Origin of the sequence: Vibrio sp. Y51_MX_L26 (assembly GCF_024181935.1) — a bacterium.
GTDB lineage: Bacteria > Pseudomonadota > Gammaproteobacteria > Enterobacterales > Vibrionaceae > Vibrio > Vibrio diabolicus.
In genome coordinates this window covers 1-115,343 of record NZ_JAMZAS010000010.1, presented here as the reverse complement: position 1 = coordinate 115,343, position 115,343 = coordinate 1, and the positions used below count along the sequence as shown (strand labels likewise).

Annotated in this window: 98 protein-coding genes and 2 pseudogenes (1 of these 100 running past the window's edge); 46 read left to right on the top strand and 54 right to left on the bottom strand. The window is 43.7% G+C overall.

Annotation, left to right across the window (positions count from 1 at the left end; all coding sequences use genetic code 11):
- Together NL645_RS18315 and NL645_RS18310 are read left to right on the top strand one after the other, a co-directional pair.
- Positions 1 to 1,322, top strand: the 3' portion of a protein-coding gene (locus NL645_RS18315) for an MATE family efflux transporter (RefSeq protein ID WP_253652175.1). The gene continues 49 nt to the left of window position 1, outside the view; 1,322 of the gene's 1,371 nt are visible here — the last part of the coding sequence; its start codon lies off the left edge, out of view; its stop codon occupies positions 1,320 to 1,322.
- A 133-nt stretch (positions 1,323 to 1,455) separates the two neighbouring features.
- A complete protein-coding gene (locus NL645_RS18310; RefSeq protein WP_237283901.1) occupies positions 1,456 to 2,454 on the top strand; it encodes a DUF3080 domain-containing protein in 999 nt (332 codons plus the stop codon).
- Positions 2,455 to 2,469: 15 nt separating this feature from the next.
- Here the strand turns inward: NL645_RS18310 and NL645_RS18305 are convergent, their stop codons facing one another.
- Positions 2,470 to 3,315 carry a DNA ligase gene (locus tag NL645_RS18305; RefSeq protein ID WP_104969470.1) on the bottom strand — a complete coding sequence of 282 codons (846 nt, stop codon included), beginning with the start codon at positions 3,313 to 3,315 and terminating at the stop codon, positions 2,470 to 2,472.
- A 423-nt stretch (positions 3,316 to 3,738) separates the two neighbouring features.
- Here NL645_RS18305 and NL645_RS18300 point away from each other — a divergent pair, with 423 nt between their 5' ends.
- The 16 genes from NL645_RS18300 to NL645_RS18225 all read left to right on the top strand — a co-directional run bounded on the left by NL645_RS18300 (position 3,739) and on the right by NL645_RS18225 (position 22,120).
- A complete protein-coding gene (locus tag NL645_RS18300; RefSeq protein WP_005394270.1) occupies positions 3,739 to 4,059 on the top strand; it encodes an STAS domain-containing protein in 321 nt (106 codons plus the stop codon).
- A gap of 26 nt (positions 4,060 to 4,085) precedes the next feature.
- Entirely contained in the window at positions 4,086 to 4,952 is an 867-nt protein-coding gene (locus NL645_RS18295; RefSeq protein WP_253652174.1) for an OmpA family protein, read from the top strand.
- Entirely contained in the window at positions 4,949 to 7,051 is a 2,103-nt protein-coding gene (locus tag NL645_RS18290; protein WP_253652173.1) for an SLBB domain-containing protein, read from the top strand. The genes NL645_RS18295 and NL645_RS18290 overlap by 4 nt, the downstream gene beginning before the upstream one ends.
- Entirely contained in the window at positions 7,051 to 7,737 is a 687-nt protein-coding gene (locus NL645_RS18285) for an AAA family ATPase (protein ID WP_053807396.1), read from the top strand. Before NL645_RS18290 ends, NL645_RS18285 begins: the two co-directional genes overlap by 1 nt.
- An 11-nt stretch (positions 7,738 to 7,748) precedes the next feature.
- On the top strand, positions 7,749 to 8,129 hold the full coding sequence (locus NL645_RS18280) for an Hpt domain-containing protein (RefSeq protein WP_253652172.1): 381 nt from the start codon (positions 7,749 to 7,751) through the stop codon (positions 8,127 to 8,129).
- A gap of 276 nt (positions 8,130 to 8,405) precedes the next feature.
- Positions 8,406 to 9,929, top strand: coding sequence for a sigma-54 dependent transcriptional regulator (locus NL645_RS18275; RefSeq protein WP_253652171.1), 1,524 nt, complete (start codon positions 8,406 to 8,408; stop codon positions 9,927 to 9,929).
- Positions 9,904 to 10,974 carry a glycosyltransferase family 4 protein gene (locus tag NL645_RS18270; RefSeq protein WP_253652170.1) on the top strand — a complete coding sequence of 357 codons (1,071 nt, stop codon included), beginning with the start codon at positions 9,904 to 9,906 and terminating at the stop codon, positions 10,972 to 10,974. Before NL645_RS18275 ends, NL645_RS18270 begins: the two co-directional genes overlap by 26 nt.
- Positions 10,975 to 11,129: 155 nt before the next feature.
- Positions 11,130 to 12,314, top strand: coding sequence for a glycosyltransferase (locus NL645_RS18265; RefSeq protein ID WP_046875248.1), 1,185 nt, complete (start codon positions 11,130 to 11,132; stop codon positions 12,312 to 12,314).
- Between the two features lie 11 nt (positions 12,315 to 12,325).
- Positions 12,326 to 13,498: a glycosyltransferase family 4 protein gene (locus NL645_RS18260; protein ID WP_253652169.1), complete on the top strand. Its 1,173-nt coding sequence runs from the start codon at positions 12,326 to 12,328 to the stop codon at positions 13,496 to 13,498.
- Positions 13,491 to 14,921, top strand: a complete 1,431-nt coding sequence (locus NL645_RS18255) for a lipopolysaccharide biosynthesis protein (RefSeq protein ID WP_048626366.1) — start codon at positions 13,491 to 13,493, stop codon at positions 14,919 to 14,921. Before NL645_RS18260 ends, NL645_RS18255 begins: the two co-directional genes overlap by 8 nt.
- A complete protein-coding gene (locus NL645_RS18250) occupies positions 14,918 to 16,282 on the top strand; it encodes an O-antigen ligase family protein (RefSeq protein ID WP_006742945.1) in 1,365 nt (454 codons plus the stop codon). The genes NL645_RS18255 and NL645_RS18250 overlap by 4 nt, the downstream gene beginning before the upstream one ends.
- A 115-nt stretch (positions 16,283 to 16,397) precedes the next feature.
- Positions 16,398 to 17,522: a glycosyltransferase gene (locus tag NL645_RS18245; protein WP_253652168.1), complete on the top strand. Its 1,125-nt coding sequence runs from the start codon at positions 16,398 to 16,400 to the stop codon at positions 17,520 to 17,522.
- On the top strand, positions 17,519 to 18,952 hold the full coding sequence (locus NL645_RS18240; RefSeq protein ID WP_253652167.1) for a chain-length determining protein: 1,434 nt from the start codon (positions 17,519 to 17,521) through the stop codon (positions 18,950 to 18,952). The genes NL645_RS18245 and NL645_RS18240 overlap by 4 nt, the downstream gene beginning before the upstream one ends.
- Before the next feature lie 220 nt (positions 18,953 to 19,172).
- Complete coding sequence (locus NL645_RS18235) at positions 19,173 to 20,291, top strand: glycosyltransferase (RefSeq protein WP_253652166.1); 1,119 nt, start codon at positions 19,173 to 19,175, stop codon at positions 20,289 to 20,291.
- On the top strand, positions 20,284 to 21,471 hold the full coding sequence (locus NL645_RS18230; RefSeq protein WP_006742949.1) for a glycosyltransferase family 2 protein: 1,188 nt from the start codon (positions 20,284 to 20,286) through the stop codon (positions 21,469 to 21,471). Before NL645_RS18235 ends, NL645_RS18230 begins: the two co-directional genes overlap by 8 nt.
- 10 nt (positions 21,472 to 21,481) lie before the next feature.
- Positions 21,482 to 22,120, top strand: a complete 639-nt coding sequence (locus NL645_RS18225; RefSeq protein ID WP_005394228.1) for a sugar transferase — start codon at positions 21,482 to 21,484, stop codon at positions 22,118 to 22,120.
- Between the two features lie 19 nt (positions 22,121 to 22,139).
- On the opposite strand, the gene NL645_RS18220 is transcribed toward NL645_RS18225, so the two are convergent.
- The 5 genes from NL645_RS18220 to hrpA all read right to left on the bottom strand — a co-directional run bounded on the left by NL645_RS18220 (position 22,140) and on the right by hrpA (position 29,967).
- The gene (locus NL645_RS18220; protein ID WP_253652165.1) at positions 22,140 to 22,529 is read right to left on the bottom strand and encodes an ATP-binding protein; all 390 of its coding nucleotides are present in this window, start codon (positions 22,527 to 22,529) and stop codon (positions 22,140 to 22,142) included.
- 121 nt (positions 22,530 to 22,650) lie between these two features.
- On the bottom strand, positions 22,651 to 24,231 hold the full coding sequence (locus tag NL645_RS18215; RefSeq protein WP_005394224.1) for a BCCT family transporter: 1,581 nt from the start codon (positions 24,229 to 24,231) through the stop codon (positions 22,651 to 22,653).
- Positions 24,232 to 24,603: 372 nt separating this feature from the next.
- Positions 24,604 to 25,119, bottom strand: a complete 516-nt coding sequence (locus tag NL645_RS18210) for a porin family protein (protein ID WP_253652164.1) — start codon at positions 25,117 to 25,119, stop codon at positions 24,604 to 24,606.
- 199 nt (positions 25,120 to 25,318) lie between these two features.
- The gene (locus NL645_RS18205) at positions 25,319 to 25,798 is read right to left on the bottom strand and encodes an outer membrane beta-barrel protein (RefSeq protein ID WP_005394221.1); all 480 of its coding nucleotides are present in this window, start codon (positions 25,796 to 25,798) and stop codon (positions 25,319 to 25,321) included.
- A 182-nt stretch (positions 25,799 to 25,980) separates the two neighbouring features.
- Positions 25,981 to 29,967, bottom strand: a complete 3,987-nt coding sequence (gene hrpA, locus NL645_RS18200; RefSeq protein WP_253652163.1) for an ATP-dependent RNA helicase HrpA — start codon at positions 29,965 to 29,967, stop codon at positions 25,981 to 25,983.
- Between the two features lie 185 nt (positions 29,968 to 30,152).
- Between hrpA and NL645_RS18195 the strand changes: the two genes are divergently transcribed.
- Complete coding sequence (locus NL645_RS18195) at positions 30,153 to 30,737, top strand: FMN-dependent NADH-azoreductase (protein ID WP_046875241.1); 585 nt, start codon at positions 30,153 to 30,155, stop codon at positions 30,735 to 30,737.
- A gap of 74 nt (positions 30,738 to 30,811) precedes the next feature.
- Here the strand turns inward: NL645_RS18195 and NL645_RS18190 are convergent, their stop codons facing one another.
- Together NL645_RS18190 and NL645_RS18185 are read right to left on the bottom strand one after the other, a co-directional pair.
- Positions 30,812 to 31,231, bottom strand: coding sequence for a hypothetical protein (locus NL645_RS18190; protein ID WP_225311865.1), 420 nt, complete (start codon positions 31,229 to 31,231; stop codon positions 30,812 to 30,814).
- A 62-nt stretch (positions 31,232 to 31,293) separates the two neighbouring features.
- On the bottom strand, positions 31,294 to 32,598 hold the full coding sequence (locus NL645_RS18185; RefSeq protein ID WP_253652162.1) for a MipA/OmpV family protein: 1,305 nt from the start codon (positions 32,596 to 32,598) through the stop codon (positions 31,294 to 31,296).
- Between the two features lie 237 nt (positions 32,599 to 32,835).
- Between NL645_RS18185 and NL645_RS18180 the strand changes: the two genes are divergently transcribed.
- The 3 genes from NL645_RS18180 to NL645_RS18170 all read left to right on the top strand — a co-directional run bounded on the left by NL645_RS18180 (position 32,836) and on the right by NL645_RS18170 (position 35,766).
- Positions 32,836 to 33,186 (top strand): hypothetical protein, encoded by a 351-nt coding sequence (locus NL645_RS18180; protein WP_253652161.1) that lies wholly within the window; start codon positions 32,836 to 32,838, stop codon positions 33,184 to 33,186.
- A gap of 9 nt (positions 33,187 to 33,195) precedes the next feature.
- Positions 33,196 to 35,136 carry an alkaline phosphatase D family protein gene (locus tag NL645_RS18175; RefSeq protein WP_253652160.1) on the top strand — a complete coding sequence of 647 codons (1,941 nt, stop codon included), beginning with the start codon at positions 33,196 to 33,198 and terminating at the stop codon, positions 35,134 to 35,136.
- 189 nt (positions 35,137 to 35,325) lie between these two features.
- The gene (locus tag NL645_RS18170; protein ID WP_253652159.1) at positions 35,326 to 35,766 is read left to right on the top strand and encodes a TerB family tellurite resistance protein; all 441 of its coding nucleotides are present in this window, start codon (positions 35,326 to 35,328) and stop codon (positions 35,764 to 35,766) included.
- Positions 35,767 to 36,016: 250 nt separating this feature from the next.
- Here the strand turns inward: NL645_RS18170 and NL645_RS18165 are convergent, their stop codons facing one another.
- Together NL645_RS18165 and NL645_RS18160 are read right to left on the bottom strand one after the other, a co-directional pair.
- Positions 36,017 to 36,547 (bottom strand): 3'-5' exonuclease, encoded by a 531-nt coding sequence (locus NL645_RS18165; protein ID WP_005394213.1) that lies wholly within the window; start codon positions 36,545 to 36,547, stop codon positions 36,017 to 36,019.
- 83 nt (positions 36,548 to 36,630) lie between these two features.
- A complete protein-coding gene (locus tag NL645_RS18160; RefSeq protein ID WP_053807381.1) occupies positions 36,631 to 38,172 on the bottom strand; it encodes a sensor domain-containing diguanylate cyclase in 1,542 nt (513 codons plus the stop codon).
- Positions 38,173 to 38,461: 289 nt separating this feature from the next.
- Here NL645_RS18160 and NL645_RS18155 point away from each other — a divergent pair, with 289 nt between their 5' ends.
- From NL645_RS18155 to NL645_RS18145, 3 genes are all read left to right on the top strand, one after another.
- Positions 38,462 to 39,094, top strand: coding sequence for a DUF2760 domain-containing protein (locus NL645_RS18155; protein WP_006741562.1), 633 nt, complete (start codon positions 38,462 to 38,464; stop codon positions 39,092 to 39,094).
- Positions 39,094 to 41,049 (top strand): Hsp70 family protein, encoded by a 1,956-nt coding sequence (locus NL645_RS18150; RefSeq protein WP_225461651.1) that lies wholly within the window; start codon positions 39,094 to 39,096, stop codon positions 41,047 to 41,049. The genes NL645_RS18155 and NL645_RS18150 overlap by 1 nt, the downstream gene beginning before the upstream one ends.
- Before the next feature lie 61 nt (positions 41,050 to 41,110).
- Entirely contained in the window at positions 41,111 to 43,921 is a 2,811-nt protein-coding gene (locus NL645_RS18145) for an Hsp70 family protein (RefSeq protein WP_253652158.1), read from the top strand.
- 98 nt (positions 43,922 to 44,019) lie between these two features.
- On the opposite strand, the gene NL645_RS18140 is transcribed toward NL645_RS18145, so the two are convergent.
- Complete coding sequence (locus NL645_RS18140; protein ID WP_005394200.1) at positions 44,020 to 44,214, bottom strand: hypothetical protein; 195 nt, start codon at positions 44,212 to 44,214, stop codon at positions 44,020 to 44,022.
- Positions 44,215 to 44,300: 86 nt separating this feature from the next.
- Between NL645_RS18140 and NL645_RS18135 the strand changes: the two genes are divergently transcribed.
- The 6 genes from NL645_RS18135 (at position 44,301) to NL645_RS18110 (ending at position 52,204) form a co-directional block, all read left to right on the top strand.
- Positions 44,301 to 44,987, top strand: coding sequence for a DNA-3-methyladenine glycosylase I (locus NL645_RS18135; protein ID WP_253652157.1), 687 nt, complete (start codon positions 44,301 to 44,303; stop codon positions 44,985 to 44,987).
- 574 nt (positions 44,988 to 45,561) lie between these two features.
- Positions 45,562 to 46,905 carry a sodium/glutamate symporter gene (locus tag NL645_RS18130; RefSeq protein ID WP_047008748.1) on the top strand — a complete coding sequence of 448 codons (1,344 nt, stop codon included), beginning with the start codon at positions 45,562 to 45,564 and terminating at the stop codon, positions 46,903 to 46,905.
- Positions 46,906 to 47,119: 214 nt separating this feature from the next.
- A complete protein-coding gene (locus NL645_RS18125; RefSeq protein WP_182036571.1) occupies positions 47,120 to 47,611 on the top strand; it encodes a type II secretion system protein in 492 nt (163 codons plus the stop codon).
- A 273-nt stretch (positions 47,612 to 47,884) separates the two neighbouring features.
- Positions 47,885 to 49,624 carry an ABC transporter transmembrane domain-containing protein gene (locus tag NL645_RS18120; RefSeq protein WP_253652156.1) on the top strand — a complete coding sequence of 580 codons (1,740 nt, stop codon included), beginning with the start codon at positions 47,885 to 47,887 and terminating at the stop codon, positions 49,622 to 49,624.
- A gap of 3 nt (positions 49,625 to 49,627) precedes the next feature.
- Entirely contained in the window at positions 49,628 to 51,403 is a 1,776-nt protein-coding gene (locus NL645_RS18115) for an ABC transporter transmembrane domain-containing protein (RefSeq protein ID WP_253652155.1), read from the top strand.
- 252 nt (positions 51,404 to 51,655) lie between these two features.
- Positions 51,656 to 52,204, top strand: coding sequence for a hypothetical protein (locus NL645_RS18110; RefSeq protein WP_012841863.1), 549 nt, complete (start codon positions 51,656 to 51,658; stop codon positions 52,202 to 52,204).
- 41 nt (positions 52,205 to 52,245) lie between these two features.
- Here the strand turns inward: NL645_RS18110 and NL645_RS18105 are convergent, their stop codons facing one another.
- The 8 genes from NL645_RS18105 to NL645_RS18070 form a co-directional block, all read right to left on the bottom strand.
- Complete coding sequence (locus NL645_RS18105; RefSeq protein WP_253652154.1) at positions 52,246 to 54,468, bottom strand: TonB-dependent siderophore receptor; 2,223 nt, start codon at positions 54,466 to 54,468, stop codon at positions 52,246 to 52,248.
- A gap of 209 nt (positions 54,469 to 54,677) precedes the next feature.
- Positions 54,678 to 56,654 (bottom strand): Fe(3+)-hydroxamate ABC transporter permease FhuB, encoded by a 1,977-nt coding sequence (fhuB, locus tag NL645_RS18100; protein WP_253652153.1) that lies wholly within the window; start codon positions 56,652 to 56,654, stop codon positions 54,678 to 54,680.
- Positions 56,651 to 57,535 carry an ABC transporter substrate-binding protein gene (locus tag NL645_RS18095; protein WP_104971657.1) on the bottom strand — a complete coding sequence of 295 codons (885 nt, stop codon included), beginning with the start codon at positions 57,533 to 57,535 and terminating at the stop codon, positions 56,651 to 56,653. The genes fhuB and NL645_RS18095 overlap by 4 nt, the downstream gene beginning before the upstream one ends.
- Positions 57,536 to 57,545: 10 nt before the next feature.
- Positions 57,546 to 58,310, bottom strand: a complete 765-nt coding sequence (locus NL645_RS18090) for an ABC transporter ATP-binding protein (RefSeq protein WP_005394180.1) — start codon at positions 58,308 to 58,310, stop codon at positions 57,546 to 57,548.
- Positions 58,311 to 58,634: 324 nt separating this feature from the next.
- Entirely contained in the window at positions 58,635 to 58,853 is a 219-nt protein-coding gene (locus tag NL645_RS18085; RefSeq protein ID WP_005377723.1) for a hypothetical protein, read from the bottom strand.
- 87 nt (positions 58,854 to 58,940) lie between these two features.
- On the bottom strand, positions 58,941 to 60,065 hold the full coding sequence (locus NL645_RS18080) for an HD-GYP domain-containing protein (protein WP_253652152.1): 1,125 nt from the start codon (positions 60,063 to 60,065) through the stop codon (positions 58,941 to 58,943).
- Between the two features lie 274 nt (positions 60,066 to 60,339).
- A complete protein-coding gene (locus tag NL645_RS18075; protein ID WP_150918642.1) occupies positions 60,340 to 61,545 on the bottom strand; it encodes an aromatic amino acid transport family protein in 1,206 nt (401 codons plus the stop codon).
- A 161-nt stretch (positions 61,546 to 61,706) separates the two neighbouring features.
- Positions 61,707 to 62,900, bottom strand: a complete 1,194-nt coding sequence (locus tag NL645_RS18070) for an iron-containing alcohol dehydrogenase (RefSeq protein ID WP_253652151.1) — start codon at positions 62,898 to 62,900, stop codon at positions 61,707 to 61,709.
- A 626-nt stretch (positions 62,901 to 63,526) separates the two neighbouring features.
- Between NL645_RS18070 and NL645_RS18065 the strand changes: the two genes are divergently transcribed.
- Complete coding sequence (locus tag NL645_RS18065; protein ID WP_253652150.1) at positions 63,527 to 64,792, top strand: HD domain-containing phosphohydrolase; 1,266 nt, start codon at positions 63,527 to 63,529, stop codon at positions 64,790 to 64,792.
- A 61-nt stretch (positions 64,793 to 64,853) separates the two neighbouring features.
- Here NL645_RS18065 and NL645_RS18060 read toward each other — a convergent pair whose 3' ends face one another.
- Entirely contained in the window at positions 64,854 to 65,456 is a 603-nt protein-coding gene (locus tag NL645_RS18060; RefSeq protein ID WP_253652149.1) for a 2OG-Fe(II) oxygenase, read from the bottom strand.
- Between the two features lie 160 nt (positions 65,457 to 65,616).
- On the bottom strand, positions 65,617 to 66,387 hold the full coding sequence (locus NL645_RS18055) for a TerC family protein (protein WP_226421644.1): 771 nt from the start codon (positions 66,385 to 66,387) through the stop codon (positions 65,617 to 65,619).
- Positions 66,388 to 66,802: 415 nt separating this feature from the next.
- On the opposite strand from NL645_RS18055, the gene NL645_RS18050 reads away from it, so the two are divergent.
- A complete protein-coding gene (locus NL645_RS18050; protein WP_253652148.1) occupies positions 66,803 to 67,741 on the top strand; it encodes a LysR family transcriptional regulator in 939 nt (312 codons plus the stop codon).
- Between the two features lie 24 nt (positions 67,742 to 67,765).
- Here NL645_RS18050 and NL645_RS18045 read toward each other — a convergent pair whose 3' ends face one another.
- The 4 genes from NL645_RS18045 to NL645_RS18030 all read right to left on the bottom strand — a co-directional run bounded on the left by NL645_RS18045 (position 67,766) and on the right by NL645_RS18030 (position 72,463).
- Complete coding sequence (locus NL645_RS18045; RefSeq protein ID WP_253652147.1) at positions 67,766 to 68,647, bottom strand: YjjW family glycine radical enzyme activase; 882 nt, start codon at positions 68,645 to 68,647, stop codon at positions 67,766 to 67,768.
- Between the two features lie 23 nt (positions 68,648 to 68,670).
- The gene (locus NL645_RS18040; RefSeq protein ID WP_253652146.1) at positions 68,671 to 70,215 is read right to left on the bottom strand and encodes a YjjI family glycine radical enzyme; all 1,545 of its coding nucleotides are present in this window, start codon (positions 70,213 to 70,215) and stop codon (positions 68,671 to 68,673) included.
- A 214-nt stretch (positions 70,216 to 70,429) separates the two neighbouring features.
- Positions 70,430 to 71,053 carry a LysE family translocator gene (locus tag NL645_RS18035; protein ID WP_253652145.1) on the bottom strand — a complete coding sequence of 208 codons (624 nt, stop codon included), beginning with the start codon at positions 71,051 to 71,053 and terminating at the stop codon, positions 70,430 to 70,432.
- Between the two features lie 192 nt (positions 71,054 to 71,245).
- The gene (locus NL645_RS18030) at positions 71,246 to 72,463 is read right to left on the bottom strand and encodes an HD-GYP domain-containing protein (protein WP_253652144.1); all 1,218 of its coding nucleotides are present in this window, start codon (positions 72,461 to 72,463) and stop codon (positions 71,246 to 71,248) included.
- Positions 72,464 to 72,949: 486 nt separating this feature from the next.
- Here NL645_RS18030 and NL645_RS18025 point away from each other — a divergent pair, with 486 nt between their 5' ends.
- Positions 72,950 to 74,653, top strand: coding sequence for a bifunctional diguanylate cyclase/phosphodiesterase (locus tag NL645_RS18025; RefSeq protein WP_104974149.1), 1,704 nt, complete (start codon positions 72,950 to 72,952; stop codon positions 74,651 to 74,653).
- 128 nt (positions 74,654 to 74,781) lie between these two features.
- Here NL645_RS18025 and NL645_RS18020 read toward each other — a convergent pair whose 3' ends face one another.
- The 5 genes from NL645_RS18020 to NL645_RS18000 form a co-directional block, all read right to left on the bottom strand.
- Positions 74,782 to 75,255, bottom strand: coding sequence for a response regulator (locus NL645_RS18020; RefSeq protein WP_047008729.1), 474 nt, complete (start codon positions 75,253 to 75,255; stop codon positions 74,782 to 74,784).
- Positions 75,242 to 76,579, bottom strand: coding sequence for a sensor histidine kinase (locus NL645_RS18015; protein ID WP_005394159.1), 1,338 nt, complete (start codon positions 76,577 to 76,579; stop codon positions 75,242 to 75,244). The genes NL645_RS18020 and NL645_RS18015 overlap by 14 nt, the downstream gene beginning before the upstream one ends.
- A 3-nt stretch (positions 76,580 to 76,582) precedes the next feature.
- The gene (locus NL645_RS18010) at positions 76,583 to 78,001 is read right to left on the bottom strand and encodes a DASS family sodium-coupled anion symporter (protein ID WP_253652143.1); all 1,419 of its coding nucleotides are present in this window, start codon (positions 77,999 to 78,001) and stop codon (positions 76,583 to 76,585) included.
- A 240-nt stretch (positions 78,002 to 78,241) separates the two neighbouring features.
- Positions 78,242 to 78,718, bottom strand: coding sequence for a GNAT family N-acetyltransferase (locus NL645_RS18005; protein WP_048626344.1), 477 nt, complete (start codon positions 78,716 to 78,718; stop codon positions 78,242 to 78,244).
- A 35-nt stretch (positions 78,719 to 78,753) separates the two neighbouring features.
- The gene (locus NL645_RS18000) at positions 78,754 to 79,116 is read right to left on the bottom strand and encodes a hypothetical protein (RefSeq protein WP_046875214.1); all 363 of its coding nucleotides are present in this window, start codon (positions 79,114 to 79,116) and stop codon (positions 78,754 to 78,756) included.
- A gap of 481 nt (positions 79,117 to 79,597) precedes the next feature.
- On the opposite strand from NL645_RS18000, the gene NL645_RS17995 reads away from it, so the two are divergent.
- On the top strand, positions 79,598 to 80,155 hold the full coding sequence (locus NL645_RS17995) for a DUF3750 domain-containing protein (protein WP_253652142.1): 558 nt from the start codon (positions 79,598 to 79,600) through the stop codon (positions 80,153 to 80,155).
- 51 nt (positions 80,156 to 80,206) lie between these two features.
- Here the strand turns inward: NL645_RS17995 and NL645_RS17990 are convergent, their stop codons facing one another.
- From NL645_RS17990 to NL645_RS17960, 7 genes are all read right to left on the bottom strand, one after another.
- On the bottom strand, positions 80,207 to 81,784 hold the full coding sequence (locus NL645_RS17990; protein WP_047008725.1) for a sensor domain-containing diguanylate cyclase: 1,578 nt from the start codon (positions 81,782 to 81,784) through the stop codon (positions 80,207 to 80,209).
- 189 nt (positions 81,785 to 81,973) lie between these two features.
- Positions 81,974 to 82,450 carry a heme-degrading domain-containing protein gene (locus NL645_RS17985; RefSeq protein WP_005393342.1) on the bottom strand — a complete coding sequence of 159 codons (477 nt, stop codon included), beginning with the start codon at positions 82,448 to 82,450 and terminating at the stop codon, positions 81,974 to 81,976.
- Complete coding sequence (locus tag NL645_RS17980) at positions 82,447 to 83,487, bottom strand: oxidoreductase (protein WP_253652141.1); 1,041 nt, start codon at positions 83,485 to 83,487, stop codon at positions 82,447 to 82,449. The genes NL645_RS17985 and NL645_RS17980 overlap by 4 nt, the downstream gene beginning before the upstream one ends.
- Before the next feature lie 11 nt (positions 83,488 to 83,498).
- Positions 83,499 to 84,272 (bottom strand): DeoR/GlpR family DNA-binding transcription regulator, encoded by a 774-nt coding sequence (locus tag NL645_RS17975; protein ID WP_176320473.1) that lies wholly within the window; start codon positions 84,270 to 84,272, stop codon positions 83,499 to 83,501.
- A gap of 188 nt (positions 84,273 to 84,460) precedes the next feature.
- On the bottom strand, positions 84,461 to 85,462 hold the full coding sequence (locus NL645_RS17970) for an HAD family phosphatase (protein WP_046875208.1): 1,002 nt from the start codon (positions 85,460 to 85,462) through the stop codon (positions 84,461 to 84,463).
- Between the two features lie 160 nt (positions 85,463 to 85,622).
- Positions 85,623 to 86,705: a hypothetical protein gene (locus tag NL645_RS17965; RefSeq protein ID WP_253652140.1), complete on the bottom strand. Its 1,083-nt coding sequence runs from the start codon at positions 86,703 to 86,705 to the stop codon at positions 85,623 to 85,625.
- 40 nt (positions 86,706 to 86,745) lie between these two features.
- Complete coding sequence (locus NL645_RS17960) at positions 86,746 to 88,068, bottom strand: anaerobic sulfatase maturase (protein WP_253652139.1); 1,323 nt, start codon at positions 88,066 to 88,068, stop codon at positions 86,746 to 86,748.
- Between the two features lie 177 nt (positions 88,069 to 88,245).
- Between NL645_RS17960 and NL645_RS17955 the strand changes: the two genes are divergently transcribed.
- Entirely contained in the window at positions 88,246 to 89,034 is a 789-nt protein-coding gene (locus NL645_RS17955) for an SUMF1/EgtB/PvdO family nonheme iron enzyme (RefSeq protein WP_182036553.1), read from the top strand.
- A 58-nt stretch (positions 89,035 to 89,092) separates the two neighbouring features.
- On the opposite strand, the gene NL645_RS17950 is transcribed toward NL645_RS17955, so the two are convergent.
- The gene (locus NL645_RS17950; protein ID WP_253652138.1) at positions 89,093 to 91,414 is read right to left on the bottom strand and encodes a multiheme c-type cytochrome; all 2,322 of its coding nucleotides are present in this window, start codon (positions 91,412 to 91,414) and stop codon (positions 89,093 to 89,095) included.
- A 393-nt stretch (positions 91,415 to 91,807) separates the two neighbouring features.
- Between NL645_RS17950 and NL645_RS17945 the strand changes: the two are divergent.
- From NL645_RS17945 to NL645_RS17935, 3 genes and pseudogenes are all read left to right on the top strand, one after another.
- A pseudogene (locus NL645_RS17945) lies at positions 91,808 to 93,374 on the top strand (arylsulfatase).
- A 367-nt stretch (positions 93,375 to 93,741) separates the two neighbouring features.
- Positions 93,742 to 94,806, top strand: coding sequence for an HlyD family secretion protein (locus tag NL645_RS17940; protein WP_046875202.1), 1,065 nt, complete (start codon positions 93,742 to 93,744; stop codon positions 94,804 to 94,806).
- Entirely contained in the window at positions 94,796 to 95,788 is a 993-nt protein-coding gene (locus NL645_RS17935) for a DUF2955 domain-containing protein (RefSeq protein ID WP_065646397.1), read from the top strand. The genes NL645_RS17940 and NL645_RS17935 overlap by 11 nt, the downstream gene beginning before the upstream one ends.
- Before the next feature lie 218 nt (positions 95,789 to 96,006).
- On the opposite strand, the gene NL645_RS17930 is transcribed toward NL645_RS17935, so the two are convergent.
- Entirely contained in the window at positions 96,007 to 96,924 is a 918-nt protein-coding gene (locus NL645_RS17930; RefSeq protein ID WP_085344865.1) for a LysR family transcriptional regulator, read from the bottom strand.
- Between the two features lie 302 nt (positions 96,925 to 97,226).
- On the opposite strand from NL645_RS17930, the gene NL645_RS17925 reads away from it, so the two are divergent.
- The 3 genes from NL645_RS17925 to NL645_RS17915 are packed head-to-tail and all read left to right on the top strand — an operon-like array spanning position 97,227 to position 99,683.
- Positions 97,227 to 97,439, top strand: coding sequence for a DUF1656 domain-containing protein (locus NL645_RS17925; RefSeq protein ID WP_012841753.1), 213 nt, complete (start codon positions 97,227 to 97,229; stop codon positions 97,437 to 97,439).
- 10 nt (positions 97,440 to 97,449) lie between these two features.
- On the top strand, positions 97,450 to 98,313 hold the full coding sequence (locus NL645_RS17920; protein WP_031780619.1) for an HlyD family secretion protein: 864 nt from the start codon (positions 97,450 to 97,452) through the stop codon (positions 98,311 to 98,313).
- Positions 98,314 to 98,327: 14 nt separating this feature from the next.
- Positions 98,328 to 99,683 carry an FUSC family protein gene (locus NL645_RS17915; protein WP_085344867.1) on the top strand — a complete coding sequence of 452 codons (1,356 nt, stop codon included), beginning with the start codon at positions 98,328 to 98,330 and terminating at the stop codon, positions 99,681 to 99,683.
- Positions 99,684 to 99,730: 47 nt separating this feature from the next.
- On the opposite strand, the gene NL645_RS17910 is transcribed toward NL645_RS17915, so the two are convergent.
- The 3 genes from NL645_RS17910 to NL645_RS17900 all read right to left on the bottom strand — a co-directional run bounded on the left by NL645_RS17910 (position 99,731) and on the right by NL645_RS17900 (position 101,501).
- The gene (locus tag NL645_RS17910) at positions 99,731 to 100,072 is read right to left on the bottom strand and encodes a hypothetical protein (protein WP_074191397.1); all 342 of its coding nucleotides are present in this window, start codon (positions 100,070 to 100,072) and stop codon (positions 99,731 to 99,733) included.
- 142 nt (positions 100,073 to 100,214) lie between these two features.
- Positions 100,215 to 100,841, bottom strand: a complete 627-nt coding sequence (locus NL645_RS17905; protein ID WP_253652137.1) for a LysE family translocator — start codon at positions 100,839 to 100,841, stop codon at positions 100,215 to 100,217.
- Positions 100,842 to 101,147: 306 nt separating this feature from the next.
- Positions 101,148 to 101,501 carry a DUF1428 domain-containing protein gene (locus NL645_RS17900; protein ID WP_012841750.1) on the bottom strand — a complete coding sequence of 118 codons (354 nt, stop codon included), beginning with the start codon at positions 101,499 to 101,501 and terminating at the stop codon, positions 101,148 to 101,150.
- A gap of 342 nt (positions 101,502 to 101,843) precedes the next feature.
- Between NL645_RS17900 and NL645_RS17895 the strand changes: the two genes are divergently transcribed.
- Positions 101,844 to 102,994, top strand: a protein-coding gene (locus tag NL645_RS17895; protein ID WP_118789488.1) for an IS3 family transposase whose coding sequence is annotated in 2 segments (ribosomal slippage) — positions 101,844 to 102,081 and positions 102,081 to 102,994 — 1,152 coding nt in all. Because the reading frame shifts where the segments join, the coding sequence is not laid out codon by codon here.
- 67 nt (positions 102,995 to 103,061) lie between these two features.
- Here the strand turns inward: NL645_RS17895 and NL645_RS17890 are convergent.
- The 6 genes from NL645_RS17890 to NL645_RS17860 all read right to left on the bottom strand — a co-directional run bounded on the left by NL645_RS17890 (position 103,062) and on the right by NL645_RS17860 (position 107,208).
- Positions 103,062 to 103,343 carry a hypothetical protein gene (locus tag NL645_RS17890; RefSeq protein ID WP_253652136.1) on the bottom strand — a complete coding sequence of 94 codons (282 nt, stop codon included), beginning with the start codon at positions 103,341 to 103,343 and terminating at the stop codon, positions 103,062 to 103,064.
- A 261-nt stretch (positions 103,344 to 103,604) separates the two neighbouring features.
- Positions 103,605 to 103,925, bottom strand: a complete 321-nt coding sequence (locus NL645_RS17885; RefSeq protein WP_253652135.1) for a DUF5675 family protein — start codon at positions 103,923 to 103,925, stop codon at positions 103,605 to 103,607.
- A 1,327-nt stretch (positions 103,926 to 105,252) separates the two neighbouring features.
- Positions 105,253 to 105,618, bottom strand: a complete 366-nt coding sequence (locus NL645_RS17880) for a T6SS amidase immunity protein Tai4 family protein (protein ID WP_046875310.1) — start codon at positions 105,616 to 105,618, stop codon at positions 105,253 to 105,255.
- Entirely contained in the window at positions 105,600 to 106,079 is a 480-nt protein-coding gene (locus NL645_RS17875; protein ID WP_253652134.1) for a type VI secretion system amidase effector protein Tae4, read from the bottom strand. The genes NL645_RS17880 and NL645_RS17875 overlap by 19 nt, the downstream gene beginning before the upstream one ends.
- A gap of 267 nt (positions 106,080 to 106,346) precedes the next feature.
- Positions 106,347 to 106,652 (bottom strand): hypothetical protein, encoded by a 306-nt coding sequence (locus tag NL645_RS17865; protein WP_021707519.1) that lies wholly within the window; start codon positions 106,650 to 106,652, stop codon positions 106,347 to 106,349.
- A 157-nt stretch (positions 106,653 to 106,809) separates the two neighbouring features.
- Positions 106,810 to 107,208: a lysozyme inhibitor LprI family protein gene (locus NL645_RS17860; RefSeq protein ID WP_005483218.1), complete on the bottom strand. Its 399-nt coding sequence runs from the start codon at positions 107,206 to 107,208 to the stop codon at positions 106,810 to 106,812.
- A gap of 1,313 nt (positions 107,209 to 108,521) precedes the next feature.
- Here NL645_RS17860 and NL645_RS17845 point away from each other — a divergent pair.
- The 3 genes and pseudogenes from NL645_RS17845 to NL645_RS17835 all read left to right on the top strand — a co-directional run.
- A pseudogene (locus NL645_RS17845) lies at positions 108,522 to 108,789 on the top strand (PAAR domain-containing protein); the annotation flags it as partial.
- A 60-nt stretch (positions 108,790 to 108,849) separates the two neighbouring features.
- Positions 108,850 to 109,677 (top strand): hypothetical protein, encoded by an 828-nt coding sequence (locus tag NL645_RS17840; protein WP_253652133.1) that lies wholly within the window; start codon positions 108,850 to 108,852, stop codon positions 109,675 to 109,677.
- Positions 109,664 to 110,173, top strand: a complete 510-nt coding sequence (locus tag NL645_RS17835; protein WP_253652132.1) for a hypothetical protein — start codon at positions 109,664 to 109,666, stop codon at positions 110,171 to 110,173. Before NL645_RS17840 ends, NL645_RS17835 begins: the two co-directional genes overlap by 14 nt.
- 261 nt (positions 110,174 to 110,434) lie before the next feature.
- Here NL645_RS17835 and NL645_RS17825 read toward each other — a convergent pair whose 3' ends face one another.
- The 6 genes from NL645_RS17825 to NL645_RS17780 form a co-directional block, all read right to left on the bottom strand.
- Complete coding sequence (locus NL645_RS17825) at positions 110,435 to 110,791, bottom strand: hypothetical protein (RefSeq protein ID WP_046875192.1); 357 nt, start codon at positions 110,789 to 110,791, stop codon at positions 110,435 to 110,437.
- A complete protein-coding gene (locus NL645_RS17820; protein ID WP_046875191.1) occupies positions 110,781 to 110,966 on the bottom strand; it encodes a hypothetical protein in 186 nt (61 codons plus the stop codon). The genes NL645_RS17825 and NL645_RS17820 overlap by 11 nt, the downstream gene beginning before the upstream one ends.
- 134 nt (positions 110,967 to 111,100) lie before the next feature.
- The gene (locus NL645_RS17810; protein ID WP_046875190.1) at positions 111,101 to 111,415 is read right to left on the bottom strand and encodes a hypothetical protein; all 315 of its coding nucleotides are present in this window, start codon (positions 111,413 to 111,415) and stop codon (positions 111,101 to 111,103) included.
- Positions 111,416 to 112,577: 1,162 nt separating this feature from the next.
- Positions 112,578 to 113,009: an NUDIX domain-containing protein gene (locus NL645_RS17795; protein ID WP_046875189.1), complete on the bottom strand. Its 432-nt coding sequence runs from the start codon at positions 113,007 to 113,009 to the stop codon at positions 112,578 to 112,580.
- Between the two features lie 135 nt (positions 113,010 to 113,144).
- Positions 113,145 to 113,570, bottom strand: coding sequence for a hypothetical protein (locus tag NL645_RS17785; protein ID WP_046875188.1), 426 nt, complete (start codon positions 113,568 to 113,570; stop codon positions 113,145 to 113,147).
- Between the two features lie 156 nt (positions 113,571 to 113,726).
- On the bottom strand, positions 113,727 to 114,248 hold the full coding sequence (locus NL645_RS17780) for a GNAT family N-acetyltransferase (protein WP_253652131.1): 522 nt from the start codon (positions 114,246 to 114,248) through the stop codon (positions 113,727 to 113,729).
- Between the last annotated feature and the right edge of the window lie 1,095 nt (positions 114,249 to 115,343).

The window sequence follows — 115,343 nt, the reverse complement described above, 5'->3', positions numbered from 1 at the left end:
CGGTATTGATCGCATCTGTTGCTCAAACTGGTATGGGGTTTGTTGATACCGTTATGGCCGGAGGCGTTAGTGCCACCGACATGGCTGCGGTTTCTGTCGCTTCAAGTATTTGGCTTCCATCCATTTTATTTGGTGTGGGTTTGTTAATGGCGTTAGTCCCTGTTGTCGCACAGTTAAATGGCTCTGGTCGTCGAGTAAGAATCCCGTTTGAAATTCAACAAGGCGTCGTTTTGGCATTGTTGATCAGTGTGCCGATTATTGCAGTGCTGCTTCAAACCCAATTTATTCTCGGATTTATGGATGTTGAAACGTTGATGGCAGAAAAAACAGTGGGATACATTCATGCTGTTATCTTAGCAGTGCCTGCTTTCTTGCTTTTTCAAACGCTTAGAAGCTTTACGGATGGTATGTCATTGACGAAACCAGCAATGGTCATTGGCTTTATCGGTTTACTGCTCAACATTCCACTAAACTGGATTTTCGTGTATGGCAAGTTTGGCGCACCTGAATTAGGCGGTGTTGGCTGTGGTGTTGCAACCACGATTGTTTACTGGGTTATGTTTGCCCTACTATTGCTTTATGTAATGACATCAGATCGACTTAAAAGCATCAACTTATTTGGTGAATGGCATCGACCACAATGGAAAGCGCAAGTTCGTCTGTTCAGGCTCGGCTTTCCTGTTGCAGCAGCGCTGTTTTTTGAAGTAACACTATTTGCTGTCGTTGCACTATTGGTCTCACCACTAGGACCAATCATCGTTGCGGCGCACCAGGTTGCGATTAACTTCTCGTCGCTAGTATTTATGCTTCCAATGAGTATCGGTGCGGCAGTAAGTATTCGTGTTGGACACCGACTTGGCGAAGAAAACGTTGATGGCGCTCGCGTTGCTTCACGAGTGGGCATAATGGTTGGTCTAGGTTTATCTGTTCTTACAGCGATATTAACCGTATTATCTCGTGAATGGATTGCCGAACTTTACACTAGCAACCCAGAGGTCATCACTCTAGCGATGCAACTGCTCGTATTTGCTGCTGTTTATCAATGTACGGACGCAGTTCAGGTAATCGCGGCAGGTGCACTGCGTGGCTATAAAGATATGCGAGCCATCTTCAACCGTACTTTTATCGCCTACTGGATTCTTGGTTTACCAATGGGTTACGTCCTTGGCCGCACAGACTGGATCGTCGAGCCAATGGGTGCGCAAGGTTTCTGGCTAGGCTTTATCATCGGCCTTTCTTCTGCCGCACTTATGTTAGGGGTAAGAATGCGCTGGATGCACCGCCAAGAACCAGAGGTGCAATTGAACTTTTCAGTTCAGTGATAATAAGAAAAAGCCAGCACACGCTGGCTTTTTTGATCGAATAATAACGCTGTTGAGTATACTTATAACAAGCTTGTGAGCCAGTTCAGCCTGCTCTTTTGGTGACGAATACGAAGTTATAAAAAGGATATTTGTGCGGTCTATTTTATTGTTTTTAGTCTTGTTTCTTAACGGTTGCGATAACTGGTTCAACCCAGAAAGAGCAATGTTTGACAAGTATCACCAACGTGTCGCCAATGTGTTGGACGCTCCTACTCTTCCAATCGAATCGCAACCTACGGTGACCATACCTGCAAAACGCGACTTATTCGAGCCACTTCCCAGGCTATCGATTGGTTTACTAGAAAGCTACCAATTACGCCAGTGTGGATTATTCAATCTACTTGCCGAGAAAAACTCGCAACTTGGTAAGGTGCAGGATGCATTTCATGATTTTGATTACCAAACTTCACTGTTACGAGTCATGAATCGATGTCTATCCGAATTTCAGCTCAGCGATGAAGAACGTACCACATTAACAGAGCTTTATTCGACTAAGTGGCAACATTTAGGTACTCATCTTGACAACTTGCTACTCGCGAGTGATGCAATGCAAAAGCAGCTAACGGCGTCGGATTGGCTATCTCAAGAAACGACGAATGATATTGCACGTCTTAACGACGTCTATCGCCTTTTCAGTGAAATGTACGGCTTGCCTCATCGCGCCATTTCACGTCTGCCCGATATTGAGATTGTGCAGTATCAAGAAGAGCTAGAGAAATCTCGTTTAATCGGACGGCTTTACTATTCGATGATAAACGCTTCTCACTGGCTAAAAGCTACGACTCAGTTACTTGAACAACATCAGAATAATGTATTGTGCGGGCCAAACCGAGACACCACCCAGTTCCGCTACCTAAGAAATGTCTTCCAATCTATTTACGTTGAAGAAGTGCAACCTTACTTAGCCTATTTAGACAGTACCTATCAGCAACTTCATGATGGCGCCACCTTGATAGAAAAGCGTATGCAACTTCATGGTCATCAATATGGGATAAAAGAAGCACACAAAACCTTTAGACAAGAAACCCTAAACCACGTTCAGTTTTGGCAGGGTCTCTTCAAGCGGTGCGGCGTAACCGTTGGCAACTAGTAAGTGCAGAGCGTTCTATTCCTTCAGCCTCTCACGCAAGAATCGGGCAAAACGTGGCTTACCGTTATGAGTAAAACCATTGTACCTGAACGTGATGGTTGAACCTATTTTCGGAGGCTGACGACGCACTTCATCGGTAAACCCACTACCAATGTAAAACTCTGTACCATCTGGTAAGCGAACTAACATCGCCCCCATCATACCCAATAAACGCCCCGTGCCTGGCTTATAGCCCACGACTAGCGCTTCATCATCCGCGTATCGTTTCAGTTTAAGTAAATCACTACCACGTCCAGCTTGATAACGGCTTGATACCTTACGTAGCATCACCCCTTCACCATCGGATATTGAAATCTTATCCAATTGCGCAAACAGGTGAGCTTCATTTTGGATCGCTCGGTGTTCGACATATTTGATATGAGGTTGGTCTACTTCGAGCACTAAGTCTTTGATGTTGTAATAACGCTTCCGGTAATCACCAGCAGAATACGGCATATCAAAGATCATAAAATCAATGTTTCGCCAAGCTGACTCCACAGGCGTTTTATCCAAAACCGTTTGTTGTACGAGATGAAAATTGCCTCGTCCCGCCCATAGCTCACCATCTAACGGATAGTCAGGTAGTGAATCTATAAACCAATCTGGAGCGTAGATTCGGTTACCATTTCTCGTCACGAGATGTTGTCCTGTCCAATAGGCGCGAATGCCGTCGAGTTTTTCGCTATACCAGTATTCAGATACATCGATACCATCTTGATAGCTTTGCGCAAGAGAAACTGGAGGCGTGAGAGAAGTATCAGCTTGAAGCTGTGAAGACGCTGTCATAACAGCCAGCGCGATTAATGTCATTTTTAATGGCATAAGAAGACCTTGTACAAAAAAGCGCCTTTATTGAACCGTAACTCCTCTCGATGACCTATTTGTTACTAGTCATTCTTCGACTCAGAACAATCAACTTAAGTAATGATTTGCAAGGATAATCATAAACTTTAGACAGATTTTGCATTTAATATTTACACATTGTTCACAATAAGATGGGTGAATCTCAAATCAAGTCACAATCTAATCTCGGTGAGACTCTTGCTTTAGCGCTCGATATTAATTCGACATCTCTCCTGAACAAGCCGTTTGTCTATGCGTTTTTGATTCTCAAATTGAGAACCTATTCCTTCTCAATTTGAATGACACCACCAAAAAATCATAACCATCTGATTTTATACGCATTTAAATCTGGCACGTTACCTGCTCTATATCCAAGTAGAGAAAACAAACGGAGATAGAGTCATGGAATTACGCAAACTAGAAATTAATCAAGACAAATTAGCCATTGAGTTTTTTGGTGACTTAGACGCAAGTGGCTGTCGACAAGCACAACATCACATTGATGAAGTAATTCACGACAATCATCACAAAGAAGTCGAAATTAACCTACAGCACGTCCAATTTCTTGATTCTTCAGGGATTGGTGCCATTGTTTACTTATATAAGCGTCTAGTTGAACGTGAAAGAAGCATGAGTATTGAAAACGTATCAGGCCAACCTTTAGAAATCATGAGCTTGCTTCGTATTAACCATGCTATTCCCGTTAACTCAAAAGGACACTAAAAATACCGGTTTAAACGGAGGTTGGCATGGTAAATCTTATACGACGATATCTAGTAAGCGGTCTTGTTGTCGGCATGTTTGGTTGTTCGTCGTTTGACTACCCAGACCACGGAAAAGGAGGCTTGGCGGAAAACTATCAAGATATCTCAATTGAAAATTATCAGTTTTCCCCAGTCATGCCCGATGAGCCGTTAGGTCCAGAGCATGGGTTGAGGTTTGATTGGCAACTCACCAAGCTACACCTAGACGCGTTGATTCAAGAAGGCGCACGCTGGTGCTTTCCTGCAGCAGTAGTGCAAGCGCTTGAGAAGCAAAACAGAATCGCACGTGAGCTAGAAGGCGGACTTCTACTCGATGCTGCTAACGATCTGGTGATTCAACGTCGACGTTTAAACCAACTTGAACAGCAACTCGACTATGTATTAAGCCAAACCACTTGTACGCCACCCGATGATATTGAAGCATTGCGTAGCGATTTGAACGTCGTCGCTGAAATTTATGCACTCCTCAATATTGATAATCAATTTGCTGTCGATTCAGCAGAAATTAATCCAAAGTACATGGGACATTTGGCAGAAGCTGCCTACATTTTACGTGACCACCCTAACCTAACTCTTGTGGTGACTGGGCATGCCGATGTCACTGGCTCACCAGATTACAACCAGAAACTCGCTCAAGCGCGTGCAGAACAAGTGAAGCGTTACCTGACTGTATTTGGCATCATTTCAGAACGCGTAACCACCAAATCTGTGGGAGATAGCCTGCCGCTTTACGAGGGTGAAACACCTGCCGTGCGTTTAACCAATCGCCGCGTAAGCATCGAGGTTATTAGCCCTAATTCAGATAGCGATACCTCAGTAAATCGCAATCTATCTGTAGGAGGTGCGCTATGAACACGATGAAACCATTTATCACCTTAGTTCTTTTGTGCTTGGTTGCTTGGGTACCTACTTCGTCAGCAGATGGAAACAATACTGTTAAGGTTGGCGATTTAATTCAGATTAACCTACCTGGAGAAGCGTCTTTAAATAAAGGGTTTCAAGTCGATCGCCGTGGGCGTATTAACTTACCGGAAGTCGGCCCTGTATTTGTTGCTGGATATAATGAACAACAGCTCCAAGACGTGATTATCGAAACGCTAAAAACCGTGTATCGTGACGTAAACAACGCTCGAGTCTTTATCAAACAACAACAGTTATTAGTGTCAGTCCAAGGCTACGTGGTCAAACCCGGGGAATATACCTTACCTTCAGGTTCCAACATTCAAATGTTTGTATACGAAGCTGGCGGCCTTCGCGCTGGTGCTCAGCTCGATAAAATGATCGTTAAACGCGACGAAAAAAACATCGAGTTTGACTACAAACGTTTCCTTGATACTGGTGACAATAGCCAGCTCCCGAAATTGGAATCACTGGACGTACTGTTTGTTCCAGCATCTCCACTCGTTGGAAATATTGAGCAAGAATTTGATGCAGCAAAACTCGCGAATTCAGGCGACAGCGCAGACTCCGCTCGTGCCATCAAAGTCTTTGGTGAAGTGAATGCACCCGGCTCATTCTCTTACAAACCGAACACCACGCTCGTTGATGTCGTGATGAGAGCTGGCGGCGTAACACGATATGCCAGTGTTGAGCAAATTCGCGTGATCACAAATAACAACCCAACCATGTTTAATCTAAAAAAATATCTGGATACGGGTGATCAAAGCTTACTACCAGAAATCCTACCGGGTGCCACCATCTTTGTTCCAAAACAGGAAGAAGAAATCAAAGCGGGTGCAAATGTGGTTTATGTCATGGGTGAAGTTGCCCACCCTGGCGCGTATGAGGGAAAGCAAGACGCTAGCTTCATGGATATTCTCGCCAATGCAGGCGGGCCTACTCGCTATGCAGAATCTCGCCAAATTCGTGTCATAAAAGCCGATGGTAAGGTCATCAAATTCGACCTAACCGCGCATACCGAGGGGCTGTCTTCGGTTAGACCACCGAATGTCGGACCTGGAGACGCGATTTTCGTGCCTGAGAAAACCGATTTCAACGAGAAGTCATGGCTAAAAGTGGCGCCAAGTCGAGCGGTCGCTGTGATGGGAGAAGTCGTCCGCCCGGGACGTATTGAATGGTCAGACGAAATGGATTTAATTGATCTGCTTGCGCATGTTGGCGGCCCAACACGTAGAGCTGACACCACCAAAATTGAAGTCGCCAATAATGGTCAAATGACACAGTTCGATTTAGATCAATACATTTTAGATGGCTCACCAACATCGAATCTGCCCCGAGTTGCTGCTGGTACGGTCGTAAGAGTCCATGCATTACCTGACGATCCATCAGACAACAAATCGCAATGGGTAAGCCAGAGCTCTGATGCCTCGATATATGTTTTCGGTCAAATCAATGCCCCAGGCCGCTATCGCTTTACCGAAGAGATGCACTTTCTGGATATTTTATCTGCCGCCGATGGACCAACAATGGATGCCGATATTCACAATATTCGTGTGACGCACCGTGGCCTAGGCTATGCCAAAGTGAGTAAATTGAATTTGTCGATGTACTTTGAAACGGGCGATGAGTCTATTCTTCCCCACGTTCGTCCCGGCGATACCATTTACATTCCGGAAAAAAACAAAAACTGGTTGGATCGCTCCAAAGAATCCACCGTGCGTGTATTAGGTGAAGTAAGAGACCCTGGGCGCTATGTATTTAATGACAACATGACGGTACTTGACTTGCTGGCAGAAGCAGGAGGCCCGACAAACAATGCGTATCTTGAAAAAATCAGTGTGGTCAACATGTCTTGCTGTCAGGGCCAAGCTCGAACATTTGATTTGGTGAACTTTAGCAAAACCGCTAACATTTATGATTTACCAGTCATCCGTGCAGGCGACACTATTTACATTCCACATAAAGACGAAAGCTTTGCTGAAAAAGCAAGAGCCGGATTAAGAGATATTTTACAAATCACCACAACCATCGTGTTAATAGGAGCGTTGTAATGACTATTCCTGCCACTCACGCTGAGATTGAGCAAATTTATCTTCAGAGTGAACAGAAAGGCCACAAAACGATTTGTGTTGTGGGTTGTAAGTCTGAAGACGGCGTCACTTCCGTTGCTTCATCTCTAGCAGAGCGTCTGGTTTTAGCTGGACACAATACTTTGTATGTGGATCTTAACCTGTTCAAGCCCGCGTATCGCACCATTCACGAGTTTGATGATGCCGAAAAAGTTGGCCACCTGATCACAAGAGAAAATACGCATCAAACCTTAGTCGGTCTCCCTGCTCCATCTCTCGCCAGCACTCAATTGGCGTACCGAGACCCGACGATGCTGAAGCGCAATATTGCAGAGTGGTTAACGCAGTACGAGCGAGTCGTGATAGACACATCTCCACTTCTGAGTGTCAACCGAAGCAATATTGCCCCTCAAGTGATTGCGGGCGTATGTGATGCCACCTTATTAGTCGCACATTATGGCTCTACGACGGCAACCCAACTCGAACAAGCCAAAAAACTACTTGATGCTAGCGATGCGAATTTGATTGGTTCTGTGCTGAATATGAAGCATACACCTAGCCTGAAAGATGAGTTGATCCGCCAAGTTTCCAAGCTACGCTTTTTACCCAAAAAGTGGAAAGAAAAGATATCTCAACAAATTAAGAAAAGTGAACTGTTTATGTTATAGGGAGCGCCAATATGACTGCAAATAACACACCGACTATCGAACAAGAATTGGTGGATGAACACATTCTCCAGCAAATGATCAAAGATACGTGCGCCGAAATCATCCCTACGCTGATTGAACACTATATTGAAGAGTCACGAGAGCGCATGGAGAAAATAGAGCAAGCATTAAGCGCGAAAGACCTCCAAACATTAGAGTTCGAAGTTCATACACTCGGCAGCTCTGCCCTTGCTTTAGGTAACCGAACGCTTTCCAGACAAGCAAGAATGATTGAGAAATATTGTGTGGAAGGAAAAACACTAAAAGCATTGGCTCTCTGTGAGTCTCTTTCCCAGCTGGCAAATGAATCGTTTGACGCGCTAGAAAAGCGAAAAGATCAAGGATTCGAGTAACAGTTTCATTGATAAATCATCTTATGAATCATCGCACTTATTAAAGTGCGATGCCGATATCATCTAAGACATTTACAATTTAACTTAATCAATTAAAAAGTATGGATTTTTCGCAAATTTCCCACCTTGTGCTAATACTTAGATAACGCTTTTCTCAAATTGAGAATATTCAGCACTAGAGAGCACTAAGTCATATAACTCGCTCATCACGCCAAATACAAATAATAGTGCTGACAAAAATCATAAAAGTGAAACGAACTACGTTGGGATAGGACTATGAGACCAAGGGTGTTACTGGTAGAAGACTCTACTTCACTAGCCATACTTTATAAGCAGTATGTCAAAGACGAACCTTATGACATTTTTCATGTCGAAACAGGTCGCGAAGCCATTCAATTTATTGAAAGAAGCAAACCTCAACTCATCATTCTCGATTTGAAACTGCCCGATATGTCTGGTGAAGACGTATTGGATTGGATCAACCAGAATGACATTCCGACATCCGTTATTATTGCTACAGCGCACGGCAGCGTAGACTTAGCCGTTAACCTAATTCAAAAAGGTGCGGAAGATTTCTTAGAAAAACCTATTAACGCCGATCGCCTAAAAACTTCTGTTGCATTACACCTCAAACGCGCCAAACTGGAAGATTTAGTAGAAAACATTCAGTCCAAGTTTGATCGCCATAACTATCACGGATTTATCGGTTCAAGTCTCCCAATGCAGGCGGTATATAAAACCATTGATGCCGTTGCTCCAACATCTGCCAGTGTCTTTATTGTGGGTGAAAGCGGCACAGGTAAAGAAGTCTGTGCTGAAGCCGTGCACCGTCAGAGCGACCGTAAAGACAAACCTTTTATTGCTATAAACTGCGGGGCTATCCCACGAGATTTAATGGAAAGTGAGATTTTTGGCCATGTTAAAGGCGCATTTACCGGGGCCACAACAGACCGAAAAGGTGCTGCGACGCTGGCTCACGGTGGGACGCTTTTTCTCGATGAACTGTGTGAAATGGAACTTGAGATGCAAAAGAAGTTGCTCCGTTTTCTTCAAACAGGAACCTACACACCGCTTGGTGGCACTCGAGAGATGAAGGTGGATGTCCGAATCATTTGTGCCACCAACCGAGATCCATTAACAGAAGTGGAAGAAGGTCGTTTTCGTGAAGATTTGTATTACCGCGTACACGTAATACCTATCGATATGCCCCCCCTACGTGAGCGAGGAAGTGACATCGTCACGTTAGCCAAGCACTTTTTGACCACTTATGCTAAACAGGACAAAAAGAAATTCTCAACAATCGACAGCGAAGCTCAACATATCATCAAGCACTACGAATGGCCGGGTAATGTAAGGCAATTGCAAAACATCATACGTAACATTGTGGTGCTTAATAATGACGAAAAAGTCACGCTGAATCACCTACCCGCTCAACTGACTAGAAAGTCTAAAACGGTGAGAACATCCACTCCCGCGCATGTAACTCAAGAGCCAGCACCCCCTCCAACAATAACATCCCGACCAGTGTATGTTGAGGAACAATCGGCCCCCGCTAGAGAACCGTCAATACCGACACCGGAACCTAACATACAATCATCAGCGGCTGCCTCGCCGTACTTTAACTCTGATGGAACCATTCGCCCTATGTGGCAGGTGGAGCGTGAGGCGATTCAAAACGCAATCGCATACTGTGATGGCAACGTACTCAATGCCGCCGTAATGCTGGAGCTAAGCCCATCTACGGTTTACCGAAAAAAACAAGCGTGGGAAGCGGATGAAATTAATCTCGAACAATCTTGAGAAACTTGCCGTTGGTGAAATTTGGATTTTTCTTGATAGCCGCCTGTTTGGCGGTATCGAAAGTCACGTCATAGAGCTTGCTCGTGGATTAATGACATTTGGGCACAAAGCACGTGTTGTCTTAACGACTGAGTACTCGCCACCAGCACAGATTGTAGAGAAAGCAGAAGAATCCACCATCCCTGTGAGTTACTTGAACCATTTGTCTGGTGAGCCACATAAGGCATTAAAGATCAAACACCTAACAAGCGCGGTCGCCAATCACCAACCATCGGTCATTCACTCCCACGGTTACAAAGCGTCAATCTTAGCGCGCTGTGCCAAGCTACTCACGCGCACATTTCCTCGCTTGATTTCAACTTATCATGCAGGAGAATCATCCTCGGGCAAACTGTGGCTCTATGATTGGCTTGATAGAAGTTCAGGCTACCTCTCTAACCACTGCTTTTCCGTCAGCCCAAGCATTCAGCGTAAAGTCATTTTCCCTTCGGAACTGCTGAATAACTTTGTTTCGATTCCCGATCGTAATCTCAACTATCAAGAAATCGCTTTCGTCGGCCGATTGAGCAAAGAAAAAGGTGCCGACCAATTTATCGAAGTAGCAAAGCTCTGCCCAACACTGCATTTTAGTGTTTACGGTGATGGACCCGAAAGAGAATCACTCGCCCACATTGCCCCTTCAAATGTGATATTTTTCGGTCATCAAACTGAAATGGAGACCGTTTGGAAAAACATTAGCGTGCTGGTAATTTCTTCTCGCTATGAAGGCCTGCCTATGGCGGCGCTTGAAGCAATGGCTAGAGGAATAGTAGTGATGAGCCTACGCGTGGGTCGCTTGCCCGATATTATCCAAACTGGCGAAAATGGCTTTATTGTCGATGACGTCCCATCTCTCGCTCAATGCCTTAAACATTGGATGTCTCTTGATGAAGTGCAGCAATCTCACATTCGTCAAAACGCTCGGCAGACCATTATTGATGATTTCTCGGCGCAAAGCGTTATTCCTGTATTGCTACGAAAATATCAAATTGAAACGGAGCAATAAGCCATATTGGTTCTCAATATGAGAATATTGCTTACCCCCTTAAGGCCAAGCACAAATATCTAATAATATTCAAACACATAAACTAATGGCATATTTTGGCATCTCTGTTGCAACTCAGCAGTTAACACAAGTTAATGATGAGACAGAGGTGACTTATGACTACTCCAAAACGCATTCTATATGTTCATTATGGTGATAACTGGATTCGCGGCAGTGAAGTGGTACTTCTGGATCTCATCTCAGGGATTGACCGTGATAAGTTTGAGCCATTCGTGTGGTCAAACTGCCAGCCACTAATCGATAAGTGTCAATCGCTCGGAATTGAAGCGGAACATTCTGTTTTCAATCTCGTTGGTGGCTGGAGTGCGCCTCGCTGGGATATTAGCGGATGGAATAGCCTTATCAAACAAGGCTCAGCACTGATCGAAAAACACAATATCGACTTGGTACACGTTAATAGCGGTGGCCCTTGTCAATGGATGTGTTTGGCTGCACGCATGAATCACATCCCACTTGTCACCCAACTTCATTGTCACTATACATTGCGAGATCGCTTCTCTCTTGGGCTACACCTCTCCCCAAAATTGATTTGCGTTAGTAAAGATGTCGGTCGTGAAATTATTCAGGACGGTTACCCAGAAGACCAGCTTTATGTTGTGCACAACGGTGTATCGCTTCAAGACTCTGATACGCCCATTGATATCAAGGCTCACCTCGGAATACCTCCACAAGCGTTTACCTTTCTCTCGGTAGGTTCGTTGATTAAAAGAAAAGGATTCGACCGCCTTATTCGCGCTATGCGCATGCACAATTACCATCACGATAATCCTCATCTTGTTATCGTTGGCGATGGCGAGGAAAGAGAAACATTGCAACAACTTGCTTCGGATCTCGGTATCCAAGACAGAGTCCACTTTGTCGGGGAAAAAAGCAATGCTGGTGCATGGATGTCTGGGAATGCAGACGCTTTTATTAGCGGCGCCTATGAAGAGGCCTTTGGTCTCGTGCTCGGGGAAGCGGCTTTAGCTCAGCTGCCTATCGTGGCTCCTAAAACAGGAGGCATCCCTGAGTTGTTCGAGCATAATCACTCTGCGCTACTGTACCAGAATCGCGGAATGGCAGGCTTATTAAACGCTATCCAACAAGTCATGCAAGATGCAGCGCTAAGAAACAAGCTAGCTGAAAACGCCTATCTTCATGCTAGCCAAAACCTCACGACTGCAGCATCCATAAGCGCCATTGAACGTATTTATGAAGGTGAGCTTGAGAACAACAGTATTACACCAATGCCAATGACTCACTGCATGAAGCCTCTTTCACGCTGGTTGAGCATCAATTGAGGAGGCCAGTCATGAAACGTGTATTAATGTTCGACGCAATCCCAATGCAAGGTGGTTCTAAAATTGCGAATGCAGAACTCCTCAAACAGTGCGATAAACTGAACGTAATTGGTTATCTGCTGACCACGAATCCAGAGCATTGGGAGTCACTACTTAGCGATACGCCTCGTGTGCAGATTATCAAAATCAAACCATCACCACTGAGCTCCACTCATGGCCTCACTTACTGGTTAATGAACGCGTATTACTTTATCCAACTGATTTTTGCGTGCATGAAACTACCAAAGATAGATAGCTTTTTAGGTTTATCTTGCCCAAGTAATGATATGCCTTTGTACTTACTAAGATTAATCAGCAAAAAGCCTGTGGTACAAATGGTTCATGGTCCAATTGGTCGTTCAAGATCTTCCGGCTACTGCTTGGTAAAAGCATCCGCAATTTATTACTTGGCAAACACCCGAGAATCGATGCTAGAGGCCTTACAGGTTTACCTCAAAACCGAGAAGCCAGCCACTGAACGCTATTGGTGTGGTTTGAATGCTTCTACGTTTGTTAACGGACTATCGAGAGACCGCTGGCCAAAACAAGCAAATCCGATTTCAAACCGCGTCTTCTGGGCGGCCAGCTTACTAAAATGGAAGAACATCGATCTTTTTCTTGATGCTTTAACACTTGATAAGACAAAAGAGATCAAATCTACCGTGTGTTACATCAAACCAAGTGTGGCAGGTGTGGAATATTCAACACCAGACTTCACCACAAAAGGTGTTGAATGGCATGAGTGCCCAGATAACCTAGATGACCTACGCTCTCAGTGTGGTGTGTTTGTTTCCACCAGTGTTAACGAACCTTTTGGGTTATCCATTTTAGAAGCTCTCGCAGCAGGCATGTGCATCGTCATCCCACATGATGATAGCTACTGGGATCGCGTATTAACGCACGGCCGCAATTGCATCAAGTACACACCAAACAATGTGGCGTCGTTACATAACGCAATTCGCCTTTTGAATGAGTCTCCATGGATGAAAGTGACAATGGGTATCGAAGCACTCAACGTTTCTCAACTTTATACGGCCGAACGTTGTTATCTGCCAATCGCTCAGCACCTTGCAGCAGAATCCGCACCGAATGGCGATTGTAAACTCAAAACACCGCGATACATCAAAGGATATGACCATGTCTAAAGCAATGACCAATATGTCGCTGTTCGCTATCGCGTTAGTGATAAACAAAAGCATCAGCTTAATCATGCTGCCTGTATTGCCCCACTTTCTCTCACCAGAACAAATGGGCAAGCTTGAACTGCTTACCACCTTTGGCGTTGTCACAACCTTATTCGTCAGTTTCGCTTTGCATGAAGCGCTGTATCGATTCGTCGGGGTTGAGAAGGATCAAAATACGCGCACAAGCCTACTAAACCAGCTGTACTCACTTGCTTTATTCATCGCTGGCATAGTGGCTTTATGCCTACTCGCTATCATTATGCTCGCGCCTATTCCTGCTCCTTTTACGCGAGTCGAGTTTGCTATTGTTATGTTTGCTATCGTTCTAGAAGGCAGTATCGCAATCGGCACAGCTTGGTTGAGAACACAGGACGACAAAGCAAGAACCCTACTTAACGTCATGGTGACTACCACTGTTTTTCAGGTTATTTTCATCATCACGGCGCTGTCTGTTCACCCACATGTTATTTCTGTTTTATGGGGTGGCTTGTTGGCTGCTATTACTCAGTTTGTCTGGCTGCACATCATTAACCGCTACAGCATGACTCTGCCAAATCTGACAGTGGCGAAACAATACCTAAATTACTGTCTTCCAATGATGATGGCTGGATTGGTTGCGTTTTGTCTCAATGGCGCTGAACGCTGGTTCATCGGCGCGAACGCCTCACTTGCGACCTTAGGGATTTACGCAATAGCCGTAAAATTTGCGGTTGGCATGTGTATTTTAGTTCAGCCATTTGGCATGTGGTGGATGCCACGTCGATTTAATTACCTAGAAGGTCGTAAGAGTACAGAAGCTGTGCGCATCACTCATCTAGGCATGATTTACATTACCGGTTTAAGTGTTGCAGTCGGCACATTAGCAATGGTGATGATCACTTACCTGTTACCAGAAACCTATCATGAGGCGGTACTGTTCAGCTTGTTCTTACTGCCTATCGCTATGCTAAAAGAGTGGAGCGAGCTCATTAATATTTCCATTTTGTACAAGCGTCGTACTCGCTGGTTACTGGGTATTAATGTCGTCTCAGCATGCGTTGCAATTGCTTTGCTGTTTGGCCTATCGTCCCTGGGTATCTATGGAGTTTTCATTGCGCTTTATTACGCTCAACTGTGTAAGCTTGGCCTTACTTATGTGGTAGGCCAACAATGCATGCCGTTGCCTTTTCACCTAAGTCTGATGGTTTTATTGCAGATTATCTCCGGTGTGGCACTGTTCCTGCTTCACTCTTCACAATCAATAGGCATCGCCATCGCAATTTGCATTTTGACATGCACTTTGCTGGCAGGGATAGCCACTCGCTATATGAGTAAAGAGACGCTAAATGCGCTCACTCGATACATGGTGAAATGGCGTGGACAGGTGAAGAGATACTCGTTATGACTGAAACCAAGGTGAGAAGAAAACAGTCCATCGCAGCGCTGACGATTACCGTCTGTATCGGCCTGCTTTGGATTGTTATGCCTCACCCTATTTTGATTGTCGCACTATGTTTCGCCCCGCTGGCTTTACTGTTCGTTCTCAACCAAACGTTTTGGCTTGTCACGCTGTTCGTTATTTTTTCATTCTTTCGTATTCATGAAGCGTTTCCCGTTATCTATAACTTTAAGATCCCATTGCTACTATCATTGGGGGCACTGGCCGCACTTGCTTTCCACCTTTTGATAAGTCGCCAGCTTACGGCTTTTTGGCACCCTTCATTAAAATGGTTGTGCATATTTTGGGGGCTGGTGATCATCGGCATCGTCTTCGCCTCCAGTCGTGACATTGCCATTACAGTTTTCAAAAATACCTATTGGAAAATCATCATTATGACATTGGCGATCACCTGGCTTATTACCAAGCCTGCTCAGTTAGCACAAATGTCGAAAGCGATAATTTTCGCCGGATTGTTGATTGGTTTAGTCGCATTACAAAACGCAGCGAATGGCATTGATTTAGTGGAAGGGACGCGCGTATCGATTGGACGCTCCATAGGTTCAGTACTCGGCGATCCGAACGACTTGGCGCTGGTATTAATGTTTCCCCTCGCCTTTACCGTTAGTCAGTTGATGGAGAAACGTTCACCTAAGCATCTCCGGCTCTTCGCACTTGTTACCTGTTTGGTATTGTTTTTTGCGATTATTGAGACACAAAGCCGCGGGGGCTTGTTAGGCTCTCTATCGGTATTTGCGTACTTTGCCTTTAAGCATATCAAAAGCAAAACGTTAGTCTTAGTACTAGGCGCCGTCGCAGCCATCGTACTCTACGCATTTGCTGGTATCTCAGGGCGAGAATCTGGTGGCGCAGCCGAGGATGGTATAGATGCCTCTGCGATGGGACGACTTTACGCGTGGGAAGCCGCATTTAAAATGGCTCTCCACCATCCGTTAACTGGGGTTGGGCTTGATAATTTCTACTTCAATTACTATTTCTATAGCCCTCACTGGGATGGCATCAATCACGCCGTACACAGTACTTGGTTTGGCGTATTAGCAGAAACGGGGTTTGTTGGACTCGCCGTGTTCATTACATTGATTGTGTCATTGATTCGAACCTCTTTGCATTCTATTTCACTACTGACGCCAACATCAGATTACACCCTCTCTGTTGGAGCAAACGCAGTCTTAAGTGGGCTTATCGGGACCATCGTATCAGGTACTTTCCTCACTCAAGGTTTCACTTGGCCAATTTACATTCTGGCAGCATTAACGGTTGTCGTTAGCCGAATCGTTCAAAGTGATTGTCAAAATGAGAAACCCTAATTTCAAATACCAACAGAAAGTCCAATTACCTGTTTTATAAGAAGTAAATCCTTGGCACGTATTGTGATTACTCTCTAGATTAGTAATCAAATAACGAAGACTCAAGGAGAGCCACATGACAGATATCGTAGTATTTGGAGAAGATTTTGGCGGGCTACCCTCCTCCACTCAACACATTGTCAAACGACTAGCAACGAGCCACCGCATCCTTTGGGTTAACTCAATTGGTCTGCGTCAACCTAGGCTGACTGCTAAAGACATGCAACGTGCGTTAAACAAGCTCGCTCGTGTGTTTAATAACGCTGGATCGCATAAGCCAACGTTAGAGTCTGAAATAAACCCAAATATTCACACCATTAACCTACTCACTATTCCTGCTCCAAGTTCTGCGCTGGCAAGAAAAGTAGCGGCTAAGATGATGAAATACCAGCTCAATAAACAGTTACACGCTCTTGGTTTTGATAAGCCTATATTTTGGACATCGCTCCCGACGGCCGCAGATGTTTGTGCGGAAATGAATTCACGTGGGCTAATTTACTATTGTGGCGATGACTTTAGCGCTTTAGCTGGTGTTGACCACGACACGGTTGCCAAGCATGAACGTACACTGGTTAACGCGGCTGATGTGATTTTTACAGCAAGTGACAAACTCGCCACTCAATTTCCATCTGGTAAAACCGTCACTTTGCCTCACGGTGTCGACTTTAGTCTGTTTTCTGAGCCAGCACCTAAGGCTGAAGATTTACCTAATAATGGTCGCAAAGTGCTGGGCTTTTATGGCAGTTTGTCTGAATGGTTAGACTGCGACTTAATTGCCCAAGTCGCAGATCAAGCGCCTGACTGGGATCTCGTGTTCATCGGCCCCAACGAGTTCAGTGACAATCCACTTCCACAAAGAAGCAACATATACTACCTAGGCCCGAGAGCGCATCACACTCTGCCACGTTACTCTCAACACTGGGATGCCAGTTGGTTGCCCTTTGTTGATAACGCTCAAATCAAGGCATGTAATCCGCTTAAACTTCTTGAGTACTTGGCAACAGGAACCCCTGTTATCAGCACACCCTTTCCCGCATTAATGCCCTACAAACATATGCTCCATGTGGTTCAAGATGTCGAAGACGTGCGTGCCAGTCTCGATCACCTCCTACCGCCACCGACAGATTCAAAGTCATTTGTTCAACAGCAAAGCTGGGAAGCAAGAGCCAACCAAGTTGATAAATTAGTGAGGGCGCTATGAACGATTTAAGAGAAAACCTCAGCGTACTGTTACATGGTGCTTGGAAACGTCGCTACATGATCGTTATTCCTATGCTTGTATTGCCTGTGCTGGGTTTCATCGTAAGTAAACTGGTTCCGACGACTTATGTCGCTCATACAAGTATGCTTATCCAAGAGACAGCGAAAATGAACCCATTCCTTCAAGATCTTGCCGTCTCAACCATGCTGAAAGATCGATTGAGCGCACTCAGTACCTTGCTAAAAAGCCGACATGTTTTGTACTCAGTTGCCAAAGAACAAGCGCTGATTAGTGACGAAATGAGTGCCAAAGAGCAAGAGTTCATCATTAAAGATCTCGCGTCGCGTTTGTCTGTTCAGCAGCTCGGTAAGGACTTCATTCAAATCCAACTACGAAGTGGCAAACCGAATGGCATGGAGTCGATGTTACTCTCCGTCAGCGAACATTTTGTCGAACAGCTTTTAGCTCCTGAACGATCTTCAATTAAAGAGTCAAGTCACTTTTTAACCATCCATATTAATAAACGCAGAGAAGAGCTGGATAAAGCAGAGCAAGCGTTCGCGGAATACAAGAATACTTACTCTCACGCGACGCCTGAAATGCAAGCACAAAGCCTGACTCGTCTGGCAAGCCTTAAACAAACCTTGGCAGAAAAAGAAGCGGAGCTTGCTGGTGTTACCCGAAGCCTAGGTAGTTTGGACCAACAGCTTTCTAAAACCAACCCGGTTATCGGTAAGCTTGAAGAACAAATCATCGACATTCGTAGTGAGCTCACTTTGCTTCGCGCCAAGTACACTGAGGCGCATAGCATGGTTCAAGGCAAGCTACGAGAGTTAAACCGCTTGGAGCAAGAGCGCTCAGTACTATTGAACTCTAAACAACCGGAATTAAACAGCGCCCAACTTTGGGATATCGCAAGCAATACCACCGTAAACAGTCTTGGAGAAGCTCAGCCTCTTCTGGTCTCTCAGCTTCACCAACTGCAAATTATGCGCGGACGCTTTGAAGCCCTCACAGAAGAAACAAATAGCTTACGAACAATGATTCAAGAGTTAGAAAGTAATGCGCATCGATTTGGTAGCACAGCAACAGAAATCAACCGCCTAGCTCGTGATGTAGCGGTAAAAAGAGAAATGTATGATGACCTTGTGGAGCGTTATGAAATGGCTCAATTAACTGGTTCACTTGGCGTATTTGAAGAGAATAAACGCGTGAAAATCATTGATGAACCTTTCACACCAACCATTCCGTCTAACTTACCTAGTTTTGTGTTTGTCATTTTAGGGTTTATCGGTGGCGCGGGTTTGGGCATTGGATTAGCGACGATACTTGAGTTAGCCGATAACTCTATCCGCTCTAAAAGAGCATTAGAAAAGCACCTTGGCGTTCCTGTGATCACCACTCTACCTAAAGTGGTATACGGAAGCTAACAGCCGTTAACACTCCATTACAAGCACTCGTTCAGCGAGTGCTTTTTTTTTTGTGCTTATTCTAACTCCGTGTAAGATTTCCACTAATATGAATCTCAAATTGAGAATAAACATCGCCCCTCATATGCATTTCCATTAACCCCATGTTTTTAAACACTTAATTTATTGGCACGCAGTCTGCAATTCCTAAATAAACAAAGAACTCAACGAGGGTTTGAGAATGGAATTCAGACAAAAACAAAATAGCACTCAACGCAATAAAAAAGTGATATTACACGTCGTGCAGCACTTAGCTCCTGGCGGTTTGGAAACGCTCGTATTAGAGATGCTTCGTTTTGCGCAACCGAATCATTCCGTGTTTGTCGTAAGTTTAGAGGGAAGCAAAGCGCAAGCACTGCAATGCTGGTCAAAACTCTCGGCCTACCAAGGCCAACTGCACTTTCTCAATAAGAAACCTGGATTCAGCGGGACAACCATCAGTACGCTGACTTCCATGCTCAAAGGACTTAAGCCTGATGTGGTCCACACTCACCATATCGGTCCACTCTTATATGGTGGGATTGCGGCACGCTTAGCGCAGGTGCCAGTAATTATCCATACTGAGCACGACGCCTGGCATCTGAATAACAGAAAGTCAGCTCGACTGCAGTCCCTACTGCTAAAAATGATTCGTCCACATGTGGTTGCCGATGCGAACTTTGTCGCCGAACAAATCCAGACAAAACTGAATTACCGCAAAGTCTGCATCATTCACAATGGAATCGATTGCCAGAAATTTCAAAGCGGTAATCAAGCAACCAAGAGAAACTTGTTTGGGCTTCCAGCCAACAAAACCGTGATTGGAGTGGCTGGACGTTTAGAAGCAGTTAAAGGCCATAAAGAGCTTATCGAAGCCTTCTCTCATCTTACGCCAAACACACACCTAGCCATTGCTGGAGATGGTTCTCAGAGAGCTCAATTGGAAGCACAAGTTAGAACGTTAAAACTTGAGGATCGCGTTACCTTTTTAGGCTTGGTCGACGATATGCCCAGCTTTTACCAAAGCCTCGATTTATTTTGTTTACCGTCGCTTCAAGAGGGTTTCCCCCTCTCAACACTAGAAGCTCAAGCATGTGACATTCCTTGTGTCGCAACCGATGTTGGTGGCGTGAAAGAGACGCTCTGCCCGATTAACAGCACATTGGTTGAAGCCAACCGAGTATTCTCTTTGGCGGAAGCTTTGTCGCTGCAATTGAAATCAACCCATGGTTCTCCTCGAACTTTTATTCTCAAACATTTTGATATCAGAGACATGGTGAGTCGCTACTCACGTTTGGCCAAGGAGGCTAGCTATGAATGATTTACTTTGGATTACAGGTTTTGGTTTATCCGCATTTTTGATTGTCTATCATCATGTTGGTTATCCATTGCTACTTAAATGGCTTCCTTTAAAACAGCAAAAAACCACAGCACCATTTGTAGAGCGAGCTTACAAAGCCTCTCAAACAGACAGTCAGTTACCATCTATTACTGTCATCGTGCCCGCCTACAATGAAGAACAATGGATAGCAGAAAAGATCCGCAACCTTGCGAGCTTAGATTACCCAAGAGATAAATTGAAAGTGGTGATCGCATGTGATGGCTGCACAGATAACACAGCCGAGATTGCTCAAGCGACGATTCAAGAAGCAATCTGCTCCGATACACTGTTCATCATTAATGACCACCAAGTCAATCGCGGTAAAGTTGCCCTACTCAACGAAGAAATGCGTCATGTTAGCTCGGACATTACCGCACTGAGTGATACATCGGCATTGATTTCTTGCGATTCTCTGTTGCTAGCTAGTCAGCATTATCAAAATGAGAAGGTTGGAGTGGTTAACGCGACATATCAAATAATGAGTACCGATAACCAAGGTGAAGCAGCGTACTGGCAATACCAGTCTCGAGTGAAGCACCAAGAATCCTTGCTAGGTTCAACGATTGGTTCTCACGGTGCGTTTTATACATTCAGAACCCACCTATTTGAACCACTTGAAGTCAGCACCATCAATGACGATTTTATTCTCCCTATGAGAATCGTTTTGCGAGGCTATAACGCTATCTACGAACCTAACATGCTGGCTCTTGAACTCGAACAAAGCTCAGACGACGCAGACTTCAAGCGACGCCTAAGAATTTCAGCGGGTAACATGCAGCAGCTCATGCAATTAAAGAAATTACTGCTACCTCGCTATCGTGGCACTGCCTTTGCATTTCTATCGGGAAAGGTTCTGCGCTTAGCAACACCCTATTTGATGATTGTTTGCTTGGTTTGTTCACTGCTACTGGCACACAACCCGCTGTTTCAAATAATGCTGCTCGCTCAAGCCTGTGTTTATGGTATCGCACTTGTCACTTACTTGGTGCCTGCACTTAACACAGTCAAGCCTTTTAAACTGATTAGCTACATCGTCATTGGTCATCTCGCCAATTTCATCGGCGGTATGAAGTATTTGCTAGGAATGGAAAATGGGCGTTGGAAACGCGTCAACCAATAAGGAAAGCATCATGAAAAACTCACGCTACGATTCAAATGTATGCCACGCGAAAAGAACGTTTGATGTACTGGTTGCAATGTTTATTTTGCTCGTCACTGCACCACTATTCCCATTTATCGCGCTAGCTATAAAAATCACATCCAAAGGCCCAGTGATCTATCGTCAACTGCGTGTTGGGCGCTGTACACCAGAAAAAATGGATCTTTTTCAGATCATGAAGTTTCGCACCATGTATATTGATGCGGAGCAACGCTCCGGTGCAGTTTGGGCAACCGAGAATGATCCTCGAATCACACCAGTAGGACGTTTTTTACGTAAGACGCGTTTAGATGAGTTACCACAGCTGTTTAATGTGTTGAGAGGTGAAATGTCGATGATCGGGCCACGTCCAGAGCGCCCTGCTTTCTACCAAAAGTTGGAAGATGAAATCCCTTATTTTGTAGAACGCACATATGGCGTATTACCGGGAATTACGGGCCTAGCGCAAGTTAACCAAGGCTATGATGCTTGCATTGAAGATGTACGACGTAAAGTTGGTTTTGACCACAGTTACGCACTAAGCTTAGGTTCGTTCTACTCTTGGATTTCAATGGACCTTTCAATCATGAGCAAAACATTCGTTGTGATGATTGACGGACGAGGTCAGTAACCCCTGGTTCTGGTAACGGTCACTCTTGCCACTGGCGTCGCATCTTTTCGATGGTCGCTGGTGGTACATCATGAATGCTTTGATACGCTCCGCGACACACCTTAACTTCCACCTCAATGCGCTTCTTCACGCAGTAGTCCAAGTAACGCTTCATCTCCCAGTGCCGAACAAACGTATTACTCACAATCACGACTTTCCCTTTGTTCAACCACTCTCGAGTTTGCTGAAAACACCATTCGTGCGCTTGGGTTAATTCAGTTGGGTTAAAGTGATAATCACCTTCATCATTTTCAAAATACATGTCAGCTTCAAAATGCTTAGCACCAAGCTCTATCGCCAGTTGCTTTGCTAAGGTTGTTTTACCTGAACCTGGAAGTCCACGAATAAGAATGAGTTTCGCCAGTGACATAATGCTGTTAAATGAGGTGGGAATAAGCCCAAACTGTAACGGAATTATTGAAAAAGAAAAGTAGAAATAAAAAATGCCGAACGCATTAGGCTCGGCATTTAAATTCAATAGTGGATAGTGTTTATTTGTAAGCTGACAGTTCGGTTCTTAACCCTTTAACCAAGCTTACACACATCAACAACAGAACAAAGGTAAACGGTAATCCCGTTGCAACCACACCGGACTGCAATGCTTGCAAGGCTTCTTTGCCACCAACCCAAAGCATAACGGCTGCAATTGCACCTTCAATACAAGCCCAGAAAATACGCTGTGGAATTGGTGCATCAATCTTACCACCCGCAGTGATACTATCGATAACCAGTGAGCCAGAGTCTGATGATGTAATAAAGAACACCAGAATCAGCACGATAGAAAGCATTGAAATCACTGAGCTATACGGTAGCGCATCGTAAACATGGAACAGAGTCAGTGAAATATCAGTTAGACCATTTGCACCTAGCTCACCGACTTTATTCACCACTTGGTCAAGCGCGATACCACCGAATACAGACATCCAAATCAAGGTAACGACAGTAGGAATAACGATCACTGCGAACAGGAATTCTCGAACCGTACGACCTTTAGACACACGCGCGATAAACATACCAACAAACGGTGACCAAGATACCCACCAAGCCCAGTAGAATACCGTCCAGCCGTGCATCCAAGTTTCATCTTCACGACCGTGGGGGTTGCTCAACGGAATAATATTTTCAATGTAAGCCATTGTTGTGTCGCGTAGCGAACCCCACGCCGTATCAAACGTTATAAAGGTAATGAAAATAAGCAGGGCAAACGCAACCACCATATTGACGTTACTCAGTAGCTTAACACCACCATCAATACCACGAATTACTGATAGCACCGCGATAAAGGTAACAAAGGTGATCACAATCATTTGTGTACCAATGCCGCCTTCTAGACCAAAGACATGGTTAATACCACTGGTCGCCTGCTGAGCACCGAGACCCAGCGACGTTGCAAGACCAAACAGCGTGGATAAAACGGCAAGAATGTCGATAACATGCCCTAACCAACCCCATGCTCGGTCACCAAAAATTGGATAAAACGCCGCGCGCAATGAAAGCGGTAAACCTTTGTTAAAAGCAAAAAACGCAAGTGCTAGTGCAACGAGTGCGTAAATACTCCAACCATGCACACCCCAGTGGAACATGGTGGCACCCATCGCGAGAGATTTCGCTTCTTCTGTGTATGGCACTGCGTTCAGTGGCATTCCCCACCAATCAGTGAAGTACGCGGTCGGCTCCGCCACACTCCAGAACAGAAGGCCAATACCCATACCAGCAGCAAAGAGCATCGACAACCAAGAAACGGTTGAGTGATCCGGCGTTGCTTCTTTGCCACCTAAGCGGATTTTACCCAGCGGAGAAAAAAGAAGAGCAACAGCGAATAATAAGAAGAAGTTTGTCGACCACATAAAGAACGCATCAAACTGTTCGATAATTCCGTTTTTCAGACCGTTTAATACATCACGAGCAGTGGTTGGCTCAACAAGAAGAAGTGAAATTAGACAGAAAACAACGAGACCCGCACTGATGCCAAAAACGGGGTTATGTATGTCGAATCCCCACTTTTGAACGTTGTCCTGTCCAACCTGATAGTCTGTTGTGTCGATACTATATTTTTTAAATGCATTATCCATAAATACAAATTTAACGTGAATTTGAAACGCCCCTCAGGTGAGAAGAACTCCAATACCGCCCTCCATTAATTTGAACTCTAAAGTTTTAAAGCGGGGCGAAGTTTAGCAGTAATCACATATTTTTGCAAAAAATCGCCATTTATTGCATTTTTGGCTCAGTTAAAGGCAGATGAGAACAAAGTAATATCAACACAAAAATTATGAGGTCTAACGATTGATTCTATCGTAATTTGATCGTTCGAAAAGGACTGGAAATACTTGCGCTCTGTGGCTTTATCATTGATGGACGCGTAAATTGAGATAAGTAACACTGACTTGGTTTCTAAGCTAGCGATGAAACCAAGTCAGTAAAGTTTTCATATAGACTGAGTATTATAGGAAATGGAAGGTAATATTCCCCGTCACACTGCTCACGGTGTCACTATCGCTGTCAATATCCACGCCAAACGCTTGATAGCTTGCCCCAATAGAAACATTATCGAGCAAGAAGTATTCGGCACCGACACCATACATGTAGGAGACACCATCATCTTTATCTAAATTTCTCAGTCCGCCGTCATAATCAATATTGAATGCATTGATGCCACCTTTGGCATAGACATGAAGCGGCCCAAAGTCGATGCTTGGTTTCGCTGCTAAATAGAATGAATCAAAATCAGCACTACCCCTGCTGCCACTCAGTGATAAATCCACTTTGCCGTGGTTAAAGTAACCTGCCTCAATGCCAATGAATGGCAAAATACCAGTACCTACATGAATACCGTAGGTTGTATCGTTTTCGCTATCGATATCAGATTGACCAATTTGACCGCCAGCGTAAATCCATGAGTCAGCCATTGCTGATGTTGAGCACAACGTTAGAGCTAATAACGAGAGTGTTTTTTTCATACTATCCCTTCCTGAGCGATTCCTAAGCGAAACATTACGCAAATATGCGCATTTAATCGCCACTATATATTGGAAAGCATGAGCATTTTAAGATCCAAAAGTGAATAATTTATGTTCAACTTTTGTTTTGTGACTTCCAGACAAAAAAACACCGACATAAAGTCGGTGTTTTTCATATGGGTGTTAGAAAGCTAGACGCTTATAGGAAATGCAGTGTTGCGTTAACAGAGAACGTGCCGATATCGTCTTTACCCGCCGTGTAGTTCATGTAGCTAGCACCAACAGACATCGGACCAAAAATGAAGTACTCAGCACCTACACCGTACATTAGATCCAAATCGTCATCGTCTTTGCCGCCTTTCACTTCTTTGTCCCACTGGTGGAAACCACCTTTTGCATACACATGCAGTGGACCAAAGTCGATGCTTGGCTTAAGTGCTGCGTAGTAAGACGTTAGCTTAGTGTCTTGACCATTTACGTTAAATTCACCGTGTTGCGTCACACCTGCTTCAATACCAATGATAGGTAGGATGCCTGTACCAACGTGAACAGAGTATGATGTATCCGTCTCACCTTTGTAGTCAGACTGACCTACTGTTGCACCACCGTAAATCCAAGAATCTGCCATTGCCGCAGAAGATGCGCCAAGTAGCGCCACTGCTAATAGAGTTTTTTTCATCATCTACCTTTACTCTTTATTATTCCCACGTCTGCATAACTCAGTCGTTGGTACTACAAATAAAGGGAGGCGAACCATTGCCTCCCAGAACTAAAAAATTACGCTTATTGAGTTACTAGCAATTAGTGTACCAGTAACCTCATACGCGATAATTACAAATCTGACGCTATTTTACTGGTTGATTAGCAAGCATCAATCGCGTTTTTGACTCGTTTATCAGAAACAGGATAAGGAGTGCCTAATTGTTGAGCAAAGTAACTCACGCGAAGCTCTTCAATCATCCAACGCACTTCCTTTACGTTTTCAGGAATGGCCACACCTTTCGGGATCTTGTTCAGCAACTCTTTATAGTCTTGAGTCACAGATTCAATCTTCAGCATGTGTAAACGATCTTTGTTTGGATCGATTGGCAACTTCTCCATACGACGCTCTATCGCACGCATGTAGCGAAGAATATCCGGCAAGCGTTTCCAGCCACATTCCGTCGCAAAACCTTTGAAGATCAAGCCTTCAATTTGTGCTTTGATATCCGACAGAGCAAACGCCATTGTGAAGTCGATTTTGCCTTTTAGCTTCTTATTGATGCTGAACGCCGTTGTCAGAATAGTCTCAACCTGTTTCGCGATCTCTACGACGGTATCACCCAGTTCAGCACGAACGTGTTCTTTCAACGCTTCGAACTTCTCTGGCTCCCAAACTAAGCCACCCTGCTCTTCAATAAGCTTATCGACACCACAGGCGATACAGTCATCAATCAGATCAAGCACTTTGCCGTAAGGGTTAAAATACAAACCCAACTTCGATTTGTTCGGTAAGTTAGCGTGCAGATATTTAATTGGAGACGGCACATTCAACAAAATCAAACGACGCTGACCAGCACGCATTGCCGTTATCTGCTCGTACTCCGTTTCGTAGAGTTTGATTTCAACGCTGTCTTTGCTATCAACAAGTGCTGGATAGGCTTTTACATCGTAGCCACCACGTTTTTGTTGATACACTTTCGGCAATTCACCGAAGCTCCACGTATGCAGACCTTTCTGCTCAATATCGTCATCTGCCACTTTGGAAAGCGTTTCTTGAACTTTGTCTTTCAAGCTCTCTTTCAATTCGTGAAGGTCTTTATGTTCCTTCAGTTTGCGATTTCGATGATCAACCGCTCGGAACGTGACTTTCAAGTGCTCAGGCACCTGTTCCAAGTTCCAGTCTTCACGCAATACTTCTACACCCGTCATACGGCGCAGTTCTTTTTCTAGCGAGTCTAGCAGCGGTGCTTCCATTGGTGTTACACGTGCTAAGAATGCATCTGCATAGTTCGGCGCAGGCACAAAGTTCTTACGAATCGTCTTCGGCAGCGATTTAATCAAACTAACAATAAGCTCATGACGCAGACCAGGGATCTGCCAGTCAAAGCCCGCTGGCTCAACTTGGTTTAAAATCGGCAACGGCAAATGCACTGTGACACCGTCACTATCATCGCCCGGTTCAAATTGGTAACTCAACTTGAGCTTCAAACCATTTTGATGCCAGAAGTTCGGGTAATCCAAATCGGTCACATGGCTAGCATCACCCTTGAACAGCATCTCTTTTTCAAAGTTCAGCAGTTCAGGATCTTCTTTCGATGCTTTTTTCCACCACGTATCGAAATGTTTACCAGACACTACTTCGGTACCAACACGTTGGTCATAGAAATCAAACAGCTCATCATCATCCACCAAGATATCACGACGACGAGATTTGTGTTCAAGCTCTTCCACTTCTTGCAGAAGCTTACGGTTTTGTTTAAAGAACGCGTGTTTGGTTTCCCACTCGCCTTCCACCAGCGCACTACGAATAAAGATTTCGCGGCTAACGGTCGGATCGATACTGCCGTAGTTCACCAAACGTTTCGGTACGATTGGCACGCCGTAAAGCATGACTTTTTCGTGCGCCATCACCGCCGCGCGTTTCTTCGACCAATGCGGTTCGCTGTAACTGCGCTTGATAAGGTGTTTGGCTAATGGCTCAATCCACTCCGGCTGAATCTTGGCAATGATACGGCCCCAAAGTTTCGAGGTTTCCACCAACTCGGCTGACATTATCCACTTAGGTTGTTTCTTAAATAGACCCGATGCTGGGAAGATATGGAAACGAGCGTTGCGCGCGCCTTGATATTCATTCTTTTCTTGGTCTTTCATACCGATGTGCGACAGCAAACCAACCAAGATCGCACTGTGTACACCATGGTAAGAAGCAGGCTCATCGTTAAGTTTGAATTCCATTTCACGCATCGACTGATGAATTTGGAAGTAAACGTCTTGCCACTCGCGAACGCGCAAGTAGTTCAAATAATCTTGCTTACACTGCTTGCGGAACTGGTTGCTAGACAACGCTTTTTGCTGCTTTTGGATATATTCCCACAAATTCACAAACGTCAGGAAGTCCGACTCTTCATGGAAGAAACGACGGTGCTTATCATCTGATGATTGTTGTTTGTCTGAAGGACGCTCGCGTGGATCTTGAATCGACAAGGCCGCTGCAATGCTCATCACTTCTTTAAGCGCACCATATTTTGGCGCTTCCAAAACCATACGCGCCAAGCGTGGGTCGATTGGCAAACGAGCTAATTGGCGACCGATGGAAGTCAGGCGTTTTTTCGGGTCTTTTACCTCAGAATTAATCGCGCCAAGCTCTTCCAGCAAACGAACACCATCTTGGATGTTACGTTTGTCCGGCGCTTCCACAAATGGGAAGGCTTGAATGTCGCCCAAGCCAAGTGCGGTCATCTGTAAGATAACCGATGCTAGGTTGGTACGCAGGATCTCGGGATCGGTAAACTCTGGGCGCGACTCAAAATCTTCCTCTGAGTACAGACGGATACAGATACCCTCTTCCACACGACCACAACGACCTTTACGTTGGTTCGCACTCGCCTGAGAAACTGGCTCAATTGGAAGACGCTGAACCTTAGTTCGGTAACTGTAGCGGCTAATGCGCGCCGTGCCCGGGTCGATAACATACTTGATGCCCGGAACGGTTAGCGAGGTTTCTGCCACGTTGGTTGCCAGTACAATTCGGCGACCAGCATGAGGTTGGAAAATCTTGTTCTGCTCGCCCGCCGACAAACGCGCGTAAAGCGGCACAATTTCCGTGCTCTTCAGATTACGTTTGGACAATGCATCTGCGGTATCACGAATTTCACGCTCACCGTTCATGAAGATCAGGATGTCACCTAAACCTTCATCGCACAATTCGTCTACCGCTTCGAAGATGCCTTCAAGTTGGTCACGATCATTGTCGTCATCACCGCTTAGTGGGCGGTAACGGGTTTCTACTGGGTAAGTACGACCTGACACTTCAATAATTGGTGCATTGTTGAAGTGTTTTGAAAAACGCTCTGGGTCGATGGTTGCCGACGTGATAATTACTTTCAAATCAGGACGGCGTGGTAGCAACTCTTTCAAGTAACCCAAGATGAAATCGATGTTAAGGCTGCGCTCGTGCGCTTCATCGATAATAATGGTGTCGTATTGATTCAAGAAACGGTCATGCTGAATTTCAGCCAACAAGATACCGTCCGTCATCAATTTGATTTGGGTATTTTCAGAGATCTGATCGTTGAATCGAACCTTGTAACCAACAAACTCACCAAGCTTAGTTTCCATCTCTTCGGCAATACGGTTAGCAACCGAACGCGCTGCAAGACGACGAGGCTGAGTATGACCAATCAGACCGAACTTACCGCGACCAAGCTCAGCGCAGATTTTTGGCAGCTGAGTGGTTTTACCAGAACCGGTTTCACCCGCGACGATAACCACTTGGTTTTCTTCAATAGCTTTAGCGATGTCGTCACGCTTTTGGCTGACGGGCAGAATTTCTGGGTATTCAATCGTTGGTTTGTAGTTGCTGCGTTGTTCCGCAACCATCATCGATTTAGCAATGTCGAGTGCAATTTCATCAAACACAGCATTACGTGCTGCATCTTTCTTAATTTTGCTCGCACCAGAAATGCGTTTACTTAAACGGAAGCGGTCACGCATCATGCACTGGCTTAACGCTTTGCGTAGAGACGCCGCGCTATTCACTTGAGCCTGAGGTGCTTTATCTTGTTTCGCTGTCGCCTTTTGCACACCATTTGACGGTGTCGCTTGCTCTTCAGCGGGATTCTTTTTTGGGGGCTGTGACGAAGTCAAAGCGTTTCCTATTCTTTTCATTACAAAAACTGCGCGGATTGTATCACACAAGATCTGCAACAAGATAACCTAAACCATATTCAAATTTTTCGAACATGTTCAGCGAATCCCTATACTTTTTAACCAACGTGCCTCGCTTATAATGGCTCCCATAGTCAAAAGTACTTATTTAAGGAATAACCATTATGTCTCGTGTACTAGCTCTAAAATCAAGCATCCTTGGCGATTACTCTCAATCAAACAAACTGGTTGAAGACTTCATCAAAAATGTAGACCAAGACAAGCTAACTGTTCGTGATTTGGCTGCCAACCCATTACCAGTTTTGGACTTCGCCGTTGCCACTGCACTTCGCGCAACGGAAGATCTTTCACAAGAACAACAAGCGGTTGTCGAACTGTCGGATACCCTTATTGAAGAAGTAAAAGCCGCAGACACTTTGGTTATTGCCGCACCAATGTATAACTTTACAATTCCAACTCAGCTTAAAAACTGGATTGATTTGATTGCTCGTGCTGGCGTGACATTCAAATACACTGAAAACGGCGTTCAAGGCCTGATCGAAGGTAAGAAAGCGATTGTTATCACGACTCGCGGTGGTATCCATAAAGATTCACCAACAGACAACGTCACACCATACCTGCGTACCGTGCTAGGTTTCGTTGGTATCACTGATGTGGAATTTGTTTATGCGGAAGCGCTAAACATGGGTGAAGATTTCGCTGCGAAAGGCATTTCTGAAGCGCAGAGCCAACTTGCAGCGATAGCGTAAATTGGCCAAGCTAGATAGAAGAATGTAAATAACAAGGGATTGGTTCGCGCCAATCCCTTGTCGATCAAAATACCCTAATCGTGTTTAGAAATTATCTTATTTCTCCCAGAGCGATTCACTTTCTCTAAGTTGTGTAGCGCTTCGTGATAGAGCTTTTCCAAAGACTGCTCGGCTTCGTTTATCATATTCTCAATCATCGCATCAAACGCGACATCACTCGGAATTTCGAGATCGTCTCCAACGTCAACCTCAAGAGAATTGACGTACAACACTAACCATTCGTCACCCTCTAAATGTCCTTCCCCGTGGACGACAAAAAAGCGCTTGGCAAATTCATCGTTGGTACAGTTTATCGCCTCAATTTGAATATTGAATGAGGAGTCGATACTCATGGTGCTCATGCCATCCGATTCATCAGATGCATCACAAACAGCCTTAACTTTGGCACGATACACGAAGGTTCGCGTTGAAAGCAGCATTGTATTATTCATCATTACTCATAATGGGCGATAAAGAAGTCAGTTGCAAATCCGACCTATATGCATCTTACGATACTCTAAAACTCGAACTGGAAGTAAATGGTATTGTAGTTGCTCCCGCCTTTAATGCGCCCAAACTGGGACGCACTTTCGAAAATTGCTGAGCGGTGATGCAATGAATAACCCACCCACATATTTTCCCAGTTTTTTTGGTTGAATAAGTCACCTATATTTACATCAAACGAGAAGTCTAAGTAGTTCAGTAGCTTACTTGGTGTATAACCCTTGTCTTCCATTTCGGTTCCTTCGATGTAGGTAATGTTGTCGACGTATGACATACCTTCCGCAACACCAAATCGCCAAGTCGTTGGCCAATTAACTGTATAATAAGCCTTAATCGCCATCACGTATTCTGTGCTCGCGGACTGAACACTGGACGACCAGTGATGAACCAAACCTGGCGTTAAATAAATATCAAGAGGAAAGCCAAACAACTCGTCCGTTAGCGGGTGCCCATAAAACAATGAAGTAAGTTGATTGTTGTATGGGTCTTTTTCTCTCTCAAAGCTAAATATTTCACCAATATTTGAAGGCGTCGCCCAACCATGCGCGATACGTAGGTATGGTTTATTGCTCAGTGCTGATTTCGGAGCTTTGCCTTTATCGTTGAAAAAGCCAAAACCGACAAACACTTCACCTTGATATCGGTCTTCTACAAGCTGGCTGTTGTAGGCATTATCATCTAAGCTAGTGACACTCGTCTCCCCCAATAAATACAAGTTGGAAGTCACATGATAACGCGCTTTGATGCCGAGGTTGGCATCAAGTCCTGCTCCAACTCTTTCCCCAGTAACATCTTTAAACGCATAGTATTCACTGTTGAAGTCGGCGTCTTTGTATCGAATCGTGATAGATGGCTCTAACTCCCAATCACCAAACGCATAATTAGCGGCAAGGCGATAATGAGAGTGAAACTGGAGTTCATCGTCCGTCATTAGTTCTACTTCTGCGCGCCAGTTGTCGTTAATGCTATAACGAACTTGACCACCAAAGTCGACTCTGTCCCCTTCATTGGCATTTTGTAGCGACATGGGAATATCAACAAATCTCAATCGCATGATCGCACTCGCGCGCCAGTCAGAATCACTCTCGTCATACAGAAAAACGCCGCCTTCAATGCCATTGATATACAAATGCTCGTTTTCAAAGAACATCATTGGTACAAATGTACTCACCGTCGAGTCATTATCGGCGGTATAAAACGGGATCGATGCGGTGCGATACATCGCTGCAATTCCCCACGTTTGCTCTTCTACACCATACGCAGAAGAAGCCATCGCAGCTAAAGGCAAAGTGAGTGTTGTTAGAATTAATCTCTTCATGAGTTCGAAAAATGTTGGTTGAGAAGCAGGCAAACATCAATGATTTGCCATTTAAAGCTTATGTTCTTCTGATGATAGCCGTTACAATGACAAATGTTGTCATCCTCGTGACAGTTTGAGTCCCAAGATTATATTAATATTGCACGACTAGATGAGCTTATTTGTGAATATTTTTACTATCGTAACAAGCTCTTAAAACTCTAGCTTAGTTCTAAATCAAACATAATGAAGTAAAAAGTGAAAGCATCAGAACTCATCTCTACCTTGAATCATTTACCCGCAGACACGGACCCAGACATTGTGATGGGAGAAGCATGGCTGCCTGAAAGGTTGATAGGGACTCAACTTGATGGTGACATGTTATTTTTGCACTTTGATAATGCTCCAGAAGATGGTCAGGGAGACGAAGAGGGACGCGGCTTCGTCGAGCACGAAATAGATCTAATCAGAACGCGACTTCAGCAGATTTTGGATGAAGACAGTGATAACGCGTCAAAAGCCAATGCCATGCTAGGTTTATTCCTTATGGGACATGAACTTAGCAGTTCACAAGTTATCGAAATATTAGAAGAAGAAGCTGACACATAAGGAGCCGTTTTGCCAGCATTGATGAATACGACTGAAACATCTTCACTTCCTCTTATCGTTGCAGGTCCGATTTTGCGCAAAGTGACCGCAACTGAAATCAATATTTGGCTAGTCACCACCCAACGCTTGGAGGGTATGGTGCAAATTACGGATGAAAACGCCTCCGTCCTTCATCAAGCCCCCTTAAGTGAGCAAAAAGAACAGCTTCAAATCGGTCTCAATGCGTGGTGCTGTTTGTTGCAATTAAAGGGCGAGTTTCCGCCCCATCAAACGTTACGCTATCAAATACAAACGCAACACGGTTTAGTAACGGAACTGCTTCCTCATCTGACTTATGAACGAGATAACTGTCCAAATTTGGGCGTTGAGTTCCTAATCAGCGAAAAAGCAGATTATGTTCTGCATGGCTCGTGCCGGAATCCCCACCACTTCAGTAAAGATACATTGGTCGCTGCGGATCATAAAATCGCATCTCAAACCATCGAAGAAAGACCAGATATGCTCATCATGAGTGGTGACCAAATCTACGCAGACCATGTTGCAGGCCCTACTCTGGACGCCATCGAACAAGTCATTGCCCTACTCGGTTTACCGGGCGAAGAATTCGAGCAAGCGCCGATAAAAAATACCAATGCCCTCTACCAGCACTCAGCTTGTTATTATGGTCGGGACAAATTGTTGCCTCATTATGTGAATGATGGCAGTTTACTGAGTACGTTTTTCCCGCACAGAGGGACGCCAATATTCAGCGCCAAAGAGTGTGAAAACCATCTAATAAGCTTTGCCGAATGCTTTGCAATGTACTTATTGGTTTGGTCTCCAACCTTATGGAAGCTCATTCGGACAGATCGCTTATTAGAAAATGAGTTTACTGTCGGCGGAGCAACTCTCGATCCCAAATGGCAGCAGCAATGGCGCGAAGAAAAAGCTCAAATAGATAAATTCGTCTCAGGTCTGGATAAGGTTCAACGCCTACTTGCTCACATTCCAACCTACATGATCTTTGATGATCACGATGTCACCGACGATTGGAACCTTACCATAGGCTGGGAACAAGCCGCGTACAGCAACGCCTTTGCGAAACGTATTATCGGGAACAGCCTGGTTGCCTACTGGCTCTGCCAAGGGTGGGGAAACGCGCCAGAAAAATTCAATGATGAGTTTATGAGTATCGCTCAACGCTTTTTCAACGAGCGTTCCTCACAAACTCAAGATGCATTTATTCAATATTTGTATCGCTTTGAGAATTGGCATTACACCATTCCGACGACGCCAAAAGTTGTCGTGCTAGATACACGAACCAGACGCTGGCGTTCTGAGTCTAAAATGAACAAGCCCTCTGGGTTAATGGACTGGGAAGCAATGATTGAGTTCCACCAAGAACTTGTTCATCAAGACAAAGTTATCATTGTTTCTGCCGCGCCAATGTTCGGGGTGAAGTTTATCGAAGCACTGCAGCGAGTAGTGACAATCCTTGGTAAACCGTTGATGGTCGATGCTGAAAACTGGATGGCGCACCCCGGAAGTGCGAATACGCTTATTAGTATTTTTACACATACTAAGACGCCGACCAATTTCGTTATTCTCTCTGGCGACGTGCACTACTCTTTTGCATACGACATTAAACTTCGCTACCGAAAAAATAGTCCGAATATCTATCAAATCACCTGTAGCGGGATTAAAAATCAGTTCCCAACCCAATTGCTCAATATTTGTGATGGTCTAGATAGGCTTCTATATAGCCCTCGTTCGCCTTTAAACTGGTTCACAAAACGTAAGCGGCTAAAGATCTACAAACGCGCACCAAGTTCGCACAATTTTTATCGCTTAGTTAACCACAGCGCCATTGGTGAGCTACGTCTTGATGACGAAGGAAAGCCGAGTCAAATTAGCATTCTAACGAGCGATGGTGAAGAGGTACATTTTCCACCAACTCGTGCAGAAGGCTAAATCTCGCTCCCAAAATGACTTGCCCTTTCTTGAAGGCAAGTCATTTTGGCTGAACTTAAAAGTACGAGGGATTTGGGTAGATGAGCAAAGCTCTTGACTGTCAACGGCGTGCTAAATTTGATACCACACCTTGAGATCTACCGTATTTATGACCATGTTAACCAAATAAACAATAGCTCGGTGTTCAATATGTTTAACTCTCTTACCTCATTATTTAAACAGCTCATTGAAGGCTCTGATTTAAGCCAAACCAACACACTCTCTCCGAATATGGCTATCGCGTGCTTGCTGTGTGAAGTATCTGGCGCAGACCATAACGTCGATGATAAAGAGCAAGAAACAAAGCGTTCATTATTGATGAAGCTTCTGTCATTAAATGAAGAAGAATCAAATGCTTTGTTAGAGCAAGCGCAACAGAAAATAAAAGACTCCGCGTCTCTGTACGATTTTACTTCTCAACTGAGAGAATTGACTCAAGAAACACGCTACAACTTAATCAAAAGCATGTGGGAAGTGGCGTATGCCGATGGCGAAATTGATCCACTAGAAGATGCAGTGATCCGCAAAACAGCAGAACTACTCTACATTGATCACAGTGAGTTCATTCGAGCAAAGTTGCAATCTCAGTAAGGAAACAAGGTAAACATGTAAGTCGCGCAAGCTATTTCAAGTCTACCGTGAAATGATGGCGAAGATTGAGTTCTATAGCCACAAAAAACGCGCATTACGCACGTTTTTCGATAAGCCAACGACATTGTTATTAAAATACTGGTCAAGATATGAATATGTTTGACGAGCTCTACACTAAACAGATTCCATGACAAAACAACAATGGTTGAATGACGATTTGATTACAAGTTTGCCTATCTATAAAGGACTATTAAAGCATAGTCAGAGCAAGCTTCGCTAAATTGTACGCATCCACATAACCAGAATGTTGGCGCCCTTCCCAATCAATGCCTTTTGCTTCTTGAGCTGCTCGGTGACCAATACGCTTATCCTTAAGACGATTTTGAATGCGATAAAGCGTCGCTAAGTTGATGAACTCCGTAAATGGCGCTTCAATACCTTTTTGCTTACACTCTTCAAGCAGGATGAGGTCATCTCGGCCCCATGATGCATAAATCTTGTTACGACCACCGAAGTTCTTAACCATGGATTTAAGCACTTCTTCTAATGGGCGTCCTTGTTTTTCAATTTTACGTGGCGTAATACCTGTTAGCTCGGCACAAAACAGCGAAACTTCATCATGTTCAGGTTTTACGTAGTATTGAGCTCGCTTGACTATCTCGCCTCTAGACAAATCTATTTCAGCCAACCCAACTTCGATAATTTCACCCGTGCTGCCGACGCCATTTTCGTTCCAGCAACACATTTCTAAATCGAAGCATACAATACGGTTATGGTTCATAGTTTGTCTTGATTCCTAACATAAAATTTTAAAGCGTGGGATTCTACCGTAACACGGTGTAAAACTCGAATTTGCACGCCCATTTAATCGCCAATCGACACATTATTACGACCGTTTTTTTTACTCAAATAAAGTTGATTATCCATTTTGTGATACAAGCTTTCAGGATCTTCATCTTTATGGACAGCCGCGCCGATACTTAACGTGCAAATGATTGAAGCATCGCCATAGTCAAAAGCCGTACTTGCCACGATGCTCCGCAACTTTTCCAGATAAGCTTCCAGTGCTTCTTTATCAATGACTTTAGAAATAATACAGAACTCATCACCACCAGCACGATAAAATCGGTCTCCAGGCTTTAGATTCGCACTGACTAGCTTAGTCACATGCTGCAATGCTTCATCTCCCCCTAAATGACCGTGCTTGTCATTGATAACTTTGAAGTGATCGATATCAAAACCAACCAATGCGAAGCTAACACCTTTGTTTATCTGGCTAAGCAAATGATCGTTAAACGCTCGGCGATTGAGTAACTGAGTTAGAGGGTCACGCTCAGCCATCCTTTTTAATTCGACGGTTTTAAGCTCTAACATAACCGCCAAGCGCTCTTTTTCTCGTGACTGCAAATTCACAATCCAACTAATCAAAAAGGCGATTACCAACCCGGCTAATGTCGTGCCCGCTAAAATAGAACGCTCCCAAGCAGAGACGGCATCAGAAAGTTTAAAATCAATCCGCCACTCACGATTAGGCAGTTGAATGGTACGGCTTATAACCGTTCCTCGAATGTTATCCCAGTTTGAACTTTGGAAGAGAACGGGGTCATCTGCTGCGTCAAAGCCTAAATCTTCTACGCGCACCGACATATCTAGCTCAGTCGCGGTTTTCGTGATCAAATCCTCAAAGTAAACCGTACTTCGAATCACCCCTGTCACTACACCTAATAAATGTTTGTTCTCGAAGTCAAACACTGGATGGAACACTAGCAGCCCAGTTTTAGGAATGGACTTGTCATACCCATCTTGCAGTAAGCGAACTTTATCCGAGACATTTGCTCTCCCATTTGTGGATATATCATCCAAGATGAGATCGAAGCGTTTACGTGAAAAATAGAAACCTAATAGAGAAAGGTTTTCTGGTGTTCTTGGATAAATATCCGATGCGATAAAAATTGGCTCTTTGTGTTCAAAAATGTACCCGTAGGTTTTGGGGCCATCTTTAGGAACGGTAAACGGTTGGAAATCAGGAAATGTTTGACGGGTCTTTAAAATATGCTCATCAAGGTCTTCGAATTCGACCTTTTGCATCCATTGAAGTCCGATTAGACTTCGCGAGCTATTGATTACTTGTTCCGCATACATTGGGAACGAAGACCAATAGGTGCGTTCAATCGAATGAAAAAAGTTTGCACCTGCACCAATAAACTTTAAATCATTTTCGACGTTCGCTTTCAGTGATTCTGCTTGTCGGTCAGCTAAAGTATCAAACGTCGTCTGCGTATACCGTTGCTGCATCGTATAAGCAGCACCGACCACACCAGCAGTGACACACAACGTCGCTGCAAAAGCTAGAATAGAGTCTGAATGTCGTTTGATAACGCTCTTGTGAGCGGTGCTTTGTGTCATATCGTAATTTTGATACTTCCGTAAGTTAAACTTCGGGATCTATTGAAATACTGCGTTAGCAACGCACAAACATCAAGCAACAACCTATGCTGGGCAGTCCGATCGTCGATTTTTCACGCTGTTCGTACGGTATAGTCACGAATTATTACAGCCTTAAGCCTTGAATATGCTACCATCCGTCATCATTTTAATGTCTAAACTTGGTGCAAGATCGCAAAGACGATCGTTTTAGTGAACACATATGAGCCAATACTGAGCACCAATAATCAATAGAAAGAGAAAAAACGTCATGAACATTGATTTGAACCTAATTCCTCAAACGTTCGATATGCTTCACGCTGGCCTAACCGCATCGAGCGTTTTGCTTCTTTTAGTCGCGGTCTCTCGCAAATCAAAAGTGGTTGAGAAAGTCGTAGAAAAACCGGTCGAGAAAATCGTCGAAGTTGAGAAGCCAGTTGAGAAGATCGTCGAAGTAGAAAAAGTCGTTGAAGTTGAGAAGGTCGTAGAAAAAGTCGTTGAAGTTGAATCGAAACTCGCAACAGCTTCTACTGATTCTGCAATGCAGCTACTTTCTATCATGCAGCAAGAAGCTCGTCTGATCGACTTCCTACAAGAAGACCTAACTTCGTTCTCTGATGAAGAAGTAGGCGCTGCGGCTCGTGTTATTCACACTGGCGGTCAAAAAGTATTGAACGATTACGTGACACTTGCGCACGTTCGTAACGAAGAAGAAGAAACTCGTATTACGGTTGAAGAAGGCTTCAACCCACAAGAAATCCGCCTAACTGGTAACGTGACAGGCAGCGCGCCGTTCCACGGCACTCTAGTTCACAAAGGTTGGAAGGCAACGTCTATGAACCTGCCTAAACTGGCTGAAAACTACGATGCATCTGTGATTGCTCCAGCCGAGGTTGAGCTGTAATGGAACACATGAACCAAGAAAACCATTCTCAAGAAGCGTCTGTTGAAACTCAACAGACGCCTAAATTCAGTGTTGGTATCGACTTAGGTACAACACACTGTGTCATGTCTTTTGTTGATACGCACGACGAAGACGCTCGCGTAGAAGTAATGCCTATCCCGCAGCTGACTGCGCCGGGTACGGTAGAGACTCGTAGCCAATTAGGCTCTTTCCTATACCAACCACACGAACACGAAATGAACCCGCAATCACGCGTTCTTCCGTGGTCGAGTGAGCCAAAAGCTCTGGTTGGTGCTATCGCGCGTAACCTAGGTTCAAAAACACCGATTCGCCTTGTTGCAAGTGCGAAATCTTGGCTTTGCCATGCAGGTGTGAATCGTCGTGATTCCTTCCTGCCAGCAGGTAGCCCTGAAGAAGTGGAAAAAGTATCCCCTCTTCGCGCGACAGAGCTTTACCTAGAGCACCTAAAAGATGCTTGGAATCACGCGAACCCAAATCACAACCTTGCCGATCAAGACGTTACCATTACGGTTCCGGCTTCTTTCGATCCTGCGGCTCGTGATCTAACTGCAGAAGCTGCACGCAACGTTGGTTTTGTGCACCTAACGCTTCTAGAAGAGCCACAAGCTGCACTTTACAACTGGATTGATAACAGCAACGACAAATGGCGCGACGAAGTTGAAGTTGGCGACATCGTACTTGTGGTCGATATCGGTGGTGGTACAACTGACCTTTCTTTGGTTGAAGTAACTGAAGACGACGGCAACCTAACTCTGAACCGTATCGCGGTAGGTGAACACATCCTACTTGGCGGTGACAACATGGACCTTGCACTTGCGTACCGCTTGAAGATGAAGCTCGCGCAAGAAGGCAAAGAGCTACAGCCATGGCAAGTTCAGGCGATGACGCACGCATGTCGTGATGCTAAAGAAGCGCTATTGAACGACAGCGAGCTTCAGTCAGTGCCAATCGTTGTACCAAGCCGCGGTTCTAAACTGCTAGGGGCAACGCTGAAAACTGAACTGACTCAAGAAGAAGTACAACAGACATTAGTTGACGGTTTCTTCCCTCAAGTTGCGATTACCGACCACCCTGTTCAACGTAACCGTGGTGCACTAACACAAATGGGTCTGCCTTACGCACAAGATGCGGGTATTACTCGCCACATTGCAGCATTCTTGTCTAAGCAAGCACACGCGCAAAGCGGTGGTGAATCAGCGCAAGCTCAAGATTTCAACCCATTTGCAAACATGCCAGGTATGCCTGGCGCGGATGCAGCGCAATCGGCTGACTTCATCAAGCCAACAGCAATCCTATTCAACGGTGGTGTGCTGAAATCAAAACTTCTAGCCACTCGTCTAGAAGACACGATCAACGAATGGCTAATTGAAGCAGACGCAGAAATGGCGAAACGCCTAACAGGTGTGGATCTAGACCTTGCAGTTGCTAGCGGTGCGGCTTACTACGGCTCTGTGCGTCGTGGTCAAGGCGTTCGTATCCGCGGCGGTATTGCTTCGGCGTACTACGTGGGTATCGAAAGTGCGATGCCTGCGATTCCGGGTATGGCGCCTCCAATGGAAGCACTGTGTGTAGCACCATTTGGTATGGAAGAAGGCTCAAGCGTTGACGTACCAAGCCAAGAGTTTGGTTTGATCATCGGCCAGCCAGTTAACTTCCAATTCTTCGGCTCAACCGTTCGTCGTGACGACCTAGCAGGTACTCACCTTGACTACTGGGCACCAGAAGAGCTTGAAGAGCTTCCAGAAATTCAAGTAACGCTGCCTGTATCTGAAGGTCGTCGTGAAGGTGAAGTGGTTCCAGTTACCCTAGCCTCTCGCGTCACAGAGCTTGGTACGCTTTACTTAGAAGCCATTGCCGCTGATAACGGGCAAAAATGGCATGTTGAGTTCGATGTGCGCGAAGACGCGAAAAGTGACTCAAACGAAGAACAATAATTAGAAGTCAAACGGCATCCAATCGGGTGCCGTTTTTAAATACACGAAGGTTTGGTTTTGTATGGCATCTCCTCGTTTCCTTGTTGGTATTGACCTCGGCACCACAAACACTGTGGTGGCCTACTGTGAAATCACCGACAACCTTGAACAATCCGAAGTATCCCTATTTGACATCGACCAACTGATTGGTCCGGGCGAAGTCGTTCGTAAACCACTTCTGCCCTCTTTCCGCTATCATCCAGCTGTAGGTCAAATCTCCCCTTCTGACCTCACTCTTCCTTGGGACAACGAACCTGTTGCTGGCGACATTAACAATCTCATCGTTGGTGAATGGGCTCGTGAATTAGGCGCGAAGGTGGAAGGACGTCAGGTATCCAGTGCAAAAAGCTGGCTATCGCACCAAGCAGTTGATCGTAGCTCAGACATTCTCCCTTGGGCTGGCGCGCAAGACGTAGATAAAGTCTCGCCCGTCATTGCCAGCGCAAGCTACCTTAACCACATTCGTCAAGCATGGAACTACCGACATCCTAGTAACAAGCTAGAAGACCAAGATGTGGTTGTGACCGTTCCAGCGTCGTTCGATGAAACCGCTCGTAAGCTCACGCTTGAAGCCGCAGAGTTGGCAGGTTTAAAGAAAATAGTCCTGCTCGAAGAGCCACAAGCCGTATGTTACGACTGGTACGCACGCCATCAGAAAACCGCAGCTGATGAACTCAAAGAGTTACCGCTGATTCTGGTGTGCGATGTGGGCGGTGGTACCACCGACTTAAGCTTGATTGAAGCAAGTTTCTCTTCTCAAGATGAGCTAGCCCTTGATCGTATTGGCGTTGGCGAACACTTGATGCTGGGTGGTGATAACCTCGACTTAGCATTAGCACACCTTGCAGAAAGCCGCTTCAATCAAAGTAAGAAGCTCACTGCAGCAAGCCTAACAAAGCTAATTCAGCAAACGCGTAAAGCGAAAGAGAACCTGCTTTCAGCGAGCGCACCTGACGAAGTGAAGATCACCATGTTAGGTAGCGGCTCTAAGCTACTTGGGGGCACAAAGAGTATTGCTCTAAGCAAACAAGAAGTGCACCAAATCGCATTAGATGGCTTCTTCCCGCTTTCTGATTTCAGTGACGTACCAGACAAACGTCGTAGCGCGGTTGTCGAGTTTGGCCTTCCATACGTTGCTGACCCAGCGGTGAGCAAGCACGTTGCCGAGTTCTTAACTCAGCACCAGCAAGTCGCTCGTGCCGCTCTTGGCATTGAAGACGATAAACAAAACGCGATTCCAGTTGGCGTGTTGTTGAACGGAGGCGTGTTTAACAGTGGTCTGGTGACTGAACGTGTCACCGCCCTACTTTCTGACTGGCGCGGCGCACCAGTTAGGGTATTAGATAACCCACATCCAGATTGGTCTGTTGCACTGGGTGCTGTTGCGTTTGGTAAAGCACGTCGTGGTGCGCAGCTTAAAATTGGTGGCGGTGCAGCGCGTTCTTACTTCTTGCATCTTCAAGAAAAAAACAAAATGGGTAAAGCCCTCTGTTTACTTGCAAAAGGAACAGAAGAAGGCCATGAGATCCGTTTAAGCGGTCGTCGTTTCTCGCTCACTCTTGGAGAGCCAGTCCGCTTTAACCTGCTGACTTCTACCCACGATACCTTAACCAATAACACCGCCATTCAAAATGGCGTGATGGTTGATGTTGACCCAGACTTGTTTGCTCCTCTGCCGCCTTATATCACCACCCTTGAAGGTGAAGGTGCCGAACTGCAAGCCAACCAGAAAGAGCGCGTAGAAGTACAACTGGCGTGTCAGTTGACTGAAGTCGGCACACTTAAGATGGAATGTGTCAGCGCAGAAGACGACAACAAACGTTGGGAGCTGGAATTCGAAGTCCGTAACAAGCAAACCGACAACAGTGAACAAGTTAAGCTTCACCCTAAACTGAACGAATGTAAGGAGCTGATCGCTCGCCTATACAGCGGTAACAAAAAAAGCGCAGAAGGCAAAGAGATCAAAACCTTAGCCAAAGATCTTGAGAAGAAGCTCGGCAAACGTGACGAGTGGGATTTCACTACCCTACGTCAACTGTTTGATACCTTTGCACAAGGTCGTAAACGTCGCCGTCGTTCTGAACAGCACGAGAAAAACTGGCTTCGTTTGGCGGGCTTTGCACTGCGTCCGGGCTTTGGCGATCCAACAGACTCTTGGCGTATTGAGCAAGTTTGGGGACTGTATCAACAAAATATTCAGTTCAAAAACCATCAAGGCTGGACAGACTGGTGGGTATTCTGGCGACGTATCGCGGGCGGTCTAAGCCAAGAACAGCAAGAAACCATTTTGGCAGACATCGCGAAATACTTACACCCTGGTGCGATGAAAAACCCACAATCCGCCAAAGCGGCACAAGACATGGGTTACGAATCCATGGTGCGTCTTTCAGCCTCTCTAGAGCATCTAGAAGTGGAAGATAAAGTTCTATTGGCAACGTGGTTCTTGAGTAAAGCGATCAACCAAAACCAGTTTGAACAAGCGCACTGGTGGGCGATGGGACGTTTGGCTTCTCGCACACCACTTTATGGCAGCCAGCACAACGTCATTCCTCGTGAACAAGCAGAACAGTGGTTGCCTAAGCTGTTAGAGCAGAACTGGCAGAAAGAGCCAATGATCGCTTTCGCAGCCGTAATGATTTGTCGTAAGACGGGTGACCGCCTGTTTGATATTTCTGACGATTACCGAGAGCAAGTTCTAACGAAGCTGAAACAAAGTAAAGTGCCCGAATCTTGGGTATCACTAGTTAAAGAAGTGAAAGAGCTTTCAGAAAGCGAATCAAAACGCGTCTTCGGTGATGCTTTACCAAGCGGTTTAACGCTGGTTCATCATTAAATCCACTCTACACAAGAACACGAGTTAGACGTACAAAGCCCTTCCGACGAAGGGCTTTGTTGTATCGCATTCTTTTGGTTTTTATCGTGTACAACGCGCTAATTCATTTCTGTCGTAATCACTACATCGCGCGTTTCGTTATCCATATCGCTAATACCGACCACCGACACTTCTCTGTCCGATAGAGTTTCAATTAAGCTGTCTTCTAATCCGCCATCAGCCAGCCAAGTATAAAATTTATCCGCGATACGCTCCGAACCTTCCCCGACAAACGTTAATGTGACCTTCTTCATTTGTGACACTCCATCAATTTACGATTCAGCCACTTAAGCGTAGTATGTTTCGCAAATATCGACATAAACTAGGACTAACTTCTTTTATGAGTATCGAAAAATTTGACGCGATTTATCAACGTGCTGCTAAGCGAAAAGGCGGAAAAGATCAGCTTGAAGCGCTATTGTCTCACCCATTAAGTAAAGAGGAATTAGCAGCGATTCCCGATGACCGTTGGCTCGCCGCTTTTTCGATGAAGGTGTTCCAAAGTGGGATTTCGTGGAGCGTGGTTCGCAACAAGTGGCCGAACTTCGAAGAAGTGTTCTTCGGATTTAAGATTGAGCCGTTGTTGATGCTGTCAGACGAGCAATGGGAAACCAAAGCGACCGACAAACGCATCATTCGCCACCTCACTAAAGTCATGTCGATTCCGGCCAACGCTCGCATGATCCATGAAGCAAGAATCGAATATGGCTCGTTCAGTAACATGATTGCTGAATGGCCTCGGGAAAAGATCACGGAACTATGGGGCTACTTGAAGAAGCATGGTAGTCGTTTGGGTGGAAATACAGGCCCTTACACTTTACGCCAAATGGGCGTGGACACTTTTATTCTGTCTAACGATGTCGAAGCTTATTTACGCAACTGCAAGATCATTGAAGGCGGCAAAGACACGAAAAAGTCCTTGGACTCTGCTAATAAAGCCTTTATTCAGTGGCAGCAAGAAAGTGGAAGAAGCTTGACCGAAATCAGTCAAATTATCGCGTTTAGTACTGGTGGCAACCGAATTTAAACAAGCACTTTGTAGCTCTGGGGGCGAAATTCCGGCCCCCTATAACGCATGATATTTGCGCGAATCACTCTACTTTAGCTCTTACTGATATTACTACTTTCTCGATTCCTCCAAAAAATCCCTCCTTAAAGTGGCAAAATCCCCCTTCAAATCACAAAAAGTTATCATATCGACAAATTATTTTTCTTGTTCAATATTTTTATTTATCAAATATTTAATTACAAGTGCCCAGTTTTTAGGCACTAAATATTGATGACGCTCAATTGCATTGCGCTGACAAACTGACTAGGATACACGCCCTTCCTGAGTGAACTATCAGAAACTTGATCGAGGAATTTATTCAAATTTCTCAACACTTCGTGAGCACTCACAACAATTGCACTCACTTTATAGATTTAAGGATCAACAGATCCGTTAATACAAATTCGACAGCGCAATAGAGTGCTGACTAGAACAACCATGACGCGATGTCACATGAGTGACTATTTTCGTGGTTTTGTGCTGGAAGTTATTTATTACATCAAGGCTGGTTAAAAGGATGAGCCCCTTGAACGCATTTACTGGAGGACAAGAAATGCCAAAAGGTCTAATGCTGACTGACTTAGCCATCGCTGGCTTACTATTAATTGCAGCAAAAGTAATTCGTGTACATATGCCTTTACTACAACGCATGTACATTCCATCAGCTGTATTGGCTGGGTTATTTGGTCTTATTTTTGGCCCAGCTCTGCTTAACGTATTACCTTGGACAGATACTTTTACCGCAAACGCAAGCCTCTTAACTGCTGCACTTTTTTCTGCGTTGGGTTTAGCAACAGATGTCCCGTCACCAAAAGTGGTTGCTCAACGAGCAGGCTCATTGTGGGCGTTTAACCAAATTGCATCCGTGTCGCAATGGCTGTTTGCAGCAATGTTTGGTTTAGTACTTACCACCTTCTTTTGGCCTGAGATTAATCCTGGGTTTGGCGTAACCATGTCCGCTGGATTCATGGGCGGACATGGTTCAGCATCTGTAGTCGGTGAAATCTTCACGGGACTTGGTTGGGAAGATGGCTTCACGCTCGGTTTAACGTTCGCCACGGTTGGGATCTTTATTTCAATCTCTGTGGGCATGTTAATGCTTCAATTTGCGTTGAAAATGGGCTGGATTCGTAGCTTTACGACATTCGACAGCATGGACGAACACGAACGCAAAGGCTTAGTGAAACCTGACGATCAAGAGCCTGTGATGAAAGATACGATGTCATCATTGTCAGTCGATTCTTTCGCGATTCACGCGGCGCTGGTTGTAGTGGTAACCGCTTTCTCTTATGTAGCAGCCAACTACTTATCTTCTTTCCACGATAAGGTACAAATTCCGACTTTCGTTACTGGCTTTCTGGGCGGTATGTTAGTTCGAATCATCGCTAAGCAAACCAAGGCATCTCATTACCTATGTGACGGCGCATTCAAACACGCAGCGGGTATTAGTACGGATTACTTGATCATCTTTGGTATCTCAGCGATTAAGATCACGGTTCTAGCGCAGTATTTAATGCCAATGGTAGTGCTCGCAATTGGTGGTATCGCGTTCACGCTATGGCTTATCTTTTGGGTTGCACCTCGCATCATGGGAGATGACTGGTTTGAGAAAGGCATTTTCTCTTGGGGATGGTTAACAGGTACAGTCGCTATGGGTATCGCGTTATTACGCATTGTCGACCCCAAAATGCGCAGTAAAGTGTTAGACGACTATGCTATCGCTTATGTTCCAGGCTCAATTACGGACATTTTCATCATCTCGCTTATGCCAATCGCAATGTATAACGGCATGCACTGGCAAGCGTTAGGTGTTGGTCTAACCTATATTGCCGTTGTCTTATTCATTTGGCGATTTGTATTTAAGCGCAGCGGTCAAGCCGTCGCAAACGAGTCTTAATTGCTCATTTCGGGAGGTATTTTATCCTCCCGAATTTAACTCTCTCCCCTTATTCGATAACCGCCTCCCAACAGCATGCAACAAATAAGCAACTTGTTTTATATTTAAGATCTGCAAGCTTGGTCACCCCTTCCCATCCTTTTTTAATACTTGACCTACGCATTTTTATATCAAAATAGCCGCCAAACTATTCATGACTCAAGGAGAAAAGGCAGTGCATCGCTCTCAAGGATTTACCCTCATTGAACTCATTGTGTGCATCATTATCCTTGGTGTCGTTAGTGTTATTGCCCTTCCTAAATTTCTTGGTCTGCAAAAAGATGCCCGAGTGGCGGTTCTATATGGCGCGAGGGAAGCGCTCATGACTGCAAACAACTTTGTGTACACCAAAGCCGTTATTCAATCTCAAGAGACGGTAGATGGCGGCGAACAACGTAACATTGATCTAGATAATGACGGCAATAACGACCTAATTGGTTACTTTGGATTTATTAAGAATGTCATTCCCGCAAAAGAGCTGGCAGGTTTCGACCCTCAGCTCACTATCAATACTTGGTACGGGGTAGACAGCCCGGACGAACCCTATTTCCTTATCGGCTTTGCAAACAAACCTGTTGGTCCAGACCATATGTGTTATGTCGAAGTTTACTACCCAGAAACTCCAGGTGGCCAAGTCAGCTACAAAATACAAACTGACGACTGCTAGTTCCCCTAGTGAGTGAAAGTAACAGTTGCACTTTTGGTGCTTTCATCGCTTTTAGCAGAATACTGGCCCCAAAACCCATTATTAACAACTATTTCACATAATGTTGTTTCATAGTTAGCTTGCAGCGAGAAAACAAGTAATTCGCGACCGCACACGCCCGTAATCGAAACAATCTATCGTTTTTCCGACCGCCAATAATTTGTGCTTGTAAACTCATCATTTCGCTCAATAATAGTTCTATAACAAATTCAATAATTTAAAGCGGGAGGCGTGATGAGAATATTCTGGCAGTTACGTTGGTATTTCCAACAAAAGTGGAAGCATTATGTCGGATCGATTTTGCTTTTCGCTGTGATATCAACTCTACAACTTGTTCCTCCTAAAGCGGTCGGTATCATCGTTGATGGGGTCGTAGATAACACGTTAGATACAAATACGCTGATTCTGTGGCTCCTGGGACTCACTGCACTGATCTTTGCCATTTATGGATGCCGTATCTTATGGCGAATTTGGCTTTTCGGCGCAAGCTGGGAACTCGGAACCATTCTACGTAATCGTCTCTATAGGCACTTATCGACACAACCACCCCGATTTTTCGAACGTTATAAGACCGGTGATCTGATGGCGCGTGGTACTAATGATGTACGTAACATCGTAATGACAGCCGGCGAAGGGGTTTTAACGGCAGCCGATTCCTTGATCACGGGTATTGCAGTTTTAATCATCATGGTAACGCAAGTTAGCTGGAAGCTCACTGTTATGGCACTTCTTCCAATGCCGTTTCTTGCAATCATCATCTTTTTTATCGTCCGTATACTGCATCAACGTTTCCGCATTGCTCAGGAGGCCTTTTCTACCATGTCAGACATGACGCAAGAGTCACTTAACGGCGTGCGAATGTTGCGAGCTTTTGGGTTAGAGAATCAAGAACAACAGCGCTTTGAAGATGTAGTCGATGATACTGGTCAGAAAAATATCGCCGTCGCTAGAGTCGACGCGAGATTTGATCCAGCTATCCAACTCACCATCGGCCTCTCTTTCCTTCTCAGTGTTGCTGCCGGTGCTTACCTTGTCGATAAGGGAGAGATCACGCTTGGTGATCTAACAGCCTTTACGATGTATTTAGGGTTGATGATATGGCCTATGCTGGCCTTCGCTTTCTTATTTAATATTTTAGAGCGAGGCTCCGCAGCATGGAATCGCCTACAAGAGATCTTTGATGAAACACCAGAAATTGTCAGTGGTAATAAACCATTAGAAAATAAACCACTGCCATTAAAAATTGATATCGATGCTTTCCACTGGTCCAGTGATTTACCACCAGCTTTGGCCGAAATAAAAATCGAGCTCAAGCCCGGTAAAATGTTGGGAGTAGCTGGCCCTGTCGGAAGCGGAAAATCAACCCTGCTAACGCTGCTTTTGCGTCAGCACGACCTAACAAACGGTTCAATTACATTCGGGGATGTTGAGATTAAAGATGCCCTACTTCCTCAATGGCGCAACCGCTTTGCCGTGGTTAATCAAAGCCCGTTTCTATTCTCCAAATCTATCTTCGATAATATTGCCTTAGGTAACCCTAATGCAGAGAAAGAAGAAGTCTATAGAGCTGCAAAGTTAGCCTGTATACATGACGATATTGAGAAGTTTCCTGAAGGCTACCAAACAGAAGTCGGTGAAAAAGGCATTACACTCTCCGGCGGGCAAAAACAACGTATTGCGATAGCACGCGCTATGCTGTTGAATGCCCAAGTGTTGGTATTGGATGATGCGCTTTCGGCTGTTGATGGCCGAACCGAACATCAAATCCTTAAGAATTTGGAAACACACTACCGTGATCAAGCCCTAATCGTTATTGCACACCGCCTCACCGCATTGGAAGCAGCAGACGAGATCATTGTCTTGAATCACGGCCACATTACTGAACGTGGGCAACATAGCGTTTTATTAGCGCATCAGGGATGGTACGCCGAAATGTTCGAGTACCAAAAACTAGAACAGGCGATGGAGGAATAATGAATGAACCAGACCAGTACGTTTAAACGGTTAATGTCTTACCCATTATCTCAACCAAAGCCAATGATTAAAGGACTCGCCTTGCTGTTTATTGCAGCGTTAGCCAGTGCTGGCGGCCCTTGGTTGATTCAATATTTCATTGATGAGCACATTGCTAAAGGTGACTATTCACAGAATGTTCTAATTTCGCTAGCAGTAGGTTATATCGTTCTTCAGATTGTATCGGCAGCATTCCAGTATTTTCAGTCATTGCAATTTAGCATTGTCGCGGCTAACACGATCAAAACGATTCGTAAGCAAGTATTTTCTGGCGTGATTAAGCAGCCGTTATCTGCGTTTGATTACACTCCTGCGGGGAAATTGGTATCGCGAATCACCAACGATACGGAATCTTTACAGCAATTTTATGAGCTCTTGATTGCGACCGTGGTGAAAAACGTGGTCATGATTGTGGTGATGCTTGGCGTTATGTTTTTCATGAGTTGGAAGCTCACACTCGTTGTGCTCGTATTACTACCGATCGTCATCGGCTTTATGTACTTGTTTAAGCAGCTAAGTACAGAAAGCTACCGAAGGATGCGCGACCTATTGACTGACATAAATGCGAATCTGAGTGAATCCATTCAAGGGATGAGTGTCATTCAATTAATGCAACAAGAAGAGCGTTTTAATAAACAGTTCAACGAGCTAACCGCAGAGCATTTGGTGGCATCTAAACGAGTGATTCGGCTAAACGGCTATCTGCTAAGACCATTGATGGACTTGCTCGCTGGCCTCGCGTTACTTTGCTTGGTTGCGATCTTTGGCTTTAACGGTATTGAGTTGATTGGTGTGGGGGTACTGTATGCGTTTATCAGTTATCTTGCGCGCGTTACTGAGCCATTAATTGAAATGACTCAGCAGCTTGCTCTACTTCAGCAAGCGTTAGTATCAAGCGAACGTGTGTTTGAATTGATTGATGCAAAAGAACAAACTTATGGGGACGATCATCTGCAATTAAGGTCAGGTGCTATCGAACTTAAAGACCTCACATTTAGCTACGATGGTAAACAGGACGTCCTAAAAGACATTTCGTTGAAGGCCAACCACCAAGACTTTATCGCGCTTGTCGGGCATACCGGAAGCGGTAAAAGCACATTAGCGTCACTATTGATGGGCTTTTATCCAACGCAATGTGGTGAACTGCTCATCGATGGTCGTCCACTTAAAACACTAGGGAAAGACGTCCTTCGCAAAGATGTGGCAATGGTTCAACAAGATCCACATATTCTCCCTGCTTCAGTCAGAGAAAACATCTCTCTTGGTCGAGCGGTTGACGATACTCAAATATGGGATGCGTTAGACAAGATAGGTTTGGCAGAGCAAATTCACCGTTATCCTAATGGGCTAGACACGCAGTTAGGTCAAGGTGAAACCAATCTATCTGCGGGTCAGAAACAGCTTTTGGCGTTAGCACGTGTGCTTGTGGTAAAACCTAAGATATTGATATTAGATGAAGCAACGGCCAATATTGACTCAGGAACAGAAGCTTTAATACAAAAGAGCTTGGCAGTACTCAGACAAGACATGACACTAGTCGTTATCGCTCATCGACTTTCAACTATTTTGGATGCGGACCAAATCATTGTTCTTCATCATGGGGAGTTAGTAGAGAAAGGCACACACAAAACACTGTTGAAACAAAATGGTCGTTATGCCCAAATGTATCAGTTACAGCAAGCAAACCGACATTTACAGCAGATTGAAGAAGAAACCAAGCAACTCGAAGAAGCGGTGTGATGTTTATACCCATGCCTTCTTTTTATTTGGTAGGCATGGGCATAATCGGCCCAACTTCAAAAGTTAGCCTGATTAGCTTCCAATTTCTTCATAATGTGAACTAATTTTCTATTTCTTACCTATTATTGACATAACCCCTCGCTATATCACGCAAGGTCGTTGTAAAATCGTACGGTACTTCAGTCTGGCGCCCTTTGCACTAGACTGTTTTTCACTTTCTAATAATGCATATTAATCTCATGACACAAGTCCATGGACAAAGATAAGTTTACTAACATCTATCGCTTGCCTGGTTCGATTCAAATTCGTATCGGTAAATGGCAAAAAACGTTCCGCGGTACCTCTGATTTGATTTTACATCAGGCGCTAATGGAGCGTAATAAGCAGTTTAAGAAGCCAGACTTTTTACCTAAAGGCTGGTGCGTCACTCCTATTGACGAAAAAGATATTACTGTCACGCACCACGGTAAATATATCCAAACCGTCATGCGCACAATGTTGGACAGAAAGGTCTCGTACAAGCGACTGTTCCTATCTCGAATGAGTGCGGAAGAAGGTGAAAAAGTGCTCCACAATTACAAACTGGAGTGGGTAAGAAAACATAACCAGATCGCCAAAAAGTACAATCAAATCAAGAAAAAACAGTATATGAACTTTGCAAGAGAAGAAGAGGAAACCCTCTACCCTTCGATTCCAAAGGGTGAGTTTGACAAAACGTTATGGAACAAGCTCGTCGTATCATCGTTTGGTCCGCAGAAAAAGTACAAAAACCCACATTTTGTCCGCAAAGCCGATTTCTAAATAAACACCCCTACACTAGGGGTGTTTATTTATCCGTTAAATCACCAATCGTAAGTTAAACTGGCAATAATATTTTGTCGATCGCCATACCAACAAAAACCATCACATGTCGCTATGTACTCTTTATCAGTGATATTTTTGGCTGCGACTTGTAGCTTGTAATCTCCAATGCGATAGCTGACCGTCGCATCCATTAAAAAGTAACTTGGTACTTTTAGTCTCTCTTCATTATCTCCGTATGACTCACCTGTATAGCGCGCACCTAAGCCAACCGAAAAGCCATCAAGAGGTCCATCAAAGAAACGATAATGTGCCCAAGCTGATGATACGGTATTCGCGACTTGAGACGGTGTTTTGCCGACCCATGTCTTATTGACGTCTTCTTTTATCTCTGCATCAACATAGGCTATGTTTCCGATTAATGTTAAAGAAGGTGTCACATTGGCTACAGCTTCAAACTCAACGCCGTTATTTTCTATTTTTCCTATTTGCGTCAATTCACTCAAGTAGATACGAGCCAAATTTTCTTTTGTTGCCCGATACGTTGCGATATTGAAATAGCCATCGAATGAGTCCGGTTGGTACTTCATACCGATTTCAAATTGATCACCGCTTTCCGGCTTCGCTGGCTTACCATTGTTATCTTCTTGAATGATTGGATCAAAGTACTGAGAGTAACTAAAGTATGGTGTGAAGCCAGAATCAGAAATATAAGCCGTTCCCACGCTAAACGTCCACTCTCCATTATCGACTTTCGTGCGAGCACCCGTGGTAACATTATGTACTTCGTTACTTGCATCGTCGTAACGAGCACCCAATAACATTGTCCATTTATCGTTAATCAGCATATGATCTTGAAAGTAGACACCGAGCTGTCGGTTCTCGATTTTCGTTCTTTGCTTATCGGTTTCGCTTAATGGCTGTAGCGTATTCGGATCGAGTAACATTATATTATCCGAATAAGTCGGATTAAATACATTAAACCTAGGGTCAGGCAAAGCTCCCATAGGTGTGGTTAAGAATGCATTACCATCAGCAACGATAGGATCATTAGCAAAGTCCTTACCATCGATACTGATCATTTGAAAATCTAAACCCAACATCAAGTTATGCTCTACGCATCCCCAATTTACTTGGTGCATCAAACGATTATCGATATTAAAAGCATCAGATGATCCATCTTCTGTTGAAGCGCCCCGAAGTATAGTCTTGCGTTCATTTGATGGATCTAAAATCGGCCCCAACCCAGGTACATCAGCCGAGTAAACGTACGAATACATTTGTCTCAACTTAACATCCATTTCACTGTAACGAGCAGCTTGAACAAACGAAGTGGTATCATTAAACGCATGAGAAAACTCATAGCCTAAAGACACCTGCTCACGCTCAAACGTCTCCCAGTTGGGATTGCCTATCGCTAAACTATCACTGATCTTTCCATTTTTGTTTGGCGTTAACGTTCCTTCAACTGGCAAAAATTGCAGATAAGGATCTGAGTCGTCTTTTTGATAGCTCGTTAGAAAGGTAATTTCAGACGTCTCATTAAATTTGTACGTCATTGATGGAGAGAGAAGAATGCGCTCTGCTTCTACCCCACTAATTCTCGTCCCATTTTTTCTCGCTAACCCTTGAAAGCGGAAAGCTAACTGCTCACTCACCTCAGAGTTTACGTCAAGAGAAAGTTGTTTACGGTCTTCAGAACCGTACTCCAAAGATACAAGCCCTGAGCCTCCATCAAATTGAGGTCGCTTACTGACGACATTGATAACCCCACCAGGAGGGTTTTGCCCATAAAGAACAGACGCTGCACCACGTAACACTTCAACCCTTTCTAACGCAAACGGATCTATTTGCCAACTATAGAAACCAGAAGAATATAAACGGGTACCATCTTGATACAGCCCGCTGTTCGCCTGTTTAAAACCACGAATAATAAACCAATCTTGCTTGTTATCTTCGCCGAAATAATTAGTTTGAATACTTGGTGTGTACTGTAGCGCGTCAGAAATGCTAATAGAGGCACGATCATCCATTTGTTCTCGCGTAACAACAGATACCGCTCTTGGGGTTTCATTGATGGCAATATCAGTTTTCGTCGCTGCCCGACTCTTCGCTCCAAGATAACTAAAATCAGGACCAACTGCACTGTCTTGCTGCTGTCCAATCACAACTATATTTTCATCTTCCTGAGCCAAGACATTTGGCGTTGATAACGCTAATACAACCGCCATTGACGTTGGTGTCAGCATAAACTGCCGAGTCATATTATTCTCCTTTTTTGTCGGCAGCCAAACCAACCCTTCATGACTTCAGCGATCGCTGAAAGAAAAGCGAGTTACGGCATCGCCAGTTGTTTCCATAAAAGACAAACCAACAAACCAGAGGTTTTGCATAAAGCACTCGCATAGGTTGCGAATGCCACTGCGAGTGCTTGTTTGTATAATTACTTTCTTGGTTGAGGCGTAGCTCGTATCTACAAACGACGTAATCCCCACATCAGATACAAACCGCCAATGAGAGACGCCATAAGCCCTGTTGGTACTTCTTGCGGGTAAAGAACTTGTCGTCCCAACCAATCGGCCAACAACATCACGCCGGAACCCAATATCGCGGCGCATAACATGTGTTGTGACGCTTTGTTAAAGCCAAATAAGCGAGCTAAATGCGGAGCCAGTAACCCAACAAAGCTAATAGGACCAACAACCAATGTCGCACTGACCGTGAGACAAGCAACTAAAAGCAGCAGTATCGAGCGTGAACGATCAACGCGAATCCCAAGTGCTTTAGAGGAAGCGGCGCCAACAGGAAGAATATCTAGCCATCTTACGCAGAGAAAACTCAACCCTATAAAAACAAGCGCAGATAAAGACAATGGGAGTAACGTTTCAACCGAAACATAGTAGGTAGACCCAGACAACCAAGCCAATGCTTGATAACTTCTTGGGTCACCAGTGGCTAGAATAAAGCTCTGTATTGCATTCATCAGTGCGGTAATAGCAATACCAGTCAACAAAATGCGCTCCGGCTGAAAACCTGATTTACGGTTTAGCAGCACAATGACCAATACCGTCGCTAATGCGCCTACGAGCCCGCCTAGAGAAAGAGTGAAAATTGACGAACCAAACCCAGTAAACATCGCGATGATCAATCCCATCGCTGTCCCTGAGCTGATACCGATCACTTCAGGACTGGCCATTGGGTTTCCACTTAGGCGTTGAATCATGGTCCCAGCAATCGCCAACATTGCCCCCGCAATTGCTGCTGCAAATAATCTAGGTGCGCGCCATTCCAAAAAAATCCAATTTTGGCTAGAAAATAAGTTTGTCCACCCTTCATTTTGCACAGCAACCGTGGCAAAAAGAACAACGGAAATTAACGTGCCGATCAACGCCAATGAGATCGCTTTAGGGTTTAGCTTGTAAACATGTTGACGGTGTCGAGTTAACACTGTTTGAGTATGGCCCTGCGTCTTTTGTGATAAGCGAGGTAACAACCATAACAGTAGCGGAGCGCCCAATGCAGCCGTTGCTGCTCCCGTTGGTATAAAACTCGCCATTAGCCCCGGCAGTTGCTGAATAACCAAATCGGTTAAAGTCAATAACATGGCACCAATCAGCATTGATACCCAAAGCTTATGCTGGATTTTATTGATACCTATCAATCGAGTAATCGCTGGCGCTGCTAATCCGATGAAACCGATGATTCCTACTGCAGAAACGACCCAAGAAGTGATTAACACCGCAAGCCCAAGACAGACAAAGCGCAGTTTGGCTAGCGAGACACCTAAACTCTTGGCACCTTGCTCGGAGAGTTCTAACAGACTTAACGGCTTTGCAAACACAAATGCGATAACCGTAGCAAGTGCGATTCGAGGTGCAAGATACGAGAAATCACCCCATCCGCTCTGAACAAGCGAGCCCGCTCCCCATATCATTAATCCATTCAGCTTTTCGGTATTCATCATCAGAATAACCGTACTTAATGATGCAAAGTACAGGTTTATCACTAACCCAGAAACGACGACAACCGTTGGAGATAACGCTCGTCGCCATGACAACAGCATCACCAACCCCATCGATGTCACACCGCCGATGAGAGCAACCAAATTAGGTGCTATATCCAACATCCAAGGGGCAAATAGCGTAGCTAACATCAAAGCAAAACTTGAACCGCTCGCCACACCTAATGTTGTTGGCGAAGCAAGAGGATTGCGCAGAACTTGTTGCATTAATACCCCAGCAACCGCTAATCCGGCGCCAGAAATAATCGTGGTGAAGACTCGAGGCCACCAGCTAAAGTGAAGTAAGACGGAATCGATAGATTGAAAGTTAGGTTTCCATAAACTGCTAAGAGCCAGTGAGAATGAACTTGCTTGATACAATTGGAAAGCACCAATAGAAAAGGTAAATGCCGAAAGTAACACCACAAGGCTTAAAGGCATGGTTTTCATTGTTCTAACTCCTCGACCTTACTCGCCGTAACTAACTCCGCGAACCGAAGCGCTGAAGGCATAGAACCAAAACTCCAAACAGGCGCGACTTGCATGACCTTCTCACCAGACTGTTGAACAACGTATTGCCAAAACGGATCTTGAGAGAGCCGCTTTTCGCCACCGTGAGGCAATGGCTCAACGATAACAATTTGGGCTCTTATACCTGCTAACTTATCGATGCCGACCAAGCTGAAGCCCCAGCTATTCGTCTCTTCGTTCCACGCATTACTCAGCCCAATCTTTTCGATAGCCTGAGAGTAAAGACTATTCTGACCAAAAACACGAACGTGCTTCGTATCCATAAACTGAATCATTAAAAGCGGCGGCTGGTCTTTGTTTATGCGCTGTTTTAATAAAGAGAAACGTTCTTCATATTTTTGTATAAGTGCCTCAGCTTCCGCTTCTCTTCCTAGCTCTTCACCAAACCTCCGAGTGAAACGAGTAAGTACCGACCAATCTGTAATCCCACTTTCATATAAGTCAATGGTGGTAACGGGGGCAATATCGACTAAGCGATGCTTCATTGAGGAGAAGTACGGGGCAATAAAAATACGGTCAGGTCTGAGCTCGTAAATACGCTCTATATTGGGTTGAGTTCTTAACCCTACATCCTTAGTTTGAGGAGGTAACGGTGGCGATTTTACCCAAGCATCGTAATCTTGCCCTTGAGCGACGCCTACGGGCACGACCCCTAACGCCAACATCGTTTCAGTTTGTGTCCAATCAACCGACATCACCCGAGGTGACGCCTCAGCTACTGCTTGAAAGGAACTGACCAAAAGCGCACTAAGTGAGAGAGCGAAAGAGAAATGCTTAAGTCGAGTGTTTGTACTGCTCATTATTCAACCTCTAGCTTGGCATCGCCACCGGATAACCCGCAGGGTGGTCAGAGATCTTCATCTCTATCCCGTATATGTCCCTTAGCTTAGGTTCAGTAAACACCTGTTCAACATTGCCTTGTGCAATCAAATCACCTTGATGTAATGCAACGATATGATCGCAAAAGCGCGCCGCTAAGTTGATGTCGTGCAATACGATAATAACGCCCAAACCCAACTCTTTACTGAGTTTAGAGATGAGCTTCAACATATCGACTTGATGGCTAATATCTAACGCAGACAAAGGCTCATCAAGAAGCAAATACTCAGTTTTTTGCGCTAATAGCATGGCTAGCCACACTCGTTGGCGCTCCCCTCCAGATAGCGTATCAACTAAGCGATCTGCGTATTTTAGTGTTCCTGTCATCGCCATTGATTCTTCAACAATGTCATGATCTTTCTTGCTCAAACGACCAAGTAAACCATGCCATGGGTAACGACCAAAACCGACTAAATCTCGACCTAAAATACTGTCGGTCACCGGAAGATGCTGAGGCAAGTAGGCAATGTGTTGGGCGAATTTTTTCGCTGAGAGATCGTTAATGCTCGTTCCATGCAGAACCACGTCACCAGCGGTGTATGGCTGTTGCTGTGCCAGCAACTTTAACAATGTGGATTTTCCTGAACCATTGTGCCCAACAAGAGCGTATGTTTTCCCAGGTTCAAATGTCACATCAAACGCTTTTAGCAATGACTTGCCTTCAATCTCAAACTGGAGTGCTTTAGCTTCCAACATCCCTACTTCACCTAATAGCCATTCACAAATGAAAGCTAATCAATCGCTTTCATTCGTTCATCACGTTTGCCGTTCTTATTCAACAGAACGATTAATAAGGGAGGTTTTATATAACAACAAAGATACAAATGCAAACCGTTGTCATTATCATTACATCATCAAGATCATTGAGAGAATTACTAAGCGTTAATGATTATTTGTTGCGGATGACTTCATTAGTGGATTGTCGCAGGTCAACGAGAGCAGCGGTCTACCACTGCCCTCGCATAAATTTGAATGAATACTGCGGCGCATGAAGAAATGAGAAATGCCGCAGTGAATAAATTAATGACGAGCGTCAGCGCCAAACTCTACTTCTTTATAGATATCGGCCAGCGACTTTTTACCTTGTTTGTCTTTGGCTGAACGCTTTTTCTTCGTTTGATAATGGTATTCTTGCTCCTGAAGTGCTTGTTCGTGCTCTTTTGCTGACTCAACAAACTCAGGATTTGCAAGTGCTTGTTGGCGTAAGCGGTTTACTCTTTCAAGGGTTTCCCACAACATACTTCACCTCCAAACCTATTGCTGTATATAAAAACAGTATTGTTTAAATATTCCTCCTCGTCAACATTTCAACTTCGTTACTGCTCTTCACATTAACCCCAAGCCTGTATAGTGCTCCGGATATTTGTGGATGATTTTCTTTATATAACCTTGATGCTCTCGCAGAGCATTAACACATTCTCGAGATAACCATCCCTGATATACCCATTTTTCAAGTTCTAACAATGCGTATGGGATGGACCACGCTTGTCTGTACGGATGGTGCGTCGTCATAAAATCAAAGGCATTCGCGACAGCCGTAATTTGCGCGGCGATTGGTATATCGTCACTGGTTAAACCATACGGATAACCAGTACCATTTAAGTTTTCGTATTGATAAGTAACCATCTGCAAAAACAAAGTCACACTCGGGTGAACCGGATTTCCGATGCGAGCCACTATGTCATCGGCCGAGTCGATGCAACGCTCAATATGTTGCATCAATATCGCCTCTTGTTCTTGAGTATAATTTGTTCGGCGACTAGCAATTTCAACTGGCAGCTGAACATCACTGAGCGCATGGAATTGAGCAAAAATACCAATATCTTCGACCATTTCATCATTCAGGTGATAACGATCCGCTAACTGCGTTGCGATGACTTGGCTGTAGTACTTCATTCGTTTGGTATGCGCATAAAACTCAGGGGAGTAGCCTGGCATCATACATTGCATTCGGTTCGCCAACGTTTCTATCGCGCTAACGACGTGGTCTTCTGATTCAACCGCAAATTGAATCATTTCGAAATAAGGTTTGAGACTATTCAACGCTTCTAAGCTAAACGCATTGGGCTGAGTGGAATTTAAAAACACAAAGCCTGTAAATGCTTTATTGTCGTAACAAGGAATCGCAACCGACGACTGGTATCCGTGTTTGAGTAAGGTTTGAACCCGAGGACAATGATTAATATCGTGAAGGTCTTCGACGATGCGAGGAATCGCGTTTTTGGAGGCAATATTGAGGTGGTGGAGTTTACGGAATGCTGACTCATGGTGGGCTAAACACCAAGTGTCGAACTCACTTTCTGCAAATGATTTGAGCACATCTTGGTTTGGGTGATATTTAGCAAATGACACCCTATCAATACACGGCAAGTGCGCCTGCATCCTGCCCTTTAGCGTTTGCAGTTGCTCATTAAGCGGTTTTGCAAACGGGTAAAAACTCCGGTGCGCCATACTTCACCTCCACACCCAAGCAGAGAAACAAGAGAAGCTCATTGTGTTGCAAATTCAATGGTATTTTGAGCGGTTTTCTCCACTTAAATTATCGATATACCACAACTTAAGTGTACGAAATAAAAGCACATTTCTACCAATTCTTTCACCGAATATCTTACGGTAATTTGATCCAGATTAAAAAAGCCAACGAGCGAAACTCGTTGGCTTAACAATACTGATTGATTACGATGGATTCAGTAACTAGAGGTTATTCAGAGAACGTTCTAAACAACTAGCCCAAAGCAGGAAGCACACCCAAAGTAATTAACACCTGAGCTAATACGATACCTGTGCCAGCGATACCCGTTATCACTAATGCGCCTTGGCCACCAGCTACTCGGTACTCTCCTGTAAAATCATCCGATTTACGAACCTTGATCACCATAACCAGAGGTAAAAAGATGGCTAAAATCGCTAAGGCAATCGCTGCATAGCCCAAAGCCATAATAAAGCCTTGAGGGTAAAAAAGTGCGAAGCCCAGCGGTGGGGTAAACGTCACGAGTGCCGCAACCAAGCGATTAGGCTTATCGTTGCTCCCTTTGATGGTGTCACCCAAAAACTCGAACAGACCTAAACTCACACCAAGAAATGACGTTAACAGTGCCAAATCAGCAAATACACCGACAATGTTGCCTAAGTTTGATTGGTGCACCGTCTGCGATAGTTGACCAATAAGCGCGCTCAACCCACCGTTTTCAATAAGTGTATTTTGGCTAACCACACCCAACGTCACGATCTGCCAAAAGATGTAAATCACGAGCGGAATCGTCGAGCCAATAATAACGGCTTTGCGCAAAGAAGAAGTATCGCCATCTAAGTAATTCACAATTGCCGGAATACTTCCGTGGAAACCAAATGAAGTAAAGATAACAGGAATCGCCGCTACAATAAGACCTTGCTCAATCGGCATACTCAATAAGTAAGATTCCGTAACGTTTGGAGCAAGAAAAGAAAGCACAGCAACCATCGCAACAAGTTTCATCGCGAACAACACGCGGTTAACTTTATCGACCGTACCTGTACCAACTGTCACAACCAAAGTCACAATCAAGGTAAAGATTATCGTTGATGTAGGCCCTGAAATATCAAGGTCAAACCATTGTGCAAGGCGGTCTCCGAACTGAGCACCACCGCCAGCGATGTACGCTGCACACAATGAGTAGAACAGAAACAGCATCGCAAAACTTGCCACCCACTTGCCTTTTTGGCCCAGGATCTGTTTCGCTAAAGTATGAAGAGTTGCACTACTTTCTGCATGCTGATGAAGCTCTAGCATGAGTAAGGCAGTGAAAGCCATCAGAGCCCATAAACTGAGCATGATGATGATTGAAGTTGAAAAACCAATGCCGGCAGAGGCAAGTGGAAGGGCTAGCATGCCAGCACCTATTGTAGTTCCCGCGATAATTAGAGTACTACCGAATACTTTAGAACGACTCATCGTATATTTATCTTTACACTTTATTAGGGATTATCGGTATTAGATCGGGCAACGGCGTACCGAAACCAATACCATATTTGTAATGCTGTCGATATTGTAGGATCTTCAGCAGAATATCAAGCAAAGTGTAAGGATAAAAAACCACAAGTGTAAATAAAAATTTACACACCACTAATATCCAACAATAGCTGAGTACATTCTTCCCTGCTCATGAACTTAGGGACAGGATAATTCCAGTGCGCCTCTTTCAGAATTAAATCTACAAGCGCATCAGCATCTTCGCGCTGAATGAGTGCACTTGTCTGCTTAATATCAATGCTTGCAAACAAAGACTCCACGTGCGTCAAAAAGTGTTGAGCACTCGCCTCACCTGACTGCCCTTCGGCCGTCAACGCATCGAGTTTTCTTAGTTGAGGCTCTATCTCTGATAATGAAAAGCGCAGCACAGGTAACAAGGCTAATCCGTTTGCCATGCCATGAGGTATTCCATATTTCGCACCGAATGTATGAGCAAACGCATGAACATAACCCAAACTCGCTTTCGTAAATGCTAAACCTGCGTAATAGGATGCCATGGCCATTTTATGTCGAGCTTCAACATCATCCCCTTGTGCTACGACCCGAGGAAGATGCTTAAAAATTAACTTAATGGCGGCAACAGAGTAAGCCCTAGTTTCTTGAGTAGCATTTCTCGACACATACGCCTCAATAGCGTGAGTTAATGCATCAACGCCAGTATCAGCCGTGATCTTAGGAGGTAAACCAATCATTAAGTTCGCATCTAAAGCTGCCATTAGTGGCACCAACTTTGGATCCATCAAAGGGGTTTTAATGTGTGAGGAGGGATCTGATACGACCGCGGCGATGGTGACCTCACTTCCTGTTCCTGCGGTCGTTGGAATAGCAAACAGAGGCGCTGGCATTCGCCATACTTTCAATAGTCCAGCTAACTTTTTTATTGGCCGTTTATTGGTAACTTTCGTAGCAATGACCTTTGCGCAGTCCATTGCCGAGCCACCACCCAAAGCTATTATGCCCTCACAATGAAAACGATGGTAAGCCTCTAGACCGCTTTCTACCTGATCATAGGTAGGATCGGGCTGCACTTTCGAGAAAACATCTAACTGTAAATCGAGTTGTGCTGCCGCCTTGAGCACCTTATCGACAATACCGACTTGGACTAACCCTTCGTCGGTAACTAATAAGACGCGTTTAAATCCCAGTTCGGTCATCGATTCTAATAGCTCATTCATCGAACCAGGGCCGGAAAACAAGGTTGGTCTCGGCATAGGAAGGATAAGAGCTGCTATTTTTAGCCCTGCGGTGTAAGTCCGATATAAGCGATGCTTCAACATACGAAATCCTTTTCATTTAGAGCTATCATTCTAGCTACTTTTATCACCGATGCTTACTTTGCAATCACACATTTTTTAATTAGGTCATTTCATCAACACATAAATGCTGCTGAGGGAGCAATACCGTTATCTTGATCTCCCCACACCACATGAGCTGTAGAGAAAATTATTTTTTATGATTTTCCATTAGCGTTACCTTAATAACTCACCGCTCTTCGGCTTTGCCGATCATAAAGTGGTTATTGAAGGTGCCTTATCATTCATACAAACTCAAAAATATGGATTCTACTTAATCACATAACGGTACGGTATATCAGTAATCTAATCCGAACATCACTTATAAAAATACAAATAAGAATGCGTTACATCATGATTTATTGTCGTTTTCAAATAAGTCAATAAAAGCAACAATAATCTTTCAAAACTAATACTTAGTTCAAATAACTGACTCTTAATCATGAGCTTCAGGTGATATTGTTATGCAACTAGGATTATTATCCGCCCCATAATTAAAACTACGTCTAAACGCCCACCTTTTTGGGGGTCTATTCGCTGTCGTACCCAATTTTCCTATCACCTTCTGATTTGGGTTTCGCGTGGGCTAATTAGCAATGTCGGTATAAACCATGAATCATTCTTGCCATTCCCATACGGACACGGGCTTTGAAGTCGATCTAAAACAAGCACTTATCTGGGTTGCTCGAGCACTCGATTATGTCGGTGTTGACGATACTCACCACAGCCATCGTGTCGCTTATATCGCTTACCAATGTGCTCGCGTCATGGGTTGGGAGCCAGAAAAAGCGGAGTTTTGTTACTTCGCAGGTATGATCCACGACTGTGGAGTCTCCGAAACACAAGAACATAAAATGTTACTTGAAGAGCTCGTGCCACAAGACGTGAAAACACACTGCTTAAGAGGGTACCGAAGCCTCAAGCAGTGTCGTTTGTTGCGCCAATTTGCGACACCCGTTCTTTACCACCATACACATTGGAGCGAACTAAAAGAGCTCGATTTACCGCCTTTTGAAAAAGAGGTGGCCGCCCTGCTCTACTTATCGGACCGCCTTGATTTTATGCGCTCAAAATACGTCATGAACTGCCACTGTGACATTGTCACGCTTCATGAAGAATTGATTGCTGAGTGCATCATGGCAAACGTTGGAACCTTGTTTAATCCAAGTATGGCCGAAGCAATGGTTAAACTCGTCATGACCGACGCGTTTTGGTTCGCGATGGAGTCGGAAAATATTGAAACCATAGGCCTAAATTTTAAAAGCATTGATTGGCTTCAAAAGCAATTAACCATCCAAGATATGAACAGTTTGGGAATGTTTATCGCTCAAATTGTCGATGCAAAGAGCCCGTTCACTTATCAACATTCACAAAAAGTAGCGGAATTATCTCGTTATCTAGCAATTAAGCTTGGGCTAAACGAGCACGACCAAGAAATGTTATATATTGCAGGGCTGGTGCATGATATTGGAAAGTTAAAAACACCAGATGAAATCCTTCACAAAGAAGGCTCTCTAAACAAACAAGAGTACACACGCATTAAACGCCATACCATTGATACTCAGCTCGCATTGCATAAGGTCTTCCCTAACGCGAAAATAGCGGAGTGGGCTTCCAATCATCATGAGCGTTTAGACGGCTCGGGCTATCCCTATCACAAAACAGGCGACGAGCTCGATGTACCATCGCGTATCATTGCTGTCGCGGATGTCTTCCAAGCCCTGTCTCAAGATCGCCCCTATCGAGAACGAATGACTCAAACACAGATCGCCGATATTATGGGTGAGCAAATAGCCAAAGAGGAGCTTTGCTCTAACGTTTATGAGGTATTAGAACTAAACATGACAGAGTGTTACGAACTCTCAACCGACGTTTAATCAAAACAGGGGCGAACACACGCCCCCTTTTTTAGGATGATAAGACTAGGCAGACAAATAGCTACCTAGCAATATCAAGTAAATTATCTCGCACACCATTGATTCTGAACCAACCAGCGATACTAAAACGCTCGGCATTGGTTGGTAACACCTCATGTGGGAACTGCTCTGATAAGAATACGAACAAACGCCCTGAGCGTGGGGGAATGGTTGCAATTTTATTGTCATTCAAATCGTATACTACTAATTCACCCGCGTCTTCTTCCGTCCAGGATTTGTTCATATAAAAAACGGTCGTCAATCGACGGTTTTCGTTACCTTTGAAGCAATCTAAATGTTTTTGGTAGAAGTCCCCTTTCTCGTACTTGGCAAAATGAGCTTCGTACTCAAAAAGTCCAAGAAACAAGTGACGGTTCACTTCTTGGCGGATCTCTTCCATTTTATCCAAGTAAGAAGTAACAGCATGCCCCATATTTGGCGATAACCATTGAATCTTGTCACTACGAATAGATTCAATACGAGTAACATCATCGTTACGACCAATACGTGCTTTTTTCCAATTGCTTGGAATGCAATCTCGCAGTTGAGCCACCTCTTGTTCAGAAAGAAAGTCATCCCAGATGTAGTAGCCATTGGTTGCTAACGCATCGATCATTTTATTCATTATTTTCGTTCACTCGTGTTAGTTGGGCGCTCTATATAAAAAATCTGCGACACAACAACAAATGCGATTTTTTATCGAGACGACAACTAAGCAAAACGAGAATTAAAATAGATGATACAAGATACAAAAATGCCGCTCATGTGAGCGGCAATGTCGTTTATTATTGACGAGCTTCTAATCTCGTTGCTCGAATTCGCAACGGACGAAGACGCTTAATGCTAGGACGCTGTTTGTTTTTTAGCTGGATATGACAAAGTTCCAGAATCAAACCAAATGCCATCGCAAAGTACACATAACCTTTATTGATATGAATTGCGAAGCCTTCTGCCATCAATAAGCCACCCAATAAAACGAGGAACAGCAATGCCAACGTTTTAAAGCCGGGATAGCGCGTCACCAGATTATTGATTTTTTCAGCAGTCATTACCATCACGATTGCAGACGAGACAATCGCCGCGACCATAAGCGGGACATCACTTGTCAAACCGACGGCGGTAATCACCGAGTCCATTGAGAATACCGCATCCACAGCAACAATCTGCAGCAGCACTACCGCTAATCCAGTACGAGCATGAGTCGAGTGGCCAGATTCATTGTGATTTAGCCAGCTCCACAACTCTTTCAGGCTTTTTGCCAATAAGAATGCACCACCCGCGATCATGATCACGTCTCTTCCGGTAAACGCTTGGTTTACGAAGGAAAACAGTGGTTGAGTCAACTGCATAATCCAAGAGATAGAAAAAACCAATGCAATACGAGCAATAACGGCAAGGCCGATGCCAAGGTTTCTTGCCAGTTTACGTTGGTGCTGTGGCAATCTTTCACATAGGACGGAGATAAAAACGACGTTATCAACGCCTAAGACAACTTCAAGCGCAAACAAAGTGGCAAAAATCGCCCAAGCCTCTGGTTGCATGAAAAGTTCTAACATGAGTACGCCTCCAGTGATGGGAAGACATACGGTGAAGGGTTCTGTCGACTAAAGGGGTCGTCCATTAATTATTTATACCTCTGTTACTTAAGGATCTTGAGTAAATCACCAAACAATCAACAACACAATGGCTATTTTTAATAGGTAATGACGGCTTTTCATTCGTACACAAACTATTCAGCCCTCGCACTAGAAAGATAAATAAAATAGAAATTCTAAAATTGAAGAAAGGAAAACGCCAAAGACCTAACAAATCCAAGAGAGTTCTTTAATCTTACAAAGCTCAAATTATTTTTACGCAACACGTTAAATACATTGAGCTCAAAGCGAAAGATGCTCATTTACGAGATAAACAATAGTAAAAATTTGTTTCATCCTGATATACTGCCAAAAATCATAAGAAACCATGCTATTTATGGACTACATTGCTCTTTCACGCATTAGCCTAAAACATCTCACTGTATTGCATATGTTGTTAACCACTCACAGTGTTACGCTTGCCGCAGAGCGCCTGTGTGTAACACCTTCGAGCGTCAGTAAAACACTTGGGCAATTACGTGAAACGCTGAAAGATGACCTTTTCTATCGCGATGGTACTCGCTTGGTACCAACAGCATTTGCGCTGCACATTGGCCCCTCAATCCATGGCATACTCTCTAGCATGAATGGATTATTACATCAGGGCTCATTTAATCCAGCTTACTATCAGGGCAGTTTCTCATTAGCTATGCGCGAAAGTTCGTTTGAGCTTTTTGCCCCAGTTCTACAGCATTTATCTCAGCAACTCGGTAATCACGCACATTTGAATGTGCATGCAAAAGAGGAAATGAGTTTTGATGCGTTGGTAAGAGGCCAAGTGGACTTTTTGCTGCTTCCACACGATCTTAGTCAGCCGCCCACGCAAAACAAAGACTTGGTATGGCAAACCATTCTGAAAGACGAAATGGTTTGTTTAATGGGACCATCAAATCCACTCTCTAAACAGCCTTTGTCTATTGAAAGCTACCTCTGTGCAAGACACATTGGGATTCATGATAAAGATCTCTCACAACCTTATTTCGAGCAGAACCTCACACAAAGGCACTCGAAGCGAAATATGGCTATGCGTGTAGCGGATTTTGGTTCAGCTGCGGTGATGTGTCAGCACTCAGATTACTTGTTCACCTGTTCCAAACTTTGGGCAAGGGCGGCCATGCAAGCAAAAGGCTTGGTTGAACAATCCCTTCCATTCGATTATGGACAGGTAGCCTACAGCCTCGTTTGGAACAAAGCGAGCTTGAACGATCCGGCTTTAAAATGGCTACAAAAACAATTGCTCGATGCCTGTGCCATGCTAGACGCGTGCGATGCGTGAGTAAGATAACGAATCAAAACTGCATTACGTGAGTACAGTCGGCACTGCGATGGGGTTACTCACGTAACGTAAAAGTTCTGATTTTAAGCGTTCGATATCATGGCGAGAGCACGCATTCCAAGTTAGCGCCTCCCCCATGACTCCGTGATGTTGAAATGCATTTAAACGGATAAGCACCGATTCAGGTAAAGTACTCAAATAGCGCCCAATCGCTACGATTTCTATATCTAAATCACTTTTCCCTGGAATATGCAGTAACCGAACTTCATACAATTTTTCATGCTTTGCGAGGTACTGAAGCGTTTTGAATACACGATGATTATCACGCCCAGTTAGCCACTGGTGCGTCTCTGTCTGCCACGATTTCAAATCGATCATCGCACCGTCCAGAAAAGGAAGCACACGCTGCCAATCTGTCACTGATAAAGAGCCATTGCTGTCGATGAAACAAGAAAGGTGCTGTAACTCAGGATCTTGCTTGATCCCTTTAAACAGCTCAATAATGAAAGGAAGTTGTAAGGTAGATTCCCCACAGGATACTGTAACACCACTGATGAAAAAGCGATGCTTGCGTATCAAATCGAGCATTGTTACCACAGAGTAGTCAGTAATTTTTGGATTAGATTGGTTCTGACATATCTCTATACAATGATCGCAGTGGGTGCACTCCTCTTTAAGCCAAACAACGTTGTTGTTTTCGTCGAACTTCAGTGCGTCTGCCGGACATTCACTCACACAATCACCACAGTGATTACAATGGTTTATTGTATGAGGGTTATGACAGTTCAAACACTGATAGTTACAACCCTGTAGAAAGATGACTAGACGATTTCCTGGCCCATCAACACAAGAGAAAGGAAGGATACGAGTGACTTTTGCCAAAAGGCTTCCACTTCGTCTAGACATCTTGTTCTTTCCTAAACCGACCTTTACGCCTGCGTGTAGGTCGGTGTCATTTCATGACTCACCACACGTGGTGAGCGATCTAAAATCCCAGTATTTTTTGCCGCCTCTGCTCCCAGAAACGTCGTATTGGTTCTCGAACCTTCTGCATCATATTTTGCGATATCAGAAAGTTTAACCATGTATCCCGTAACGCGAATCAAATCATTTGAGGCCACATTCGCGGTAAACTCACGATAACCAGCATTTAACGCCCCTTTGCACAAATTGAACATCGCTTCTGGGTTTGATTTCACCGTTTCATCAATCGTCAAAATATCGCTGATACCTGCACGATAATACTGGTGATGCTCAGCTGTTGCTTGTACATAAGTGACAGGGTCTGGCTCCGTGCCATAAGGAAGACGCACACCTGGCGTAACGCCAAGATCTAAGCTAATACCACCTTGAGCATGTAAGAGCGCTTTGCCATCCAAACCATATTTCACTGGGGTTGACTCCACTAGTTTCGCCAGTGTGGCTGAAACATCATGAGCAAAGGCATTCGCACGCTCATCTTGTCCGTACTGCCCCGTTTGGCCTTCTTTTTCGAACAGAAGATTAACCGCTTCTGCCATACCATAAATGCCATACATTGGTGCGAAACGGGACTCTTCAATCAACCCTTCTTGCGTCAAAAACCCTTGAAAGAAATTGGACTTTTCATGCAAGTGCGTACTTCTAGCGTCCATCAACTCAACCATTAATTGATGATATAGAGGTAAAATACTGTTTAAGAAGTCGTTACAATCCGATGCTCGTTCTGCGACTTCTTTTAGGTTCATGCGCACCAGCGTGTTTGAACCACCAGCCAGTGGCAGCGAATTGTAGCAACTTACAATACCAAAACGTGAACCGCTGTAGGCTTTCGAGTGCACAGGGTAATTGGCAATATGAGGCTTGCTACACTCGCAAATATTCTGCGTCGCTTGACGAAGTAAATCATCAGGCGTGACCGACTCGTCGTACATGAAAGTAAGATTTGGCGCAATCTGCTTGAGCTCGGCGTCCACTTTTAAAATAGTGCGACAAATAATATTGTCTGTCGGTCCGACATTCACGTGCATAAACGCATCTGGCAATGTGCGATCCAACATGATCCAAAAATGTTTTAACTTTTTGTAAATTTGATTCTCTGTCAGGTCGCCTATGTAAGGCAGTAAGACATCATCCAACTGACCTAAATACACCGGAATATTCGTTACCGATGGAACATGATGGTAAATGATGGTGAGCATATTCAGCGCATCATCGAAATCGTCAGCTGGAAGCAACTCTAGATACTCAGAGCCTTGCGATAGGAACTTAGCGTAATCAGGCAGCACATAGCGTGGTTTGAAAGGTGCATGGCCTTCAAACATATCACAGATGATTCCTTCATCCATTGCTTGTCTTAGCGATGGGGAAATCGACATGTAAGGAATACATGCTTCCGCCTCCAAGGCCAAAAAGTTCGACTTTTGTTTTGGAGAAAGACGAACATCAGTCGCAATGTCTAGAAAACGTTGTTGTAGTTCAGAAAGGCTTTTCATCTGAGATGTCCCTGAAAAAGTAACCACAAACCCACAAGATAAAACATGGATTCTACCCCTAAAGAGTAACGTGATTTTACTCCGGCTTACCTGTTGCCACTAATGAAAATAAACAAAACGTCTATTTCCATAATGGAAATAAGCTAACGCTAAATTAGGTTATTGCAACTTACGCTATTGAAATAATCCAACCATGCACCGAACACGCGCTTTCTCATCGGTTTGCCGTCGACAACATGACGCCCGCGCTAATAAATACTCCGCCAGTCAGGCGATTGAACAACTTGGCTCTTCCAGCGACAAACAGCCAGTCTGAAGCTTTTACACCTAATAATGCATAAAATGTTAGCCAACTTAGCTCAAACACCACAAATGTAGATGCAAAAATCGCGTATTGAGCCAGCAAAGTCGCAGAGGGATCAATGAACTGAGGAAACAAAGCGGTAAAAAAGACAATCGCTTTCGGGTTACTAGCGCCAACAATAAAACCACTGGTGAACGCGCTGAGCGCATTCGAGGAGCTTTGGACGGCTGCCGTTTTGTCAAAATCCGTTTGAGAAGAGCGCAGCGCTTGAGTGCCTAACCAGATTAAATAAGCGGCACCACACCATTTGATGATATTGAAGACCAGCTCAGATGAGGCAATCACAACCCCTAGCCCGGTAAAAGAAAGCGTTAGTATAATAGTGATCGCTGATAAACTGCCTAGCGCAGTCATGAGGGCAATACGAAACCCACTACTCACACCTTTACTTAAACACAGCAACGAGCTTGGCCCAGGCGATGCAGTAAGCACCAAAACGGCTAGAGTGTAAAAAATCCATGTATCAATTTGCATTGGCATCCCTTCCCGCAAAAAGTAGAGGGTTATATCTCAATCTTTATTGAGATATTCCTAGCTCAGTTTCCATCCATGAAACTCGATTCTTTAATAACCACCTAATCCCTACATAATTTAGAAACCATTAATAGATAGTTATGCAATCAAAATACGCTCTGCATGCAAGGTTGTAAAGCATGTTTATTTTTCTTAATCATAAAAAGGCTTGGGATCGATTTCTAACGATGACGGAGCGACTGCTCTTTCTATTTTGTGTAGGCTATTTTTCAAATCGACCATCGCCACATCGATATAACGCTGATATTTGCGTGAGTAAAAACACTTCACTTCTGGCTTTAAAGCTTGAGAGTCATTTGAGGACCAAACAATACCAACACGCCCATCACTCAACTCAACAATAGAGCCCACTGGGTACATCCCAACGCAATTAATGAACTTGTAGACTAGGTCTGCATCTAAATGAAATGGCGTTAAACTCAACAAGATTTTAAACGCTTCTGCTGAGCTCATGCCTTTTTTGTAGCAACGATCGGCCGTCAATGCATCGTAAATATCAACAATACAACTCATGCGGCCGTGAATCGGAATCTCATCGCCTTTCAAGCCTCTAGGGTAGCCCTTGCCATCTAACTTCTCATGATGCATCAAACAGACATCGCGACTCACATCACTAAGGCCCTTTACATGGAGGATAATTTCACCAGCGAACACTTGATGTAGCTTCATGTGTTCAAACTCTTCAGGTGTTAGCTTTGCTGGTTTATGCAAAATCTTGTCATCAACTTTGATTTTACCTACATCATGAATGATGCCACCAATAGCGAGCTGCTTTAATGTCTGCTTATCTAACCCCAAGTACTTACCAAATGACACTAAAAGACAAGCCACATTGACAGAGTGTTCCAACAAGTAGGAGTCTTTTTTTCGGAGTGCAGAAACACATTGCAACGCATCTGAGTCGATAAAAACGCTTTCAATGACATCATCGGCCCAAGCTTCTACCTCATCAACTTCAATAATTTTGCCTTCAAAAGTTTGATTCAATAGTTTCTGCGCCAGATCTTTTGCTTCCGCAATTAGCTTTTTGGCTCGTTTATGTTGAACATCTCTCGAGCGATAAGCGCGTTGCACCTTCGAAAAGTCAGAGGACTTGGGCTCTCGCTCCTCTTCTACGGCAACAATGGATTCATCCACAGGCTTAAAGACACACTTCTGAGAAGATAATGTTTGATCTACCCAAACATACTTCACGCCACTCGCGGTAAGCTTCTTAATGCCCTCTGGGCTAGATATCCGCCCTGCATTGGCTAAATTTACACGCTTGTTGTGCTCTATCGCGGTAACAAACATACCAACGCCGACATCAGCGAGCGCAATTTTGATTGAATTTTTTGGATCGTACTGCATAAAAAGAAAGCTTACTCGATATTAACGACAGTATTATAAGAGATTTGATTAATTGGCGTGATAATAAATTAGAATTGATTACTATTAATGAGCATCCTGTCAATTAATAACCCATCGCGATCACTAAGCCCTTTTTGTTATTATGGTCTTTAGCCTAGCAAATATACAGATATGACACTCAAGAGCAGAACCTCTAACCGACACGTCTTAAAATAACTTGAGGATAATTATTCATAAATATTTATAGATTGCGGACAGCATCAATAACTGTATTTTATAAATGATTTTTACTGTTGACTATTTTTTATAAATGTCGATGATTAGCCGCCTAATCTTAGTATGTTATTAACCTAGTAGCGCATAAAATGATAGCCAAACAATTTGAACTGATACTTTTGTGATTGTAATGTACGCCAACAGATCAACTCTATGTTATCACCCCCACACACTCATCTCTGATGCTAACACGCTCGAGGAGGAAATATCTTGACCACCATATTTGACCAACAAGCCTCAGATAGTGACCGAGAGTTCCTGAAAATCGTTGAAGAACGATTCATTCATATCTTCGACGTATTTAACGAAGGCCTCTTCTACATGGATGAGTTTGGTACCATGGTATTTTACAACAAAGGCTTCTATGAACAGCTCGGTATTAACGCTGGCCGAATCAGTTTAGAGCAATGGTTAGAGCTTGTTCATCCTCTTGATCGAGAAAGGCTGTCCACAAGGGTCGATGCGCACATCACGACCAACAATAAGAGGGTTACAACCACTTACCGAGTTCGTAAACCCAATGGACAATACGTCTGGATAGAAGGCGTAGCCATGACCAAAGAAACAGAACATGGCCATTACATGGTTGGCAGCCATCGCGATATTTCTGAGCGTAAGCTGATGGAAAGTTACATCCATCAAGTTGCATTTCATGACAACGCGTCAGGCATGGCTAACCGCGCCCATCTCTTGCTGGATATCGAGGACAGTGTACGTACCACCGATTCTTGCGCGTCTATTTGTTATATTCAGATCGAAGACATCAAATCTTACTTGAATCAATATGGCAGTGAACTGGTCGATGGGTTAGTAGAGAAGTTGCTACAAACTCTCAGTCACTTGCCCTCTCCAAACAGCTCGGTGTATCGCGTGCATGATGATGACTTTGCGATTTTGATTCACGATGAGTGCTCAATAGAAGCGCTACAGAGTTACGCTGAAAGTTTAAAACAAACCTACCATGAAGCGGTGATTGAAGAAGGCCAATACCTAGGTAGCAACATTAGCATTGGTTTGTATCCTTGTATTGACCCTAGTCACTCCGCAGAGGAAATTTTACGTAAAGCGGCAAGAACTTGTCAGTACGCGAGCGAACAAAATAGAGACCGCGTCGCGGTCTACAGTGAGAAGACGCAGCATGCCGTTGATCGCTACTTCTTTATTGAGCAAGGTCTTAAAAGTGCGCTAGAAAAACAGACATTAAGTGTTAAGTTCCAGCCAATTATTGACGCCAAAAGCTCAAAAGTGGTGAGCTTCGAATCACTAGTGCGCTGGCGTAGCAAAGAGTTTGGCGAAATTTATCCCGACGAGTTTATCCCTGTAGCAGAGAACAAAGGATTGATCGTCGAACTGGGATATCAAGTATTTGCCAAAGCGTGTGAATTCATCAAAAACTACCGTGAACGTTACCAAAACCAAGTTCGTGTTAACGTGAACGTTTCTGTACTTCAGTTGATGAACAGCGAATTCCCTACGCGAATTAAAGCCATGGCGGATGAAGCAGGCGTTGACCCCGAGTCTATTGTTTTGGAACTGACAGAAACGTTTATTTTGGATAATAACCAGACGGCTATTGCCCCCCTAAGCACGCTCAGGGAGTTAGGTTTTGCACTCTCGCTCGATGACTTTGGCTCTGGTTACAGTTCATTAAATAGCTTCTTCGACTTGCCGATGACACAAATCAAAATTGATAAGTCGATGGCATGGAAGACACTGACCAATCGCTCTTCTCAAGAGTATTTGAAGTTTCTTATCACTATGTGTCAGGAAAATAATATTGAAGTGGTGATAGAAGGCATCGAAGACGCAAAAATGTGTGACTTCTTTTCCGAGATGGGCGTCGATTATTTGCAAGGTTATTGGTTCTCTAAACCACTCTCTGTTGCCAGTGCCAGTCGCTATTCATTGAGCTAAACCGTTCTTCGGCGAAATAATCCCAGAATTAACGCTATTCCGCACGGCCACGTTAAGCATGCTGAACTACTCACAGTAAATTTCAGACACTAACTGGCCGTGACGAAAACAACCCTAGAGAGCCTTGATTAACGTAGGCGCTCAAAAACAACACTCTGATCTAAGTGTTCGTGATATTGAGTGTAATCTAAGCCCATATCAAAGATATATTGAGTCACCAAGTTTCTAACGCACTCAATCAATTGGCTCGCTTGCCATGGCTTCTCAAAGTAGCGGTCAATACCTGCGGAGTTAATCGCATTAATGGTATCCGTGTGCGTCGCCTGCCCCGTCAGAAGCACTTTACGTGTGCGAACAAAACGACTGTCTTGTGATACCTCTGTCAGTAGTTCCACTCCTGTTTTACCTGGCATGACATGATCAGAAATTATTAATGCGATCATCTCGCCTTCTGCATCAAGCTCATCCATCAGTTCTAGAACTTCACCTGCGGATTCGCAGTCTTCGATATTCAACCACTGATGTAACGGCTCTAAATCTTGTAGAACCGCGCTTAATACCTCTCGTTGGTCATCAACGCAAATTACATTAAGCTTCTCCATGTTCACCCTCTACTGGTAACTTGATTCTAAAAATTGTTTTTTCACTGTCGCTCTTTACCACAATAGAGCCGTTATATCCGGCGATAATGCGTTTCACAATCGACAGCCCTAATCCTAAACCAAACGACAACCCACCCTTTTTAGTGGTGAAGTTTGGCCGGAAAATTTTTCTGCGTGTCGCTTCATCGATTTCTGGTCCGTTGTTAGCAATCGTGACCAAAATTTTCCCCTTACTCTCTCGAGTATGTATTTCGATCCCCGGATCTTCGGTTTGACCAAGTGCATCACACGCATTCTTTAAAATATTGACCCAAACTTGGACGAGTTCGGTTTGAGAGCCAACAAAGTCCGGCAACTCCGCTGGGCTAAAACGTACGCTCACGCGTCTTAAGTCACTTTGCAATAGGGCCAGCGCTCGATTGATTGAGTCATTAATATTAAAAGCTTCATCCAAGTCGATATCCGTACGCCCCAATTGTTTCACTGAACGTACAATGCCAACAGTATGTTTAGAGGCAATACGCAAATCATGAAGGTCTCGCCCCATTTGCCAGAAACGTATCGCTTCTTCGGGTCTTTTTAACCAATGCTCCGACAGGAAATTATTTGGAACGGCACGAGCGAGATCACGCGCGAGATCCTTAGGTAAGCCGTAATATTTTTCGAAGTGACGCCCCCGCTTTCTCGCTTCGCTGGAAGAGACTTTCTGTCCTTGCATCAAACCAAAATCAAAAAACTGACTCGCTTCCGGATGAACTTCTTCAAGCAATTCCATGATGACCGACTCGAGTCGCTCAGATTTACTGCTTACCACACCAATAGCATTGTTCAACTCATGAGCAATACCCGCGGCAAGCTGTCCTAACGTTGTCATTTGCTCTGCGGTATGAAGCTTTTGCAACGCTTTTTCTTTAGCTAAGGCCTCTTGCATTGCACGCCGTTGACGCCGAGATAATTCGTTCACCATCACAGGCATAAATTGTGTCGTCAATGGTCCGTATGTCGCCTCTTCCACCGCGGGCGTATCACGCTGTATCCAAGCCAGTTCAACGTCGGTTTGAGCAATAACTGTCGAAGAGGCCGTCCATGTACCAGAAAAGAAACTATGTACGCCAATAAACGCACCTTGAGACGCAGAAAATACCTGAATTGGCTTCTTGTCGTCTTCCGCATAATAGCCAGCCAACTCTCCTGAAAGCACGTAGTACAACCGATCGTTGTAGCCAGCTTGCTCGATCAGCACCGATCCGGATAAAACCGTTAATCGGCGTTCAAGATGGTTAAAATAGCGTTGTACTAACGCATCTAGTTTCGTTTCGTACATGGGTTACCCAATATGCCCAACGGTATGTAAAATCCAAACCATAACAAAACTAAGTAATACACCAATCACGCCCAGTACTGCACCGATACGAGCCATTTGGCTGCTTTCGACATGCCCAGTAGCATGAGCTAACGCGTTTGGTGGCGTACTGATTGGTAACGACATACCGAGTGACGCGGCAAATGTCACGACTAAGATCAGCGTCACTTCTCCACCCAATGGCGTTAACGAAGTCATCGAGGTACCTAGCGCAGCCATAATCGGCATAAGTAAGTTTGCAGTGGCCGTATGCGACATAAAGTTTGCCATTAACAAGCACAAGAACGCCGCACCAAACAAGACCACATATGGCGAGAACTGATCAAACGGAATACTGTGTACCACCAGCTTCGCAAGCCCTGTTTTATCCAGAGCAAGACCCAGAGCGATACCACCTGACACCAACCAAAGCACGTCCCAAGAAATTTTCTTCAAATCTTCCTTGTTGATAATGCCCGTCAATGAGAATACCGCGACCGGAATTAATGCCACTGTGTAAGAGTTCATCCCATGTGCTGACCCCATCAACCAGAGAATAATCGTACCTGCGAAGGTGACATAGACAATCATCGCTTTTGGTGTTTTCAAAAACTTGCTCTTAATATTCAGATCAATGGTGGTTTGCTCGGCTTTATACAAAAAGCCAATCAGAAACCACGCTAGTGCCATCATTACAATGACGAATGGCACGCCAAATACCATCCATTCACCAAAGGTAATTAAGTTGTCACCAACCAAATATTTCAGCGCGATAGCATTCGGGGGCGTGCCGATTGGTGTACCAATACCACCAATGTTGGCGGCAACAGGAATACACAAGGCAAACGCAATTCGACCGGGATCTTTAGGCCCAAATACCGCAATCACAGGGGTTAGAATCGACAACATCATCGCTGTTGTTGCGGTGTTTGACATGAACATGGAAAAGACCGCGGTGATCAACATCAAACCCAACATAACGAACTTTGGGTTTTGCCCAAATGGTTTTAGCAACACGCACGCTAAGTTGACATCCAGCCTGTACTTTGTCGCCGCCATAGCTAAGAAGAACCCACCGAGGAACAGCATAATAATCGGGCTAGCGAAAGTCGCCATTATCTCGTTATATTGCAACAGCTCACCAAAATGTGGCTGCCCTTCTTGCAAGCGAAAAAGTACGATGCTTTTATTCGAAACAAGCAATAGTTCGAGCACAATGATAACGACCGAAGTGGCGTAGATTGGAATGGGTTCAAACACCCAACAGAGTGCAGCAAGCAAGAAGATTGCGATCACTCTCTGCTGGACGATAGTAATGCCATCAAATGGGAATGCAGAGAGGGGCATTAACCAAATAAGCAATGGTATCAATGTTGGAATAATGTATTTGAGATAAGGGCGCATAGTACTACTTCTCTTCCTGAGATGGTTAGCCAGATACGTTTGGCGTTTGGAACGCCATTACCCACCGCAATACCGAAGCTTTTAGGCTCTGACTAAGCCTTCAGAGACGAAAAATGCAGTAATGGCTTGTTCCAGAGAAGATTATGCACACTGTTTTCAAACAAAACTTTGGTGCGAGATCAATGAACTTGTTTTCACATTGGAAAACATTTTATATCTGTGTTCCAGCTCACTAAATGCTCACGATTTCAATGAAATATACTTTTCCATCATAAAGTTAGTTAAGGTTTCTCCCCTAACTTCAGCACGTTGCTGAACCTTAACTGTGAACCCCATTTTCTCGTAGAAAGGCCGGGCAGTGATACTCACTTCAGAGTACAGTCGCTCTATCCCCTGTACTTTCGCCTGTGAAAATAGAAAAGACATCAAATCACGACCAATACCTTGGCCTTGATATTCATGGTGACAAAAGAAATGGTCAATCAAGCCGTCACTTTGCAAATCACAATAGCCAACGACCTGCCCTTCTATTTCCGCGATATAGGGTTGAATAGCATCCATTGTGCGTTGCCATGAATTGAGATCAAAATCTGATGGGGCCCAAGCTGAAACTTGTGATTCGGTATAATCGCGACGATTAATGACTCGTACAGTGTGGTAAAAAAGTGTCCACAATATTGGAGCATCCTCTGTACGATAGCGACGTATTGAGAGCATCGGTTCAACCATTCCTATTCGATAAATACCAAGTATTAACGCAAAGTAATACTGGTGAATTCATCATTTTCAATACCAACCACTAAAGGCTTTTCAAGCTGATCGCTGTTCATCAATACGGTGGTATTTAGCTCTCGACTTGATCTGCGTATTTTGCTTTTTCTGATGATATGTATATTCACAATGTAATCGGAATATTCCTTCGTGACTCCTCCAGAAAACTCCACATGTTCACTTTCATTATCTTGAACCACATGAAATTTTCGATTTGCTTGAATATCAGCGCTGAGTGAAGAGTCACCATAGTTCAGTACAACGGACGTTGGTTCACTATCTTGATTGGCAAAACAGCCAAATGCGAACGTGCATAATGCAAGTATACTTTTTGATTTAAACATTGGTTATTCAATTTCTAGTTATTTTTCTGCCATTTGCATTACCAAACAGCACTCCTTCCGTAATCGCCCATTGTGCCACAGGTGTACGCAAGTCTCTAAATACAGTAAAAGGATGTACGATGAAATTCCGCTAAAAATGGGGAAATCACAATGCAGCTGAGGATAAACCAGCCTATTTAATTGCCCCCAACAACACCCAAGCAATTGTTTTTATTGAATTTAAAAGTAATAAATAGTGTAAGCAATATACGTACAAGCTCTTACTTTTTCATACGCAACTAAGCAAGTTAATAGAGAGAGACAATATTTTCTATGCCACATGTTACAAATCTGCTTACCTCATTATTACGTATGATCCGATATTGTAGCGCTAGCCTTCCCTTCTTTTTAACGAAGGTAAGTTTTAACAATAAGGCTTGCACCTATTTTATAGCTAAGATCAATAAAGCATTTCCAACATCGGTTGGTCTAGGAGCGATCAATGAAAAACTCTCTCAGTTTTACTCATCTATTAAAAGTTGGCTTGATATCAATCGCAGCTTTGATGGGTGGATGCACTCAAGGAGATTGGCGTACCGCAAGCAGAGAACCTGCCGGTATCGCGCCTGACCCTTCCAATGTGAAACATGCCGTAATTGAGTTTTATGCCGCAGATGCATTTGGTTGGCGAGGCTGGTTTGCGGTGCACACTTGGTTTGCGATAAAGCCTGAAAATGCGAACGAATATACCGTGTATGAAGTGGTCGGGTGGCGCGTGAATCGTGGACAACCCGCTCTGTATCAATACCAAACGGGCACACCAGATCGCTACTGGTATGGTGCGAAGCCAGAAAAAACACTCTCAATACAAGGTGAAAAAGCCGATAAACTTATCCCCAAAATACAAAGCGTTATCAACCAATACCCTTGGGCTGAAGAATACACGTTGTTTCCAGGACCAAATAGCAATACATTCCCGGCTTGGGTGGGCAAGCAAATTCCGGAGTTAGAACTCGACTTGCCATTTAGAGCAATTGGTAGCGGCTACGCCAACGAGTAAAACAAAAGCTTGGTAACTGGCGCGTTTTACGTTCAGCGCATAGCACTATACCTATTGTGCGTCTTCACCTAACTCGGTTCTGTTTCTTCCGTTGCGCTTTGCTTTATACAGAGCGTTGTCAGCGTCTTTCATTACCGCTTCAATTGGCATATCGTTGCCTTTCCAGTGAGAAACTCCAAGTGATACCGTTACCTTACCAACGACCAGGAAATCGTGTTTTTCTACGTTATGCCTAATCCGCTCTGCGACATCAACCGCGTGATGAACATCCGTCGCTTCAAGGAACATCATGAACTCTTCACCACCGGAACGGCAAAGATGATCATTCGCTCGGGCTTGCTCTTTCATCAACTGAGCGAATTCTTTGAGTAGATTGTCACCCACATCATGACCATAGTTATCATTGACGCTCTTAAAGTGATCAATATCCAAAGCTAAAATAGAAAAAGCGGTGTTTTCTTGCTTAAACAAGCCTAGAACTTTGTCTAAGCCGCGTCGATTTAACAACCCAGTCATCGCGTCTGTTAGCGTATCCAGTTGCAGCTTATCAATGGTTTTTGAAACGATACCAAACGCTTTGAGGAAACTGAGCTTCAAATGTGAGGCCTCAAAATACCAAGACTTAACCAGCTTCAAATCATCGATGGATGAAGAGTGTTCTTCCACTCCTCGAACAGCGCCAGCCAGTTGCCATAATGGTCTTGAAATAAGTAGAGAGAAGAACCAGATTAACAGCAGAGTTAATAAACCAATTGGAATCGATTTGAAAAATACACTCCACATCTGCTCATCTAGCACCATTAACGTCATTGATTTCGGGCGCTGAGCGACAATTCCCCACCCTGATGATTCAACTGGTGCATACCCTGCAAGCATTTCAACACCGCGAGAGTTCACAATTTCTTTGTTACCACGCTGACCCATTGTCACGGCGTTAATTGCCATATTATCGTTGATCACTTCACCAACCCGCGATTTATCTGGGTGGTAGATCAGCGTATTGCTTTCGTCCACAACGTAAAGGAAAGAGCCATCTTTGTAAGCATGCTGGCTAAGTAATTCCGCAAGAATATTATCCTTCTCTAAATAGATAGTACCGCCGATATAGCCTAAATATTCATTGGACTGAGAAAATATAGGGTATGAGATCGTTAACAGATAATTTCCTGCGGGTGAGATGAATGGCTCAGTGACAACGGGCGCTTGAGCATTTAAAGATTGACGTTTTCTTTCACCAACGAGCTTTACACCTTTCACCTGAAGTGTCTCTGGTGATACAGAAATAATGACGCCTTTCGCATTAACGACAACCACAGAGTTGAATGATTTGGTTTGCTTTCTCAGCCTCTCCGCCTCTTCGTCAAGAAACTGAGCATCGTGCATCTTATCTTTTAGCAAGTTCGCACTGTATTTTAGCTGCGACATTGAGCTTTCTATGAAAGAGTCCGTCATTTCTGACATTTTTTGCGCATAAACGCGGTTGGACTCTAACGTGTTATTGATGATGAGATCTCGTTGCACTCGATAGATCGAATAAAACGCATTGATCAAAGTGACAAGCACACTGAAAACACACAAGATTACAATAAGGTTTCTAAGATTAAGTTTTTCTTTTCTTCTAAAGGACATTTGCCAACTGCCAGCTTCGATGGCTTTTTGTATGAATGAGCGTATAGGTTATATGAAATCGATTTAATTTTCAGGTAGGAAGTTGGGAGCAATATTAAATATTTTCTCACATAATAGGACGTAAAATGAGCTAATAAGAGAATTCAGTGACACAAAATAAATGCCGTGCCACTGTAATATCGCACAACTTTAAGCAAGCTCTGTGCTGGTCATTACCATTGTCTTTAATACATCGACAACAAGCTGATGATCATCTAACTGCGGTAAACCCGATACCGTCACAACCCCAATTAAACCAGAACCCATGATTCGAATTGGGAACGCGCCACCATGAGCACAATACTCACGCGCATCGAGATGTGGCTGATTTTCAAAATCACGCTGCTTTTGCTTATTGTATAGCGAGAGGTAGTAAGAGCTGCGACCATATCTCAATACTGAGTTTCGCTTTCTACGAACCCAATCCAAATGGTCAGCGCACGTTCCTGTCATCGCGTATTGAAATAGCGTTTGTCCAAAACCGTAGACCTCAATAGCCACAGCCGCGTCACAGGCTTCCGCCGCTTCTTTTAAAGCTAAACCAATAGACCACGCTACTTGGTGGTTAAACTCTTTCAATTGAAGCTCATGCTCTTGTTGAGCGACGAGCTCAAGCGTTAAGCTCATGATTTCACCTGAATCGTTTTACCCGTTTTACTGCTTTCCAATGCCATCTCAATCAGAGCGATATTCTGTACTGCTTGAACGGCAGGAACCGGGTTATCAGCACCCAGGCGAATTGCGTCCGCCACACCAACAAAATAAGCTTGATATGCACCTCTCTCCGTTTTGATAGTTTGCGCACCGTCTTCGTCGTAGCGGACACCGTATAACGCCTCGTCCTCTTCCGACCAAGCATCGTTCTCCGGTAATCGGCCTTCTTTTAAGTAACCTTCTTGAGGATCTAATCCGTATTTTTCATATTTAGCCTCAGTACCCAATACTTTATAACGCAGGTTTGGTTCTGGGCTGTATAAGTTTGAATGTAAATGCACAATATGGTCTGGGTAATGAAGCACTAAGTTGTAGTAATCAATCGTCGTCGCGCCCGGACGCATCATTCGACACTGTGCGTCTATCGCATCTGGCAAACCAAATAACACCAAGGCCTGATCGAGAAGATGGGGAGCAAGATCGAATAAAATACCACCGCCATCTTGAGCCTGCTCTCGCCAGCGTTGACGAACTTCAGGACGGTAACGATCAAAGTGCGACTCAAACAACCTCACACCACCTAACTTACCTTGTTCGATAAGCGATTTAACGGTGAGAAAGTCGCCGTCCCAACGCCTATTATGAAAAACGCTCAGAACCAATCCTTTTTCTTCTGCTAAGGCGATCAACTCATTCCCATCTTCTATGCGCGTTACAAACGGTTTTTCAACAATGACATGTTTCCCATTGTTCAACGCGCGCTTTGCGAGCTCGTAGTGCACGTCATTTGGCGCAGTGATGATCACAAGCTCAGCGTCACTGTCATCGAGTAAAGTATTGGCATCAGCAAACCACTGAGCATCTGGCCAATCATTTTGGACCGCTTCCTGTTGACGAGAACTTATTGCGCTCAACGTCAAGTTTGGCAGTGCTTTAATGAAGGGTAAGTGGAAAGTTTTTGCTGAATATCCGTAACCAATCACGGCGGTCTTTACGGGATCGTAAGCCATACTAAGATTCCTTATTTCGGTGAAACAACAATACATTCAATATCATTGTGGTCGAGAAGTTGTTGAAAATCTGATTGAGGAGCATGATCGGTAATAACGATGTCGATCTTTGACAAATCACATACATGGTGAAAATTGTCGCTTCCAATTTTGCGGGATTCACAAACGACAATGACTTGTTGAGCTTGCTCTATCATGGTTTGTTTCATGGTTGCTTCTAGCTCATTATTTGTCGTCAACCCTCGGGGTGACAACGCGCACACACCAATAAACGCCTTATTCACATGATATTGCTTCATTTGCTGTTCTGCTTGTGCACCCAAGATCGCTCTGGCGTAAGGGTCAAAGTGTCCACCTAAGAAATGGACGTCCATTGATTCACTTTTTTCAGCAGCGATCAGTACGTCAATACTGTTGGTGACCACGTTGAGCTTATCTTCTTCATAACGTGCTTTTTCTACGTAAAGTGGGAGCAGAGATAAGATAGTACTGGTATCAATAACAAGGTGGTCACGCTCATCCAAAAGCTTAACAGCCGCTTGAGCAAGGCGATGTTTAGTGTCGCTAATTGCTCGACTGGAGTACGCCTCTGTAGAGGAAGATATCGGGGCAAGCATGACGCCACCTCGGATTCTTTGTAATCCCGGTAGTTGGCTCAACTTAACTAAGTCTCGACGCGCTGAATCTCTCGATATGCCAAAATACTCGCAAACTTCCGATAACGTTATTTTGTTTTGTAGCTCTAGCTTGGCTCTGAGCTCTATCAATCGCTCTTCTTGCGTCATTACTTAAATTCACTTAAGTGGTTTTAAGCAATAATGCCACACAGCAATCAAATAACCAATACGGACGCACGCAATATTTGCTTATGCTGATACCAAACAGAATTGTTAAGTTGAGGAGATGAAGAGCGTTTTGCTCATCACCCCCTATCACAAAATTTTTTGGTGTAATGTTTACGTTAGCTGGGTCGCTACTTTTTCATCGCTTCTTTAAAAACTTGATTCCAATCTTGTTTCATATCGACAAACAGCCAACCTTGCTCTTCACCCACTTTAAATGATTTGTCTAATTTCCCCACGTGAGAGTCTTTATCATACGCCCATTCTCGCTTGTCATCCGTGTGATGGATAACCGCTGAAAATCGTGGGCCAGACCCCGCTTTAGTCCACTCTAGCATTTGTAAGTCACCGTCAGAATTACCAAATGCCATCACCGGGCGCTTACCAATGAAGTTCTGGATCGTGACAGGCTTCACCGCTTTATCATTCACAAAATCAATTTCTGGCAAGCGTTGAATCGTTGGCTTTCCATCAACGACCTGATACTCCGCTTTTAATGTCGTCCCAACGATATTTTGCGTTGGGATCCCGTACACTTCTGGTGCCCAAACACGCATGAAATCAATGCCACCTCCAGAAATTATATAGGTCTGGTAGTCATTTGCTCTCAAGTAGTCGAGTAACTCAAGCATCGGTTGATAAACCATTTCAGTGTATGGCTTTCCCGTCGTAGGATGAACGGCCGTTTTCATCCACTCCTTCACTTCTTGATGGAACTGATCAGTCGACATTCCAGAGTGAGTCGCCATAACAAGCTGCATCACACCTTCAAGGCCTTGCTTGCCAACCCCCTCCAAGTCACCTTTTATTGCCGAAGCAAAAGGTTCTGTTGTTTTCCAATCAGGATGCTCAGAGGCCATCTCTTTCACTTTATCGATCGCAAAAAACAGCTGTAGATAAACGGGTTTTTCTGCCCACAGCGTCCCGTCATTATCAAACGTAGCGATCCTTTGGCTTTCAGGAACATAAGCGTCCGAGCCTTGAGTCGTCGTTTTAGTAACAAACGCCACAATAGCTTGCTTCGCACCAGTGTTGTTCCATGACGGCAGAGGATCTTGCACATCAGCAGCAATGCTATAGCTAGACAGAGCAAAACTTGTCGCAAGGACAATCACCTTTAACTTTATAGCCATTTTAATTCCTTATATTGAGGTACGGGATGCAAATCCAAATGAAAGTATAGTTCACGATTAACAAGCGCAATTCAGAGCAACATATGTAACGACACCAGAAAGTGACCTTGTAACTAGAAACATGCTTTAATTAAAAGAAGCTTACTGATAAAGTGTTGAGTTAGCTGGCGTCAACCTGCTCTGAAGTACTTTGACGTCCCTTTTTCTGATTAAGCTCATCAATCACGTAATCCGGAGCTACTTTCTTAAGTTCCGCTAAACACTGTTCAGACTTGGGGTTATCGTACCGAATGTAGATATCACACACTGCATAAAGCTGCTCCGGCGCGCCAGAGATCAAATAAGCTTTTTCAAAAGCGTCCACAGATTTTTTAAGATCGAACTCTTCTTGCAGAACACCATTTAAGTACCAAAAATAACTGTTGTTCTTTGCGATGTTAGCGGCCTTTTCAATTTCGCTAGCGGCATCATGCTTCTCACCAAGTCTTACTAGCGCCAATGACTTCGAGTAATGCAAAGCCGCGTTATGAGGAAAAAATGTGATTGCATCATCAAGTACTTGGATAGCTTGTCGATCTTTTTGTTGCGCTCGAAAATTGTCCGCATAGCTTAACCAGACTTGCGGGTTACTTGGCATCAGCTTGGTTAGCTCTGGATAAATCAATGCCGCTTTGTCCCACTCTCGATGCCAACGATATACATCGGCAAGGAGTAATCTAGAAACGTTGTCAGTTTTCTGCGACAAGTAGGATGTTAAATCAGTCACCGCGCCTTCGAGTGACTGTTGCTGCTCCGAACTTAAACTAGCGTAATCTCGAACCAAGTTTATCGCTGCGGTAATTCGAACCATTGCATCGTCATCACTTAGCAACGGGGAAACCAGACGCCAGCGATGCTCTATCATATAAGGTTGAGCTCCTACAATTGCCGCTTCACGAATTCCAGCATCTGCATCTTTCAAACCACGAGCGACGGCAACCAAAGCGTTTTGGCTGGGGTAGTTGGCCAGTTCACGTAAAGCATCAATACGCTTTTCTGAAGACAACTTTTTGTTTTGTGCATCATAAGACAGCTTTTCGACTTGCTGTGTTGGTGTAATTGGAGCTTCTTGAGATGCTATCTCAACGGGTGAAACTTTATCTGAATTGAGCAGAGGTTTATCTTGAGCCCAAACGCCTTGGCTTAACGCTACACTCATCGCGAAAGTTAAGAGTGACTTCGTAAAATGCGTTATCTTTTGCATTGATTAGACCTTACTTTTATAAAACTGGACCAGTTGAATCTTAGAACTTAGTGTCAAAAACAGGTTGATTAGACGCTTTCAGGTGCAAAGCCTTATCACTGTATTTGCCGTGTACCACAGGGTTGCCCATCGCTCGTAAAATGTACGCCATTGATTTATCGGCATGCGCAAAAAACTTCTTCCAACCTGCACATAGATAGTTAAGGCCGGGCTCACCTTCTCTGGTGCGAATAAAGCGGTTTTTAGGGCATTCTCCAAAGCATGCAAACTGATAATCGCAATTAACACACTGCTGAGGCAGTGTACGACTTTTAGCAAACCCGAATTTCTGCTGGTCAGGGCTATAAGCGAGAGTATCGAGTTTTTCGCGGTGAATATTTCCGATCTTGTATTCCGGGTAAACATAGTGGTCACACGCAAAGACATCACCGTTTGGTTCCATTGCTAAACCTTTGCCACAGATTTCACCTAGCGTGCATAGTGGGTTTTTGCTTCCCATCCATGTTTCCAAACTTGCTTCAAAATACTGTACAAAAACGTTACCAATATCATGCACGACCCACTCATTGAATATCGCGATAAGGAAGTTACCCCATGCTTCATCCGCCACACAAAATGGCTCGACAACCGAATCCTTATGGCCGGGAATCAGACGTTTATCACCTTGCATTAGTTGCTCATTGGGCTTCCAAGTTTGTGGCGCTGTTGTTCTGAAAGTTTTCTGCTCAACAATTGGAATAAACTGCATTTGAGGCGAACATACTTCATCTCGTAAGAAGCGATACACTTCCAAAGGGTTACGACTGGTCAAGTTGTTCACACACGTGAGCGTTGCAAACTTCACTTCATGCTTATGCAATAGCTCAACGGCGTTCATTACTTGTTTAAATGTACCTCTTCCCGCTCGGTTTGTTCGGTAAGCGTTGTGCATCATCTCAGGGCCATCGATGCTTAAACCGACGAGAAAGTGGTTCGCTTTTAGAAACTCGCACCACTCATCATTAAGAAGCGTGCCATTAGTCTGAAGATCATTAGAGATCGTAATACCATGAGGGCGGTATTTATCTTGTAATTCAACAATTCTTTTGAAGTAATCCAACCCAAGCATGGTTGGCTCTCCACCTTGCCAAGAGAAGATAACTTCAGGTGTGTTCTGCCCTTCTATGTATTGGCGGATATAGCTCTCTAAGGTTTCATCATCCATTATTGGCGAGCACCCTTGCTTATATTCCAACAAATCTTGTTTGCTTAAGTAATAACAATAAGTGCAATCGATGTTGCAGGCAGCACCAATGGGCTTTGCCATCACATGTAAACGCTTAGATGCTTTTCCGTTGAACTGAGGCCCTTGAGTTATGTGCATTCATCACCTTCTTAGTTGCTAACCTGTCCCCAATGATGTCAAACCTAATCATCGAGTTAATCACCTAGGGTGATGATAATGTTCAATTATTCTCGGCGCTTGTTATAGTGTGTATAACCGTTTGTTATGGTTTTGCTTGCTAGACTTTCTGACCAAAGTCGTTGACGGAGTCGCCGAATGAAGCATCCCAAAAGTAAGATTATTTCCTTTGTCTCAGCCATATCGGTCACGCTGATAATTAATGGGTGTGCAACAACCCCACCAAACTCTCTCGCTCAGAAAATCGATCAAGATATGGTTCTTGTCGAAGGTGGGCAGTTTACGATGGGCGCAGATAATCCATCAGCCAAAAAGTCAGAGGGCCCAGCTCGCACTGTTAACGTTGATGGATTCTATTTGTCAAAATTCGAGGTAACTCAATCGCTCTTTGAAGCTATCACTGGCTCCTCTCTGAGCTACTTTCGAGATCCAAATACACCCGTCAATAATATTAGTTGGCAACAAGCCAATTATTTCATTAAGAAATTGAATGAAAAAACGGGAGAGCATTACCGTCTACCAACAGAAGCAGAATGGGAGTTTGCCGCTAAAGGCGGAATTTTAAGTAAAGGCTTCACTTTTTCTGGATCAAACAATATTGACGAGGTGGCTTGGTATGCGAATAACTCGCACAATAAGGCTCATAAGGTAGGTCAAAAGCAACCAAACGAGCTCGGGTTGTACGATATGACAGGTAACGTAGGCGAGTTTGTTATTGATGCTTTTGACGAAGGTTATTACAAAACAGCGCCCAGTGATAATCCGGTAAACGCAAAAGAGGAAAAAGAAAGCCTTGCACACAAGTCTGTACGTGGCGGCAGCTTTGCTTATGACGCAGACGAATCTGAAAACTATCGCCGCGATTTTGCCAGCCAATCCGTCATTATGTCTGACATGGGCCTTAGACTAGCGAAAGACGTAGACTAAACTAAGTAGAGAAAGTGGCGCGATAAAGGCTCCACTTTTTACTATTGGTGTTTAATCTCTACAGATTCGCAATAGATGCTTTCAGCTGATCAATAGCCTGCTTAGGAGCATAATTACTCAGCTCTTTTAGACACCTATCGAAAGCAAAAGCGACAGCACCTTTTTTATGATTTCTCGCTAGAACTTCGCATTGAGCATATAAATGTTGAGGGTTCCCACCAACTTTAAACGCAGTCTGCAATGCCTTACTGGCTTCCAGAACTTCACTTTTTTCTAAAGCTAGACCATAAACATACCAGTAGTGAGCGTTTGTCTTTCCTAGTTCTGCGGCATGTTTAAGTAGAGCTTTGGCCTCATCTTCCTTGCCTTGGCGTAACAAAGAAAGACCGGCACTGTAAGGTAATGAGCTGGATTTAGGCTGAGCTTTCATCCCTTGTTGTAACACCGAGAGCGCAGCTTTTTCTTTCCCAAGGCGTCGATACAGGTCCGATAAATTCACGTAACTATTTTCGAAATAAGGCTCGATACTTATCGCTTCTTGGTATAACGCAATTGCCTTATCGATTTCGCCTAAGCTGCGGTATACATTTGCCAAATTGGTTCTACCAAAACCACGATCGGCGTTAAACATTTGAATGTCCATGTACTCTTCAAGCGGTGGTTGAATCCTATCTTTTTGTAACGGCGTCATTTGCGCATAGCTGGTCACTAATACCGAAGCCGCCTCCGCCCTCACTGAAAGTACGGGATCATCCAGCAGTGGTTCTAAAATTCGCCATCGATCATGAAACTCATAACCAGACGAGCCCGCGACTGCGCCGAGCCGAATCATTTCATTCTCATTTTTAACGGCCCTTGCGAGCGAAACAGTCGTATTTTGGTCAGTATTGCCGCCCATTCGCTCTAATGCAGAAGCTCGTATGATGTCTTTTAATGATGAATCCTGAGCAGAGTAAGCCAGAGCATTCGCCGCCCCTTTGTGCCCAATTGCATCGGCATAAAACGCGACAGCAAAGTGTTGTTGATTGCGGTATTGAGAGTGAGGAAACCATTCGGCTATCTGCGCATCCGCCCACTGGTTACTCTTATCCTCATGACAAGACGTACATACATTGGGCGTATCGATGTGTTTGCTCAAGTCAGGTCTAGGTACGTGCCAACTGTGGTCTCTACGAGGATCGACTTGCATATATGTCGTTTCTGGCATGTGACAAGTCGTACATTGTGACGCTTTGGATCCCACTTCATGGAAGGTGTGGTTTTCTGGGGTATATTCTGACGCAATATGACATTGTGAACATACCGCCTCTTCTGGGATGTTTAGTTTTGCCGAATGAGGATCGTGGCAATTGGTGCATGTTACGCCTTTTTCAGCCATTTCAGACTGAAGAAATGAACCGTAAACATAGTCTTCATCGTAAATTTGGCCATCATGGTAGTAGAGTTCTGGAGTGATCAGGCTTAACCGATATTTATCGAAAAATGAGCCTTGAATGTGATCACCTGTCTCATTTAACTGCGTTCGACGGCTGTGACATTGTGCACACGTCTGAACTTGATTTGTTTCTGCGATTGCTTTTGGTTGTAACGTTCTGTGGCCCTTCTCAAATACCCACTCGGTTACCGCTTTAGATAAATTTCGGTCAAAACCATAGTGACTACCTGTATCGAAAGAGCCTCCTGTAGATGCGGACTTTTTCGCCAACTCGATGTGTCCACTTGCAGGGCCATGACACGCTTCACAACCAACATTGATCTCGGACCAAGACGTATTGTAGGTATTTTTGATTGCGTCATAGTTCTTCTTTAAATTGGTCGAATGACAGTCTGCACACATGAAATTCCAACTTTGCCCAGTGTTAGTCCAGTAAAACTCATCTGTCGTTGCTGTCTCTGGATAGAGGTGAAACCAGCGCTGACCACCTTCCGATTTCGTCCTTGAATCCCACGCAAAAGGAATGAGCTGTACACGACCGTCTTCAAACTCCACCATATATTGCTGTAACGGTTCCCAGCCAAATGTGTAGCTAATTTTATAATCATGCCATTGACCATCAGGGCCTTGAATATTGACCCAATACTCCTCGCCTTGTCTAAAAAAACGGTTGGGTTGCCCATCATGCGTCACTGTGCGGTTATCAAAATCACCTTGAACAGATTCTGAGTTTGCATGTTTCATTGCCATATCGTGATGAGAGCCCTTCCAAGCCTCCACCTCTTGTTGGTGACATTCCGCGCACGTTTGCGTGCCAACATATTCCAACCCAAGCTTCGTGGTATTTTGGGGACTCTCTATCACTGATGCCTGGGAAAAAAACGAACCACTCACCATGACGATACCCAGAAATAGACACCGAAACCGACCTGCCCACTGACTCATAACTATCCTTAGTATTTAGATGGTGCAACTTGAATCAATATAGTCGCTAACCCCTTGGTTATACAAATAATTAGAAGTGAAAGGCCTTCAAAATGAGTGTTCCATTCTTCGTCCCCCGATTAGGGAGTATCTCGGTGTTTTTGCTGAAACTTTATTCGTCTCACCAGCAACCTGCTCTGGTGTTCATTAGTGACCCATCTCTATTTTTAAAACCTCCCCAAATCATCAAAACGACAAGTATTTTTATTCAGAAACAAATAGTTAAATACCCTCAATAACTTATGGTTATAAAGAGTATAAGAGGATTTTTCTATACACATCATTAACTTATGCAGCACCTAAGCACAAGGTTTACTTGTGCTTCTCGTTACTCTCAACCACCTGGAGTTTTTTATGGCAAACCAATTGAGAAAAATCGCAGTAGGCGTCGGACTGTTAGCAACGTCCAGCGCAGCGATGGCGGCAGACAAACCCAACATACTCGCAATTTTCGGTGACGATGTCGGTTACTGGAACATCAGCGCATATAACCAAGGTATGATGCGTTACAAAACCCCTAACATCGATCGTATCGCGAACGAAGGTGCTTTGTTTACAGACCATTACGGCCAACAGTCTTGTACTGCGGGTCGAGCAGCATTCATTACTGGCGAAGAACCATTTCGCACTGGCTTGCTGACAATTGGTATGCCGGGTTCCGACCATGGGATTCCAGATTGGGCACCAACTATTGCTGACTTACTAAAAGACCAAGGTTATATGACAGCTCAGTTCGGTAAAAACCACTTGGGCGATCAAGATAAGCACCTTACCTACCAATCATGGTTTTGATGAATTCTTTGGTAACTTGTACCACCTTAATGCAGAAGAAGAGCCCGAAACCTACTATTACCCTAAAGACCCAGAGTTCCGTAAAAACTATGGTCCTCGTGGTGTAATTAAATCTTATGCCGACGGTAAGATTGAAGATACTGGCCCAATGACGCGTAAACGCATGGAACACGCGGACGAAGAGTTCCTCGAAAGCACTTTATCGTTTATGGAGAAAGCTGTTAAAGCAGATAAGCCTTTCTTCATCTGGCATAACTCTACGCGCATGCACGTGTGGACCCGATTACAAGAAAAGTACCGAGGTAAATCCGGTGTTAGCATTTACGCTGATGGCATGTTAGAGCATGACGATCAAGTCGGCGTATTGCTCGACAAACTCGATGAGTTAGGCGTTGCTGACAACACCATCGTTATTTATACAACAGATAACGGCGCAGAGACCATGACTTGGCCTGATGGGGGCGCAACCCCATTCCACGGTGAGAAAGGCACGACTTGGGAAGGCGGTATGCGTGTGCCTCAACTTGTGCGTTGGCCAGGTGTCATTAAGCCAGGAACGAAAATCAACGAAATGATGGCTCATCAAGACTGGTTGCCAACATTGTTGGCGGCAGCTGGCGTTCCTGACGTGAAAGAAAAGCTTGCTGAAGGTTACAAAGCAAATGGTAAAGACTGGCGTGTCCATATAGACGGCTACAACTTCATGCCATACTTCGAGGGAAAAGAAGAGAAAGGACCACGTGAGTCTCTGCTCTACTTCACCTCAAATGGTGAACTAAACGCAGTACGCTGGAATGACTGGAAACTTCACTTTGCAACTCTGGAAGGAAACCTAAGCGACGCCGTGCGATCTGTACCAAACTGGCCTAAGATCATTCACTTACGTGCTGACCCATTTGAAAAAGGACCTAGCGAGTCACAAATGTACCTACGTTGGATGGCAGACAACATGTGGTTGTTTGTACCAATTCAAGACGTTGTTGGCGACTTCTTTAAAACGTTACCTGAATACCCAATGCAACGCGGTACAACTATGAACCCTGCTTCTTTAAATTACGACTCTTTGCAGATGCAAGAAAAGATGCAGCAGTTAGAAATGATTAAACAGGAAGTGAATAAAGTTAAGTAATTTAATTAATCACTCTAGATTGCGTTACTGAGCCAGCAGAGTTCTGCTGGCTTATATTTGCTGAAGTAAGAACTATTCGTTCAGTTTACTATCGCAAAGAACAAGCATTCTGCCGTAGAGTCCTTTCTTACGAAACCACCTTTATCAAAGACCTGAGCACTTACCACCAGCTTCATCTTAAGTTCGTTTAGACTCATTACTTTCATATTTCAAATAGTTCGTAATCCCTATAGAAATCCTTTTCTCTAGGTGGAATAACCAAATAACCCTATGCGCTCGATAACAAATAGTTGATTTTTTGGAAGCATTGTTTATGTCACATGTTGTAACATTGTTTATCTAACGTATTGTAACAAGAGAGAATTGGATGTCTAAAGCGGAATCATCTTCCAGAAAGTTAAGCTTTATTATTATTGGCCTCGTTTTTGTGGTTTGGCTATATAGCTTGTGGGCTGATCGAGTAACACCAATCACTGGCACCGCTCGGATTCATTCTTATCTTGTCCGTATTACTCCAGAGGTTTCGGGGAACCTAACTGAAATCCATGTTCGCAATAATCAAGTCGTCAATGCTGGTGATGTGCTCTTCGAAATTGATCCAAGAGACTATCAAATTAATCTGCGTTCAGCCGAAGCAAACTTAGCCATTGCTGGTCAAAACATTGGAGCCAACACCGCGGCTGTTGAAGTGGCACAAGCTAAGGTCATTGAATCACTCGCAGCTCGTGACAACGCAAGAGAACAAGCAGCTCGCGTAACCGAGCTCGCCGCAAAAGGGGTATTGAGTAAATCTGAGCTAGACAACGCCATCGAAGCCAAAGCACGAGCTCAAGCCACATTAGAGGCAGCAGAAGCGTCCTTAGCTCAAGCCAAGCATAATCTTGGTCCCGAAGGGCAAGATAATCCCCAGATTCTCGCAGCTATAGCAAATCTAGAAAAAGCACAACTCGACTTACAACGAACGAAAGTGATTGCTCCATCAAAGGGGATCGTTTCTAACTTACAACTCACTGTTGGGCAAAAAGCGACAACTGGATCACCTCTTGTCACTTTCATTGATCCGAGAGGCGTGTGGGTATCAGCGCTTGTTCGCGAAAACTCACTCGAGCATGTTCGTGCGGGACAAAAAACAAAGATTGTGTTGGATGCTTTACCTGGCAGAGTGTTTGAAGGGCGAGTAGAAAGCATTGGTTGGGGTACTGGTGGCAGTAACGACGTCGATCCGACAACTGGCTTTTTGGTTGCAGACAATAACTCCTTAAATGCACAGCGCTATCCTGTAAATATTGTTTTTGAAGGCGGAGATATTCCCGAAAACGTACGTTATGGTTCGAAAGCAACGGTCGCTTTTTTAACTGAGCAAAGCACCTTTGGAGAGTGGCTGGCCTCTTTCTGGATGAGAGTGTTGAGTATCTGGACTTATGTTTCATAGTTCAGCAAATCCAATCATTAGATTGGTTTTCACTCCGATTCTTTTACTGTTTTACTTACAGTATTCAGGTGCGCCTACTCCCTTTATCGCGCCAATATTCGTTGTGATTTTTCTAACTCTGATGCCATCTAAGCCCCCGTTCAACATGATGGTGAAATTGCTGGTAATACTCTCACTTCTCAGCTTTGGCATCGTAACTTTAGCAGGAGCGCTCATGAGCTCTCCTAGTGGCTTCTTACTGTTTACTTGGTCACTTCTCTGTTGGAGTTATTACCGAAGTCATCGCGATCCCAAAGACATCGTTTCGACACTCACTTTGATTGTTGTATTGATTATCGTGGTCACAAGCCAACAAATGGGGTTGTCGCTTGAGGGGTTGCCATGGGTCTTATTTACTAGTTTCATTGTTGCGTTGGTTGCCACATATATTAGCTTTTGGCTATTCCCTGGGGACGAAAAAGATATACAACCAGACCAAACCACTCTTGATGGTGCAAACGAACATATCGGGCTTATCGTCTTTAAAGCAACCGCATTGTGTGTTGTTTTGTACGCGCTAATATCATCTGGAAGCTCTCAAACGCTATTGATCGCAATAACATTTGGCAGCATGATTAAGCACCCAGTTAATCAAGACAGTCATTCCTTTGGGCGGTATCGAATTATCACTACAAGCCTAGGGATCTTGTTTACTATTCCATGCATGCTTGCAGTAGCCACAGGTGCACCTACTTACGTTGTACTTGGCGTTACCATCTTTTGTGGCCTGCAACTAGCGTGTTTTGCAATACGTCGACAGACACACTTAACCATCTATCAATTGCTTTTTACTAACTTCACTGTGCTGACTTACCAGATTATTAACAATACGGGCATCGAATCATTTTCTGCTCAAATGACTCGATTCGTCTCTATTTCTATCGCTATAGTTCTAGGGGTACTGGTTCTCAATTTATTTAGATCAGAGCAAGAGGTAAAATAACTGCAGCCTCTCTTTCTTAAACTAAAGCGGCTGAGCGATATGAGCTTTCTCATTGAACGAAGCTTGAATAAGTAAAAAAGCATCGATTTTATAATCACATACAGAAGATTACTCCCTCCCAATAAACATTAACGTCCAATCAGAAGAGAAGAATTTTTCAAGTAAAAAACAAGACTCGAATTGAGTCTTGTTTATAAATGTGGTCTGGATGAATACGGTTATGGCGTCGCTTTAAAATCGCGGATTAGCTTCTCCCGATACGCCGTAACAACCCTCATGATAGAGTCTTTTACATCCCCTATTTGCTTAGAGGGTTGACACCAAAGGCCAAAACCAAACTTAAAGCCTTCTAGTAATTCACAGACTTCAGCGGGCTCTATATCATTATTAGAAAATTCCGAATGAGCCAGCGTTCTAGGAAGAATCGCCCACCCTAGCCCTGCTTCAACCATTTTTACAACAAGAGCCAGCTGATCGACTTCTTCATGATTCGAACTGACGATAACTTTTTCACCCATTCCTTCTTCAATGAAAGATCGCAACACAAATTGCTTGCTATTCCTCAACGCAGTTAACACTCGGTCGGGTGCCATAGAAGCCAGTTCACCACCTTTCTGGACAAAGGGAACAAATTCAAAGTGACCTAAAAACGTCGAGTCTAGACTGTGTATTGCACGGCTATCATGTACATTTACAATACCGAACTGATACTCACCAGTCGCTAAACCTTCTTTGATCTCGTTACGGTTACGAACAAAAAAGTTAACTCGCATCATCGGAAAATCTGCCGCTAATTGAACACGAAGTAACACCAGCAAACGATGTGGGATAGCACTAGAATAGGCAATGCTGACACTCTCTAAGCCACCATAAGCAAGGCTCAATGCGACTTTGTCGAACGTACGGGCTTGTTCAATTGTTTGCTTTGCATAGTGGTAAAGAAGGCGAGCATCTTCAGTGGACTCTACAGAACGGCCAACCCTATTAAACAAGCTCACAGCAAGTAGATCTTCTAAATTCGTAATAACCTGCCCGATGGTTGTTCTGTGCTTATTCAATTTTACAGCGGCTTTGCTAAACGAAAGCTCCTCGTAAACAGCAACGAATGCCAATAGTTGTTCAAGACTAAAATTCATAGGTTTTCTTATATCTTAGGGCTACATGGCTAAACTATCACAAGTTATTGAGAATGCTAGCTCGAAAGAGCGACGGTTGACTCGAGGCTTTTATCTTCATCATTAGATACGTAGTTATTCCGCACGTAAATGCGAAAACTTATCGCACTCACACTCCCCTTAAAGCACGTTCGACATCAGACGTAACTCATTACGAACTCTCTAAAAAAATACATTGATGGATTTGATCCTACAAAAGCGATTATTACATTTGTAGGATTTCTCTTATCTTTGCATTCATCAAATAAATAGAGAAAAGCACTATGAACTCAATGCCACATGAGCTTGTGTGGGGTGAAGTTTACTTCCCACCCTTGTTGCTGGTTATTGCATTGGCTTACATTCTCACCATTTTGGTTGGAACCGTTGCAACAAAATTAGGGGTACACAAATACGTTGCGTTTCCAGCACTTGCTGAGCTGAGCCTAATTGTGATTTTTACTGGCGTTATTGGTCGATTCATAACCATCTTTTGAGGCAAATTCCGTGATAAAACGTTATCTAATCACATTTTTATTACTGTGTTCCGCTGGCACTGTGATTTTCAGTTACTACCAATCATACTCAAACAATCCTTGGACTAGAGATGGTCATGTCAGCGCGTACATTGTGTCTATAACGCCCCGTGTAACCGGGCAAGTCATCAAGGTATATGTTGAAGACAACTCCCAAGTTAATGCGGGCGACTTACTGTTTGAGATTGACCCAAGCATTTATAAAGCGTCTTACCACAAAGCCCAGGCGGCTCAAAAGCAAGCCATTGCGTTGTTAGCGAAAGCCAAAAATGAAGAACAACGTGCACTGGAACTAGAAAAGCGTACACCTGGCGCGGTATCGGTGCTGACGTTGAACAATTTGAACAACGCCGTAGAGACAGCAATCGCAAACGTGGAGCTGGCGAAAGCAAACGTCGAAGAAGCAAAACTGAACCTTGATTACACCAAGGTGTACGCTCCAACAAATGGTTACATCACCAATTTTAATCTGCGCACCGGCTCCCAAGTTGTCGCAAACTCACCAGTTGTAGCATTAATTGATGAAGACAGCTTTTGGATCGAAGGCTATTTCAAAGAAACGGATTTAGTTGGTGTTGATCCACAAGATAAAGCATACGTAACCTTAATGATGCACGACGAAATGGTGCTAGAAGGCAAAATCAAGAGCATTGGTTACGGCATCGCGAAGCAAGACGGTAGTACAGGTAACGACCTTCTGCCTAATGTGAACCCTAACTTTCAGTGGATACGCTTAGCTCAACGCATTCCAATTAAAGTGAAATTAGACAACTTACCAAAAGATTTTCAACTACGCGTCGGTATGACGGCATCCATCAAAATCATCAAACAATAAATGCGGTGAAATGTATGTTTAATGCCTCAACCAAAGAAGCAATAAAAGCTGCACTGTCTATCGTTATCGCAATCTGCCTCGCCTTATGGTTTCAATGGGAGAAACCCTATTGGGCAGCGATCGCCGTCGCGGTAATGGCATTAAATGAAAGCTTCGCTCACTCGATAAACAAAGGTCATAATCGCCTAGTGGGAACCCTACTGGGCATCGGCTATGCCTTTTTCCTCATCACAGCATTTTCTCAAGATCGCTTCTTGTTCCTGACTTTTTTTACCCTATTTTTAGGTGTATGCATTTTCATGTCGAGCGACGAAAAGTACGGTTATGTGTTCTCCATAGGCTTTGCTGTGTGCTCTATCATCGCTTGTATGGGAGGGTTTGATAGTCAAGTGACGTTCCATTTCGCAGTACTTCGAATGCAGGAAACTATTCTTGGCATCATTACCTTCTCCGTTGTTTATCGTTTGGTTTGGCCAGTGAATACTGAAGAGAATTTCATTCAACGCTTTGAGAGCAGCCGTGAGGTGTTGCTTAAAGCTATGGACAAACCAAATGACATTGATATTGATGCGCTTGAAACCAACACAACAAACATTGAGAAGATGTGCCAACTACTGGGATTACCGCTCACAGGCAGTTACCACCTCAAAGAACATCGAAAACTGTGGCATCAGCGCCTCGAAGAGATGAAACGTATTCAAGAACGATTACTTGAACAAGTGGAAAAGCCTCACTGTGATGATATTGACTGGAAACCTGTGGCTCAAAACCTGACACTATTTGATATCACTCAGCCAACCACGCATCTAATTGGTCGTACCTTATTGACAGAACAAGTGAAACAGAAAACATCTTGGCATCGTGAACACCGGACTTTCATACAGCATTTGAAAGAAGACCGCAGAAAGGTTTTACAAGGCCTATCGATGTTTATCACCTCGTTATTGGTTTGGATTTATCTCCCTGTACCAGGTGGGTTTATCTTCCCTATGTTGGCCGGTGTCTTTTCATCAATAGTACCTACAATGCCTCCTAGCGTTGTTAAAGATGCCTTCTTTGGCGTTTTGGGAACAGGTTCAGTGATACTGCTGCAATACATCTTCTTGATGCCCATGATGACTGAACTCTGGCAACTAGGGTTATTTTATTTCATCAATATTATTTTGATTTGGGAGGTATTTTCTACACCACAGCTGATGATCCATAGGGTCTTAGGCGTCAATTTATTAGTGGTATTAACCTCAGGCGCACTTAACTTGACCCCGGAGTATCGTATCGAAACACCTTTACTCATGCTGGTAAACATCATGCTCATTTTGATGATCGCCAAGTTATTTAATGACCTGTTTCATCCCCGCGTAACCGCTTAAACAAGCAATTAAACTTAATAAGGAAATGCTTTGAACAGTGGGTTAGATCAAATTACGTAATGGCAAATAACACTGCCCGAAAAGGTAAAAATTAAAGACCAAACCAACACACTTTGAACAGGAAACATATGAAATATCAGCAGTGGGAATACTTTAATATCACGAAGTGAGAATAATATTTGAGGTTGAAGATCCCAACATGTAGCTAAAGATGCGCCTCTTTTGAGCCGAGGATGCTTGATCAAATATTCAGCATAGGATGAATAAACCGTCCACAACCCTAACAGCCCAAATAACTCGATGATAGAAATAACTTCCAGACTAAATGGCAATAGTGAAGGCCCACCAATGAGCAAGATAATTGCGAAGATCCACATCTTATTTTTCATTACACATCCTTGTTGCTGATTTACGCTTATGTATTACCAATAACAACACCAAGTAAAAACTGTTGGCCATAAAAACGCAACCCAACGTTGAATTGCTCATTTCAAGCGTTGAGGTTTTCTCTTATACAAATATTTCCACCCACTAGCGATCACTAAATGCCACTTTACTCGCTAGACTGATAAGCAGAATACCCGAAACACCTTCAAGAGTTCTTGAATATCGTTGAGAGTGTGGACGACTAAATACCCAATTACCCACAGATGCGTACAAAACGTTACATGTCGTCGCAAGTACGCTGAACAGCAAGCCAAGTACTAATAATTGCATTGATGTTGAGCTTGCAGACGTATCAATAAATTGAGGCAGAAACGAGAGAAAGAATAGCGCTACTTTTGGATTCAAGACGCTGACGATAACCCCCTGAACAAACACATTTTTATTATTATCAACATTTTTGTTTTCAACGATTTTATTTTCTCCACGCCACATGGACAGTAATGACTGAACACCTAAATAAACTAGGTAAGCGGCCCCTAACCATTTAACAACGCTAAAAGTCAAAGATGAACTCAGAATTATTGCTGACAAACCTAAACATGCCGCTAGTGTATGAAAAAAGTAACCAACACCAAGCCCCAGAGCCGCTTTCAGCCCAGCAGATAATTTACCTTTCATTGTATTGGAAACAATATAAATTACATCAGGTCCAGGAATCATGTTGATAGCGAGACAAGCGACAACAAATAATAATAGTGAGTTTGAATCCATTCTTTTCTCCAAATTAACGTCTTGCGGGATAACATTTCATCGAACTACAAGTAATGCAACGTCTAGGTTCCCGTTAGTTATCAAGGCGTTGACCGTAGTTCATTAACGTGCCTGCCATCGCAGGCCCGGGGCTAGCTATAGCTGATACGACAATCAGTGGATAATTTATCCTTCCATTTTTACTATAAGCTTCCACACGGAGTTTTATCAACGCTTATCGCGGAATGCCCTATTTAATCTACATCAGAAGCGTAATCCTGATTAAAACGCCAAGTGTAACGAATCAAGCTTGAGTTCTCTGGTATTTTACTGCTCCAAAATAACATCAAATCCACCATAAATGAGACGCTTTCCATCAAACGGCATTGGGTTATTCTCAGGACTCATTCGAGGATCCCCCATGATCCGCTGCCACCCTGAGTCTCTAACTTCTTTTGAAGGCCAGACTACCCATGAAAACACAACGGTTTCGTTGCTTTCAGCTTTAACTGCCATGGGAAATGATGTGATCTCACCGTCTGGTACTTCACTTCCCCACGTCTCAATAACCTTTAATGCCCCAAACTCCCTAAACATTTCTGCTGCAATTTTTGCGTGTGCGATATACTTTTCTTTATTCGCTGTCGGTACTGCAGCGACAAACCCATCAATGTATGACATAAGTAAACTCCTTTCATTGGAGTTATAACCATAGTTCAATAAAAAGTATGCACATGATGCCAAATCATAGAAGCAGGTACGTAATACAGCTTGAGAGCTACATTCCTAGCTTGGACTTTAAATGCATATTTGAAAGGTATGTGTTTGGATCAAGCTTGGTTAGCATATTTATAATCTCCAAAACACTCGAATACTCAATACGTTCCTCTTCAGTATGCCCGATCCCACCTATTGTAAAGTGAGTAAAGCGGTAATCACGATAAACGTTTTGAAGCTGGCTGAATAGCCACCGACTTGATAGACACCTTTTAGTTAGACAAAATGACTAACAGAGAGGTGCTTATGAGCAGCAAAAGATATCCAGAAGAATTTAAAATTGAAGCGGTAAAACAGGTCACGGAAAAAGGTCATAGTGTGGCTGATGTTGCCAACCGCTTAGGGACGACTACCCATAGTCTTTATGCTTGGGTGAAGCGCTACGGTCCCGACTCCTCCCAACACCAAGCTCAATCTGATGAAAGTGCCGAAATTCGTAGGCTTCGGAAAGAACTGCAAAGAGTTACCGAAGAGCGGGATATACTAAAAAAAGCCGCGGTGTACTTCGCAAGCCAGTCCGACTGAGGTACGCCTTTATCAAAGCCAACCAGTCAGTTTGGCCTGTTAGACGGATGTGTAAAATCCTTGGGGTTCATCCAAGTGGTTTTTATGCCTGGCTAAAATACCCTGACAGCAAACAAGAGAAACGGCGTAAGTATCTTCTCGGACTTATTAAACAGTTTTGGCTGGAATCAGGTGGGGTTTATGGCTATCGGAAGATATACAGTGACCTACGAGATGAAGGGGAATTCTGTGGAATCAACCAAGTACATCGCTTGATGAAACGAGAAGGCTTACAGTCACAACGCGGGTATCGTAAACCCAGAGCTAAAGCGGGTACTGAACATGTCATTTCGGCTAACAAATTAGCCAGAGAGTTTAATCCAACGGCTCCAAACCAATCGTGGGTGACCGATATTACTTATATAAAAACACATGAAGGTTGGTTGTATCTTGCCGTTGTTGTCGATCTTTTTTCTAGAAGAGTGATTGGTTGGTCGATGAAAAGTCGAATAACTAAAGAGTTGGTTTTGGATGCGCTTTTAATGGCTATATGGCGCCGTTCTCCAAGTCAAAAGGTGCTCGTACATTCAGATCAAGGCAGTCAGTATACGAGTCACGACTGGAACAAGTTCTTAAAGCAACATGGACTGGAAGCCAGTATGAGTCGTCGAGGTAATTGTCACGATAATGCTGTGGCAGAAAGTTTTTTCCAGTTACTGAAAAGAGAACGAGTTAAACGAAAAATCTACTCTACACGGGAAGATGCTTGCATGGATATCTTTGAATATATTGAGATGTTCTACAACGTAAAACGCAGGCACGGTTCCAATAATCAATTGTCGCCTGTAGAGTATGAGAAGCAATATGAGAGAAGACTAACTAGTGTCTACTGACTCGGTGGCTATTCAACTCTCACTCTTATGACTTCCAACCTTTCAATGAGTGCGTCAGCCATCGACTTCAATTTATCTGGCTTTTTCTAGAGTAAGATTTCATTGTTGCTAATACATCAACTCTTAGCTTTTCTAACTGATTGCTCTCATCACCTGTATGGTCTGTGAACACCATCCCTTCTAACTCATTTAACCATTTGTTAAAGGACTCAGGGTTTTCAGGTAGTAAAAGTAAAGTATTCTGGGGCTCTATTTTTAACGCAACCAGCAATAAGGGCGAAACTTCTCCAGAAATAGCTCCGTCTCTACGCTTCCAAATTTCTACCAAAGAAAAAAGTGCAGGAACCATTTCCAAAGCTTCTTTTTTTCAAGGTTTGATTCTATAGATTGGTAGTTTTCTATCATCCAGTTATGTAAGAGATTCACCTCTTGGTTTTTAGCATACATTGGCAGTGAGAAAAAAACAGACATCATAAGCATTATTATATTCCTTATCATTGTTGCTGCTCCAACTGGTTAGATATATCTATGGTGATTTTTATAGTTCGCAATTTCAGAAATATTTCTTTCAAAGCCAATTTGCTACTACCTACATAGTAATGTGACTTGGCTACTTTCCCCATGTTTTACCAGGCATCAAACAGCCGAGAGTGTCTTGATGATAATTTCCGGCATGGATTAGAATGAATGACCTACCCGGAACATTTTGTAGTTCATATACATTAGGATACCTAGATGAACTATAAGACAATAATTTGTATGTGCCTGCTTTGATTCTTTTGTCAGAGCCCTCCGTCATAGAGTCTGGTCCTGCGGACTCAAGCACAAACCAACTTTTACTTACTCCTTCGATAGTCAACTTACCTAAAGTTGTCTCTCGCATTTGCTTTGTACAGTTTAGATTTAATTTAGCTTCATCTAACTTTTTCATTGTTCTTTACCTTACTATCACATCAATGAAATTAACAGAACAGTGTTATTACAACAGGTGTGTTTCATTATTAATGGAGGCATCGCTAACTTACATGAAATTGAGTGTTACGTTTTTTACACCAACTTTAGTGTAGACAGATAACACCCGCTTAAGTGGTGAGCAACGTTACCACAGCACTCAACCATTACACCGTAAACACTAAAACCAACGCATAGTAAAAATACCACGCGTGCCGAACCACTATTGAACAATTTGTTATGTTTATTATCACCCGCCAGTACATTACCGTAAATGAGCCGAACCATTTCGCGGGCCACAAATTTAGCTTTTACCTGCTGCAAAAAAAGCAGAAAACCCCATAAACACAAAGGATATGAAGAGTGAAAACATAGAATATCGAATGACAGTAAACAACCAAGAACTACTTTTAGGATACTTCGAGATATTTTCGCTACTTCTTACGTAATTAAAGAGGAGCACACTAGAAAAAGAAACAAACAAAAGTAGATCGTTTTATATCTACTCGGGTCTAGTATTTCCATCTGTAACCCGAGGAAAATACTACTCCCAAGGAGCATTATCATTGAAGATATGAGCACTAGAAAAGCCGCAAATGCTAGTAACTAATACACATCCATGAACTCTCCTTTTCCACAATAAGCATTTAAATATTAACTATAGTTTTCTATACTCGACTAAGAAACATAACGCCGCGGTAAGGGGTGAGCAACGCTACCACTGAACTTAACCTATTGTGCTATAAGTACTTAAGCTGAATAAAACCAAAAATGCCACGCGTTACGAATCACTCTTAAGCAATTTATTAGTACATGCGCAACTTCTATTTATGCGCTCCAAGGTATTGAAAAGTGACATGATATGAAAGGCTTTGAACACTGAAGTGAGACGGGCAGCTACAAAACTTCACCCCATTGAAAGACGAAAGTTGGCTAGAAGAAAAACGCACTGAACAACCCTACTTTCACTTGCTTCAAATTAGAAAAGGATTCGGTCCTCGTACTTCAACAACCACACCAAAAGTAATCAAGGTTCTCTCAAAAGCAACCACGAAAATGAAGACGCGCCAAAGAAATAGACTAAGAGTTAGAAGCCGTAAACGGTGAAATCAAAGCAAACACTCCTCATATGGTGCCACCGGAAAGAACGTGAAAGGTACAAACTGAAAAGTGTAAAGACGAGCGCCAAAATAGATCAACACCAAAACTTATAACCTTTGATGCCAAACCCGTACTAACGTCCTGCTAAGGGGTGAGCAACGCATAGTAAAAATGCCATGCGTTGCGAATCACTCTTAAACAGTTTATTATAACTCTGATTTTTCCTTAGTCAATAGCTTATGAACGTCTTCTGAGTTCGCGAAGTCTAAACAATATGCCAATTCTATTGCACTACCACTTTTTGATTTATAAGAGTCAATATTCTTATTGCTCAATAATTCACTGAGCTCAAAAAATGCATCTAAAGGCAAATTAGAAAACTCTCTGTAGCCTTGCATTGCCTTTACCGCATCTTTGGCCACATCGGAGCCCTTGTAATAAGTCGCAATACAAGAAGAAAGCGCATATTTTTTAAATAACTGCTCATCACTTTGAGTGCTCAATGGACTTGCGCTTAATCCCACGCTAAAAGTTGCAACAAATATAGTGCTGACTAATCTTCTAGTTTCCATAAGTACGCCTTCTTTGCTTGTGGGAAGTAACAACTATCCGTACACCTTGAGCCAGTCCAAATACTTGCATGCCCTGATGCATCTAGCCAAGTATCCACATCAACGACCAATATACCTTTGTAGTCAGCCAACTTATTCGCGTTAGGATTTTCAATTACAACCTCAGGTTCACCAAACTTTTGATGCAAGAAGCTGATCAAATCCCTGACTCTGTAGATATACCAATTTCCCTGTCCACCAGATACAGTTTTATTTTTAATGTAAGGAACCTTAAAACCAGCATAATTAAGTGCATATGACTTCCGAATTGCACATGCATTTTCAAAACGGCCCTGCTCTGGTGTTAGCACATTGATATTGTGATTCACTTTACCACCAATTATTGTACCAACGTCCGATACATCTCGGTTAACCTTTGCAAAAGCCACTTTCATTTTTAGTAAGCTAGGACGTGCTGCCACTTAAAAACCTCCCCATCAATTGTTTGAACGAAAAGGTCTCACAAAATAAGCAACCATACTAACAACAAGTTAATTGTTCTTGAGGCTCTTCAAGATCAAAGGTGTAACAATAAAACTGACAAAAGAGTTATAACGCCTTGTTAAGGTGTGAGGCACGCAATACCGAAGCCTCCGCATAACACCTTAATCACTAAAAACAACGCATAGTAGAAATGCCACGCGTTGCGAATCCCTCTTGAACAGTTTGTTATGTGCGTACTCTCTGAGTTAGCAGAGTCTCCAAGGACCAGACTCTACCACCTGAACAACTACACCTTCTTGCTCAAGTTGTCGTAACAAAGCTACTAGCCAATATTGTTGGTTCGATGGGGTTGCTTTACGCTGTTCTCCCCAGCCAAGACCACAACGCCTAAAAATCTCTGCCTGTTTCATTCCAAGGCTGTTTGGGGAGCAGTCGGGATGACTTTGCATAAACTCAACAACTAAACCTTTGGCGTGATTTCGTAACAACTCACCTTTTGACTCGAAACTATCCATACTGAACACCTTTCCACTTTGACGTAACTTAATCATAGTGAATTTCCTAGTTTCTAGGCAAATGCACATAACGCCACATTAAGGTGTGAGCAAAGCTACCACCAAGCCTAAACCATGGCGCCCTAAACACAAAACCCAACGATGACACCAAAAATGCCAAGCGTTGGGAATCACTCTTAAATGCTTTGTTATATTAATTTATATTCTCGAAGTACTTTTTTAGAGCTAAGGCTCGTTCTTTTGTAATTTCAGTTATATCTGAAAGGGCGGTTAATCCCCACATGCTCCCTCGCTTGGAACCATAAATTGATTTGATATTGGCAACTTCAAGGTCACGATATTTAATCCATGAGCGTTGAGATTCTCGCAAACTGGACTTTTGATTACTATCCAAAACGTTCATCAACGTTTTGTAGTAATAGTTCAATTCTGCATCCCATTGTTCATGAGCTTTGCTACCGCAATTTCCTATACCGGCGGTGCTTGAGTTGTCGGATATACATGCTTCTAGCTCAACATCAATAGGGTGTTCAATTTGAGCAAATGAGCTAAAAGATGTCAGTAATAATAAAGGCAAGAATACTTGTTTCATACAATCTCCATATGTAATGACAAGAGCAACGTTACACATATGATGGAGCACGGACAACAATTAGGCTCAATAATACGATCAATACCTAGTTGATATTTTGTGACTTGACGAATTAATATAACGCCGCATTAAAGGGTGAACAACGCCACCACCCAACCTAAGCTATTGTGCCGTAAACACTAAAGTTGATTCAAACCAAAACTGCCAAGCGTTGTGGATCCCTCTTGAATGCTTTGTTAGTTGCCAAACCTAAAGCTTTGATTTGATGTTAATTGCCGCTTTGCCAACACTGTCTTTGCGTATTTCGGAAAACTCAAATCAGGCGCAGTTTCCAAGAGCCTGTCACTGCAACCACTTGGAACATACAACGCCGTAGAAAACGAGCTAACAACACCAAAAAGCGCCTTTGGACAAACAATGTTACAGAGCTAACTTTCAACATATAAATCGGTTTCTGAAATAGAGAATACAACCACAAAAGAAACCAACGCACGATTTTACAAACCCAAATAACTAGAAATTGAAATACGAAAACCGAGCCAAAAACATACGAACGTTAACCCTAAACATTCTGCTTTAGCTGCGTTTTTCTCGTTGGCAACTAACGCCCAGTTAAGGGGTGAAGCACGCAACACCTATGCTGCCGCATGCCATCTTAACAACTAAAATCAACGCATATCAGAAATGCCACGCGTGCTGAATCCCTCTTGAACAGTTTGTTATGAGCGTACTTACGTTGCCCACTTACCAGACAAAAAGTTTGAAACAAACGAGGATAAGCGCAACTGTGATAAGGCCAACCCAACCGATTGTTCGTGTTATTGTTTCCGGTGATTGTGTATTTAAATGAGGAAATAAAATGGCCCCAAAAGATAACAGTGGCACAAAACCGTATAATTGCCCCATTTGTGATGACGTGCCCAAAGGGAAAGGCAGAACAAACAAATACAAAATCGTATACGCAATATAGACAAGCATTGCAATACCGGCTTCCTTTACCGACGTATCACTTTCTCCATACCAAAAGTAGAAACCCACAATGACACAAAAAAACAGCCACACTGATCAACAGAACTATTCTCCTAACTATCCTTTAGCTCATAACTCCCAATTAAGGTGTGAGGCACGCAATACCGATGCTGCCGCATACCACCTTAATCCCTAAAACCGACGCATAGTAAAAATGCCATGCGTGCCGAATTACTCTTAAATTGTTTGTTAGGTGATGTGGCTCCAAATATTACACTAGTCACAGAATATAGTTGTCCTATCAGGATTAAGATATGCAACCTAACCCACAAAAAGGGATTATAATGGAAAAACCCGCTGCAACATTAACATCAATGCACATCTGCCAGTTCCGCATGTGGGCGGCCCTGTAGTCGTTAGTTCACCCAATGTGAAAATTGGTGGCTTACCTGCGTCTCGAAAAGGGGACCGCCTCATCTGTGTTGGTCCTCCTGATTCCATAAGCAAAGGTTCTGGCTCCGTATTTATTAACGGTAAACCAGCAGCAAGAATGGGGACTCAACGAGCCACGGAGGCAAGATTGTCATTGGCAACCCCACAGTCTTAATTGGTGATAAATATCGCGCCGATAAACAACCACCACCCAAGACTTTCCATGAAGCAAAGCAGCGTTTGGCAGAAACCAAACCTTATGTCGATGCAGCTCGTGAAGGTGGTGCGGCGTTACCGGGTTCTGCGTACTCTACTGCTGACAAAAGAGAGATTGTCCAGAAAGGACTAAATGAGCCCCTGCTATTTCGTATTATCGAGTCCAAATACAATGAGGATGATGGCTACATTGGCTACAAGCCCGAAGGCATTACCAAGCTAAAATACTGGACAACTACATTTACTCAAGCTGAGCATGGCGATACTGACCCAGAAGCTATCTGCAATGCAGTAGGAATTGAATATAAACCAGACTGTGAATACACCATATTGCTCATCGACCACCAAAAAGCCAATGAAATCGGCGATATGCATAGCTTTATTCCCACCTACGAGAGAATGGGTGGATTTACGGAATCTGAATTGTCCTCTGAATTTGAAGATAGCCTCGATTTAATTGCACCATGTTTGACACCTGAGTTCAGTCGATACTATGAACAAGTCAAAGTATCAGCCGAAGAAGAAGGTATAAAGCTAAAAAAGCAGGAAGACTTTATCGAATATTGCCAAGAACTTGGCTTTATCCCTAGCCAGGCCGACACCTTACGTACTCGCCATCAAATAGAACAAGGCTTAGGCGCGAATGAACATTTCCTTGGCAATGGCCTCACCAGAGACATTAATGTGTCATATGACACTACCCCATTTGGTTATATAGATGACGACGTAGAGTACGGGCCACCCGAAACCTTTACGTGGGACAAAAACCCACAAACATTGGGAACGTTAGAAGAAGCGGGAGCCATAAAGCGAATTAACATCGGGAAAGGAAAAACAAATGAAGCAATTTAAAGATATAGACCCACTAACGGTAGCTCAAGACCCGAACTTGATTGCAACAGTACCGGATGATGAAGAAGCAACAAAAAACTTCTACTTTCTATTGATTGATAACTACATCATCCTCGCAACCGCAAAATACTTTACCAACAAACGAACCGGAAAAAGTAAATGGCTACACTACCAAATCGAGTTTCCTAAACACGGCTTGCGTTGGTTCCTAGACACACTAGAAGGTAAGTTTTTTAAAACCGCAGCGGAAGGCGGATTACCCAAAGGCAAATTCAACGATGAAGGTGTTGTCGATGGTGAGCGGCTAAAACTTAGACGCGCTTTTAATGCCGATGGCGAAGGCGGCAGTGGATACACATTTATTACTCTAGACAGAAAAGAACCCGAAAGCGTATGGTCGAAATCCTACACCTTCACAGACTCACTCTTATTTGAACACGGAATGATTGACACGATGAAGGAAATTGCAAAAAAAATCGACTTAGGACAACTGTAACTCCCCTTACCTCCGAACCTTAGCTTGATGGTTCGGAGGCTGAGTTTTGATTAGTCACCTAACGCCGCATTAAGGTGTGAGCAACGCCATACCGAAGCTCCCGCATATCATCTTAATCACTAAAACCAACGCATAGTAAAAATGCCACGCGTTGCGAATCACTCTTAAACAGTTTGTTATGTATCAGAAGTCAAAGTCTGGCTTAGATTGGAATATATGGATATTTTCGTAGTCTATGAAATAAAGAATCGAGTTTTCTACTTATTCAAAAAACTCTGTTAAGTTCTCACTTTCACCGGTATCTACTGGGTATTTATAGTGGACAAAGCTATTACGCTTCTCTGCTAGCTTAGTCATCACTTCTAAATGCGTTTTATCAAATAGTGGTAGCTCAATAAGTTTGAGAAACCAGGATGTTTTTGCGCGATTGTTGAGAGAAGTAATAACCTGCTTAAACTCTTTGCCCGTAATTTCCTTGCGGTACAGTTTTGACTCTAAGACGCCATTAATCCAATGTTCCCACCAAGTCGCGTACGTCACTAAAGCTAAGTCAGTTTTATTTTCTGAGACTAATCTCCTAGCTTCTTCCAACAAGGTGTCTTTATGATCAATAATCATATTTATCTAGAAATTCCTCTAAGTACTCTTTTATCTTAACGGACGCTTCCTCATCCGATAAACCTTTTATATCGACACCACCATACCCAATTACAGATTTAATGAATGACTTAACGATACCGGCAGCCATCTCTTTTTCTTCTTCCGTCTTAAATAGACTTTCTTCGATACTCATCAAGTTCTCCTGATACATAACGCCCTGTTAAGGTGTGAGCAACGCAATACCGATGCTTCCGCATACCACCTTAAAGACTAAAACCAACGCATAGTAAAAATGCCACGCGTTGCGAATCACTCTTAAACAATTTGTTATGTGGTGAAGCCATCTATGCTAACTTTCTCAGTCAGCGCAGCTCTATGAATCAGTTGACCGCCGCTTCCGTGATAAGTTCCTGCTCTGAGATGGATTAGTTGCCCACACGATCTACAAGCAAAATAGTTATTTACGATATCGCCCCAATACTTCCCTTTAGAAAATCTTGAAAAAGGTTCACCAAAAGCACCGTACCCTAGGTATTTAAGAGTTTTAGATTCGACGTTTCTTCTAACAAGGAGAATTGCTTCAACCAAGTCATTCGGATTGCTGATTTCCAATTTAATTTGTTTACAGTTATCACAACTCATAGCTCATCCTGTTTAACCACATAACGCCGCATTAAGGGGCAGCAACGCGCTACCACCAGGCTTCAATTTAACACCGTAAACACAGATGCCAAGATTTAAACTAAACTCGCCACGCGTTGACTGTCCCTCTTGAATGCTTTGTTAGTTGCCAAGCCTAACGCTTTGATTTGAAGTTAATTGTAGCTTTGCCAAAACGAGCTTTACGTATTTTGAAAAACTTAAATCAGGCGCAGTTTCAAAGCGACTGTCACTGAAACCACTTGGAATTTACAACGCCGTAGAAAACGGACTTTGAACACCAAACAAACCTTTTGGAACGACAATACAGCAGAGCAGACTTTCAACAAGCTAATCAGCGTCTGCTGCAGAAAACCCAAACCGCACAAGGAACCAAAACACGATTTTCACAAATCCAAATAACTAGAAATGGAAATACGAAAACCTAGCCAGAAACACATCGACATTAGCCCTAAACATTCTGCTTCAGGTACATTTTTCCTCGTTGGCAACTAACGCCCTGCTAAGGGGTGAACAACGCAATACTGAAGCCGCCGCAAACCACCTTAATCACTAAAATCAACGCATAGTAAAAATGCCACGCGTTGTGAATCCCTCTTGAGCAGTTTGTTAGTTGCCAGACCCAAGGCTTTGATTTGAAGGTTATTACCGATTTACCAACACGACCTTTACGTATTTTGTAAAACTCAAATCAGGCGTAGTTTCAAAGCGTCTGTCGCTGAAACCACTTGGAACATGCAACGCCGCAGAAAACGGACTGACAACACCAAATAGCCCTTTTGGAAAGGCAATCTCACAATGCGGACTTTCACCCAATAAATCTGCTTTTGAAACGGTAAACTCACAGAGCAAAGTTTCAGCAGAAAAATAACGACCGTTTAGCCCAAAAGCCGCCACACAAAAGAACAAATCAATTGTGCAAACTCTGGATCCAAACCGACAATTTCAACAACAGATTTTGAAGCAAAACAAACCGATTAAACTTTAAAATTTTGCGAATTAGCTGCGTTTTTCTCGTTGGCAACTAACGCCCAATTAAGGGGTGAGCAACGCTACCGCCGCACCTAAAGCATTGTGCCATAAACACTAAACTTGAAGTAGAAGCAAAAATGCCAAGCGTTGTGAATCCCTCTTAAATTGCTTGTTATATGCACAGAATTTCCACTTGTTTGATGGCGTCAGAGAATACTTTATGACACTTAAAATCGGGCTGACTGCCTACTTTATGCCAGAAGAAATTGAATTCATGCCCACCGTCGTCTTGAGTAAAGAAACTCCAGTTATTCGGTAATTGTTGCTCTATTTCACAAAGCACGAAGTGCCACAAATGATTTTGAAAACTGCTTTCCCAACTACCTAGGTAGCGAGTTCTTGATACGCTAGATAACCCTGATTCTTCTTTCAGCTCTCTCAAGGCTGCACTTTCAATAGAAATATCCGACTCTTCTAATGTGCCTTTAACCAACTGAACTTCAGCTAATGGATGTTCAAACAGCAGTAACTCGCGATTGTTTCCTGATTTTCTAAGCACTATAGGGCAGACTTTGACTTCCCTCTTTCGGATTCTTTCTTCCACTGAACTCTCCCGTGTATATAACGCCTTGTTAAGAGGTGAAGCACGCAACACCGGTGCTACCGCATACCGCCTTAATCACTAAAACCAACGCATAGTAAAAATGCCACGCGTGCTGAATCCCTCTTGAACAATTTGTTAGCTTTCGTACTCTACGACGTCAGCATTTTTTAATTGATACCTTTGTAACAAAACCATTGCCCTTTCAGAAACTAAGAGTAGCCCAGTATCTGTCACGCTAAAATCGTCTTTATCTATAGTTCCAGATACTTGGAACCACGAAAAACGAGGTAACGTACACTCTGGATACAGTTCTTCAAATACGTTAGAAGTAGATATTTCAGCCACTTCCAGATTGTATCCTGACAACTGCGATGAGCGTAAGGCCATTGCTAAACGCTCAGAGACTAAAAAGCATGGAAATGAAGTCAATAAATCATCACCTAACCAACCATCAAACTGAAAATGTAGCTTTTCTATTATCGGTGGATGCAAATCGAAATTTGCCAGCGTATTTTCACCCAAGTTTCCAGGAACTTCTGGTTCGATCAAATATTGGCTCATTTCTTTCTCCCAAAGAAAGCTAACGCCGCGTTAAGGGGTGAACAACGCTGCCACCCTAACTAAACCATTGTGCCATAAACACAAAAGTTAAACTTTGAACCAAAACCGCCAAGCGTTGAGAATCCCTCTTGAACGCTTTGTTAGCCCTGTGACCAATTAGTACATATAACCCAGCCAGTCGACATGCCCATTTGCCCATTGCTTACCACTTATGGACTTTATAAACAGTTCATCAATGTGCTCTACCGCAACACCATAATTTGTGTGCTCATGAAGCCTTAGCCAAGAATGGGTACCCTCAACTTTGCTATAACCTTGTTTTCTGTAAAATTCATCCAACTCTGAGATAAGCATGATGAAATCGACCGCCTTTCCTTGTGCAAACGATGAGACTTCAGAAAGCATCAGTAAACCAATACCTTTACCTCGCCACTGTTCGGCAACGCAAAAATCAATGATACCCAAGACGTTATATACTTCATCACCGACTTTTATCGCGCGATAATCTAGCCCTAAATAACCAACGAGTATGTTGTTTTCATATTGCAAAGCACGCATATGAGGTAGCTGTTTGTAGTAGGAGCGATTAGCTTGGTGATCTGGGAACGACTGGTTTCTTAAAGACTCTATAGCTTCATGCTGTTCTTTCGTTACATCAATTTCGTATACGATCTTCATACTTTTCCTTGTAAAGGGCTAACGCCCTGTTAAGGTGTGAGCAACGCAATACCGATGCCACCGCATACCACCTTAAACACTAAAACCAACGCATAGTAAAAATGCCACGCGTTGCGAATCACTCTTAAACAGTTTGTTAGTCGCGAGGCACCGAGCGACAATTTTAAGCCGAACTAAACTTTGCGAACAACAAACTTTATGTGCTTTGATGCATTTAAGTCAGGCGTAGTCTCAAAGCAGCTACTCAATGAAACTACTTGGAACATAAAACGTCGTAGAAAACGGACTGACAACACCAAAAAGCGCTTTTGGAAAACCAATCTCACAGTGCTGACCTTCAACAAAGTCAATGAAACCACGTGGAACTTACAACGCCAGAGAAAACGTTCTTTCAGCAAATAAATCAGCTTTTGAACCAAGAAACTTACCGAGCAGAGTTGCAACCAAGAACAGACGCTCGATTGCCCTGTTCTGTCAGCACAAAGAACAAAAAACCGCTTGGACACTTGCAAAACTTTGGACTTAAAACAGCTGAGACTGAGTTCTGACCATCAATGAGGAGCCTGTATAGCAAACAATCATCAGCCAAATTTTAAGCTTAGAAACATGATTTTGATTGCTAGCTTTTTCTGGCGACTAACGCCCAATTAAGGTGTGAAGCACGCGACCACGACACTTAACTAGACCACCGTAAACACTAAATTCACCCCAAACCAAAAATGCCATGCGTGCTGAATCGCTCTTAAATTGTTTGTTATATTTCAGTGCGCTATAGGTGATTTGGGCTATGCGCACCTACTAATTTGCTCTTTTCACCGGAGTTTCACCAGATCATCAGTAAGTTAAACTTAAAAGAGCGGTGGTTCTCCCAAAACATGGCAACACATTTTGAAAGTTGCTTAAATTTACTACTAATTTTGTTGATAATTTTCATACCCATAAGCTCACCCTCCTTAGTCTGACTAGTTAAAAACCCCCGAATTCAACTGCGAAGTGCGACACTCGCTAATATCAAGCAGCCAATGCCATTTCTTTAAATACAATTGCTGGCTGCTTGAAGTCTAAACATTTTCTCGGTCGATAATTTATCCGCAA

Bases quoted from the DNA above. Each gene is read 5' to 3' on its own strand.
- NL645_RS18305 (WP_104969470.1), bottom strand. From the start codon at position 3,315: ATGCCATTAAAAATGACATTAATCGCGCTGGCTGTTATGACAGCGTCT.
- NL645_RS18300 (WP_005394270.1), top strand. From the start codon at position 3,739: ATGGAATTACGCAAACTAGAAATTAATCAAGACAAATTAGCCATTGAG.
- NL645_RS18295 (WP_253652174.1), top strand. From the start codon at position 4,086: ATGGTAAATCTTATACGACGATATCTAGTAAGCGGTCTTGTTGTCGGC.
- NL645_RS18290 (WP_253652173.1), top strand. From the start codon at position 4,949: ATGAACACGATGAAACCATTTATCACCTTAGTTCTTTTGTGCTTGGTT.
- NL645_RS18285 (WP_053807396.1), top strand. From the start codon at position 7,051: ATGACTATTCCTGCCACTCACGCTGAGATTGAGCAAATTTATCTTCAG.
- NL645_RS18280 (WP_253652172.1), top strand. From the start codon at position 7,749: ATGACTGCAAATAACACACCGACTATCGAACAAGAATTGGTGGATGAA.
- NL645_RS18275 (WP_253652171.1), top strand. From the start codon at position 8,406: ATGAGACCAAGGGTGTTACTGGTAGAAGACTCTACTTCACTAGCCATA.
- NL645_RS18270 (WP_253652170.1), top strand. From the start codon at position 9,904: ATGAAATTAATCTCGAACAATCTTGAGAAACTTGCCGTTGGTGAAATT.
- NL645_RS18265 (WP_046875248.1), top strand. From the start codon at position 11,130: ATGACTACTCCAAAACGCATTCTATATGTTCATTATGGTGATAACTGG.
- NL645_RS18260 (WP_253652169.1), top strand. From the start codon at position 12,326: ATGAAACGTGTATTAATGTTCGACGCAATCCCAATGCAAGGTGGTTCT.
- NL645_RS18255 (WP_048626366.1), top strand. From the start codon at position 13,491: ATGTCTAAAGCAATGACCAATATGTCGCTGTTCGCTATCGCGTTAGTG.
- NL645_RS18250 (WP_006742945.1), top strand. From the start codon at position 14,918: ATGACTGAAACCAAGGTGAGAAGAAAACAGTCCATCGCAGCGCTGACG.
- NL645_RS18245 (WP_253652168.1), top strand. From the start codon at position 16,398: ATGACAGATATCGTAGTATTTGGAGAAGATTTTGGCGGGCTACCCTCC.
- NL645_RS18240 (WP_253652167.1), top strand. From the start codon at position 17,519: ATGAACGATTTAAGAGAAAACCTCAGCGTACTGTTACATGGTGCTTGG.
- NL645_RS18235 (WP_253652166.1), top strand. From the start codon at position 19,173: ATGGAATTCAGACAAAAACAAAATAGCACTCAACGCAATAAAAAAGTG.
- NL645_RS18230 (WP_006742949.1), top strand. From the start codon at position 20,284: ATGAATGATTTACTTTGGATTACAGGTTTTGGTTTATCCGCATTTTTG.
- NL645_RS18225 (WP_005394228.1), top strand. From the start codon at position 21,482: ATGAAAAACTCACGCTACGATTCAAATGTATGCCACGCGAAAAGAACG.
- NL645_RS18220 (WP_253652165.1), bottom strand. From the start codon at position 22,529: ATGTCACTGGCGAAACTCATTCTTATTCGTGGACTTCCAGGTTCAGGT.
- NL645_RS18215 (WP_005394224.1), bottom strand. From the start codon at position 24,231: ATGGATAATGCATTTAAAAAATATAGTATCGACACAACAGACTATCAG.
- NL645_RS18210 (WP_253652164.1), bottom strand. From the start codon at position 25,119: ATGAAAAAAACACTCTCGTTATTAGCTCTAACGTTGTGCTCAACATCA.
- NL645_RS18205 (WP_005394221.1), bottom strand. From the start codon at position 25,798: ATGAAAAAAACTCTATTAGCAGTGGCGCTACTTGGCGCATCTTCTGCG.
- NL645_RS18195 (WP_046875241.1), top strand. From the start codon at position 30,153: ATGTCTCGTGTACTAGCTCTAAAATCAAGCATCCTTGGCGATTACTCT.
- NL645_RS18190 (WP_225311865.1), bottom strand. From the start codon at position 31,231: ATGATGAATAATACAATGCTGCTTTCAACGCGAACCTTCGTGTATCGT.
- NL645_RS18185 (WP_253652162.1), bottom strand. From the start codon at position 32,598: ATGAAGAGATTAATTCTAACAACACTCACTTTGCCTTTAGCTGCGATG.
- NL645_RS18170 (WP_253652159.1), top strand. From the start codon at position 35,326: ATGTTTAACTCTCTTACCTCATTATTTAAACAGCTCATTGAAGGCTCT.
- NL645_RS18165 (WP_005394213.1), bottom strand. From the start codon at position 36,547: ATGAACCATAACCGTATTGTATGCTTCGATTTAGAAATGTGTTGCTGG.
- NL645_RS18160 (WP_053807381.1), bottom strand. From the start codon at position 38,172: ATGACACAAAGCACCGCTCACAAGAGCGTTATCAAACGACATTCAGAC.
- NL645_RS18155 (WP_006741562.1), top strand. From the start codon at position 38,462: ATGAACATTGATTTGAACCTAATTCCTCAAACGTTCGATATGCTTCAC.
- NL645_RS18150 (WP_225461651.1), top strand. From the start codon at position 39,094: ATGGAACACATGAACCAAGAAAACCATTCTCAAGAAGCGTCTGTTGAA.
- NL645_RS18145 (WP_253652158.1), top strand. From the start codon at position 41,111: ATGGCATCTCCTCGTTTCCTTGTTGGTATTGACCTCGGCACCACAAAC.
- NL645_RS18140 (WP_005394200.1), bottom strand. From the start codon at position 44,214: ATGAAGAAGGTCACATTAACGTTTGTCGGGGAAGGTTCGGAGCGTATC.
- NL645_RS18135 (WP_253652157.1), top strand. From the start codon at position 44,301: ATGAGTATCGAAAAATTTGACGCGATTTATCAACGTGCTGCTAAGCGA.
- NL645_RS18130 (WP_047008748.1), top strand. From the start codon at position 45,562: ATGCCAAAAGGTCTAATGCTGACTGACTTAGCCATCGCTGGCTTACTA.
- NL645_RS18120 (WP_253652156.1), top strand. From the start codon at position 47,885: ATGAGAATATTCTGGCAGTTACGTTGGTATTTCCAACAAAAGTGGAAG.
- NL645_RS18115 (WP_253652155.1), top strand. From the start codon at position 49,628: ATGAACCAGACCAGTACGTTTAAACGGTTAATGTCTTACCCATTATCT.
- NL645_RS18110 (WP_012841863.1), top strand. From the start codon at position 51,656: ATGGACAAAGATAAGTTTACTAACATCTATCGCTTGCCTGGTTCGATT.
- NL645_RS18105 (WP_253652154.1), bottom strand. From the start codon at position 54,468: ATGACTCGGCAGTTTATGCTGACACCAACGTCAATGGCGGTTGTATTA.
- fhuB (WP_253652153.1), bottom strand. From the start codon at position 56,654: ATGAAAACCATGCCTTTAAGCCTTGTGGTGTTACTTTCGGCATTTACC.
- NL645_RS18095 (WP_104971657.1), bottom strand. From the start codon at position 57,535: ATGAGCAGTACAAACACTCGACTTAAGCATTTCTCTTTCGCTCTCTCA.
- NL645_RS18090 (WP_005394180.1), bottom strand. From the start codon at position 58,310: ATGTTGGAAGCTAAAGCACTCCAGTTTGAGATTGAAGGCAAGTCATTG.
- NL645_RS18085 (WP_005377723.1), bottom strand. From the start codon at position 58,853: ATGTTGTGGGAAACCCTTGAAAGAGTAAACCGCTTACGCCAACAAGCA.
- NL645_RS18080 (WP_253652152.1), bottom strand. From the start codon at position 60,065: ATGGCGCACCGGAGTTTTTACCCGTTTGCAAAACCGCTTAATGAGCAA.
- NL645_RS18075 (WP_150918642.1), bottom strand. From the start codon at position 61,545: ATGAGTCGTTCTAAAGTATTCGGTAGTACTCTAATTATCGCGGGAACT.
- NL645_RS18070 (WP_253652151.1), bottom strand. From the start codon at position 62,900: ATGTTGAAGCATCGCTTATATCGGACTTACACCGCAGGGCTAAAAATA.
- NL645_RS18065 (WP_253652150.1), top strand. From the start codon at position 63,527: ATGAATCATTCTTGCCATTCCCATACGGACACGGGCTTTGAAGTCGAT.
- NL645_RS18060 (WP_253652149.1), bottom strand. From the start codon at position 65,456: ATGAATAAAATGATCGATGCGTTAGCAACCAATGGCTACTACATCTGG.
- NL645_RS18055 (WP_226421644.1), bottom strand. From the start codon at position 66,387: ATGTTAGAACTTTTCATGCAACCAGAGGCTTGGGCGATTTTTGCCACT.
- NL645_RS18050 (WP_253652148.1), top strand. From the start codon at position 66,803: ATGGACTACATTGCTCTTTCACGCATTAGCCTAAAACATCTCACTGTA.
- NL645_RS18045 (WP_253652147.1), bottom strand. From the start codon at position 68,647: ATGTCTAGACGAAGTGGAAGCCTTTTGGCAAAAGTCACTCGTATCCTT.
- NL645_RS18040 (WP_253652146.1), bottom strand. From the start codon at position 70,215: ATGAAAAGCCTTTCTGAACTACAACAACGTTTTCTAGACATTGCGACT.
- NL645_RS18035 (WP_253652145.1), bottom strand. From the start codon at position 71,053: ATGCAAATTGATACATGGATTTTTTACACTCTAGCCGTTTTGGTGCTT.
- NL645_RS18030 (WP_253652144.1), bottom strand. From the start codon at position 72,463: ATGCAGTACGATCCAAAAAATTCAATCAAAATTGCGCTCGCTGATGTC.
- NL645_RS18020 (WP_047008729.1), bottom strand. From the start codon at position 75,255: ATGGAGAAGCTTAATGTAATTTGCGTTGATGACCAACGAGAGGTATTA.
- NL645_RS18015 (WP_005394159.1), bottom strand. From the start codon at position 76,579: ATGTACGAAACGAAACTAGATGCGTTAGTACAACGCTATTTTAACCAT.
- NL645_RS18010 (WP_253652143.1), bottom strand. From the start codon at position 78,001: ATGCGCCCTTATCTCAAATACATTATTCCAACATTGATACCATTGCTT.
- NL645_RS18005 (WP_048626344.1), bottom strand. From the start codon at position 78,718: ATGCTCTCAATACGTCGCTATCGTACAGAGGATGCTCCAATATTGTGG.
- NL645_RS18000 (WP_046875214.1), bottom strand. From the start codon at position 79,116: ATGTTTAAATCAAAAAGTATACTTGCATTATGCACGTTCGCATTTGGC.
- NL645_RS17995 (WP_253652142.1), top strand. From the start codon at position 79,598: ATGAAAAACTCTCTCAGTTTTACTCATCTATTAAAAGTTGGCTTGATA.
- NL645_RS17990 (WP_047008725.1), bottom strand. From the start codon at position 81,784: ATGTCCTTTAGAAGAAAAGAAAAACTTAATCTTAGAAACCTTATTGTA.
- NL645_RS17985 (WP_005393342.1), bottom strand. From the start codon at position 82,450: ATGAGCTTAACGCTTGAGCTCGTCGCTCAACAAGAGCATGAGCTTCAA.
- NL645_RS17980 (WP_253652141.1), bottom strand. From the start codon at position 83,487: ATGGCTTACGATCCCGTAAAGACCGCCGTGATTGGTTACGGATATTCA.
- NL645_RS17975 (WP_176320473.1), bottom strand. From the start codon at position 84,272: ATGACGCAAGAAGAGCGATTGATAGAGCTCAGAGCCAAGCTAGAGCTA.
- NL645_RS17970 (WP_046875208.1), bottom strand. From the start codon at position 85,462: ATGGCTATAAAGTTAAAGGTGATTGTCCTTGCGACAAGTTTTGCTCTG.
- NL645_RS17965 (WP_253652140.1), bottom strand. From the start codon at position 86,705: ATGCAAAAGATAACGCATTTTACGAAGTCACTCTTAACTTTCGCGATG.
- NL645_RS17960 (WP_253652139.1), bottom strand. From the start codon at position 88,068: ATGCACATAACTCAAGGGCCTCAGTTCAACGGAAAAGCATCTAAGCGT.
- NL645_RS17955 (WP_182036553.1), top strand. From the start codon at position 88,246: ATGAAGCATCCCAAAAGTAAGATTATTTCCTTTGTCTCAGCCATATCG.
- NL645_RS17950 (WP_253652138.1), bottom strand. From the start codon at position 91,414: ATGAGTCAGTGGGCAGGTCGGTTTCGGTGTCTATTTCTGGGTATCGTC.
- NL645_RS17940 (WP_046875202.1), top strand. From the start codon at position 93,742: ATGTCTAAAGCGGAATCATCTTCCAGAAAGTTAAGCTTTATTATTATT.
- NL645_RS17935 (WP_065646397.1), top strand. From the start codon at position 94,796: ATGTTTCATAGTTCAGCAAATCCAATCATTAGATTGGTTTTCACTCCG.
- NL645_RS17930 (WP_085344865.1), bottom strand. From the start codon at position 96,924: ATGAATTTTAGTCTTGAACAACTATTGGCATTCGTTGCTGTTTACGAG.
- NL645_RS17925 (WP_012841753.1), top strand. From the start codon at position 97,227: ATGAACTCAATGCCACATGAGCTTGTGTGGGGTGAAGTTTACTTCCCA.
- NL645_RS17915 (WP_085344867.1), top strand. From the start codon at position 98,328: ATGTTTAATGCCTCAACCAAAGAAGCAATAAAAGCTGCACTGTCTATC.
- NL645_RS17910 (WP_074191397.1), bottom strand. From the start codon at position 100,072: ATGAAAAATAAGATGTGGATCTTCGCAATTATCTTGCTCATTGGTGGG.
- NL645_RS17905 (WP_253652137.1), bottom strand. From the start codon at position 100,841: ATGGATTCAAACTCACTATTATTATTTGTTGTCGCTTGTCTCGCTATC.
- NL645_RS17900 (WP_012841750.1), bottom strand. From the start codon at position 101,501: ATGTCATACATTGATGGGTTTGTCGCTGCAGTACCGACAGCGAATAAA.
- NL645_RS17890 (WP_253652136.1), bottom strand. From the start codon at position 103,343: ATGGTTCCTGCACTTTTTTCTTTGGTAGAAATTTGGAAGCGTAGAGAC.
- NL645_RS17885 (WP_253652135.1), bottom strand. From the start codon at position 103,925: ATGAAAAAGTTAGATGAAGCTAAATTAAATCTAAACTGTACAAAGCAA.
- NL645_RS17880 (WP_046875310.1), bottom strand. From the start codon at position 105,618: ATGGAAACTAGAAGATTAGTCAGCACTATATTTGTTGCAACTTTTAGC.
- NL645_RS17865 (WP_021707519.1), bottom strand. From the start codon at position 106,652: ATGATTAAGTTACGTCAAAGTGGAAAGGTGTTCAGTATGGATAGTTTC.
- NL645_RS17860 (WP_005483218.1), bottom strand. From the start codon at position 107,208: ATGAAACAAGTATTCTTGCCTTTATTATTACTGACATCTTTTAGCTCA.
- NL645_RS17835 (WP_253652132.1), top strand. From the start codon at position 109,664: ATGAAGCAATTTAAAGATATAGACCCACTAACGGTAGCTCAAGACCCG.
- NL645_RS17825 (WP_046875192.1), bottom strand. From the start codon at position 110,791: ATGATTATTGATCATAAAGACACCTTGTTGGAAGAAGCTAGGAGATTA.
- NL645_RS17820 (WP_046875191.1), bottom strand. From the start codon at position 110,966: ATGAGTATCGAAGAAAGTCTATTTAAGACGGAAGAAGAAAAAGAGATG.
- NL645_RS17810 (WP_046875190.1), bottom strand. From the start codon at position 111,415: ATGAGTTGTGATAACTGTAAACAAATTAAATTGGAAATCAGCAATCCG.
- NL645_RS17785 (WP_046875188.1), bottom strand. From the start codon at position 113,570: ATGAGCCAATATTTGATCGAACCAGAAGTTCCTGGAAACTTGGGTGAA.
- NL645_RS17780 (WP_253652131.1), bottom strand. From the start codon at position 114,248: ATGAAGATCGTATACGAAATTGATGTAACGAAAGAACAGCATGAAGCT.